104 protein-coding genes, 1 pseudogene and 1 riboswitch (2 of these 106 cut by a window edge) are annotated in these 112,666 nt (G+C 71.3%); of the genes and pseudogenes, 47 read left to right on the top strand and 58 right to left on the bottom strand.

The window, feature by feature from the left end; all coding sequences use genetic code 11:
* From WBG79_RS05595 to lpxK, 6 genes are all read left to right on the top strand, one after another.
* Positions 1-708, top strand: the 3' portion of a protein-coding gene (locus WBG79_RS05595; RefSeq protein ID WP_337356119.1) for a 3'(2'),5'-bisphosphate nucleotidase CysQ. It extends 120 nt beyond the left edge of the window; 708 of the gene's 828 nt are visible here — the last part of the coding sequence; its start codon lies off the left edge, out of view; the stop codon is at positions 706-708.
* Positions 709-772: 64 nt separating this feature from the next.
* A complete protein-coding gene (locus WBG79_RS05600; RefSeq protein WP_337356120.1) occupies positions 773-1,009 on the top strand; it encodes a DUF4170 domain-containing protein in 237 nt (78 codons plus the stop codon).
* A gap of 95 nt (positions 1,010-1,104) precedes the next feature.
* On the top strand, positions 1,105-2,955 hold the full coding sequence (locus WBG79_RS05605) for an ABC transporter ATP-binding protein (RefSeq protein ID WP_337356121.1): 1,851 nt from the start codon (positions 1,105-1,107) through the stop codon (positions 2,953-2,955).
* Position 2,956: 1 nt separating this feature from the next.
* Positions 2,957-3,673, top strand: coding sequence for a lysophospholipid acyltransferase family protein (locus WBG79_RS05610; RefSeq protein WP_337356122.1), 717 nt, complete (start codon positions 2,957-2,959; stop codon positions 3,671-3,673).
* Positions 3,666-4,979, top strand: coding sequence for a 3-deoxy-D-manno-octulosonic acid transferase (locus tag WBG79_RS05615; RefSeq protein ID WP_337356123.1), 1,314 nt, complete (start codon positions 3,666-3,668; stop codon positions 4,977-4,979). The genes WBG79_RS05610 and WBG79_RS05615 overlap by 8 nt, the downstream gene beginning before the upstream one ends.
* Positions 4,976-6,016, top strand: a complete 1,041-nt coding sequence (gene lpxK / locus WBG79_RS05620; protein WP_337356124.1) for a tetraacyldisaccharide 4'-kinase — start codon at positions 4,976-4,978, stop codon at positions 6,014-6,016. Before WBG79_RS05615 ends, lpxK begins: the two co-directional genes overlap by 4 nt.
* On the opposite strand, the gene WBG79_RS05625 is transcribed toward lpxK, so the two are convergent.
* The 8 genes and pseudogenes from WBG79_RS05625 to WBG79_RS05660 form a co-directional block, all read right to left on the bottom strand.
* Positions 5,988-6,203 carry a DUF2093 domain-containing protein gene (locus WBG79_RS05625; protein ID WP_337356125.1) on the bottom strand — a complete coding sequence of 72 codons (216 nt, stop codon included), beginning with the start codon at positions 6,201-6,203 and terminating at the stop codon, positions 5,988-5,990. The two genes, lpxK and WBG79_RS05625, sit on opposite strands and share 29 nt — an antisense overlap.
* A gap of 414 nt (positions 6,204-6,617) precedes the next feature.
* Positions 6,618-8,456, bottom strand: a complete 1,839-nt coding sequence (locus tag WBG79_RS05630; protein WP_337356126.1) for a monovalent cation:proton antiporter-2 (CPA2) family protein — start codon at positions 8,454-8,456, stop codon at positions 6,618-6,620.
* Between the two features lie 94 nt (positions 8,457-8,550).
* Positions 8,551-9,327 (bottom strand): annotated as a pseudogene (locus WBG79_RS05635) (lipo-like protein); the annotation flags it as partial.
* Between the two features lie 96 nt (positions 9,328-9,423).
* Positions 9,424-10,851: a metalloprotease TldD gene (gene tldD, locus WBG79_RS05640; RefSeq protein ID WP_337356127.1), complete on the bottom strand. Its 1,428-nt coding sequence runs from the start codon at positions 10,849-10,851 to the stop codon at positions 9,424-9,426.
* A 69-nt stretch (positions 10,852-10,920) separates the two neighbouring features.
* Positions 10,921-11,682 (bottom strand): sulfite exporter TauE/SafE family protein, encoded by a 762-nt coding sequence (locus WBG79_RS05645; RefSeq protein WP_337356128.1) that lies wholly within the window; start codon positions 11,680-11,682, stop codon positions 10,921-10,923.
* Positions 11,683-11,780: 98 nt separating this feature from the next.
* Positions 11,781-12,902, bottom strand: a complete 1,122-nt coding sequence (locus WBG79_RS05650; protein WP_337356129.1) for a hypothetical protein — start codon at positions 12,900-12,902, stop codon at positions 11,781-11,783.
* 116 nt (positions 12,903-13,018) lie between these two features.
* Positions 13,019-13,627, bottom strand: coding sequence for a pyridoxamine 5'-phosphate oxidase family protein (locus WBG79_RS05655; protein ID WP_337356130.1), 609 nt, complete (start codon positions 13,625-13,627; stop codon positions 13,019-13,021).
* Between the two features lie 90 nt (positions 13,628-13,717).
* Positions 13,718-14,245, bottom strand: a complete 528-nt coding sequence (locus WBG79_RS05660; RefSeq protein ID WP_337356131.1) for an invasion associated locus B family protein — start codon at positions 14,243-14,245, stop codon at positions 13,718-13,720.
* Between the two features lie 496 nt (positions 14,246-14,741).
* Between WBG79_RS05660 and coxB the strand changes: the two genes are divergently transcribed.
* From coxB to WBG79_RS05710, 10 genes are all read left to right on the top strand, one after another.
* The gene (gene coxB / locus WBG79_RS05665; RefSeq protein ID WP_337356132.1) at positions 14,742-15,638 is read left to right on the top strand and encodes a cytochrome c oxidase subunit II; all 897 of its coding nucleotides are present in this window, start codon (positions 14,742-14,744) and stop codon (positions 15,636-15,638) included.
* A 119-nt stretch (positions 15,639-15,757) separates the two neighbouring features.
* On the top strand, positions 15,758-17,368 hold the full coding sequence (gene ctaD, locus WBG79_RS05670) for a cytochrome c oxidase subunit I (RefSeq protein WP_337356133.1): 1,611 nt from the start codon (positions 15,758-15,760) through the stop codon (positions 17,366-17,368).
* 212 nt (positions 17,369-17,580) lie between these two features.
* On the top strand, positions 17,581-18,528 hold the full coding sequence (locus WBG79_RS05675) for a heme o synthase (RefSeq protein ID WP_337356134.1): 948 nt from the start codon (positions 17,581-17,583) through the stop codon (positions 18,526-18,528).
* Positions 18,525-18,698 carry a hypothetical protein gene (locus tag WBG79_RS05680; RefSeq protein ID WP_337356135.1) on the top strand — a complete coding sequence of 58 codons (174 nt, stop codon included), beginning with the start codon at positions 18,525-18,527 and terminating at the stop codon, positions 18,696-18,698. The genes WBG79_RS05675 and WBG79_RS05680 overlap by 4 nt, the downstream gene beginning before the upstream one ends.
* Positions 18,695-19,297 (top strand): cytochrome c oxidase assembly protein, encoded by a 603-nt coding sequence (locus tag WBG79_RS05685; RefSeq protein WP_337356136.1) that lies wholly within the window; start codon positions 18,695-18,697, stop codon positions 19,295-19,297. Before WBG79_RS05680 ends, WBG79_RS05685 begins: the two co-directional genes overlap by 4 nt.
* A 31-nt stretch (positions 19,298-19,328) precedes the next feature.
* Positions 19,329-20,198, top strand: coding sequence for a cytochrome c oxidase subunit 3 (locus WBG79_RS05690; RefSeq protein ID WP_337356137.1), 870 nt, complete (start codon positions 19,329-19,331; stop codon positions 20,196-20,198).
* Positions 20,199-20,318: 120 nt separating this feature from the next.
* A complete protein-coding gene (locus WBG79_RS05695; protein ID WP_337356138.1) occupies positions 20,319-20,693 on the top strand; it encodes a DUF983 domain-containing protein in 375 nt (124 codons plus the stop codon).
* A gap of 131 nt (positions 20,694-20,824) precedes the next feature.
* Positions 20,825-21,598 carry an SURF1 family protein gene (locus WBG79_RS05700; protein WP_337356139.1) on the top strand — a complete coding sequence of 258 codons (774 nt, stop codon included), beginning with the start codon at positions 20,825-20,827 and terminating at the stop codon, positions 21,596-21,598.
* An 80-nt stretch (positions 21,599-21,678) separates the two neighbouring features.
* A complete protein-coding gene (locus tag WBG79_RS05705) occupies positions 21,679-22,977 on the top strand; it encodes a PQQ-dependent sugar dehydrogenase (RefSeq protein WP_337356140.1) in 1,299 nt (432 codons plus the stop codon).
* A gap of 334 nt (positions 22,978-23,311) precedes the next feature.
* Positions 23,312-24,178: a class I SAM-dependent methyltransferase gene (locus WBG79_RS05710; protein ID WP_337356141.1), complete on the top strand. Its 867-nt coding sequence runs from the start codon at positions 23,312-23,314 to the stop codon at positions 24,176-24,178.
* Positions 24,179-24,509: 331 nt separating this feature from the next.
* Here the strand turns inward: WBG79_RS05710 and katG are convergent, their stop codons facing one another.
* Positions 24,510-26,711 carry a catalase/peroxidase HPI gene (gene katG / locus WBG79_RS05715; RefSeq protein ID WP_337356142.1) on the bottom strand — a complete coding sequence of 734 codons (2,202 nt, stop codon included), beginning with the start codon at positions 26,709-26,711 and terminating at the stop codon, positions 24,510-24,512.
* Between the two features lie 251 nt (positions 26,712-26,962).
* Between katG and WBG79_RS05720 the strand changes: the two genes are divergently transcribed.
* Complete coding sequence (locus tag WBG79_RS05720) at positions 26,963-27,859, top strand: hydrogen peroxide-inducible genes activator (RefSeq protein ID WP_337356143.1); 897 nt, start codon at positions 26,963-26,965, stop codon at positions 27,857-27,859.
* 262 nt (positions 27,860-28,121) lie between these two features.
* Here the strand turns inward: WBG79_RS05720 and WBG79_RS05725 are convergent, their stop codons facing one another.
* The 5 genes from WBG79_RS05725 to WBG79_RS05745 form a co-directional block, all read right to left on the bottom strand.
* Positions 28,122-30,962, bottom strand: a complete 2,841-nt coding sequence (locus tag WBG79_RS05725) for an EAL domain-containing protein (protein WP_337357893.1) — start codon at positions 30,960-30,962, stop codon at positions 28,122-28,124.
* A 272-nt stretch (positions 30,963-31,234) separates the two neighbouring features.
* Entirely contained in the window at positions 31,235-31,828 is a 594-nt protein-coding gene (locus WBG79_RS05730; protein WP_337356144.1) for a GNAT family N-acetyltransferase, read from the bottom strand.
* A 17-nt stretch (positions 31,829-31,845) separates the two neighbouring features.
* On the bottom strand, positions 31,846-33,123 hold the full coding sequence (locus WBG79_RS05735; RefSeq protein ID WP_337356145.1) for a M16 family metallopeptidase: 1,278 nt from the start codon (positions 33,121-33,123) through the stop codon (positions 31,846-31,848).
* Between the two features lie 52 nt (positions 33,124-33,175).
* On the bottom strand, positions 33,176-34,582 hold the full coding sequence (thrC, locus tag WBG79_RS05740; protein WP_337356146.1) for a threonine synthase: 1,407 nt from the start codon (positions 34,580-34,582) through the stop codon (positions 33,176-33,178).
* A 120-nt stretch (positions 34,583-34,702) separates the two neighbouring features.
* On the bottom strand, positions 34,703-35,299 hold the full coding sequence (locus WBG79_RS05745) for a YqgE/AlgH family protein (protein ID WP_337356147.1): 597 nt from the start codon (positions 35,297-35,299) through the stop codon (positions 34,703-34,705).
* Positions 35,300-35,511: 212 nt separating this feature from the next.
* Between WBG79_RS05745 and WBG79_RS05750 the strand changes: the two genes are divergently transcribed.
* Both WBG79_RS05750 and WBG79_RS05755 read left to right on the top strand, forming a co-directional pair.
* Complete coding sequence (locus tag WBG79_RS05750; protein ID WP_337356148.1) at positions 35,512-36,324, top strand: protein-disulfide reductase DsbD domain-containing protein; 813 nt, start codon at positions 35,512-35,514, stop codon at positions 36,322-36,324.
* Between the two features lie 136 nt (positions 36,325-36,460).
* The gene (locus tag WBG79_RS05755) at positions 36,461-36,943 is read left to right on the top strand and encodes a peroxiredoxin (RefSeq protein WP_337356149.1); all 483 of its coding nucleotides are present in this window, start codon (positions 36,461-36,463) and stop codon (positions 36,941-36,943) included.
* Positions 36,944-37,009: 66 nt separating this feature from the next.
* Here the strand turns inward: WBG79_RS05755 and WBG79_RS05760 are convergent, their stop codons facing one another.
* Genes WBG79_RS05760 through ispH form a run of 4 tightly spaced genes read right to left on the bottom strand, consistent with a single transcriptional unit; the run spans position 37,010 to position 40,401 of the window.
* Positions 37,010-37,954, bottom strand: a complete 945-nt coding sequence (locus WBG79_RS05760) for a diacylglycerol/lipid kinase family protein (protein WP_337356150.1) — start codon at positions 37,952-37,954, stop codon at positions 37,010-37,012.
* Positions 37,951-38,436 carry a ribonuclease HI gene (gene rnhA / locus WBG79_RS05765; protein ID WP_337356151.1) on the bottom strand — a complete coding sequence of 162 codons (486 nt, stop codon included), beginning with the start codon at positions 38,434-38,436 and terminating at the stop codon, positions 37,951-37,953. Before rnhA ends, WBG79_RS05760 begins: the two co-directional genes overlap by 4 nt.
* Entirely contained in the window at positions 38,433-39,398 is a 966-nt protein-coding gene (locus tag WBG79_RS05770) for a homoserine kinase (protein ID WP_337356152.1), read from the bottom strand. The genes rnhA and WBG79_RS05770 overlap by 4 nt, the downstream gene beginning before the upstream one ends.
* A gap of 4 nt (positions 39,399-39,402) precedes the next feature.
* On the bottom strand, positions 39,403-40,401 hold the full coding sequence (gene ispH / locus WBG79_RS05775; RefSeq protein ID WP_337356153.1) for a 4-hydroxy-3-methylbut-2-enyl diphosphate reductase: 999 nt from the start codon (positions 40,399-40,401) through the stop codon (positions 39,403-39,405).
* 234 nt (positions 40,402-40,635) lie between these two features.
* On the opposite strand from ispH, the gene WBG79_RS05780 reads away from it, so the two are divergent.
* The 5 genes from WBG79_RS05780 (at position 40,636) to gcvPB (ending at position 46,188) form a co-directional block, all read left to right on the top strand.
* Positions 40,636-41,220: a hypothetical protein gene (locus tag WBG79_RS05780; RefSeq protein ID WP_337356154.1), complete on the top strand. Its 585-nt coding sequence runs from the start codon at positions 40,636-40,638 to the stop codon at positions 41,218-41,220.
* A 137-nt stretch (positions 41,221-41,357) separates the two neighbouring features.
* A riboswitch (glycine riboswitch) is annotated at positions 41,358-41,458 on the top strand.
* A 196-nt stretch (positions 41,459-41,654) separates the two neighbouring features.
* Positions 41,655-42,812, top strand: a complete 1,158-nt coding sequence (gene gcvT, locus WBG79_RS05785; protein ID WP_337356155.1) for a glycine cleavage system aminomethyltransferase GcvT — start codon at positions 41,655-41,657, stop codon at positions 42,810-42,812.
* Positions 42,813-42,825: 13 nt separating this feature from the next.
* The gene (gcvH, locus tag WBG79_RS05790) at positions 42,826-43,194 is read left to right on the top strand and encodes a glycine cleavage system protein GcvH (protein ID WP_337356156.1); all 369 of its coding nucleotides are present in this window, start codon (positions 42,826-42,828) and stop codon (positions 43,192-43,194) included.
* Positions 43,195-43,206: 12 nt separating this feature from the next.
* Positions 43,207-44,547 (top strand): aminomethyl-transferring glycine dehydrogenase subunit GcvPA, encoded by a 1,341-nt coding sequence (gcvPA, locus tag WBG79_RS05795; RefSeq protein ID WP_337356157.1) that lies wholly within the window; start codon positions 43,207-43,209, stop codon positions 44,545-44,547.
* A gap of 66 nt (positions 44,548-44,613) precedes the next feature.
* Positions 44,614-46,188 carry an aminomethyl-transferring glycine dehydrogenase subunit GcvPB gene (gene gcvPB, locus WBG79_RS05800; RefSeq protein ID WP_337356158.1) on the top strand — a complete coding sequence of 525 codons (1,575 nt, stop codon included), beginning with the start codon at positions 44,614-44,616 and terminating at the stop codon, positions 46,186-46,188.
* Positions 46,189-46,246: 58 nt separating this feature from the next.
* Here gcvPB and WBG79_RS05805 read toward each other — a convergent pair whose 3' ends face one another.
* Together WBG79_RS05805 and WBG79_RS05810 are read right to left on the bottom strand one after the other, a co-directional pair.
* Positions 46,247-46,864 (bottom strand): DedA family protein, encoded by a 618-nt coding sequence (locus WBG79_RS05805; RefSeq protein WP_337356159.1) that lies wholly within the window; start codon positions 46,862-46,864, stop codon positions 46,247-46,249.
* 101 nt (positions 46,865-46,965) lie between these two features.
* Entirely contained in the window at positions 46,966-47,625 is a 660-nt protein-coding gene (locus WBG79_RS05810; RefSeq protein ID WP_337356160.1) for a DedA family protein, read from the bottom strand.
* Positions 47,626-47,869: 244 nt separating this feature from the next.
* Here WBG79_RS05810 and WBG79_RS05815 point away from each other — a divergent pair, with 244 nt between their 5' ends.
* Together WBG79_RS05815 and moaB are read left to right on the top strand one after the other, a co-directional pair.
* Positions 47,870-48,223: an ArsR/SmtB family transcription factor gene (locus tag WBG79_RS05815; RefSeq protein WP_337356161.1), complete on the top strand. Its 354-nt coding sequence runs from the start codon at positions 47,870-47,872 to the stop codon at positions 48,221-48,223.
* 82 nt (positions 48,224-48,305) lie between these two features.
* The gene (gene moaB, locus WBG79_RS05820) at positions 48,306-48,863 is read left to right on the top strand and encodes a molybdenum cofactor biosynthesis protein B (protein WP_337356162.1); all 558 of its coding nucleotides are present in this window, start codon (positions 48,306-48,308) and stop codon (positions 48,861-48,863) included.
* Positions 48,864-48,884: 21 nt separating this feature from the next.
* Here moaB and WBG79_RS05825 read toward each other — a convergent pair whose 3' ends face one another.
* Positions 48,885-49,619 (bottom strand): class I SAM-dependent methyltransferase, encoded by a 735-nt coding sequence (locus WBG79_RS05825; protein ID WP_337356163.1) that lies wholly within the window; start codon positions 49,617-49,619, stop codon positions 48,885-48,887.
* Positions 49,620-49,765: 146 nt separating this feature from the next.
* On the opposite strand from WBG79_RS05825, the gene WBG79_RS05830 reads away from it, so the two are divergent.
* From WBG79_RS05830 to WBG79_RS05840, 3 genes are all read left to right on the top strand, one after another.
* Positions 49,766-50,629 carry an aminotransferase class IV gene (locus tag WBG79_RS05830; protein ID WP_337356164.1) on the top strand — a complete coding sequence of 288 codons (864 nt, stop codon included), beginning with the start codon at positions 49,766-49,768 and terminating at the stop codon, positions 50,627-50,629.
* 61 nt (positions 50,630-50,690) lie between these two features.
* Positions 50,691-51,629 (top strand): glycine--tRNA ligase subunit alpha, encoded by a 939-nt coding sequence (locus tag WBG79_RS05835; protein ID WP_337356165.1) that lies wholly within the window; start codon positions 50,691-50,693, stop codon positions 51,627-51,629.
* A 168-nt stretch (positions 51,630-51,797) separates the two neighbouring features.
* On the top strand, positions 51,798-52,037 hold the full coding sequence (locus WBG79_RS05840; protein WP_337356166.1) for a CDGSH iron-sulfur domain-containing protein: 240 nt from the start codon (positions 51,798-51,800) through the stop codon (positions 52,035-52,037).
* A gap of 9 nt (positions 52,038-52,046) precedes the next feature.
* Here WBG79_RS05840 and WBG79_RS05845 read toward each other — a convergent pair whose 3' ends face one another.
* Positions 52,047-52,649: an anthranilate synthase component II gene (locus tag WBG79_RS05845; RefSeq protein WP_337356167.1), complete on the bottom strand. Its 603-nt coding sequence runs from the start codon at positions 52,647-52,649 to the stop codon at positions 52,047-52,049.
* Positions 52,646-54,049, bottom strand: coding sequence for an aminodeoxychorismate synthase component I (pabB, locus tag WBG79_RS05850; RefSeq protein ID WP_337356168.1), 1,404 nt, complete (start codon positions 54,047-54,049; stop codon positions 52,646-52,648). Before pabB ends, WBG79_RS05845 begins: the two co-directional genes overlap by 4 nt.
* Before the next feature lie 179 nt (positions 54,050-54,228).
* Between pabB and WBG79_RS05855 the strand changes: the two genes are divergently transcribed.
* On the top strand, positions 54,229-54,429 hold the full coding sequence (locus WBG79_RS05855) for a hypothetical protein (protein ID WP_337356169.1): 201 nt from the start codon (positions 54,229-54,231) through the stop codon (positions 54,427-54,429).
* Positions 54,430-54,439: 10 nt separating this feature from the next.
* Here the strand turns inward: WBG79_RS05855 and WBG79_RS05860 are convergent, their stop codons facing one another.
* From WBG79_RS05860 to WBG79_RS05875, 4 genes are all read right to left on the bottom strand, one after another.
* Positions 54,440-54,625: a hypothetical protein gene (locus tag WBG79_RS05860; protein WP_337356170.1), complete on the bottom strand. Its 186-nt coding sequence runs from the start codon at positions 54,623-54,625 to the stop codon at positions 54,440-54,442.
* Positions 54,626-54,746: 121 nt separating this feature from the next.
* Positions 54,747-55,598, bottom strand: coding sequence for a S49 family peptidase (locus WBG79_RS05865; RefSeq protein WP_337357894.1), 852 nt, complete (start codon positions 55,596-55,598; stop codon positions 54,747-54,749).
* Positions 55,599-55,683: 85 nt separating this feature from the next.
* The gene (locus tag WBG79_RS05870; RefSeq protein WP_337356171.1) at positions 55,684-55,953 is read right to left on the bottom strand and encodes a hypothetical protein; all 270 of its coding nucleotides are present in this window, start codon (positions 55,951-55,953) and stop codon (positions 55,684-55,686) included.
* A 118-nt stretch (positions 55,954-56,071) separates the two neighbouring features.
* Positions 56,072-57,049, bottom strand: coding sequence for a uracil-DNA glycosylase (locus WBG79_RS05875; protein ID WP_337356172.1), 978 nt, complete (start codon positions 57,047-57,049; stop codon positions 56,072-56,074).
* A 159-nt stretch (positions 57,050-57,208) separates the two neighbouring features.
* On the opposite strand from WBG79_RS05875, the gene WBG79_RS05880 reads away from it, so the two are divergent.
* The 4 genes from WBG79_RS05880 (at position 57,209) to WBG79_RS05895 (ending at position 62,097) form a co-directional block, all read left to right on the top strand.
* Entirely contained in the window at positions 57,209-58,879 is a 1,671-nt protein-coding gene (locus WBG79_RS05880) for an electron transfer flavoprotein-ubiquinone oxidoreductase (RefSeq protein ID WP_337356173.1), read from the top strand.
* Between the two features lie 365 nt (positions 58,880-59,244).
* Positions 59,245-60,678 (top strand): UbiA family prenyltransferase, encoded by a 1,434-nt coding sequence (locus tag WBG79_RS05885; RefSeq protein ID WP_337356174.1) that lies wholly within the window; start codon positions 59,245-59,247, stop codon positions 60,676-60,678.
* Positions 60,679-60,701: 23 nt separating this feature from the next.
* Entirely contained in the window at positions 60,702-61,076 is a 375-nt protein-coding gene (locus tag WBG79_RS05890; RefSeq protein WP_337356175.1) for an EamA family transporter, read from the top strand.
* Position 61,077: 1 nt separating this feature from the next.
* On the top strand, positions 61,078-62,097 hold the full coding sequence (locus WBG79_RS05895) for an NAD-dependent epimerase/dehydratase family protein (RefSeq protein WP_337356176.1): 1,020 nt from the start codon (positions 61,078-61,080) through the stop codon (positions 62,095-62,097).
* Here the strand turns inward: WBG79_RS05895 and WBG79_RS05900 are convergent.
* The 3 genes from WBG79_RS05900 to WBG79_RS05910 all read right to left on the bottom strand — a co-directional run bounded on the left by WBG79_RS05900 (position 62,070) and on the right by WBG79_RS05910 (position 63,521).
* Positions 62,070-62,423: a hypothetical protein gene (locus tag WBG79_RS05900; protein WP_337356177.1), complete on the bottom strand. Its 354-nt coding sequence runs from the start codon at positions 62,421-62,423 to the stop codon at positions 62,070-62,072. The two genes, WBG79_RS05895 and WBG79_RS05900, sit on opposite strands and share 28 nt — an antisense overlap.
* 85 nt (positions 62,424-62,508) lie before the next feature.
* The gene (locus tag WBG79_RS05905; protein ID WP_337356178.1) at positions 62,509-63,279 is read right to left on the bottom strand and encodes a tRNA1(Val) (adenine(37)-N6)-methyltransferase; all 771 of its coding nucleotides are present in this window, start codon (positions 63,277-63,279) and stop codon (positions 62,509-62,511) included.
* Entirely contained in the window at positions 63,276-63,521 is a 246-nt protein-coding gene (locus WBG79_RS05910) for a putative signal transducing protein (protein WP_337356179.1), read from the bottom strand. The genes WBG79_RS05905 and WBG79_RS05910 overlap by 4 nt, the downstream gene beginning before the upstream one ends.
* A 190-nt stretch (positions 63,522-63,711) precedes the next feature.
* Here WBG79_RS05910 and WBG79_RS05915 point away from each other — a divergent pair, with 190 nt between their 5' ends.
* Both WBG79_RS05915 and WBG79_RS05920 read left to right on the top strand, forming a co-directional pair.
* On the top strand, positions 63,712-64,728 hold the full coding sequence (locus WBG79_RS05915; protein ID WP_337356180.1) for a polyprenyl synthetase family protein: 1,017 nt from the start codon (positions 63,712-63,714) through the stop codon (positions 64,726-64,728).
* Between the two features lie 533 nt (positions 64,729-65,261).
* On the top strand, positions 65,262-66,137 hold the full coding sequence (locus tag WBG79_RS05920) for a helix-turn-helix domain-containing protein (RefSeq protein WP_337356181.1): 876 nt from the start codon (positions 65,262-65,264) through the stop codon (positions 66,135-66,137).
* Between the two features lie 11 nt (positions 66,138-66,148).
* On the opposite strand, the gene WBG79_RS05925 is transcribed toward WBG79_RS05920, so the two are convergent.
* Entirely contained in the window at positions 66,149-67,006 is an 858-nt protein-coding gene (locus WBG79_RS05925; protein WP_337356182.1) for a 4-(cytidine 5'-diphospho)-2-C-methyl-D-erythritol kinase, read from the bottom strand.
* A gap of 311 nt (positions 67,007-67,317) precedes the next feature.
* Between WBG79_RS05925 and WBG79_RS05930 the strand changes: the two genes are divergently transcribed.
* Positions 67,318-70,242, top strand: a complete 2,925-nt coding sequence (locus WBG79_RS05930; protein ID WP_337356183.1) for a DUF2339 domain-containing protein — start codon at positions 67,318-67,320, stop codon at positions 70,240-70,242.
* A gap of 61 nt (positions 70,243-70,303) precedes the next feature.
* Here WBG79_RS05930 and acuI read toward each other — a convergent pair whose 3' ends face one another.
* The 11 genes from acuI to ade all read right to left on the bottom strand — a co-directional run bounded on the left by acuI (position 70,304) and on the right by ade (position 82,639).
* The gene (gene acuI / locus WBG79_RS05935) at positions 70,304-71,296 is read right to left on the bottom strand and encodes an acrylyl-CoA reductase (NADPH) (RefSeq protein ID WP_337356184.1); all 993 of its coding nucleotides are present in this window, start codon (positions 71,294-71,296) and stop codon (positions 70,304-70,306) included.
* Positions 71,297-71,415: 119 nt separating this feature from the next.
* On the bottom strand, positions 71,416-72,657 hold the full coding sequence (locus WBG79_RS05940) for an MFS transporter (RefSeq protein WP_337356185.1): 1,242 nt from the start codon (positions 72,655-72,657) through the stop codon (positions 71,416-71,418).
* 185 nt (positions 72,658-72,842) lie between these two features.
* Entirely contained in the window at positions 72,843-73,334 is a 492-nt protein-coding gene (locus WBG79_RS05945; RefSeq protein ID WP_337356186.1) for a F0F1 ATP synthase subunit B family protein, read from the bottom strand.
* Between the two features lie 10 nt (positions 73,335-73,344).
* Positions 73,345-73,896 carry a F0F1 ATP synthase subunit B gene (locus tag WBG79_RS05950; protein WP_337356187.1) on the bottom strand — a complete coding sequence of 184 codons (552 nt, stop codon included), beginning with the start codon at positions 73,894-73,896 and terminating at the stop codon, positions 73,345-73,347.
* Between the two features lie 139 nt (positions 73,897-74,035).
* Positions 74,036-74,260 carry a F0F1 ATP synthase subunit C gene (locus tag WBG79_RS05955; RefSeq protein WP_337356188.1) on the bottom strand — a complete coding sequence of 75 codons (225 nt, stop codon included), beginning with the start codon at positions 74,258-74,260 and terminating at the stop codon, positions 74,036-74,038.
* A 73-nt stretch (positions 74,261-74,333) separates the two neighbouring features.
* Positions 74,334-75,095, bottom strand: a complete 762-nt coding sequence (locus tag WBG79_RS05960; protein WP_337356189.1) for a F0F1 ATP synthase subunit A — start codon at positions 75,093-75,095, stop codon at positions 74,334-74,336.
* A 141-nt stretch (positions 75,096-75,236) separates the two neighbouring features.
* Entirely contained in the window at positions 75,237-75,623 is a 387-nt protein-coding gene (locus WBG79_RS05965) for an AtpZ/AtpI family protein (RefSeq protein WP_337356190.1), read from the bottom strand.
* A 271-nt stretch (positions 75,624-75,894) separates the two neighbouring features.
* A complete protein-coding gene (locus WBG79_RS05970) occupies positions 75,895-79,353 on the bottom strand; it encodes a chromosome segregation SMC family protein (RefSeq protein WP_337356191.1) in 3,459 nt (1,152 codons plus the stop codon).
* A 54-nt stretch (positions 79,354-79,407) separates the two neighbouring features.
* Entirely contained in the window at positions 79,408-80,058 is a 651-nt protein-coding gene (locus WBG79_RS05975; protein WP_337356192.1) for a DsbA family protein, read from the bottom strand.
* A 207-nt stretch (positions 80,059-80,265) separates the two neighbouring features.
* A complete protein-coding gene (locus WBG79_RS05980) occupies positions 80,266-80,823 on the bottom strand; it encodes a DUF721 domain-containing protein (RefSeq protein ID WP_337356193.1) in 558 nt (185 codons plus the stop codon).
* 19 nt (positions 80,824-80,842) lie between these two features.
* Positions 80,843-82,639 carry an adenine deaminase gene (gene ade, locus WBG79_RS05985; protein ID WP_337356194.1) on the bottom strand — a complete coding sequence of 599 codons (1,797 nt, stop codon included), beginning with the start codon at positions 82,637-82,639 and terminating at the stop codon, positions 80,843-80,845.
* Positions 82,640-82,755: 116 nt separating this feature from the next.
* Between ade and mutY the strand changes: the two genes are divergently transcribed.
* Positions 82,756-83,820: an A/G-specific adenine glycosylase gene (gene mutY, locus WBG79_RS05990; RefSeq protein ID WP_337356195.1), complete on the top strand. Its 1,065-nt coding sequence runs from the start codon at positions 82,756-82,758 to the stop codon at positions 83,818-83,820.
* 215 nt (positions 83,821-84,035) lie between these two features.
* A complete protein-coding gene (locus WBG79_RS05995) occupies positions 84,036-85,112 on the top strand; it encodes a trypsin-like serine peptidase (protein WP_337356196.1) in 1,077 nt (358 codons plus the stop codon).
* Positions 85,113-85,170: 58 nt separating this feature from the next.
* On the opposite strand, the gene WBG79_RS06000 is transcribed toward WBG79_RS05995, so the two are convergent.
* Complete coding sequence (locus WBG79_RS06000; RefSeq protein WP_337356197.1) at positions 85,171-86,649, bottom strand: AMP nucleosidase; 1,479 nt, start codon at positions 86,647-86,649, stop codon at positions 85,171-85,173.
* A gap of 86 nt (positions 86,650-86,735) precedes the next feature.
* Entirely contained in the window at positions 86,736-87,404 is a 669-nt protein-coding gene (locus WBG79_RS06005) for an HAD family hydrolase (protein WP_337356198.1), read from the bottom strand.
* A 363-nt stretch (positions 87,405-87,767) separates the two neighbouring features.
* Here WBG79_RS06005 and nadA point away from each other — a divergent pair, with 363 nt between their 5' ends.
* The 3 genes from nadA to nadC all read left to right on the top strand — a co-directional run bounded on the left by nadA (position 87,768) and on the right by nadC (position 91,526).
* Positions 87,768-88,880, top strand: a complete 1,113-nt coding sequence (gene nadA, locus WBG79_RS06010) for a quinolinate synthase NadA (RefSeq protein ID WP_337356199.1) — start codon at positions 87,768-87,770, stop codon at positions 88,878-88,880.
* Between the two features lie 163 nt (positions 88,881-89,043).
* Positions 89,044-90,669: an L-aspartate oxidase gene (locus WBG79_RS06015; RefSeq protein WP_337356200.1), complete on the top strand. Its 1,626-nt coding sequence runs from the start codon at positions 89,044-89,046 to the stop codon at positions 90,667-90,669.
* Entirely contained in the window at positions 90,666-91,526 is an 861-nt protein-coding gene (gene nadC, locus WBG79_RS06020; RefSeq protein ID WP_337356201.1) for a carboxylating nicotinate-nucleotide diphosphorylase, read from the top strand. Before WBG79_RS06015 ends, nadC begins: the two co-directional genes overlap by 4 nt.
* Positions 91,527-91,547: 21 nt before the next feature.
* Here the strand turns inward: nadC and WBG79_RS06025 are convergent, their stop codons facing one another.
* The 3 genes from WBG79_RS06025 to ppdK form a co-directional block, all read right to left on the bottom strand.
* A complete protein-coding gene (locus tag WBG79_RS06025; protein ID WP_337356202.1) occupies positions 91,548-93,041 on the bottom strand; it encodes a cell wall hydrolase in 1,494 nt (497 codons plus the stop codon).
* Positions 93,042-93,118: 77 nt separating this feature from the next.
* A complete protein-coding gene (locus tag WBG79_RS06030) occupies positions 93,119-94,075 on the bottom strand; it encodes an ArgK/MeaB family GTPase (protein WP_337356203.1) in 957 nt (318 codons plus the stop codon).
* Between the two features lie 105 nt (positions 94,076-94,180).
* Positions 94,181-96,862 carry a pyruvate, phosphate dikinase gene (gene ppdK, locus WBG79_RS06035; RefSeq protein WP_337356204.1) on the bottom strand — a complete coding sequence of 894 codons (2,682 nt, stop codon included), beginning with the start codon at positions 96,860-96,862 and terminating at the stop codon, positions 94,181-94,183.
* Positions 96,863-97,079: 217 nt separating this feature from the next.
* Between ppdK and WBG79_RS06040 the strand changes: the two genes are divergently transcribed.
* Positions 97,080-98,855 (top strand): tetratricopeptide repeat protein, encoded by a 1,776-nt coding sequence (locus WBG79_RS06040; RefSeq protein ID WP_337356205.1) that lies wholly within the window; start codon positions 97,080-97,082, stop codon positions 98,853-98,855.
* 12 nt (positions 98,856-98,867) lie between these two features.
* Here WBG79_RS06040 and WBG79_RS06045 read toward each other — a convergent pair whose 3' ends face one another.
* The 6 genes from WBG79_RS06045 to ygfZ all read right to left on the bottom strand — a co-directional run bounded on the left by WBG79_RS06045 (position 98,868) and on the right by ygfZ (position 105,799).
* Complete coding sequence (locus tag WBG79_RS06045; RefSeq protein WP_337356206.1) at positions 98,868-100,607, bottom strand: methyl-accepting chemotaxis protein; 1,740 nt, start codon at positions 100,605-100,607, stop codon at positions 98,868-98,870.
* Between the two features lie 105 nt (positions 100,608-100,712).
* The gene (locus tag WBG79_RS06050; RefSeq protein ID WP_337356207.1) at positions 100,713-101,750 is read right to left on the bottom strand and encodes an NUDIX hydrolase; all 1,038 of its coding nucleotides are present in this window, start codon (positions 101,748-101,750) and stop codon (positions 100,713-100,715) included.
* Positions 101,747-102,268, bottom strand: coding sequence for a tyrosine phosphatase family protein (locus WBG79_RS06055; RefSeq protein WP_337356208.1), 522 nt, complete (start codon positions 102,266-102,268; stop codon positions 101,747-101,749). Before WBG79_RS06055 ends, WBG79_RS06050 begins: the two co-directional genes overlap by 4 nt.
* Before the next feature lie 49 nt (positions 102,269-102,317).
* Entirely contained in the window at positions 102,318-102,929 is a 612-nt protein-coding gene (locus WBG79_RS06060) for an HD family hydrolase (RefSeq protein WP_337356209.1), read from the bottom strand.
* Between the two features lie 125 nt (positions 102,930-103,054).
* The gene (locus WBG79_RS06065; RefSeq protein ID WP_337356210.1) at positions 103,055-104,725 is read right to left on the bottom strand and encodes a methyl-accepting chemotaxis protein; all 1,671 of its coding nucleotides are present in this window, start codon (positions 104,723-104,725) and stop codon (positions 103,055-103,057) included.
* Positions 104,726-104,911: 186 nt separating this feature from the next.
* Positions 104,912-105,799 (bottom strand): CAF17-like 4Fe-4S cluster assembly/insertion protein YgfZ, encoded by an 888-nt coding sequence (gene ygfZ, locus WBG79_RS06070; protein WP_337356211.1) that lies wholly within the window; start codon positions 105,797-105,799, stop codon positions 104,912-104,914.
* Between the two features lie 142 nt (positions 105,800-105,941).
* On the opposite strand from ygfZ, the gene WBG79_RS06075 reads away from it, so the two are divergent.
* Positions 105,942-107,276 (top strand): dihydroorotase, encoded by a 1,335-nt coding sequence (locus tag WBG79_RS06075; protein ID WP_337356212.1) that lies wholly within the window; start codon positions 105,942-105,944, stop codon positions 107,274-107,276.
* 250 nt (positions 107,277-107,526) lie between these two features.
* Here the strand turns inward: WBG79_RS06075 and WBG79_RS06080 are convergent, their stop codons facing one another.
* On the bottom strand, positions 107,527-108,138 hold the full coding sequence (locus WBG79_RS06080; RefSeq protein ID WP_337356213.1) for a hypothetical protein: 612 nt from the start codon (positions 108,136-108,138) through the stop codon (positions 107,527-107,529).
* A gap of 193 nt (positions 108,139-108,331) precedes the next feature.
* Between WBG79_RS06080 and WBG79_RS06085 the strand changes: the two genes are divergently transcribed.
* Together WBG79_RS06085 and WBG79_RS06090 are read left to right on the top strand one after the other, a co-directional pair.
* Positions 108,332-109,663, top strand: a complete 1,332-nt coding sequence (locus tag WBG79_RS06085; protein WP_337356214.1) for a M12 family metallo-peptidase — start codon at positions 108,332-108,334, stop codon at positions 109,661-109,663.
* 144 nt (positions 109,664-109,807) lie between these two features.
* Complete coding sequence (locus WBG79_RS06090; RefSeq protein ID WP_337356215.1) at positions 109,808-110,443, top strand: LysE family translocator; 636 nt, start codon at positions 109,808-109,810, stop codon at positions 110,441-110,443.
* Positions 110,444-110,474: 31 nt separating this feature from the next.
* Here WBG79_RS06090 and WBG79_RS06095 read toward each other — a convergent pair whose 3' ends face one another.
* The 4 genes from WBG79_RS06095 to WBG79_RS06110 all read right to left on the bottom strand — a co-directional run bounded on the left by WBG79_RS06095 (position 110,475) and on the right by WBG79_RS06110 (position 112,455).
* Complete coding sequence (locus tag WBG79_RS06095) at positions 110,475-110,720, bottom strand: hypothetical protein (RefSeq protein ID WP_337356216.1); 246 nt, start codon at positions 110,718-110,720, stop codon at positions 110,475-110,477.
* A gap of 244 nt (positions 110,721-110,964) precedes the next feature.
* A complete protein-coding gene (locus WBG79_RS06100; RefSeq protein ID WP_337356217.1) occupies positions 110,965-111,387 on the bottom strand; it encodes a TIGR02301 family protein in 423 nt (140 codons plus the stop codon).
* A 53-nt stretch (positions 111,388-111,440) separates the two neighbouring features.
* Positions 111,441-111,902, bottom strand: a complete 462-nt coding sequence (locus WBG79_RS06105) for an NUDIX hydrolase (protein WP_337356218.1) — start codon at positions 111,900-111,902, stop codon at positions 111,441-111,443.
* Positions 111,903-111,924: 22 nt separating this feature from the next.
* Positions 111,925-112,455 carry a hypothetical protein gene (locus WBG79_RS06110; protein WP_337356219.1) on the bottom strand — a complete coding sequence of 177 codons (531 nt, stop codon included), beginning with the start codon at positions 112,453-112,455 and terminating at the stop codon, positions 111,925-111,927.
* Positions 112,456-112,589: 134 nt separating this feature from the next.
* On the opposite strand from WBG79_RS06110, the gene WBG79_RS06115 reads away from it, so the two are divergent.
* Positions 112,590-112,666, top strand: partial view of an SOS response-associated peptidase gene (locus tag WBG79_RS06115; RefSeq protein ID WP_337356220.1) — the 5' portion only. Its footprint extends 712 nt past the window's final position; the window shows 77 of its 789 coding nt (coding positions 1-77); its start codon is at positions 112,590-112,592; its stop codon lies off the right edge, out of view.

Consider the following 112,666-nt stretch of genomic DNA (forward strand, 5'->3'; position numbering starts at 1 on the left):
CGCGACCCCCGGGTCTGGATGAAGGCCGGCGATTCGCCCGTGTCCGAGGCCGATCTCGAGGCCGACCGGCTGCTCCACGCCCGCCTGCTCGGCGCACGCCCCGCCTACGGCTGGCTCTCCGAGGAGACTGCCGACAATCCCGGCCGGCTGGACAGGACGCGCGTCTTCGTCGTCGACCCGATCGACGGCACCCGCGCCTTCATCGCCGGCGAGCCCGTCTGGGCCGTCTCCGCCGCCGTCGTGGAGGCCGGGCGTCCGGTCGCCGGGGCTCTCTACCAGCCCGCGACCGGCGACCTGATGCTGGCCGCCGCCGGCCGCGGCGCCTGGCGGGGCGGCGAGCGCCTCTCCGTCAGCGGGCGACGGGACCTGCAGGGTGCCCGCGTGGCGGGCCCCCGCCGCTTTTTCGAGCGGCCCGAGCCCCGTCCCCATGACCTGGAGGCCCATCCCTTCGTGCCCTCCCTCGCCCTCAGGGTCGCCTGGGTGGCCACCGGACGCCTGGACCTCGCCGTCGCCTCGGCGCGCTCGCACGACTGGGACCTTGCGGCATCGGACCTTTTGGTGCACGAAGCCGGCGGCCGACTCGTGACCGCGGAGGGCGCTCCCCTCGCCTACAACGCCGCGGTCCCGCGCCATCCCGCGCTCGCCGCCATGACGCCGGGCCTCGCCGCCCCGGCGCTCGCGCTGCTCGGTGCCATGGCCTACCGCTGAGCCGGCCCCGTTCTTGCTAGAACCCGTCGGGGTTCCCTCTGCTGAAAGGTTGCCGACCATGGCCATGGCCAAGAAGAAACAGCTGCTGCACCTGGTGTTCGGCGGCGAGCTCGAGTCGCTCGACGGGGTGACCTTCAAGGACCTCACCCATCTCGACATCGTCGGCATCTTCCCCGACTACGCGAGTGCCCAGAAGGCCTGGAAGGCCAAGGCGCAGGCGACCGTCGACAACGCCCATATGCGCTATTTCGTCGTTCACCTGCATCGTCTCCTCGACCCCGACCATCCCGGCCAATCGTGACGTCCTGCGCATTTCCCGAGCCGCGGTGATGACGCCTGCCGCGATCGGCTGTAGATAGAGCCGACCCGACGCGCGCCCGAGGACCTCGCCTGCCCATGGACCGCATCTTCTTCGACGACCGGTCGCGCGGCCGGCCGGAGGCCCAGGCGGACGGCATCGCGGTTCCGGATCACGCGACCTCGGCAGTTCTCCGCCGCATCCTGCGCGACTACGTCTGGCCGCGCTGGCGCATCGTCATCGTCACCGTCTGCGCCATGGGCTTCGCTGCCGCCTCCACGGGCGCGCTGCCCTTCCTGATGCAGAAGGCGGCCGACGAGGTCTTCATCGCCCGCAACGAGGCCTTCCTGATCGGCCTGCCGCCCGTCATCGTCCTCGTGATGGTCGGCCGCGCGGTGGCCGAGTATTTCGCCCGCGTCGCGCAGGGCTACCTCTCCAACCGGATCGTCGCCGACCTGCGAAGCCAGCTCTTCGAGAAGCTCGCCTTCGCGGACATCGGCTTCCTGCAGGCGACCCACTCCGGCCGGTTCGTCTCCGTCTTCATGAACGACGTGGCGACCATCAACACCGCCGCGACCCAGAGCCTGACCGCCATGGTGCAGAACGCCCTTCAGGTGGTCTTCCTGGTCGGCGCGATGCTGTGGATGGACTGGCTCCTCGCCCTGATCGCCCTCGCCGCGCTGCCGATCGGCGGCCTGCTGCTCCGCCGCCAGCGCAACCGCGCCCGCCGCTCGGTCACCAACACGCTGCAGGACGTCGGGGCGCTCGGCTCCATCGTCTCGGAGACGCTGAAGTCGATCCGGGTCGTCAAGGCCTACCACCGGGAGAGCCACGAGACGGACCGCGCCCGCCACATCATCGACCGCACGCTGCGCCACGTGATGGAGACGGTCCGCACCCGCGCCGCCTCCGGGCCGGTCACCGAGGCGCTGGGCGGCCTCGGCATCGCGCTCGCGATCTTCTACGGCGGCTGGCAGGGCCTCCACGGCGACCTGACCCTCGGCCACTTCATGGGCTTCATGACGGCCGCCATGCTCGTCTACCAGCCCGTCAAGAGCCTCGCGACCCTGCACAACCAGGTCCTCGAGGGCACCGTCGCGGCCGCCCGCGTCTTCTCCATCCTGGACCAGGACCAGACCGTCGTGGAGGCGCCCGACGCCCGGCCCCTGGCGCTCGCCGGCGGCTCCATCCGGTTCGAGAACGTCACCTTCGGCTACGACCCGGACAACCCCGTGCTGAAGGACTTCTCGCTCGACGTCCCGGCCGGGTCGACCGTCGCCCTGGTGGGCGCGTCCGGCTCGGGCAAGTCGACCGTAGTCAACCTGATCCTGCGCTTCTTCGACCCCGACCGCGGCCGCGTCCTCATCGACGGCCAGGACGTCCGCCAGGCTACCATCGCCTCCGTGCGGCTCGCCTCCGCGCTCCTGACCCAGGATCCGGTCCTCTTCGACGACACCATCAAGGCCAACATCCGCTACGGATCCGAGGACGCCGACGACGAGGCCGTCTACGCCGCCGCCCGCGCGGCGGCCGCCCACGACTTCATCCGCGAGCTGCCGGACGGCTACGAGACCCGGGTCGGCGAAGCCGGCCAGCTCCTGTCCGGCGGTCAGAAGCAGCGCATCGCCTTCGCGCGCGCCATGCTGCGCGCCGCCCCCATCCTGCTCCTCGACGAGCCGACCAGCGCCCTCGACACCGAGGCGGAGGGCCGCATCCAGCAGGCCATGGACACCCTCCTCGAGGACCGGACCGTGGTGGTCATCGCCCACCGCCTGTCGACCATCCGACGCGCCGACGTGATCTGCGTGCTCGACGGCGGCCGCATCGTCGAGATGGGCGACCACGACGCCCTGATGGCGCGCGATGGCCCTTACGCCCGCCTGCACGCCGGCCAGCCGGACGAGTCCCGCGCCCGCGGCGCCGGGCGGCCCGCGCCCGAGGCGGCCTGACATGCTGAAGGGCCTGACGCGCCGCCCCGGCGTCCAGCGCCTGCTCGGCGCCCTCATCGCCCGCTGGCTGCGCTTCGTCTACCGGACGCTGACGCCCGTGGTCGACCCGCCGGACGGCTACGCGGTCGCGGAGGCGCAGCGCCCCTTCATCCTCGCCATGTGGCACGGCGAGCATTTCCTGATGCCGGCCGGCCGCCCCCCGCACTGGACCGTGAAAGCCATCATCTCCCGGTCGGGCGACGGCGAGATCATCGCCACCGTGTGCGAGGCCTTCGGCATCTCCGCGATCCGCGCCTCGGCGGGCTTCACCGAGGAGCAGGTGCGCCGCCGCGGCGGCGTCTACGGCCTGATCGCCGCCGTCCGGGAGCTGCGCGCCGGCGCCATCGTGGCCCTGACGGCCGACGTGCCCAAGGGCCCGGCGCGCCGGGCCGGGGAGGGGATCGTCGCCATCGCGCGCCATTCGGGCGCCCCGATCATCCCCTTCGCGGTCGCCACCACCCGCCGCATCCACCTGAACAACTGGGATAAGGCCTGCATCAACCTGCCCTTCGGCCGCTACGCCTTCGTGATCGGCGATCCCATCCGCGTCCCCGCCGACGCCGACGCCGAGGCCCTGGAGGCCGCCCGCCTGGCCGTCGAGGACGGGCTCGACCGCGCCCACGCGCGCGCCTACGCCCTGGTGGACGGCCGCGGCGAGCCGGGAGGCCCGCATGGCTGACCCCATCGCCCGCACCGTGCTGGCCTCCTACCGCAACATCAGCCGCCTCCTTTCGCCGGTCGTCCGCGCGTGGGTGGAGAACCGGACGCGCCTCGGCAAGGAGCACCCCGGCCGCCGCTCCGAGCGCTTCGGCCGCCCCAACCTGGCCCGCCCGGACGGGCCGATCGTCTGGGTCCATGCCGCGAGCGTCGGGGAGACCGTCTCGGTGGTCCCGCTCATCGACGTGATCGCCGCCCGCGGCCTGCGCGTCCTCCTCACCACCGGCACCCTGACATCCGCCAAGGTTGCCGAGGACCGTCTCCCGCCGCGCGCCCTGCACCAATTCGCGCCCCTCGACGTGGTCAGCTTCGTGGCCCGTTTCCTGAACCACTGGCAGCCCGACCTCGCCATCTTCGTGGAGAGCGAGATCTGGCCCGCGACCGTCTCCGAACTCGCCCGCCGGCGGGTGCCGCAGGTGGTCGTCAACGCCCGCCTGTCGTCGCGCTCCGGGCGCCGCTGGGCCCGTCTCGGCGGCATCGCGCGGGCCCTTTTCGGACGCCTCGCCCTGGTCCTCGCCCAGTCCCAGGCCGACGCCGAGCGGCTGCGCCTCGTCGGCGCCGCCCCGGTGATCGTCACAGGCAACCTCAAGTTCGACGTCGCCCCGCCGGACGCCATCGACCACGAACTCGCCGCGCTGCACCGTCAGATCGGCGACCGTCCCGTCTGGCTCGCCGCCAGCACCCATGCGGGCGAGGAGGAGGCCGCCGCCGCGGCCCATGCCGCCCTGAAAGCCCGCTTCCCCGGCCTCCTCACGGTCCTTGTGCCGCGCCACCCGGCCCGCGGGCCGGAGATCAGGGGCCTCCTGGCCGCCCGCGGCCTCGCGGTCGCGGCCCGCTCCGAGCGGGCGGAGGTCAGCGCCGAGACCGACGTCCTGCTCGGCGACACGATCGGCGAGATGGGCCTCTACTACAGGGTCGCCCCGCTCGCCTTCATCGGGGGATCGCTGGTCGACCGCGGCGGCCAGAACCCGATCGAGGCGGCCGCCCTCGACACGGCGGTCCTGCACGGGCCCCACGTCAAGAACTTCCTCGACATCTACCGCGCCTTCGACCGCAACAACGCCTCGCTGGAGGTCGCCGACGCCGACGGGCTCGAGGCCGCGGTCGGCGCGCTCCTGGCCGATTCTGTCCGCCGGGGCCGTATGGCCGCCGCCGGCCGCCGCCTCGTCACCGCCAACCGCGGCGCGCTCGAACGAACCCTCGCGGCGCTCGAGCCCTACCTCGAGCCGCTTGCCGCGCGGGCGTCGGGAGGCGGGGGGCCGCCATGAGCGGCTGGCGCGCCCCGGCCTTCTGGCAGACCGGCGGCTGGCCCGCGCGCCTCCTGGCTCCCCTCGGCCGCCTCTATGGCACGGTCACGCTTGCTCGCATGCGCCGCCCGGCCGGCTACCGGCCCCCTGTCCCGGTCGTCGCCATCGGCAACCTCGTGCTTGGCGGGGCCGGCAAGACCCCGTCCGCCATCCTGGTCGCCCGGCTCCTGGAGGCCGACGGCCGACGCCCCGTCGTGGTCAGCCGCGGCTACGGCGGGCGCCTGGCCGGCCCGCTGAGGGTCGACCCGCAGCTCCACGGCGCCGGCGACGTCGGCGATGAGCCGCTGATGATGGCCCGCCGCGGCCTCGCCGTCATGGTCTCCCGCGACCGTGCCGCCGGGGTGCGGGCCGCCGTGGCGGCCGGCGCCGATGTGGTTGTCCTCGACGACGGCTTCCAGAGCCCCGCGGTCGCCAAGGACCTGTCCATCCTGGTGGTCGACGCCGAGGCGCCGGTCGGCAACGGGCTCGTCTTTCCGGCCGGTCCGCTGCGCGCGCCGGTCGGCCCGCAGTTGGCCGCCGCACACCTCGTTCTGGCGATCGGGGAGGGGGAGTTGCCGGACCTCCTGCGGGCCGTTGGCAGACCGGTTCTCGCCGGGCGGCTCGCGGCCCGCGAGTCCACCCGCTTCGCCGGCCGGCGCCTGCTCGGCTACGCGGGTATCGGCCGGCCCGCCAAGGTCGCCGCGACGCTCCGGGCCTGCGGCGCCGACCTCGCCGGCTTCGAGGCCTTCCCGGACCACCACGTCTTCTCGGAGGCCGATGCGCGGCGGCTTCTCCACGCGGCGGGCCGGGCAGGGGCCGGGCTCGTCACCACCGAGAAGGACGCTGCCCGCCTCGGCGGCCGCGCCACGGGGCCGCTGGCCGACCTCGCGAAGGCTTCGGACGTGCTCGCGGTCGACCTCGTGGTGGCCGATCCGGGTGCCCTGTCGGCGGCGCTCGGCAGGCTCTTCGGCGAGCCGCCCGCCGGCGGCCTCAGCCCCCGAAATCCTGGTGGCGCCTGAGCGAGGCGGCCGCGTCCACATAGGCCTCCTGGCGCGCCACGCTCCAGTATTTGAGCTCGTCGACCGGGATCTGCAGGCCCGTGACGGCGCATCGCACGTATGAGCCCTGGGTGAGGATCTTGTAGTCGCCGTCGAGGTACTGGATGCGTGCCTCGCCGAAGGCTCTCGGCAGTTCGATACGGTTCATGGCCTGTCCGCTGCGGGTGGTCGACCGGCACCATAGCGACTGCCGGGCCGCTCCACCACTGCCGAGCCGTCGCGGACCGGCGCCGGCAAAAGAAAACGGCACCGGGGCCGAGGCCGCCGGTGCCGTCCTGCGCGAAAAAGCGCGAGTGGTCTCAGCCCTTCACGGCCGCCGGAGCCGGAGCCGGGGCCTTGGCGCAGCCCGCGACCGAGAGACCGGCGGCGGCGACCAGGGCGACGAGAGCGATGCGAACGATCTTCATGTGTGTGACCCCCAAAAGCTGGACGAATCAGACTGTAGCATTTCGACACGCGCATTTGACCGTCCGTTCACCATGCGGACCGGTCGGGGTGTGCCGGTGCATCGTCTTGTCGGGCCTGCGTTGCATGCTTGCCACAATGGCCCCCGCCGCCCGCCTCACGACCGGGCGACGCTCTCCGTCTCCTGGCTGAGAGCCTTGGCGGCGCGCCGCGGTTCGACCAGCGGTTCCGGGGTGGGCTCCGGAGCCTGTTCGGCAGGCGTGGTCAGGAGGATCTGCTTGCCGGCGAGCAGGCCGCCCGAAGCCTGCAGCACGAGCCGTTCCTTGTCCCGTTCGCGGACCTGGCGCTCCAGGTCGAGGGCGCCGTCCGGATCGACCCCGAGGCCGACCAGCGTGGCGCGCCCGAAGGCGAGGGCGGACTCGTAGGTCTCCCGGATCTCGAAATCGACGCCCTTGCTCCTGAGCGCCAGCGTGTGGCCGCGGTCGTAGGAGCGGACGAAGAGCTTGGTCGTTGGCAGCTCGGAGCGGACCAGGTCGACGATCCGGTCCGTGATCTCGCGCCGGTCGGTCGCCACCACGATCAGCTCGGCCCGTTCCGCCCCCGCCGCCCTGAGCACGTCGAGGCGCGTCCCGTCGCCGTAGTAGATCTTGAAGCCGAAGCGCGCGGCCGAGCGGATCATCTCCGTGTCGTTGTCGATGATGGTGACGTCGGTGCCGTTGGCGAGCAGGAGTTGCGAGACGATCTGGCCGAAACGGCCGAAGCCGACGACCAGTACCGAACCCGTCGCACCGTCGAAGCTCTCGTCCGGCTCGTCCTCGCCCTCGGGTGGGGCGGCCAGCCGCTCCGCGAGCGCGACCACGAGCGGCGTCAGGGCCATCGACAGGGTGGTGACCGCGACCAGGATGGAGGCGGCGCGGTCCGGGATCGTCCCCGAGGCGGCGGCGCTCTGGTAGAGCACGAAGCCGAACTCGCCGCCCTGGACCAGCAGTGCGGCGACCTTCAAGGCCTCCGCGTGGCTTCCCGCAAAGGCCCGCACGGTCAGGTACACGGTGCCGAGCTTGACGAGGACGAGGGCCGCGAGCCCGATCGCGACCAGCCGCCAGTCGGAGGCGATCACGGCGAGGTCCACGCTCATGCCGACAGACAGGAAGAAGAGCCCCATCAGGATGCCCCGGAAGGGCTCGATATCGGCCTCGAGCTGGTGCCGGAAGTTCGATTCGGCGAGCAGAACTCCGGCCAGGAACGCGCCCATCGCCATCGACAGCCCGGCGAGCGTCATCGCCGCCGCCGCGCCGAGGACGACCATCAGGGCCGCGGCCGTCATGATCTCGCGAGCCTCCGCGGCGGCGAGCAGCCGGAACATCGGGTTGAGCAGGTAGCGCCCGACCAGCACCACCCCGCCGACCGCGAGCAGGATCTTGGCCCCGGAGAGGGCCGCCTCCGTGAAGCCTCCCCCCGACGACGGCGTCGGCGCGATCACGGCGAGGAGCGCCAGCAGGGGCACGATCGCGAGGTCCTGCAGGAGCAGGATCGCGAAGGTCTTCTCGCCCGCCCCGGTCCGCGTCTCGCCGCGCTCCTCCAGCATCTGCATCACGATGGCGGTCGACGAGAGCGACAGGCCCGCGCCCGCCACCAGCGCCACGCGCCAGTCCGCGCCGAGCAGGTAGACCGCCGCCCCGATCCCCGCCGCGGCGAGCAGCACCTGCGCCGAGCCGAGCCCGAAGATGTGCTTGCGCATGCTCCAGAGCCGCTTCGGCTCCAGCTCCAGCCCGATGAGGAAGAGGAAGAGCACGATCCCGAGCTCGGCCACATGCAGGATCGCGCCTGGGTCGGCGAAGAAGCCGAGCGCCGCCGGACCGATCGCGACGCCGGCCGCCAGGTACCCGATCACCGTCCCGAGCCCGAGCCGCTTGAAGACCGGGACGGCGACCACGGCCGCCGCGAGCAGGACGAGCGGCGGCGCGACCAGCGCGGTGGCGGAGGCTTCGGCGGCCATGGGGAATCCGGGGTGCGAGGGGCGGGACCCGGATCATATGGGTAACTGCGTAGCCGGTGCAAAGCGGCCGTCACTGTGCGGCGGAACGTTCCTCCGGCGGCAGCTGGTCGCTCCAGGTCAGGCGCTTGTAGTTGAAGCCGCGCGCGATCGTCGGCTTCACGACCGCGAAATAGGGCGAGATGTCGAAGTCGCGCGGCGTGTAGAGCGTGTGGTGGCGGATGTGGAGGATCTCGGAGCGGGCCTGCCGCGATCGCGCCCTCTGCTCGCCCTCCCGCGCGATCCGCTCGACCTTCGGCAGGATCGGGTAGCGCACGGATTCGAACGCCTGCGCGATCAGGGTCGAGCAGATCGCCCGCGTCGGGTCGCCCGACCCGAAGGCGATCATCCGCCGCCGCCAGCGTACCGGGATCGGCAGGGGCACGAAGAAGCGCAGCATGTCGGTGATGTTTTTCAGGTCGTAGTCGAGCCCGATATGGTCGACCATGAAGCGCACCACCCGCGCCTCGTCCTCGGGCTGCAGCCCGACCGGGCGGCAGATGCGGGTGTGGTAGTCGCGATAGCGCGACAGCGGCGCCGACACCACGCCTTCCGCCGGATAGGCCTCGACCAGCACGTGGCACTCGCCGTCCGGCGTCGCCCGCCCGGGGATCGGCCCGACATACATGGCCGCATGCGACCAGGTCGACTGGGTGAGATACTTGATCGCCGCCGAGAGCCGCGTGTCGCCTTCGACGAGCAGCACGTCCCCCGGCCGAAGCGAGGCCCTCAGCGCGGCCGGATCGCTCGGCGCATAGGGCTCGTACCCGGGCGACTTCGTATCAAGAAGCCGCGCGACCGCATGCCCGACACGATCCATCATTCGCCCCGCCATGGCACCCTCGCTCGAGAGGCAGGCTCGATCCGGGCTAGAATAACGCGAGGATGTTGCGATGGGGTTTCAAAATTCGTCGTGAAGCGCACACTGGCGTCATCCCGCCTGGGTGCCGCCGACCGTGATGCCGTCGATCCGCAGGGTCGGCTGGCCCACCCCGACCGGCACGCCCTGGCCGTTCTTCCCGCAGGTGCCGATTCCGTGGTCGAGGGCGAGGTCGTTGCCGATCATCCGGACCCGGGTGAGGGCGTCCGGCCCGTTGCCGATCAGCATGGCGCCCTTGATCGGCCGGCCCACCTTGCCGTCCTCGATCATGTAGGCCTCCGTGCAGCCGAACACGAACTTGCCAGAGGTGATGTCCACCTGGCCGCCGCCGAACGAGACGGCGTAGATTCCGTTCTTGACCGAGCCGATGATCTCGGCGGGCTCCTGCGCGCCGGCCAGCATGTAGGTGTTGGTCATCCGCGGCATGGGGATGTGGGCAAAGGACTGGCGCCGGCCGTTGCCGGTCGGCTTCATACCCATCAGGCGGGCGTTCTGCCGGTCCTGCATGTAGCCGACCAGGATACCGTCCTCGATGAGCGTCGTGCAGTTCGTCGGCGTGCCCTCGTCGTCGACCGACAGCGACCCGCGCTTCATCGCGATCGTCCCGTCGTCCACCACCGTCACCCCCGGCGCCGCCACGCGCTGGCCGAGCAGGCCCGCGAAGGCAGAGGTCTTCTTGCGGTTGAAGTCGCCCTCGAGCCCGTGCCCGACCGCCTCGTGCAGCATGACCCCCGGCCAGCCCGACCCGAGGACCACGTCGAAGGTCCCGGCCGGCGCCGGCACGGCCTCCAGGTTGACGAGGGCCTCGCGCAGCGCATCGTCGACCGCCTTGCGCCAGCTGTCCGTGGCGACGAACTGGCCGAAGCCCTCGCGCCCGCCCATGCCGTGGCTGCCCGTTTCCTGCCGGTCGCCGTCGCCGACCACGATCGAGACGTTGAAGCGCACCAGCGGCCGCACGTCGCGCACCCGGTGCCCGTCGGCGCGCAGGATTTCGACCACCTGCCAGGACCCGGCCATCGACACCGTCACCTGTCGCACGCGCGCGTCCCGCGCCCGCGCATAGGCGTCGATCTCGGCGAGGAGCTTCGCCTTCTCCTCGAAGCTCGGCGCGAGCAGCGGGTTCTCCTCGCCGTAGAGCTTCGCGTTGGTGCGCGCCGGCGCCGCCGCGTAGGACCCCGAATAGCCCCCGCGCACCGCCCTGACCGCGTCGGCCGCCCGCCGCAGGGCCGGCTCGGAGATTTCGCCCGAATGCGCGAAGCCGGCGGCCTCGCCGACCACCGAGCGCAGGCCGAAGCCCTGGGTCGTGTCGTAGTTCGCCGATTTCAGCCGGCCGTTGTCGAAGACGAGCGATTCGGACTGCCGGTATTCCAGGTACAGCTCCCCGTCGTCCGCGCCCTCGGTCGCCTCGGCGGTGATCCGGCGGGCGGTCTCCAGGTCGAGTCCGGTGGCGGCGAAGAGGTCGACGGCGGGGTCTGTCATGGCATGGGATCCGGTAGGGGACGGGTCGTCCCAACATAGGGTCTCGACCGGCGGATTGCACGCCCGCGGTCAGCCGCCGGCGACGCGTCCCCAGAGGGCCGGGACGGACCCGGCCAGCAGCATCACGCCGGCGGCGGTCAGGAGCAGGAGCACGAGCCGCCGGAATCCGGCGTCCGAGATCCCCCGGTAGAGCCGCGCCCCGAGGAGCGTCGGCACCAGCATCGCCGGCGCGACGACGAGGAAGAGCCGCGCCGCCTCGGCCCCGATCGTGCCGGTCACCAGGTAGGCGGTCAGCGTCGTCGTGTGCATGGCGAGGTTGAAGGACTGGATGACCGCCCGCGCCTCGTCCCGCTCCCAGCCCGTCATCGTGCACCAGAGCGTCGGCAGCGCGCCGGTCATGCCCGCGATGCCGCCCAGCACGCCGCCCGCCATGCCGACCGCCCCGTCGAGCACGCGCGCCTGGCGCCCGGCCTTCGGCAGATGCGCCGCCGCGAGGGCGAACGGGCAATAGACCACCAGGAACGCGCCGATCCCCGCCTTGAACCACACCGGGTCTACATGCGGCAGCACCGCCACCCCGATCGGCACGCCGGCGAGCCCGCCCGCCACGAAGGGCGCCACCGCCCTGACCGAAAAGCCCCGCCGCATGGCTGGCACGGCGAGGAGCTGCCCGAGGAAAGACCCGAAGACGAGCAGCGGCGCCGTCACCTGCGGCGGCACCGTCCAGGCCCAGACGGCGGCCGAGACCATCGAGAAGGCGAAGCCCGACAGGCCCTGCACGAACCCGGCGAGCGCGGCCCCGAGGGCGACGGTGAGGACTAGGGAATCCAAGGCGAGTGGTCCGGCGCAGGGGAGAGGGACGACCGCACTCCGTTAGAGCCTCGGCGCGGCGGACGCCAGCCCGCGCGCGCCGCCCGCGCTCCGGAGCTTCAATGGACCCGGCCGGAGGGGTTGCCGCTCGGCATGATCGCGGGTCTCAGGAACACGGGGATCATGATCATGCCGAGGATCCCCTTCGACGCCCGGACCGCGTTGTCCGCCCCCTCCAGGAGCCCGGCGTTTGGAATGAAGATGGCCGAATCGACCGTGTGCATCGAGGCGCTGCCGATGTCGGGGTAGATATGGCCGAGCTGTCCGAGCTCGTTCACCACCTCGCCGGAGCGGTCGAAGATCTGCACCATCCCTTTTGAATTGCGGGCCGCGTAGAGAATGTGCCCGACCTCCTCGCCGTTCATGATCCACCGGACGCCGAAGATCAGGACCCCGGGCTTGTTCGCCGGCGTCATCGCCTCCAGGACCTGCCGGGCCGTGAAGCCGAGCTTGTTGAAGGCCGACAGGGACAGGATGTTGTGCGGCACCTTCACGTGGTCGAGCAGGGCGCCGAGCTGCCGCACCTGGCTGATCAGGAAGCGGGTCTCTAGGATGTCGTGCATCAGCGCGCCCGGCACCCGGACGCCCAGGATCTTGGCGATCGTCTCGAGGCTGACGTGGTACCGCCCGCCGTGGCGCAGCGCCTGAACCAGCGACACGGCCCAGCAGATCCCCTTGGAACTGGCCGGGTCGGTGAACTTGAAGAGGCTGCGCAGATACTCGAGCCCCGAATAGCCGTGGTGCTCGCTGCGAAACGGCGCGACCTTCAGGCCGGACCCGGCGGCGCGCATCTCGTTCGCCACCACCGTCTCGGCGACCGCCAGCCTGGTGCCGCTCTTCGCCGCCCCCGACATCCCCGAGACCGCCCGCGACCCCATCCCGACCAGCCGGCCGAGCGGGATGTAGGCGGTGAACCGGCCCACGTCGGCCAGATAGCCCCACTTCGAGCCGCCCGCCGAGGCCGCGCCGGCCCCGTCGCCGAGCCTCAGGTTGTCGATCACCAGCAGGTCCGCGGCGTCCTGCAGCGCGTTGGTTCCCCAGAAGAGGCAGAAGCCTGCCGTTGTGTCGGCGCCGTAGCCCTTCGTCTCGGAGTAGGCTTGAAGCCCTCGGACCTTCGTCCTGATGACGTCGTTCCACCAGTCGGCGCACTCGCTGGCGGTCATGAAATCCCAGCCGGACATGGCAATGCATCCAAAAAAACGACAGGGCTCTGAAATTCAGCGAGGGAAGGATAAAAGGAATGCTGCTGAATGGAAAGCCATTCTGGCCCGGATGCCCGGAAAGTCGCCGGTGGGGATCAGTAGAGCGTCGAGCGGTAGCGCTCCAGCATCTCGGCTTGGGTCTCGGCAGTGGCGAGGCCGATCTGCTCTTTCATCATCTCGCCCATGCTGGGCAGCGTCGCCCGGTCGATCTGCACCGCCGGGTCCCACAGCCGGGCGCGCATCAGCGCCTTCGCGCAATGCAGGTAGGCCTCCCGGACCGTGATCCTGACCACCGTCCGGGGCAGCTTCCCGTCCACCGCGAAACGCGCGGAGAGCCCCTCGTCGGCGAGGATCTCGGCCGTCCCGTTGACGCGCAGGGTCTCGTCCATACCGGGCACCAGGAACAGGAGCCCGACGCCCGGGTTCGCCAGGATGTTGAGGAAGCTGTCGAGGCGGTTGTTGCCCGGCCGGTCGGGCAGGAGCAGCGTCCGGTCGTCCTCGATCGCCACGAACCCCGGCGCGTCCCCCCGCGGGGTGACGTCCCCGAGCCCGTCCGCCCCGTGCGTGGCGAGAAGCAGGAAGGGCGACAGCTCGATCAGGCGCCGGCAATGGCGGTCGAGGGCGGGGAGCTGCTTGCGCACAGAGCGCTCGCGCGCCTCCCCGTAGAGCGCCCGGAGATCCTCGACGCTGGTGATGCGGGTCATGGGGGCGCTCCTTCCGCGTATCCGGAACTCCCCCTACCGCGGCGGGCGCCGCGTGCAAAGCCGTGACGAAACGGCAGGCCGGGGTCCGGGCTACGGAAGGGCTTCGAATCCCGGTCCGAAGCCGTTGAGGGCGATCGGAATGCCGATGCCCTCCTCGGGCGTCTGGAACACGATGAAGGTCGCCTGCTTGCCCGTCCTGAGCTGCTCGATCAGCTTGTCGTCCATCAGCACTTCAGCGATGCAGCCGTTCGGCAGGCAGCGCACGAAGGCGGTGCGGCCGATGTCGGTCTGGTCGACCTTGAGCCCGAGTCCCGACGGGAGAAGCACGCCGAGGGGCGCGAGCACGCGCAGGATGCGCGACCGCTTGTCGGCCGTCTTGAGGACCAGGACGGAGAGCCCCACGTTGGGCCGATCCTCGGCGGTCACGTTCTGGATGAGGGCGCACTGCTCGGACTTCGCGCCGGGCGGGGTGTCGCACCGGACCTGCCAGTCGGCGTACTGGCCCTTCACCGTGCCCTGGGCCGAGGCGGCCGAAGGGGCGGCGGCGGCCGCTGCCGCGAGCACCAGGGCCGTTGCGAGGGGCCGGACCTTCGACCCGCCACGGGACTGCTCTTTCACGCTTTCATCCTCCACGGCGACGGCCGGCGGCGGTCGCGAGTCGCAGATCGGCAGGATGCCCGACTTGGACACCCGATTCCATGCAAGCTGCACGCCGGGGCTCACATAGGTAATTTGGTGTATGTTACTGTGCGCATCCGGACGGGGCGAGCCTGCAAAGTCCCGCAAGACCGCGGCTTTTTCATGGGGGCTGCGTGCCGCGCGGGTGCGCCGAGCGCAAAAATGCCGCATGGATCCCCCTAGGGACCCGTTGCGACACCGGCCGCGCTGTGCTTTTGGTGAGCGTCCTTGATCTCGATCAAGCCGGCCCCGACGAATTGCCGCACTGCAACAAAAAGGTGATGATATTCGTCGGATCCGAGGCTTAACGGCCGCCGGAGCGGTGGCATACAAGGGATCGGTACCAGACAGGAATGCTCCGGGAGCGGGTCGCAAGCCGTTCCCCGACAGGCGATAAGAACCGCCGGGGTGGGCGGACAGGGTAAGGAGCTGAGACGTGATCGGACTCTTCAAGCGCCAGGGCGCCTGGGCCTGGGCTCTCTTGGCCGGCCTCGCGATCGCGGCCGGCATCGACGTCGGCGCGGCACACGCGGCACAACCGGTGCCGTGGCAGATGGGCCTGCAACCGGCGGCCACCGACGTCCATCAGGAGATCCGCTGGTTCGAAGGCTTCACGCTGGCGATCATCACCGTGATCACGCTCTTCGTGCTCGGCCTTCTCGTCTACGTGATGGTGAAGTTCAACGCAAAGGCGAACCCGGTCCCCTCGAAGACCTCCCACAACACGCTGATCGAGGTGGTCTGGACGGTCCTGCCGGTGATGATCCTGGTGATCATCGCGATCCCGTCGTTCCGTCTCCTCTACCGCCAGCTCGAGATCCCGCCGGCCGACCTGACCGTCAAGGCGACTGGCTATCAGTGGTACTGGGGCTACGAGTATCCCGACCTGAAGGATGGCAAGGGCAATCCGGTCAGCTTCGATTCGGTGATGATCGCCGATGACGCTCGCGTCGACCCGATCAAGCAGCCGCGCATGCTCGCCGTCGACAACATGTTGGTCGTCCCCGTAGGCAAGATCGTCCGCGTCCAGGTGACGGCCGCCGACGTGATCCACGCCCTGGCGGTCCCGTCCTTCGGCATCAAGGTGGACGGCTATCCGGGCCGCCTGAACGAGACCTGGTTCAAGGCCAACTACACCGGCATCTTCTACGGCCAGTGCTCGGAGCTCTGCGGCAAGGACCACGCCGCCATGCCGATCGCCGTGCAGGTCGTCACCCAGGACCAGTACGCGGCCTGGTCGGCCGCCGCTGCCAAGAGCCTGAAGGACGCCGGCAAGGTCCTCGCCGAGATGATCGAGGCCGACGAGAAGAAGACCGCGGTCGCCGCGCGCTGACGCGCGGCGCTTGACGGCCGGCGGCGCGGCGCGCCCCGGCCGGAAACCGAAACCTGGGTGCGGCCCCGGACGCGGATCCCCGATCCGGTCGGCCTGCGAGACAATCGAGGGAGCGAAGAATGGCTCACGCAGCCGCCGATGCGGCCCATGACGACCATCCGACGGGGTGGCGCCGCTACGTCTATTCGACCAACCACAAGGACATCGGGACGCTCTACCTGATCTTCGCGATGATCGCGGGCGTGATCGGGTTCTCGCTGTCGGTCGCCATCCGCGCCGAGCTGCAATCGCCCCACCTGCAGATCTTCACCGATCCGCACACCTACAACGTGTTCACCACGGCTCACGGCCTGATCATGATCTTCTTCATGGTCATGCCGGCCCTGATCGGCGGCTTCGCCAACTGGTTCGTGCCGATCATGATCGGCGCGCCCGACATGGCCTTCCCGCGGATGAACAACATCTCGTTCTGGCTGCTCCCGCCGGCCTTCCTGCTTCTGCTCCTCTCCATGTTCGTCGAGGGCCCCCCGGGCGCCAACGGCGTCGGCGGCGGCTGGACCATCTATCCGCCGCTCTCGACCTCCGGCCAGCCCGGACCGGCGATGGACTTCGCGATCCTGTCGCTCCACATCGCCGGCGCCTCGTCGATCCTCGGCGCCATCAACTTCATCACCACCATCTTCAACATGCGCGCCCCGGGCATGACGCTGCACAAGATGCCGCTCTTCGCCTGGTCGGTGCTTGTCACCGCCTTCCTGCTGCTCCTGTCGCTCCCCGTGCTCGCCGGCGGCATCACCATGCTGCTGACCGACCGCAACTTCGGGACGACCTTCTTCGACCCGCAGGGCGGCGGCGATCCGATCCTGTTCCAGCACCTGTTCTGGTTCTTCGGTCACCCCGAGGTCTACATCCTGATCCTGCCGGGCTTCGGCATCGTCAGCCACATCGTCTCGACCTTCTCGAAGAAGCCCGTCTTCGGCTACCTCGGCATGGCCTACGCCATGGTGGCCATCGGCGCCGTCGGCTTCATCGTGTGGGCGCACCACATGTACACGGTCGGCCTCGACGTCGACACGCAGGCCTACTTCGTGGCGGCCACGATGGTCATCGCGGTGCCGACCGGCGTGAAGATCTTCTCGTGGATCGCCACCATGTGGGGCGGCTCGATCGAGTTCAAGGTGCCGATGCTCTGGGCCGTCGGCTTCATCTTCCTGTTCACCGTCGGCGGCGTGACGGGCGTCCAGCTCGCCAATGCCGGCCTAGACCGCGCCGTCCACGATACCTACTACGTGGTGGCCCACTTCCACTACGTCCTGTCGCTCGGCGCCGTCTTCGCCATCTTCGGCGGCTGGTACTACTGGTTCCCGAAGATGACGGGCTACATGTACGACGAGACCATCGGCAAGGCCCACTTCTGGGTCACCTTCGTCGGCGTGAACCTCGTCTTCTTCCCACAGCACTTCCTCGGCCTAGCCGGCATGCCGCGCCGCTACGCGGACTATCCGGACGCCTTCGCGGGCTGGAACTTCGTCTCGTCGGTCGGTTCCTACATCTCGGCCGCCGGCGTGATCCTGTTCTTCTTCGGCCTCTACCGCGCCTTCGCGATGAAGATCCAGGCCGGCAACAATCCCTGGGGCGAGGGAGCCACCACGCTCGAGTGGACCCTGACCTCGCCGCCGCCCTTCCATCAGTTCGAGACGCTGCCCCGCATCAAGGGCGACGTCCACTGATCCGACCGGCCGCCCGGCCCCGCGCCGGGCGGCCGCCCCACTCCGCTCCGGCGGGCGGGGCTTCGTGGACCGGCGCCTCGCCCGGTCCGCTCCACGGAACCCGGCCGCCCGGCGGCCGCTTCGGTGCCGAGCCGGCGGTCCGCCGCCCGGCCGGCACCGTCGGCCGCGACCCCCCGCATCCGCGCCGGCGGGTCTGATCCGAAGGGAAGTCCATGACCGACTGGTCGAGCACCTCGCCCGAAACCCCCAGCCTCGCCGGCGTCTCCACGGCGGGACCGGGCGACTATTTCGAGCTGATGAAGCCGCGGGTGATGTCGCTCGTGGTCTTCACCGCGCTCGTCGGCATGGCCATCGCGCCCGGCCCGGTGCACCCGCTGCTCGCCTTCGTGTCCCTGCTCGCCATCGCGGTCGGCGCCGGCGCCTCCGGCGCGCTCAACATGTGGTACGACGCCGACATCGACCGCATCATGGCCCGCACCGCCCGCCGCCCGATCCCGGACGGCCGCGTCGCCCCCGGCGAGGCGCTCGCCTTCGGCATGACGCTCTCCTGCGGGGCCGTCCTGGTCCTGGCGCTCGCCGCCAACTGGCTGGCCGCCGGCCTCCTCGCCTTCACGATCTTCTTCTACGTCGTCGTCTACACGATGTGGCTGAAGCGGACGACGCCGCAGAACATCGTCATCGGCGGCGCCGCCGGCGCCTTCCCGCCCATGATCGCCTGGGCGGCGGTGACCAACAGCGTCAGCCTGGAGAGCATCGTCCTCTTCCTCATCGTCTTCATGTGGACGCCGCCGCACTTCTGGGCCCTGGCCCTGCTGAAGTCGGCCGACTACGAGCGTGCCGGCATTCCCATGCTGCCGGTCGTCGCCGGCGAGGCGGTCACCCGCAGCCAGATCCTCGTCTACGCGGTCCTGATGGCGATCGTCGGCGTCCTGCCGGTGGTCCTCGGCTTCGGCGGCATCGTCTACGGCGTCGTCTCCTCCGTCGCCGGTCTCGCCTTCGTGTGGCTCGCCCTCGACGTCTACCGGGTCCGCGAGGGCGGTCCGGCCCGCAAGGCGGCCGGCCGCCTCTTCGGCTTCTCGATCCTCTATCTCTTCCTGCTCTATGCCGTGCTGCTCGGCGAGCGCCTGGTGGCGCTCCTTCTCCGGGGGCTCGGGGCATGAACGGTGCCGTGATGAACGACGAGAACGGGATCCGGCTGACCGAGGAGCAGGCCAGGCGCCGCCGCCAGCGCAACATCGCCATCGGGGTGGTGCTCGCCGCCCTGGTGGTGCTCTTCTATTTCGTCACCCTCGCCAAGATGGGCGCCGGCATCCTGGGGAGGCCCATGTGACCGAGCCCCGCCCGGCCGATCCGGCGGCCGCCCGCCACCGCACCGTCGCGCTCGCCTGCGCGGCTCTCGTGGCCGGCATGACCGGCGCCGCCTTCGCGGCCGTGCCCTTCTACGACTGGTTCTGCCGGGTCACCGGCTACGGCGGCACCACCCAGGTCGCCGCTGCCGCGCCGGGCCACGTGATCGACCGCGCCTTCGAGATCCGCTTCGACGCCAACGTCAACGGCATTCCCTGGCGCTTCCGCCCGGAGGGCGGGCCGGTGACCGTCAAGGCCGGCGAGGTCGCCACCGCCAACTACGTCATCGAGAACCTCTCCGACACGGAGACCCTCGGCGTCGCCGCCTACAACGTCACGCCCGAGCTGGCCGGCTACTACTTCACCAAGCTGGTCTGCTTCTGCTTCACGGAGCAGAAGCTGGCGCCGCGCGAGACCGTGGTGGTGCCCGTGACCTTCTACGTCGATCCGTCCATCGACCAGGACCGCAACCTGCGCTCCATCCGGACGATCACGCTGAGCTACACGTTCTTCCCCGCGAAGAGCGAGAAGTCGAAGCCGGTGGCCGACGCCGGCACCAGGAAAACGCCCGAGAAGCTCTGACGAGCGCCGAACCAGGACCGAAGGGGGACCCATGGCCCAGGCCCACACCAAGAACCACGACTACCACCTCGTCGATCCGAGCCCCTGGCCGATCGTCGCCTCGGTGGGCGCCTTCGTCATGGCGATCGGCGCGATCGGCCTCTTCCGCTGGCTCAAGGCCGAGAACGTCAACCTCCTCGGCATCAACATCGCGCATCCCTGGCTGTTCTTCGTCGGCCTGGCGATCGTGCTCTACACCATGTTCGCCTGGTGGCGCGACGTCGTGCACGAGGCCCATGCGGGCCACCACACCCGCGTGGTGTCGCTGCACCTGCGCTACGGCATGATCATGTTCATCGCCTCCGAGGTGATGTTCTTCGTCGCCTGGTTCTGGGCCTATTTCGACGTCGCGCTGTTCCCCCACGAGGCCCATCAGGTCCTCCGCGTGCAGGCGACCGGCGGCGTCTGGCCGCCGAAGGGCATCGAGACCTTCGACCCCTGGCATCTGCCGCTGCTCAACACGCTGATCCTGCTGACCTCCGGCACGACGGTGACCTGGGCCCACCATGCGCTCCTTCACAACGACCGACAGGGCCTGAAGACCGGCCTGTGGCTGACCGTCATCCTCGGCATGCTCTTCACGGTCTGTCAGATCTACGAGTACAGCCACGCCCACTTCGGCTTCTCGGGCAACATCTACGGCGCGACCTTCTTCATGGCGACCGGCTTCCACGGCTTCCACGTGGTCGTCGGCACCATCTTCCTCGCCGTCTGTCTCGCCCGTGCCTATGCCGGCCACTTCACCCCGAAGCAGCACTTCGGCTTCGAGGCGGCGGCCTGGTACTGGCACTTCGTCGACGTGGTCTGGCTCTTCCTCTTCGCCTGCATCTACGTCTGGGGATCGGGCGCCAGCGCCCACTGACCTCCGGCCGATGGCCGGACGGGCCCGCGAGCCCGTTCTCCGGTCCGCGATCGCATGAACCAACCGGGGCCCGGGCGCGTCGTTCGCCCGGGCTCCTCCTTTTCGGAAGAAGGCTCGCCCATGGCCGGTCCGCCGCTCGATTCCGTCTCTCCCGTGGCCGCCGGCATCGCCTGCCGCTGCCCCCGCTGCGGGCGCGGCAAGCTCTATGCCGGGTATCTGGACGTGGCCCCCGCCTGCACCGAGTGCGGGCTCGACTATCGCTTCATCGATTCCGGCGACGGCCCGGCCGTCTTCGTGATCCTGATCGTCGGCTTCGTGGTGGTCGCCGCCGCGCTCGTCACCGAGGTGAAGTACCACCCGCCGATCTGGCTCCACATGGCGATCTGGCTGCCGCTGATCCTCGTCCTCTCGCTCGGCCTCTTGCGGCCCCTGAAGGCGACGCTGATCGCCCTGCAATACGCCAACCGCGCCCGCGAGGGCCGGCTCGAGGACTGAGCCCGGCCGCCCCGTCCTGCCGGACCGGCCACCCGCCCCCGGGGGGCCGGACGCATCCTCGCCACACCGGCGCGCCATCAAGGCCGGGCGCGTGCCGTCCGGCCGGCGCCATCCCGAGGCTCGACAGATCCGTGACCAGCCCGTTCCGCCGCCTGCTCTGGCCGACCGTCGCCACCGCGATCGCGCTCGCGATCCTGGCCGCGCTGGGCACCTGGCAGCTCCAGCGCCTCGCCTGGAAGGAGGCGCTCGTCGCGCGCGTCGCCGAGCGCACCCGCCTGCCGCCCATCCCGCTCCCGCCCGAGGCGGTCTGGTCGGCCGTCGACGGCGAGACCAACGACTACACGCCCGTCACCGTCGAGGGCCGCTTCCTGCACGACAAGGAGGTGCACGTCTTCCACAGCCTGTCGTCCCCGAAGGGCCGGCTCGGCGGCCAGGGCTTCTTCGTGATGACGCCGCTTCAGCGGCCGGACGGCACGGTGGTGATCGTCAACCGCGGCTTCGTGCCCCTCGACCGCAAGGACCCGAAGACGAGGGCGGAGGGCCAGATCCCCGGCGAGACGACCGTGACCGGCCTCCTGCGCCGCCCGGAGGAGCCGAACGCCTTCACGCCCGCCGACGATCCGGCGAAGAACGTCTGGTTCACCCGCGACGCCAAACGCATCGCCGCCGCCGTCGGCCTCGATCCCGCGCGCATCTTTCCCCTGACCCTCGACGCCGCCGCAGTCCCGGCCCCGCCCGGCGGCCTGCCGCAGGGCGGCGAGACCACCATGGCCTTCCCCAACAACCACCTGCAATATGCGGTCACCTGGTATGGCCTCGCCCTGACGCTCGTCGGCGTCTACATCGCCTTCGCGCGCGCCCGCCTGAAGGCCGACGATCCGCCCGAGCCGCCCCGCCCGGCTTGACACCGGCCGCCGCCGCTGCAAATCCCCGGGGCCCCCGCCCCGTCCCCCGCCCCCGTCCCCGTCTCCCGAGGAGTTCACCGATGGACCTGACCGGCCCCTTCGCCCGCGCCGTGGCGCTCGTCGGCGCCACCATGGTGGCGGTCCGGCGCCTCTCCGGCGTGCCCTCCGTGCAGGCCGTCGGTGCCGCGCCCGCCATCCCCACCGCCCGTCCGCAGGGCGCGCTGCCGACCCTGAAGATGCCGACCGCGCGCGGCTGGCGGGCCGGCGAGGCGCCGGTCGCCGCCCCGGGCCTGAAGGTCAACGCCTTCGCGACCGGCCTCGACCACCCGCGCTGGCTCGAGGTGATGGCGGACGGCAGCGTGCTGGTCGCCGAGGCCCTGCAGGAGCCGAGCAAGCCGGGCAGCCTCTTCGACCTCGCCATGCAGAGCACGATGAAGCGCGCCGCCGCTCTCGGCCGCAGCGCCAACCGCATCACCCGCCTGCGCGACGCCGACGGCGACGGGATCGCCGAGGCGCGCGACGTCTTCCTGGACGGCCTGAACCAGCCCTTCGGCATGGCCCGCGTCGGCGAGACCTTCTACGTCGGCAACACCGACGGCCTCGTCGCCTTCGCGTATCCTGAGGGCGCCGACCGCCCCTCCGGCCCCGGCCGCCGCCTGGTCGCCTTCAAGCCGCGCGGGCACTGGACGCGGAGCCTGCTGGCGAGCCCGGACGGGCGCCGGCTCTATGTGGGCGTCGGCTCGCTCAGCAACATCGGCGACCGCGGCATGGCCGAGGAGGAGGGCCGCGCCGCGATCTGGGAGGTCGACCTCGATAGCGGCGCCGCCCGTATCTTCGCCGCCGGCCTGCGCAATCCGGTCGGCCTCGCCTGGGAGCCGTCGGCGGGCGTCCTCTGGACCGTCGTCAACGAGCGCGACGGCCTCGGCGACGAGACCCCGCCCGACTACCTGACCTCGGTGGTCGAGGGCGGCTTCTACGGCTGGCCCTACTGCTACTGGGACCGCGTCGTCGACGACCGCGTGCCCCAGGATCCGGCCCTGGTCGCCAAGGCCCGCACCCCCGACTACGCGCTCGGCGGCCACACCGCCTCCCTCGGCCTCTGCTGGCACCCCGCCGGCACCCTGCCGGGCTGGCCGGACGGCATGATCGTCGGCCAGCACGGCTCCTGGAACCGCAGCACCTTGAGCGGCTACCGCGTCGTCTTCGTCCCCTTCGCCGCCGGCCGGCCCGCCGGCCCGCCGCGCGACCTCCTCACCGGCTTCCTCAGCCCAGACGAGAAGCACTCCTACGGCCGCCCGGTCGGCGTCGCGCTCGCCAAGGACGGCGCTCTGCTGGTGGCGGACGACGTGGGCAACGTGGTGTGGCGGGTGACCGGCTAAGGGGAAGACCCGCGCCATGAGCGCCACGGCGGGCTGACTCCGCGGCTCGGACCGGGGTTTCAAACCAAACGTCGGCGAGCTCGCCGTCCTCCCGGCGGTCGGCTCGCTCTGCCGAGGATGCGCTCCCGCCGTGCCCCACCCAAGGGCCCTGATCCCGGGCTCCGCCCGACGCCTGCGGCGGCCGACGCTCGCCCCCCTGAACGCAACACTGTGGAGGAGATCTGTTTTTGGGGTTCCAGCGATAGACCCTGCACGAGAAGGTGCTAGCCTCTGCGGGCTTGCAGCGGACGGACGCCTGTCCTGCCGAACGCCCCGCGAACCCGGGCTTCCCGCGATGACGACCGACGAAGCCCGAGCCACGCCGACCGCGCGCCTGACGCCGCTCGACCGCCTGCGCCGCGTCGTGCCTGCCGCGGTCGGCAAGTGGCTCAACCGGGCGATCTACGAAGCCGCCTACCTGGTCCCGGAGGTCGCCCGCTCGGGCTTCTTCAACGGAGGCTACCGGCCGCTGTCGCCGAACCTCCTGCCTGTGCCCGGCCTCGGCGCGACCCCCTCGCAGGTCAACCTCGTCCATTTCGTGCTCGTCGAGCATCCGGCGGACCATCGCGCCGGGCCGCCGGCGCGCCTCCTCGACATCGGCTGCGGCGCAGGGGGCGGCCTGCGCTACGCGGCCGCGCTCTGGCCGGGCGTGCCGATGACCGGGGTCGATGCCTCGGCGAGCGCCATCCGGGCCGCCCGCCGCCTGCTCGCCCCGGTGCCCAGCGTCACCCTCCTGCGCGCCCGCGGCGAGGCGATGCCCCTGCCGGAGGCAGGCTTCGACTTCGTTGCCAGCATCGGCACGCTGACGAACGTCGGCATGCAGCCCTTCATGGCCGAGGCCGCCCGGGTCCTAGCCCCCGGCGGCATCCTCTCCCTCTCGGTCGGAACCCGCCGCGGCCCGGCCAACTACACCCGCCTCCTGCGGGAGGAGGGTGCCAAGGCCGGCCTGACGCTCCTCCGCGTGACCGACCTCACCCCTGGATCCCTCGCCGCGATGGAAGCCGACGCCGACGCCCTCGCGTCCCTGATCGCCCGCCTGCCCCGGGTGCTCCACGGCCAGGCCCGCGAATGGGCCGCCCTCCCCGGCAGCGCCCGTCACGCCCGCTACCTCGCCGGCGAACGCCACGACTATGCGGCGGTGTTCCGGCGGACGGGGGGGTAGCCAGGTCGGTGGCGCGCGGCAGGTCCGGGGGCGGCCCTTATTGGGGACGGCTCGGTGGCGAGGAACCGATCGCATGCCTGCCGGACGGACCCGCATGCTTCGGTCGTCGGGTTCGAGCCCGCCGACGGACGGGCTCGGAACATCGGGTTCAACCGGGACGCCAGGCGCATCGCTGCCGCCGGCGGCGTGCCCCGGACCTTCCCCCTGACCCTGGACGGCGCCGCCCCGCCGGCGCCAGGGTGGGCCGGAGGCGGCGATGAGGGCGGCATCCGGCTGATGCCGGCCGGATGCCGCGACGGCGAACTCGGAATAGGGTCTGACCCTGCCCCGATCAGGCCAGGTCGAACCGGTCCGCGTTCATCACCTTGGTCCAGGCCGCGACGAAGTCGCGCACGAACTTCGCCTGCGAGTCGTCCTGGGCATAGACCTCGGCGAGGGCGCGCAGCTGCGAGTTCGAGCCGAAGACGAGGTCGACGCGGGTGCCCGTCCACTTCACCGCGCCGGTCCGGCGGTCGCGGCCTTCGAAGACGTCCTCGGCCTCGGAGACCGGCTGCCAGGCCGTTCCCATGTCGAGGAGATTGACGAAGAAGTCGGTGGTGAGCTGTCCGGGCCGGTCCGTGAGGACGCCGTGGCGCGAGCCCCCGTGGTTGTTGCCGATGACGCGCAGTCCGCCGACCAGGGCCGTCATCTCGGGCGCTGTCAGCGTCAGGAGCTGGGCCCTGTCGATCAGCAGTTCCTCGGCCGAGATCGTGAACTCGGTCTTCAGGTAGTTCCGGAAACCGTCCGCGACCGGTTCCAGCACGCTGAACGACTCGACGTCGGTCTGATCCGCCGTGGCGTCGGCCCGGCCGGGCACGAAAGGCACCGTGATGGCGTGGCCGGCGGCCATCGCCGCCTTCTCGATCGCCACCGAGCCGCCGAGGACGATGAGGTCGGCGAGAGAGACCTTCTTGCCCCCGGTCTGCACCCCGTTGAAATCGGCGCGGATCGACTCGAGCGTCGCGAGCACCTTGGCGAGTCGGGCCGGCTCATTGACCTCCCAGTCCTTTTGCGGCGCGAGGCGGATGCGCGCCCCGTTGGCGCCGCCGCGCTTGTCGGACCCCCGGAAGGTGGAGGCCGAGGCCCAGGCGGTCTGGACGAGTTCGCCGATCGAGAGGCCCGAGGCGAGAAGGCTGGCCTTGAGGCCGGCGATGTCGTCCGCATCGATCAGCGGGTGGTCGACGGACGGGATTGGATCCTGCCAGATCAGGTCTTCGGCCGGGACCTCCGGGCCGAGATACCGGACCTTCGGCCCCATGTCGCGATGCGTCAGCTTGAACCAGGCCCGCGCGAAGGCGTCTGCGAAGACGTCGGGGTTGGCGTGGTAGTGGCGTGAGATCTTCTCGTAGGCCGGATCCATGCGCATCGCCATGTCCGCCGTCGACATGATGATCGGCACGCGCTTCGTCGGATCGTGGGCGTCCGGCGCCATGTCCTCGGGCTTCAGGTCCTTCGGCGTCCACTGCCAGGCCCCCGCGGGGCTCTTGGTCAGCTCCCAGTCGTAGCCGAAGAGGACGTCGAAATAGCCGTTGTCCCACTTCGTGGGATTGGGCGTCCAGGAGCCTTCGAGGCCGCTCGTGATCGTGTGCGCCCCCTTGCCGCTCCCGAAGGTGCTGAGCCAGCCGAAGCCCTGCGCCGCGAGCGGGGCCGCCTCGGGATTGGGGCCGACATGGGCCGCGTCGCCCGCGCCGTGCGTCTTGCCGAAGGTGTGCCCGCCGGCCGTGAGCGCCACGGTCTCCTCGTCATTCATCGCCATCCGGGCGAAGGTCTCGCGGATGTCGTGCGCGGAGGCGAGCGGGTCGGGCCTGCCGTTCGGGCCTTCCGGGTTGACGTAGATGAGGCCCATCTGAACGGCCGCGAGCGGATTTTCGAGCACGCGCTCGCCGGAGTAGCGGACGTCGCCGAGCCACTCGGTCTCAGCGCCCCAATAGATGTCCTCCTCGGGCTCCCAGATGTCCTCGCGCCCGCCGCCGAACCCGAAGGTCTTGCCGCCCATCGACTCGATGGCGCAATTGCCGGCGAGAATCATCAGGTCGGCCCATGAGATCCTGTTGCCGTACTTCCGCTTGATCGGCCAGAGCAGCCGGCGCGCCTTGTCCAGGTTGCCGTTGTCCGGCCAGCTGTTCAGCGGCGCGAAGCGCTGCGAGCCCGATCCTGCGCCGCCGCGGCCGTCGCCGGTCCGGTAGGTGCCCGCGCTGTGCCACGCCATGCGGATGAAGAAGGGCCCGTAGTGGCCGTAGTCGGCCGGCCACCAGTCCTGGCTGTCCGTCATCAGGCTGTAGAGGTCCTTCTTCAGCGCCGCGAGGTCGAGGGACTGGAAAGCCGTCGTGTAGCTGAACGCCGGGTCCATCGGATTCGACAGGGCGGTGTTCTGGTGCAGCATCTTCAGGTTCAGCTGATTGGGCCACCAGTCCCGGTTCGAACGCATGCTCACGCTGGTTGCACCGTGCATGACCGGGCACTTGCCGGCGTTTCCGAGGTTCGATCCGTGCATGACTCTCTCCGAAGTAGCTGCCCAAGGGGGTTGTTCTCGCGAAGACGTCGGTTCCCTGCGCCCGCATCTCCGATGAAGTCCGGCCAACCGTCCGGTTTGGGCTTTCCGTCCACGCCGCGGGCACCGGGCGACCCACCTCGGGGTGCCGGGAACCGACCGTGTCCACGCCTATGCCTTGACCGCTCCCTTTCTAGCGGATTTGTTCCATTAGTTTAAGTTGGTTTTTCTGATCGCTGGGATAAGTTCATCTGATGATCAATCTGACCCTCAAGCAGTTGCGATATTTCGAGGCGCTCGCGCGACACGCGCACTTCGGGCGCGCCGCGGACGCCTGCGCGATCTCCCAGCCCGCGCTGTCCATGCAGATCAAGGACATGGAGGAGATGATCGGCACCGCCCTGTTCGAGCGGAGTGCCCGCCAGGTCCGTCTGACCGGCTTCGGCGAGGAGGTCTTCCACCGCGTGCTCGATATCCTCCGTGCCGTCGACGAGTTGCAAGACATGGCGCGCGCATCACGGGCACGTCTGGTCGGTCGGCTGCGCATCGGCGTCATTCCGACCGTCGCGCCCTATCTGCTGCCGACGATCGTGGGCGATATCACGACCAGGTATGTGGGCCTCGACATCCGACTGCGCGAGACCGTGACGCCGAAGCTGATCCAGGAACTGGCCGATGGTCGGCTGGACACCGCCATCGTCGCGCTCCCGGTCTCCGAGCCGTCCCTGACGGAGGTCGCGCTCTTCTCGGAGGAATTCGTGCTCGTCCGACCGAGAGAGGACGAAGGCAAGCCTGTTCCGAGCCCCGAAACCTTGCGCCGGATGCGGCTTCTGCTGCTGGAGGAGGGGCACTGTTTCCGCGACCAGGCCCTGTCCTTCTGCGGGATGACCTCGGCCCGACCGAGGGAGCTCCTGGACGGCAGCTCCCTCTCCACCCTCGTTCAGATGGTCGGCGCCGGCATCGGCGTCACCCTCATCCCCGAAATGGCCGTCTTGGTCGAGACCCGCTCGGCCGCCGTCTCCATCGCCCGCTTCGAGGCTCAGACGCCGACGCGGACCATCGGCATGATCTGGCGAAAGACGAGTCCGCTCTCCGATCAGCTCTGGCAGATTGCCGAGATCGTGCGCCGGTCGGCCGCTCCCCGCCCATGAAGGGCCGGTTGCCGGGCGCCTGACGGCCGAGGCGCCCCGGCTCCTCGCCCCGGCGGCCTTCGGTAAGCGCAGTGCGCGTGTGCGATTTGCGCCGTCGATAAGCCATCTCGCGCGGGCCTCGTCTCTCCGCGCATCCTGGACCTCCGGGATTCACGCGAGACGATTTGCGATTTGGCGAAATCTACGGGCAGCTGTGAAGGCGAATACGAGCAGGCGCTTCGATTGAAAATCCAGGATCGGAGCAGACGCGGCCTTCGTCGACCTACTGCGCCGCCACCTTCATCCGCCGCTCCAACAGCCGCCGCGCCTCCTCGGCCGAGACCGGCTGCCCGTACAGATACCCTTGCGCGTATTCGCAGCCGAGCGCCGCCAGTTCGTCGGCCTGGTCCTGGGTCTCGACGCCCTCGGCGACGACCGTCATGCCGAGGTCGTGGCCGAGGCCCACGATGGTCCGCAGGAGGAGCGGGCGGTCGCGGCCTTCGCCGCGGACGAATTGCTGGTCGATCTTGATCGTGTCGAAGGGGAAGCGCTGCAGGTAGGCGAGGGAGGAGTAGCCGGTGCCGAAGTCGTCGAGGGCGAGGCTGGCGCCGAGCTCCTTGATGCGCACCAAGACCTTGGCGGTGTATTCCGGGTTCTCCATCACGAGGCTCTCGGTCACCTCGATCTTGAGCGAACCGCGCGCCACGTCGACGCGCGAGAGCACGGACTTCACGTCGTTGATGAGGTCGTGCCGGATGAGCTGGCGCGACGAGACGTTGACGCTGGCGAAGAGCGGCGGATCCATCTCGTGGTCCTCCTGCCACTGCGACAGCTGCCGGGCGGTCTTCTCCAGGACGAACAGGCCGAGCGGGATGATCAGCCCCGTGCGCTCCGCCACCGCGATGAACTCCTGCGGCGGCACGCGCCCGCGCTTCGGATGGTCCCAGCGCATCAGCGCCTCGAAGCCGGCGATGCGGCCCTCCGCGAGGTCGATGATCGGCTGGTAGAGGATGCGGATCTCCTCCTTCTCGAGCGCCCGCCGCAGGTCCGCCTCGAGCGCCAGCGTGTCGCCGCCGTGGTTGCGCAGCGACGCCCGGAACGCCTCGATCCGGTCGCCGCCGAGCCGCTTGGCGTGGTGCATGGCGATCTCGGCGTCCTTGATCAGCTCGTCCTCCTTGCGGGTCTGCCCGTCGAAGACCGCGATGCCGATCGAGGCGGTCAGGAACACCTCGCGCTCCCCGAAGGTGATCGGCGCCCGGATCGCCCGGCGGATCGAGTCCGCGAAGGCCGCGACCCGGTCCGGGTCCTGCTCGGAGATGAGGATGATGCCGAACTGGTCGCCCGAAACGCGCGCCAGGCTGTCCTGCGGCTTCAGCTGGCGGGACAGCCGCCGCGCCACGGTGAGCAGCATGGAATCGCCGACCGACAGGCCGAGGTTGTCGTTGACCTGCTTGAAGCGGTCGATATCGACCACGATGATCGACGGCCGCCCCGTGCCGTCCGCGCGGCTGCGCGCCAGCGCCGCGAAGACGCGGTCGAGGAACAGCTCCCGGTTCGGCAGGCCCGTCAGGTTGTCGTGCACGGCGTCGTGCAGGAGCCGCTCCTCGGTGGTCTTGGAGTCCGTCACGTCGAGCAGCGTGCCGACGCAGCGCACCACCTCGCCGTCGACCCCGAGCACTGGCCGCGCGCGCAGCTGGAACCAGCGGAAATGGCCGTCCTCGCAGCGAAGCCGGAAGCCGAGCGAGATGCGCCCGCGCCGTTGCTCGACCACCGCGTCCAGCATGGCGCGGAAGCGGTCCCGGTCCTGCGGGTGCAGGATGTCGAGCCAGGAGCGGGCCGCCCCCTCGAGCGTCCCCGGCTCCACCCCGAGCACGTCCTCCGCCTCCGGGCTCACCCAGATCTGGTCGCGCGCCACGTCCCAGTCCCAGATCATGTCGCCCGAGCCGACCAGCGCCAGCGCCCGCCGCTCCACGTCGTTGATCATGCCCGGGTTCACGGCCTGCCCCGTGAAGGCGTGCTGGATCACCGTGAAGCCGATCAGCATGACGATGAGCACCAGCCCGCCCGCCAGCGCCGGCTGCACGATGTCGTTGACGAGGCTGCCCGAGACCGTCAGCCCCGCCGCGATCAGCCAGAAGATCAGCAGGATCCAGGTCGGGATCAGCATGAAGGCGCGGTCGAAGCCGTGCGCCGCCATGTAGGCGATGAGCCCGGCCCCGACCACCGCCACCACGGCGAGCGACACCCGTGCGATCGAGGCCGCCATGACGGGATCTATGACCGCGACCCCCATCAGCCCGAGCAGGATCACGATGGTGGCGACCGCCACGTGGCTGTAGCTGACGTGCCAGCGGTTGAGGTTCAGGTAGCCGTAGAGGAACAGCACCAGCGCGGTCGCGATGCCCACCTCGGCGCCCGCCCGGTAGATCTGGTCGGTCCCCGGCGGCACCCGGAACACCTTGTTCCAGAAGCCGAAGTCGATGCACAGATAGGCCAGCACCGCCCACGCCAGCCCCGCCGTCGCCGGGAACATGATGGTCCCGCGCACCACGAACAGGATGGTCAGGAACAGCGCCAGGAGCCCCGAGATGCCGAGGATGATGCCCCGGTAGAGCGTGAAGGCGTTGACGTTGTCCTTGTAGGCGTCCGGCTCCCAGAGGAGCAGCCGCGGCAGGTTCGGCGTCTTCAGCTCGACGATGAAGGTGACCACCGCCCGCGGGTCGAGCGTGATCAGGAAGACGTCCGCCTCCGTGCTCGGCTGCCGCTCCGGCGCGAAACCCTGGCTCGTGTTGATGGCGGTGATGCGGGCCGAGCCGAGGTCCGGCGACATCAGCTGCGAGCCCGCGAGCCGGAAGAACGGCGCCACCAGCAGACGGTCGATCTGGTCGTCGGAATTGTTGCGGAGCGCGAAGACCAGCCAGTCGGTCTCCGCCGCGCCCGGCCGCGAGGAGCGCACCTCGATGCGCCGGACGATGCCGTCCGGCCCCGGCGCCGTGGAGACCTGCAGCCGCTCGCCGGCGTCGATGTGGTATTCGACGAGCCCCGTGATGTCGAGCACGGGCTTGTTCTGGCCGACGTCGATCGGCTCGACCGCCGCCGCCGCCCCGGCGAGGAACGGCGTCATCGCGAGTGCCAGCACGAGTGCCGCCAGCAATCCGGAAAGCAGCGCGAAAAGTCGGCCCGGCCCGGCCCCGCGGGCCGCCGGTCGCCTCGTTAACCCCCCGCGCGCATCGATCCCCGTCACTCGAACTCCAGGAACTGCGCCCGCCGTCCGGACGCTCCGCGAATCGCGAGAGCCGCCGCTCGGTCACGGGCTCGTGAGCAGAGTTACCGGCTCTCCGGATCGACCACAAGTCGGCGCACACCCGATCGCCGCCGGACCCCCAAGGGGGAGCCTCAGCGCGGGCGGGCGTGCCAATCTTCGTCGACCACGGCGTAGAGCAGGTGGTCCTGCCAGAACCCGTTGATGCACAGGTACCGGCGGGCGTATCCCTCGCGTGTGAATCCGACCTTTTCGAGGAGACGGATGGAGGCCGCGTTGCTCGGCAGGCATGCCGCCTCGACCCGGTGCAGCCTGAGCGTCGTGAACGCGAAGGGCAGCGCCGCCCGGACCGCCGACGTCATGTAGCCCTTGCCCGCATGCGCCGCGCCCATCCAGTAGCCGAGCGCGCAGGACTGCGTCACCCCGCGCCGCACGTAGGAGAGCGTGAGCCCGCCGAGGAGCGCGTGGTCGGCGGAGCGGAAGAGGAAGAAGGGATAGCCGTGGTCGGCGCGGATCTCCTGCTGGTAGCGCTTGATCCGCCGCCGAAAGGCCGCCCGCTCCAGGTCGTCGACCGGCCAGGACGGCTCCCAGGGGGTGAGGAAGGCCCGGCTCTGCTCCCGGAGCGCCGCCCAGGCCGCATGGTCGCTCATGGCCGGGGCGCGGAGGTAGAGGCCCTCCAGTCGGATGACCGGTCCCGGGTCGAAGGCCGCCGGCCGCAGGAAGGCCATGCCCGCCGCCTCCGCCCTCAGGCCGCCGCCGCGCGCGCCCCGAGCCGCCGCGCGATGCCGGACGGGTCGATCTCGGTCGCCGCCGGGCCGATCGTGGCGAGGGTCGGGCGCGACCCGGTGAACATCTCGCCGGCGAGCCGCCGCACCTGTTCGACCGTCACGGCCTCGATCCGCTGGGTGATCTCCCGCGTCTCCAGCGGCCGGCCGTAGATGAGGATCTGCCGGGCGAGCTGGCTCGCCCGGGCGGTCGGGCTTTCCAGGCTCATCAGCAGGCCGGCGCGCATCTGCGCCTTGGCGCGCTCCACCTCGCGCGCCTCAAGGTCCGCGGCGATCCGCTCGATCTCGCCGAGCATGACCGGCATCAGCGCGTCGACGTCGTTCTCGCCGGTCGCCGCATGGATGCCGAACAGCCCGGTGTCGGCGTAGCCCCAATGAAAAGCCGAGATGGAGTAGCAGAGGCCGCGCTTTTCGCGCGCCTCCTGGAACAGCCTCGACGACATGCCGCCGCCGAGCGTGGAGGCGAGCACCTGCGCGGCGTAGTGGTCCGGTGAGGTGTAGGTACGCCCCTCGAAGCCGAGGGTGATCTGCACCTCCTGCAGGTCGCGCGCCTCCCGCCAGTCGCTCCCCTCGTAGCGTGCCGTCTCCTGGACTGGCGACGGACCGTCCGGGAGGACCCCGAACCGCTCCCGCGCGAGCCCGACCAGGGCCGCGTGGTCGATCGCCCCCGCGGCGGCGAGCACCATGGAGCCGCCCCGGTAGTGCGTGTCGAGGTATCCGCGCAGGTGATCCGGCGTGAAGCCCGCCACCGTCTCGGGCGTGCCCAGGATCGGCCGTCCGATCGACTGGCCCGGGAAGGCGGACTGCTGGAGCTGGTCGAAGACGTGGTCCTCGGGCGTGTCGTAGGCGGCGCCTATCTCCTGCAGAATGACGTGCTGCTCGCGCTTCAGCTCGCCGGCGTCGAAGACGGACTCGGTCAGGATGTCGGACAGGATGTCGACCGCCAGCGCCGTGTCGCCGCCCAGGATGCGCGCGTAGTAGGCGGTGCTCTCCACGCTCGTCGCCGCGTTGATCTCGCCGCCGACCGCCTCGATCTCCTCGGCGATCTGCCGGGCGTCGCGCCGCCGGGTGCCCTTGAAGGCCATGTGCTCGAGAAGATGCGAGATGCCGTGCTGCTCGGGCCGCTCCGAGCGCGCCCCCGCCGCCACCCAGACGCCGACCGCCGCCGACTCCAGGTGCGGCATGGTCTCGGACACGACCGTCAGGCCGTTCTCGAGCTTCGTGACCTCGAACCCCATGCGCGCCCGATCCTCCCTGGCCCTGAGGCCCCCGCGTCCGTCCCCGGCCGCCTTAGTAGCCGATTTTGATCGCCCGCGTCTCGGCTTCGACGATGCGCTCGACCGTCATCAGGTCGGCGGGCACCACCCGGAACTTCTCCTCCCGCTGCATCATGCCGGCGAGCCAGGCCGGCAGGTGCGGGTGCACCCCCGCGGCGGCCGCGACGGCGTCCGGGAACTTGGCGGGATGCGCGGTCGCCAGCGTGATCATCGGCACGCCGCGCTCCAGGTGGTCGGTGGCGACCGCCACGCCCACCGCCGAATGCGGGTCGAGCAGGTAGCCGAGGTTCGAGAAGGTGTCGCCGATCACCTGCGCGGTCAGCGCCTCGTCGGCGCGGCCGGAGGCGAACATCGACCGGATCCAGGCGAGTGCCGGCGGGTGGATCGTGAAGGCCTTGCGCTGCGCCAGCTCGTGCATGGCGATACGCACCGCCGCCCCGTCCCGCGCGTAGGAATCGAAGAGCAGCCGCTCGAAGTTGGACGAGATCTGGATGTCCATGGACGGCGACGTCGAGGCGACCACCTCGCGCAGCTCGTAGGTGCCGGTCCGCATGGCGCGGTCCAGGATGTCGTTCACGTTGGTGGCGATGACCAGCTTGGAGATCGGCAGCCCCATCCGCTTGGCCACGTAGCCGGCGAAGATGTCGCCGAAGTTGCCGGTCGGCACCGTGAAGGAGACGGGCCGGTGCGGCGCGCCGAGCGCGGAGCCGGCGACGAAGTAGTAGACGACCTGCGCGACGATGCGCGCCCAGTTGATCGAGTTGATGCCCGACAGCGAGACCCGGTCGCGGAACGAGAAGTGGTTGAACATCCCCTTCACGATCGCTTGCGCGTCGTCGAAGGTGCCCTCGACCGCCAGCGCGTGCACGTTCGGGTCCGGGATGGTCGTCATCTGCCGCTGCTGGACCGGCGAGACGCGGCCCTGCGGGAACATGATGAAGATGTCGGTGCGGTCGCGGCCCCGGAAGGCCTCGATGGCCGCGCCGCCCGTATCGCCCGAGGTGGCCCCCACGATGGTCGCCCGCTCGCCGCGCTTCTCCAGCACGTGGTCCATCACGCGCGCCAGGAGCTGCATCGCCACGTCCTTGAAGGCGAGCGTCGGCCCGTGGAAGAGCTCCAGGATGAAATGGTTCGGCGCGATCTGGACGAGCGGCGTCACGGCCGGGTGCCGGAACACAGCGTAGGCGTCGTCGATCAGGCGGCGCAGCTCGGCGGGCGCGATGTCCGGCTCAACGAACGGGAGCATCACCCGGAAGGCGACCTCCGCGTAGGGGAGGCCCGCGAAGCCCGAGATGGTCGCCGGCGTCAGCACCGGCCACTCCTCCGGAACGTAGAGCCCGCCGTCGCGCGCCAGCCCCGCCAGGAGAACGTCGGAGAAGCCGAGTACGGGCGCCTCGCCCCGGGTGGAGATGTACTTCACGGTGTCAGGATCCCCTGCGCGGTTCCGCCGCCCGCGCCGGGCGGGCCGAGAGGAGGCGCACCGTAGAGCCGCGCGCAAGGCCCCGCAAGCCGTCCCGCGCGGCGCTTGCCCGCGCACAAATCACGCGTGCCCGGCTTCCCGCGACAGCATCCCGATGTCGATGCCGATCTTGCGCAGGGCCCGGTCGTACTTGGTCTCTACGTCGGCGTCGAAGACGAGGCTGTTGTCGGCCTCGCAGTGGAGCCAGGCGTTGGTCTGGATCTCCGTCTCAAGCTGTCCGGGCGGCCAGCCCGCATAGCCGAGCGCCAGCAGGGCCTCCGAGGGCCCGCGCCCGTCCGCGATCGCCTTCAGGATCTCGAGCGTCGTCGTCAGCGAGATGGTGTCGTCGATCGGCAGCGTCGCGTTCTCGATGAAATAGTCCGACGAGTGCAGCACGAAGCCCCGGCCGGTCTCGACCGGCCCGCCGTGGTGGACGCGCATGCGCCGCGCCAGGGAGGGCAGTCGGATCGGGTCCTTGCCGGGAATGACGTCGAGCTGGACCAGCAGATCCTCGAAGGAGACCTGAGGCGCCAGCTGGTTGAGGATGATGCCCATCGCGCCTTCGGACGAGTGCGCGCACATGTAGACGAGGGATCGGGCGAAGCGCTGGTCCTCCATGCCGGGCATGGCGATCAGGATCTGTCCGTCGAGGTATTCGCTCCGGGAGGCGGAGCCCATGGCGTAGTCCTCTCTGGCGAGACGGCGGTTCCGGGCTCGACGTGCCCCGATGACCCGAGCGGGCCGCTTACTCTCCATACGCCCCACCATTGACCATATCGTTACCGATTCATCGCGGCAATGCTGCGCGGATCCGCGCGCGCCTCCGCCTCACGATGATATGAGAAGCCGACTCGCGACAGAAAAGGCCCCGTCTGGTGGATCTTGCGCCCATGACCCTGGCATTTCGCTTACGCTGCGTCCTCGCCCTCGCCCTTGCGGCAGCCGGGATCGCCCCGGCCGGCGCGGCCGACCGCGCCAAGGCGACCGGTGCGGAACTGCGCCTCCTGTCCGGCTTCGTCATGGGTGCGGAAGCCCAGCTCGGCCTGGAGATCGCCCTCGAGCCCGGCTGGAAGACCTACTGGCGCACGCCCGGCGATTCCGGCATCCCGCCCCAGATCGACACCTCGGGCTCCGTCAACGTCGCCGCCGTGGCGGTCGACTTCCCGGCCCCCGTCCGCTTCGGCGACGGCAACGGCGAGAGCGTCGGCTACACCGGCCCGGTCGTCCTGCCGCTCCGCGTGACCCTCGCCGACCCCTCCAGGCCCGCGACCCTGTCCGCGCGCATCCTCGTCGGCGTCTGCCGCGAGATCTGCGTGCCCGCCGACGGCGACCTCTCGGTGTCCGTCGACCCCCGCCGCACGCCGGAGCCGCGCGCCGTCTCGGCCATCGCGGCCGCCAAGGCGCGCCTGCCGAAGCCGGAGGGCCCGGAGGCGCCGTTCCGCATCGCCGATGTGACGCTCGCCGACGGCGCCTTGCGGGTCGCCGTCGAGGATCCGGGCTCCGCCGGCCCGGATCTCTTCGTCGAGGGCCCGGAGGGCTGGGCCCTGCCGCTGGCCGTCCGCACCGGGGCCGAGGCCGGCCGGAGCCTCTGGCGCGTGCCGCTCGAGGGCCTGCCCAAGGATGCGCGCCCGGCCGGCGCCGAGCTGCGGCTGACCCTCTCGGACGGCCGGCGCGCCGTCGAACGGCGCTGGACCCTGCGCTGACGCAGGGCTCCCTGCCATGGCCGCATGCTCGACGCCGGCCCGATCCGCGCTATGTGGGGCTGGACCGGTGCACGCCCGCGCCGGTGCGAGGGGTTGCGCGCGCCGAGCCTCGCCGCGCAGGTGATGGGGGAACGTGATGACGGTCGAAGTCGGTCAGAAGCTTCCGGAGGCCAGGTTCAAGGTGATGACGGCGGACGGCCCGGCCGAGAAGACCACCGCCGAGATCTTCGGCGGGAAGAAGGTCGTGCTCGTCGGCGTCCCCGGCGCCTTCACGCCGACCTGCTCGATGAACCACCTGCCTGGATTCCTGGACAACCTGGACGTCCTCAAGGCCAAGGGCGTCGACGAGGTGGCGGTCGTGGCGGTCAACGACGTCTTCGTCATGGACGCCTGGGCCAAGGCGTCGGGCGGCAAGGACAAGGTCCACTTCCTCGCGGACGGCTCCGGCGCCTTCGCCAAGGCGACCGGCCTCGAGATCGACCTCACCGGCCCCGGCCTGGGCCTGCGCAACAAGCGCTACGCCATGATCGTCGAGGACGGGACGGTCACGTCGCTCAACGTCGAGGACAAGCCCGGCGTCAGCATCTCCGGCGCGGCGCACGTCCTCGAGCAGCTCTGACCTAAGCCGGTCGCCGCGCTCCGGGCCGCGGAGTCCCGACGAGGCCCGCCCGCCCCGGCGCGGTCGTCACGGCGTCGGGCCGGGCGGCACCAGGATGCGGAGGCATTCGGCCGCCTCCTCGATCGTGACCGGCGTGGTCCCGAAGGCTTCGCCGTCGATCTGCACCGGCACCGGCACCGGACCGTCCGCCTCTAGGGTGACGCGGCGGACCGCCCGGATCTCCACGGCCGGGCCGGGCCGGACGCGGCCGGCCAGCAGCGCCAGGCCGAGCCGCATGAGCGCCACCGGCCTGTCCGTCAGGACGAGCACCAGGTGCAGCCCGGGCCGGGTCACGTTCGCCGCCCGCACGAGCACGTGCGGGCCGCCGTAGCGGGCGGCCTTGGTGACGATCGCGAGCCGTCCCGTCAGCCTCTCCCCGTCCGCCGTCACATGCAGGTCCGGGCGCCCGCCCCGGAACCCGCGCCCGAAGGCGGTCGCCACGAAGGCGAGCTTCTTCCAGCGCCGCTTGGCGGCGGGGTCGACCGCATGCACCACCTCGGCGTCGAAGCCGGCCGAGGCCATCAGCAGGAACGGTCGCGCGTTGGCGAGGCCGGGCCAAAGCGGCAGCGTCCGCCCGCCCGCGACCGCCGCCGCGACCTCGGCCGGCCGGCGCGGCAGCGAGAGCTCGGCGGCGAGCACATTGGCGGTGCCCGATGGAAGCACGGCGAGCGCGGGCCGGGGACCGGCGCGACGGAGCAGGCCGGCCGCCGCCTCGTTGACCGAGCCGTCGCCGCCGGCGACCACCAGCACATCCGCCGCGAGCTCGGGATCCGCGGCGATCCGGCCGAGGTCGCCCGGGCCCGTGGTCAGGCGGGCCTCCGCCCGCAGGCCGAGCGACCTGCAGGCCGAGACGAGCGCCGCGACCCGCTCCGCCCGATAGCCGCCCGCCGTCGGATTGGCGACCACGAGGACGCGCGCGCCGCCGGCGACCCGACCCGGCCCGGCGCCTCGCGGGTCCGCCGCCGTCGTCACGTCCCCGGGTCCGCCGCGGGGCCGCGGCGCCCCTTCAGGAAGGGCCGCATGCCCTCACGCGCCAGTTCGTCGGCCCGCTCGTTCTCCGGATGGCCCGCGTGGCCCTTGACCCAGTGCCAGACGATGTCGTGCGGCTTCAGCGCGAGGTCGAGCCGCTGCCAGAGGTCGGCGTTCTTGACCGGCTTCTTGTCGGCGGTCCTCCAGCCGTTCCGCTTCCAGCCGTGGATCCAGCCCGTGATGCCGCCCCGCAGGTAGGCGGAATCCGTGTACACATCCGCCTTGCACGGCCGCTTCAGGGCCTCGAGCGCCGAGATCGCCGCCATCATCTCCATGCGGTTGTTGGTCGTGTCGGCCTCGCCGCCCTTCAGTTCCTTCTCGGCGCCCCGGAAGCGGAGGATCGCGCCCCAGCCACCGGGCCCCGGATTGCCCGAGCAGGCGCCGTCCGTGTAGATCTCGACCCGGTCCTCCGCCGCCTCGCTCATCGGTCGAGGCCGTAGCCGGACGGATCCGAGATGGTCCGGTGGAAGCGCAGCTTGCGATGGTATTCGAGCGGGTCCTTGGGCCTCACCAGCGCCCCCGGCGGGACGTTCAGCCAGTCGTAGAGCCGCGTCAGCAGGAAGCGCAGCGCCGATCCCCGGCAGAGCAGCGGCAGCGCCGCACACTCCTCCGGCCCGAGCGGCCGCACCCGCGTGTAGCCCATCAGCATCGCCCGGCCCTTCGTGAGGTTGAACGAAAGGTCGGCCTCGAAGCACCAGGAGTTCAGGCAGATCGCCAGGTCGTACGCCAGGGCGTCGTTACAGGCGAAGTAGAAATCGATGAGGCCGGACAGCTTCTCGCCGAGGAAGAAGACATTGTCGGGGAAGAGGTCCGCGTGGATGACCCCGCCCGGCAGATCCGCGGGCCAGGCCGTCTCCAGATGGTCGAGTTCCCGCTCGACCTCCGCGGCGAGCCCGCGCGTCACGTCGTCGGCCCGCGCCCGGGACCGCTCGAAGAGCGGCCGCCAGGACCCGACCGAGAGCGCGTTCGGCCGCCGGATCGCGAAATTCCGGCCGGCCAGGTGGAAGCGCGCCAGCGCCTCCCCGACCGCCCCGCAATGCTGCGCGCTCGGCCGCCGGACCCACATGCCTTCCAGGAACGTCACGATCGCCGCCGGCCGCCCGGACAGCGTGCCCAGCATGGCGCCGTCCCGGGTCTTGACCGGCAGCGGGCAGGTGATCCCGCGCGACGCCAGGTGCTCCATGAGCCCCAGGAAGAAGGGCAGGTCGCGGGCGTCGACCCGCTTCTCGTAGAGCGTCAGGATGAAGGAGCCGCGCTCGGTATGGAGCAGGAAATTGGAGTTCTCGACGCCCTCCGCGATGCCCTTGTAGGAGAGCACGCGGCCGATGTCGTAGGCCTCGACGAAGCGCGCGAGGTCCTCGTCGGTGACTTCCGTATAGACCGCCATCGCGTCACTCGGCCGCCGACAGGGAGGAGGCGCGCGGCCCCGCCGCCGCGACGTCGCGGAGGTCGCGCGGCAGGTTGAACGTGACCGATTCGTCCGCCGTGCGCACCGTCTCGACCCGGATCTCGTAGCGCGCCGCGAAGGCCTCGAGCACCTCCTCGACCAGCACCTCCGGCGCCGAGGCTCCCGCCGTCACGGCGAGCCGGCGCAGGCCCGAGAAGACCCTCCAGTCGATGTCCGCCGCCCGCTGGATCAGCACCGCGATCGGGCAGCCGGCCCGCTCCGCCACCTCGCGCAGGCGCTGCGAGTTCGACGAGTTCGGCGCGCCGACGACGATGAGCGCGTCCACCGTCGGCGCCAGCGCCTTGACGGCGAGCTGCCGGTTCGTGGTGGCGTAGCAGATGTCCTCCTTGTGCGGCCCCCGGATCGCCGGGAAGCGCGCCAGCAGCGCCTCCACGATCACGCGCGTGTCGTCGAGCGACAGCGTCGTCTGGGTCGTATAGGCGAGCGGCGCGTCGTCCGCGAAGGGCAGGGCGGCCACGTCCTCGGCCGTCTCCACCAGCGTGACGGCCCCCGCGGGGAGCTGCCCCATGGTGCCGACCACCTCCGGGTGGCCCGCATGCCCGATCAGCACGACATGGAAGCCCTTGCGGTGATGGATCTCGGCCTCGCGGTGCACCTTGGTGACGAGCGGGCAGGTGGCGTCCAGGTGGAAGAGCCCGCGGTCGCGCGCCGTTGCCGGCACAGACTTCGGCACCCCGTGGGCCGAGAAGATCACCGGCTGGCCGGTCTCCGGGATCTCGTCGAGCTCCTCGACGAAGACGGCCCCCTTCGCCTTCAGGGTCTCGACCACGAAGCGGTTGTGCACGATCTCGTGCCGCACGTAGACCGGCGCGCCATACTTCTCGAGCGCGAGCTCGACGATCTGGATGGCCCGGTCGACCCCGGCGCAGAAACCGCGTGGGGCCGCGAGCAGGATCGTCAGGGGCGGCTTGTCGGACGTCATCGGGGTTCCGGGGCTCGCGCGGCGGGGCGGCGGTCGGACGGAATAGAGGGAGGGGGCGGGCGGGTGTCAAGGTCGCCGAGGGACACGGCTTCCGTCCCGCGATCGCGACGCCCGCGCTCCGCCTCGAATTCGCCTCACCAGCACCCCAGTGACGGACCGGCCGGGCCGTTGCTATAGAAGGCGCCGCCCGGCCCCGGGCGAAACCCGACCTGTCTGCCGACCCCGAGAGGACCCATGCCGCTCGCCCACCGCCCGATCCGGACCGCCCTCCTCCTGGCCGGCCTCGTCGCGCTCGCCGGTTGCGGCAGCATGACGGGCGGGATCGGAACGACCCTGATGACCGGCGGCGCCGGCGAGGACAAGCTCGACACCGAGGCCCTGCTGGCGCGCCCGACTTGCCCGCCGGCGGAGATCCGGCACGGCACCGAGTCCATGCTGATATTCGAGCCGGGCAAGCACGGCGACCCGAACGCGCTGCGCTTCCAGGCGAGCATTCAGCGCGTCGCCCGCGAGTGCAACCAGGTCGGCGACAACATGGTGGTTCGCGTCGGCTCCGCCGGCCGCGTCGCCTCCGGCCCCAAGGGCGCCACCGGCACCGTCACGGTCCCGGTCCGCGTCGCCGCCGTCCGCGACGACCAGGTGATCTACTCCAAGCTCGCCAACGTCCCCGTCGACGTCCGCGCCCCCGACTTCTCCGCCCTGTGGACCCAGGTCGACGAGAACGTCGTGGTCCCCGCCGCCGACAGTGCCAAGGTCACCATCTACGTCGGCCTCGACGAGATCGGCGACAAGGCGCCCAAGAAGGCGAAGGCGAAGTAGTCCGCCCGAGCCCCCGCGACCCCGACCGGGCAGGCTGTCTCAGGACCATTTGACGCACCTTGCCGTTCCGGCCTATGGTGCGCCGCATCGAGCCCGTTGCGACTCGATGGCGGCCGCCGGGGAGACCGGCTTCTGCCCACGCCCCCGCGGGAGAGCTCGGCGGATCATGTGCGATCCGTCGGCACCGAAGGAGAAACCGCCCCGGAAACTCTCAGGTCCCAGGGACCGCGGGGGGCGAGCGACGCTCTGGAAAGCAGCCTCGGGCGACCGGCCCGGGGCTCACCGAAGGAGTAACCGGGCGGCGCGCGGCTGATTGGAGAGCCCGCGGTGCCCCGGGAAATCTCTCAGGTTCTCGGACAGAGGGGGCGCGGACGGCGGCCGGAGGATCTCCGGGGAGCCGCTCGCGGCCTCGTCGATCCGGCCGGAAGCCTCGCATGACCGAACCCAGTTCCGAAGACCCGCAAGGCGAGCTCCTCGCCACGCCCCTCTATGGCCTGCACGTCGCGCTCGGCGCCCGCATGGTGCCCTTCGCGGGCTATGCCATGCCGGTCCAGTACCCGGCCGGCATCCTGGCCGAGCACAAGTGGACGCGCGAGGCCGCCGGCCTGTTCGACGTCTCCCACATGGGCCAGGCTGTGGTCGAAGCCCCGGACTGGGCGACCGCCGCCGCGGCGCTCGAGACCCTGGTGCCCGCCGACGTCGCCGGCCTAGCGCCCGGCCGCCAGCGCTACACCCAGCTCCTCAACGAGGCCGGCGGGATCGTCGACGACCTGATGATCGCCCGCCCCGCCGACCCGGCGAGCGGCCGGCTCATGCTCGTCCTGAATGCATCCCGCAAGCATGTGGACGTCGCAACGATCGCGGCGCGCCTGCCCGCGGGCGTCACAATCGCGCCCCAGCCGGACCGCGCCCTCCTGGCCCTCCAGGGCCCGAAGGCCGGCGCGGTCCTGGAGGCGATGGCGCCGGACCTCGCCGGCACGATCTTCATGGACGTGCGGACCGTGAGCCTCGACGGCTGGATCGACGCGACCGTCAGCCGCTCCGGCTACACGGGCGAGGACGGCTTCGAGATCTCGGTCGCCGCCGACGTCGCCGAGGCGCTCGCGCGCCGGCTCCTCGACCATCCGGACGTGCATCCGATCGGCCTCGGCGCCCGCGACAGCCTGCGCCTCGAGGCCGGCCTCTGCCTCTACGGTCACGAGATCGACGAGACGACGAGTCCGGTCGAGGCCGGCCTGGTCTGGTCGATCCAGAAGCGCCGGCGCGACGAGGGCGGCTTCCCGGGCATCGACCGGTTCCGCCGCGAGATGGCGGAGGGCCCGGCCCGGGTCCGCGTCGGCATCCTGCCCGAGGGCCGCGCGCCGGCCCGCGAGGGCACGGAGATCCGTGCGCGCGACGGCCGCCCGGTCGGCGTCGTCACCTCCGGCGGCTTCGCCCCGACCCTGAACGCCCCGGTCGCCATGGGCTATGTCGAGCCCGCGCTCGCCGCCCCGGGCACCGAACTCGACCTCGTCGTGCGCGGCAAGCCGCTGCCGGCGCGCGTCGCCGCCCTGCCGTTCGTCCTCACCCGCTTCAAGCGCCGGTCCCTTTGACGGAGTTGCCCCGATGACCCTCTATTCCCGCGACCACGAATGGATCCGCATCGACGGCAACGTCGCCACGATCGGCATCTCGCAATACGCCCAGGCCCAGCTCGGCGACGTCGTCTTCGTGGACCTGCCCGAGACCGGCAAGGCGATCGAGAAGGGCAAGGAGGCGGCGGTGGTGGAATCCGTCAAGGCCGCCTCGGAGGTCTACGCCCCGATCTCCGGCACCGTCTTCGAGGTCAATGCCGCGCTGACCGACAATCCGGGCCTCGTCAACGAGGATCCGGAAGGCCGGGGCTGGTTCGTTAAGCTGCATGTCCCGCAGGGCACCGACACGAGCCACCTCCTCTCCGAGGCCGACTACAAGGCCTACCTGGACACGCTCTGAAGAGGCCCGCCCATGCGCTACCTGCCGCTGACCCCGACTGACCGGGCCGAGATGCTCGCCCGCATCGGCGTCCCCGACGTGGACGCCCTCTTTGCCGACGTGCCCGCCGGCAAGCTCCTCTCCGACCTGATCGACCTGCCCAAGGCCAGGGGCGAGCTCGAGGTCGAGCGCCTGATGGGCCGCATGGCCGCCCGCACCGTGCCGGCCTCGTCGGTCCCCTTCTTCGTCGGCGCCGGCGCCTACAAGCACCACGTCCCGGCGACCGTCGACCACCTGATCCAGCGCTCGGAGTTCCTGACCTCCTACACGCCCTACCAGCCCGAGATCACCCAGGGCACCCTGCAGTATCTCTTCGAGTTCCAGACCCAGGTCGCCAACCTGACCGGCATGGAGGTCGCCAACGCCTCCATGTATGACGGCTCGACCGCCACCGGCGAGGCCGTCCTGATGGCCCACCGGCTCACCCGCCGGTCGAAGGCCGTCGTCTCCGGCGGCCTGCACCCGCAGTACCGGGCGGTCGTCGAGACCCTCTCCGACATGGCCGGCGACACCGTCGCGGCGCTCGCCCCCGACCCGCGCGGGACCGAGGACATCCTGGCCGCGATCGACAAGGACACGTCCTGCGTCGTCGTCCAGACCCCGTCCTTCTACGGCCAGCTGATCGACCTCGCTCCCATCGCCGAGAAGGCCCACGCGGTCGGCGCCCTGGTGGTCGCCGTCTTCACCGAGGTTGTCAGCCTCGGCCTCCTGGAGCCGCCAGGCGCGCGCGGCGCCGACATCGTCGTCGGCGAGGGCCAGTCGATCGGCAACGCCCTCGGCTTCGGCGGCCCCTATGTCGGCCTGATGGCGACGCGGCAGAAATACGTCCGCCAGATGCCCGGCCGGCTGTGCGGCGAGACGGTGGACGCGGAGAACCGCCGCGGCTTTGTCCTGACCCTGTCGACCCGCGAACAGCACATCCGCCGCGACAAGGCGACCTCCAACATCTGCACCAACTCCGGCCTCTGCTGCCTCGCCTTCACGATCCACATGTCGCTCCTCGGCGAAGCCGGCCTGTCGCGCCTCGCGCTCCTCAATCACGAGGCCGCCGTGAAGCTGGCAGACCGCCTCGCCGCCGTGCCGGGCGTGGAGGTGCTCAACCCGGCCTTCTTCAACGAGTTCACCATCCGGGTCCCGGGCGACGCCGCCGCCGTGATCGAGCGCCTCGCCGAGCGCGGCATCCTCGGCGGCCTGCCGGTGTCGCGCCTGGAGCCGGGCAGGGGGCTCGACGACCTGATCGTCGTCGCGGCCACCGAGGTGAACACCGAAGACGACCGCCAGGCCTACGCGGAGACGCTGCGCGCCGTCCTTTGACGCGCCGCCGGACGCCATCACGAGCGCGCGCCCAGAGCGCGGCGCCGCCCCAAGCGAGAGGACCCCATGCTGAACGACCAGGGTCGCCCCACCCGCCCCGAGACCTTCCAGGCGCACACGCCCTGGACCTTCACCGGCAATCGCGCGCTGCGGGTCGAGGAGCCGCTGCTCTTCGAGATCGGCCGCGCCGAGACCACCGGCGTCGACCTGCCCGAGCCCGAGGGCGTGCCGCCGCGCCTCGGCGCGCACCGCCGCACGACGCCGATCGACCTGCCCGGCCTGACCGAGCCCGAGGCCATGCGCCACTACGTGCGCCTGTCCCGGTCGAACTACTCGATCGACACCGGCCTCTATCCGCTCGGCTCCTGCACGATGAAGCACAACCCGCGCCTCAACGAGAAGATGGCCCGGCTGCCCGGCTTCTCCGACGCCCATCCGCTCCAGCCGCTGTCGACCGTCAGGGGCGCCGTCGAGGTGATCGCCGAGCTCGGCCGCTGGCTCTGCGCGCTGACCGGCATGCAGGCCGTCGCCATGAGCCCGAAGGCGGGGGCCCACGGCGAGCTCTGCGGCATGATGGCCATCAAGGCCGCGATCCGCGCGCGGGGCGAGGAGCGCAACGTCGTGCTCGTGCCCGAATCCGCCCACGGCACCAACCCGGCGACCGCCGCCCTGATCGGCATGACGGTCCGCGACGTGCCCGCCCGCGCCGACGGCACGGTCGACGTCGAGGAGGTGAAGCGCCTGCTCGGACCCGACGTCGCCGCCATCATGCTGACCAATCCCAACACCTGCGGCATCTTCGAGCCCGAGGTGGCGGCGATTGCCGAGGCGGTCCACGCGGCGGGCGCCTACTTCTACGCCGACGGCGCCAACTTCAACGCCATCGTCGGCAAGGTCCTGCCCGGCGACCTCGGCGTCGACGCCATGCACATTAACCTGCACAAGACCTTCTCGACGCCCCACGGCGGCGGCGGCCCGGGCGCCGGGCCGGTCGTCCTGTCGGGCCGCCTCGCGCCTTTCGCGCCGCTGCCCTTCGTGCGAATGGAGAACGGCACGCCGGTGCTCGTCGAGACGCCCGCCGCCACCCGCGACGGCGAGACCCCGTTCGGCCGCATGACCGCCTTCCACGGCCAGATGGGCATGTTCACCCGCGCGCTCGCCTACATGCTGAGTCATGGCTCGGACGGCATGCGCCAGGCCTCCGAGGACGCCGTGCTGGCCGCCAACTACGTGCGCGCCGGCCTCGCCGACTTGATGACGCTGCCCTTCCCCAACCACCCGTCCATGCACGAGGTGCTGTTCGACGATCGCTTCCTGAAGGACACCGGCGTCACCACGCTCGACTTCGCCAAGGCGATGATCGACGAGGGCTACCACCCGATGACCATGTACTTCCCCCTGGTCGTCCACGGCGCCATGCTGATCGAGCCGACCGAGAGCGAATCCAAGGCGAGCCTCGACCTCTTCGTCGCCACGCTGCGAGACCTCGTGATGGCGGCGCAGCGCGGCGACACGGCCCGCTTCACGCAGGCGCCGCGCTTCGCCCCGCGCCGCAGGCTGGACGAGACCCGCGCGGCGCGCTCCCCGAAGCTGAAGTGGGACCGCCCCGCCCCGATCCCGCCGGCCGTGGCCGCCGAATAGACGACGGAGCCAGGCGGAGCGGCTCTTCTCGGCCGCGGAGACGGACGCCCCGTCCGGGTCAGCCCCCCGTGCGGGCCCGCATCTTCTTCGCCAGGAAATATCCGCCGATCAGGATGGGGGTCCCCAGGATGGTCAGGGCGGGGAGGGCGGTCCAGGAGTCCGCGTGCTCGGCGCCCTTCGCCACCACGGCCCCGGGGGCCAGCATGGCGGGTACGAACAGGAGGGCGGAGCCGAAGCTGACGCCCTGGAACAGCCCGTGGCGCATGCCCATGATGCCGGCCGAGAGCGGCACCACGGCCCTGAGCGGTCCGAAGAAGCGCCCGGCGAACACGCCCCACCACCCGTGCCGGGCGAAGAAGGCGTTGCCCTTGGCGAGCATCTCCGGCCGGGTCCGGAACGGCCACACCCGGTCGGCGTGCGGGCCGAGGCGGCGGCCGAGCCAGTACGACACCGTGTCGCCGACGAGGCAGCCCGCGACCCCGCCGACCACCAGGTCGAGGAGCGGCACCATGCCGGCGCCGACCAGCCCGCCGGCCGCGATCAGGATAGCGGTGGCCGGCACGAAGAAGCTCACGAAGGCAAGGGATTCGGCGAAGGTGAGGAGCCCGACGAGCACGCCCGCCCAGACGTGGTGTTCGCGGATGAAGGTCTCGGCGGCAGCGGCGAAATCCGTCATGCGGGCTCCAGGAACGAGGTCGATCGGCCTGAGTGTGGGGCAGGCGCCGCGAAAGGCAAGGCGCGTACCTCGCGCGGGCCCGACGCCGTGGCCGGGAAGGCTCAGTCGCCGCGCTTCCTGGCCCGTCCGCCGTCGCCGAGCCAGCGCGGCGCGTTGCGCCGGACGAAGAGCACGAGCCCCGCCAGCCCGGCCAGGAGCAGGGCCCCGAGCCCGGCCGCTTCCCACCAGCGTCCCCCCCGCCCGAGGTCGACCAGCCACGAGACCGCCGCGCCGGGCGCGACCAGAACCGGGATCCAGACGATGGCGGAAGCGACGTTGACGGCCTGGAAGGTCCAGTGCGGCATGGCCATGATCCCGGCCGCGAGCGGCACCGTCGCCCTCAGCGGTCCGATGAAGCGCCCGAAGAAGACCGCGGCCCAGCCCCAGCGCGCGAAGACCCGCTCGCCGGCCGCCAGCCAGTGGGGCCGGCTCCGGAACGGCCACATCTGCTCGACGCCCGGCCCGAGGCGGCGGCCGATCCAGTAGCTGATGGCGTCGCCGAGGGACGCCCCGATCGCGCCGCCGGCCCAGACCTCCCAGAACGGCAGGGCGCCGGCCCCGACGAGCGCCCCGGCGGCGATCAGGACGGTGGTCGCCGGGATCAGCACGCCCACGAAGGCGAGCGACTCGCCGAAGGCCATCAGGCCGACCAGGAGCGTGCCCCAGCCCTTGTTGGCCGCGATGAAGGCCAGGATGGCGTCGATCGACCAGTCCGTGGGCATGCGCCTCCCTTCGGGCGGCCAGGAGCCGCCGCGTTGCGGTGAGTTAGGCCGAACGGGCACGGGCGTAAAGCCCGCCGCGCTTCAGTGAGCCTCGATCAACTTGCCGACAGCCCGATGTCACGCGATTGAATCACGCCGCGGCATTGACCACATTGGACGCGACGGCGCGCGACCCGGCGGGTGCGGCGCCCGGGGCCTCGGAGCCGGCGCGGCTCGACGCAACCAGGGAAGCGGATCCATCGTCATGCGTCCACTCGCGCATCCCAGCATCGACGAGCTCACGCTCGCGGGCCTGCTCCACGCCCTCTCCGACCCGGTCCGGCTCGACATCGTGCTGTGCCTCTCGGCGGCCAGCTGCGAGATGAACTGCATCAGCTCCGCCAAGGAACTGCAGGGCCTCTCCAAGTCCACCCTCTCCCACCACTTCCGCATCCTGCGCGAGGCCGGCCTGGTGCGCAGCGAGCGGCGCGGCGTCGAACTCCTGAACCGGCTGCGGCTCGACGAGATCGAGCGCCGCTTCCCCGGCGTGGTCGGCGCCATCCTGGCCGTTCGCAGGGCCGAGTGCCGCGCCGAACCGCGGCGGGACGCGGTCGCCTGAGCGCTCGCCGCTTCGTTTCATCCATGTCAAAGACGGCCGAGGCGCGGTCGGGCAGGGTCCCGCCGCAACCAGGGAGACCGCGATGGCGCGTATCGACGAAAGCCGGCCCTTCATCCCCGTCCGGATCGCCATCCTGACCGTTTCGGACACCCGCACGCTCGCCGACGACCGGTCCGGCCAGACCCTCGAGGACCTCGTCCGAACGGCCGGCCACGAGGTGATCGAGCGCGCCATCGTGCCCGACGACGTGGACGAGATCCGCATGATTGTCAGCACCTGGATCTCCGAGGAGCGGATCGACGTGGTCATCACCACGGGCGGCACGGGCTTCACCGGCCGCGACGTGACGCCCGACGCCCTGGAGCCCCTGTTCGACAAGCGCATGGACGGCTTCTCGGCCGTGTTCCACCGCCTCTCCTACGACAAGATCGGCACCTCGACGATCCAGTCCCGCGCGACCGCCGGGGTGGCCGGCCGGACCTTCGTGTTCTGCCTCCCCGGCTCGCCCGGCGCCTGCCGCGACGCCTGGGACGGCATCCTCGCCGCCCAGCTCGACTACCGCCACCGCCCCTGCAACTTCGTCGAGATCATGCCGAGGCTCGACGAGCACCTGAAGCGCGGCAAGCTCCAGGGCGCCTGAGCCAGGGTGGTCCGCAAGGGCCTATGCGGGTCGTTCCAGGTCGAAGGTCAGGAAGCCGTCCACCCAGCGCCGGTCTCGGACAACGAAGCGCCCCTTGATCCAGCGATGCCAGTCGGCATCCGTGATCCTGACGTGATCGGCCTGCAGCGGCCATCCGGACGCGGAGAGCTTCCGCCTCGCGGTCTCGACGCTCGTCTCCAGCCCTGGCTGGTGCCAGTGCAGGCGGCTCGCCCCTCGGCCCGTCACCCGGTAGCGCAGCTCCTCGAGAGCCAGCCTCGCGACGTCCCGCCAGGTCGGTTCGACGTCCTCCAGGACCACGAGGGCCACCCCGCCGGGACGCAGCACGCGGTGCATCTCGGCCACGCAGCGTTCAGGGTCTTGCGCGTGGTTGAAGCTCCAGAAGGACAGGGCACCGTCGAAGCTGCAATCCCCGAAGGGCAAGGCCTCGCCGACCCCCGAGACGAAGTCCGGCTCGACCGCCGCCGGAGACAGCCGTCGACGAATGTCCGGCCAGGGCGCCTCGTTCCAACTCGGACTGGGATCGAGCACGACATAGCGCACGTCGGCGCGGAGAAACCCGGCCGCGAGCCCGGCGCCTCCGCCGATGTCCAGCACGTCGCCCCGGAAGGCTGCCAGCGCGGCGGCATGCGGACGGTATTCGTAGTCGAGGAGTTGCGCGGCCCGGGCCTCGTCCGCGGCGAACGTGGCGTACCAGTCTTCCATCTCGGCCTGCCTGGCCTGCCATTCGCTGTCCACCGGCCGCCTCCGATCGCCCCGGCGCAACCGTATCGGTCCGCCGCGTTTCGGAAAACCCGCCGGCGGGAAGAACCTCGGGCTGACACGGGTCCGGTCCCTTGCTAGGTCCTCGGTAGAGAAGCCCGTCAGCAGCAGCCGGAGAGCCCATGCCCATCCTGAACGGCCGCCGCGTCGACGGCCCGACCGCGCCCTTCGACCTATCCGATCGCGGCCTGCTTCTCGGCGACGGCCTCTTCGACACGCTGGTGGCCTTCGGCGGCCACGCCTGGCGCGGTGAGGCGCACCTGGAGCGGTTGGCGGCCGGCGCAGCCCAGTTGGCCATCCCGGTCGCGCGCGCCACTCTCGAGGAGACCCTCGCGGCCGTGCTCGCCGAGGCGCCGGCCGCCGCCACCGTCCGGCTGACGCTCACCCGCGGCCCGGGTCCCCGGGGCCTGAAGCCGCCGGACGCGCCGACCCCGACCCTCCTCGCCACCGCGGCGCCCTGGTCGCCCGCCATCGTGTTCCGCCCCGTCCGGCTCGCCCTCGCCGAGGCGCGCCGCAACGACCGCTCGCCGACGAGCCGCCTGAAGACGCTCGGCTACCTCGACCCCGTCCTGGCCACCGCGGCGGCGGCCGCCCGCGGCTTCGACGACGCTCTCTTCCTCGACACGGCCGACCGGGTCGCCTGCGCCACCATGGCGAACGTCTTCGCGGTCCACGGTCGGGTCCTCACGACCCCGCCGGTCTCCGACGGCATCCTCCCCGGCGTCGCCCGGGCCGCGGTGCTCGAGGCCGCTCCCGCGCTCGGCCTGGCGCCGCGCGAGGCGAGCCTCGCCCTGGCCGACCTGGCCGAGGCCGACGAGGTCTTCCTGACCAACAGCGTCCGCCTGGTCCTGCCCGTGACGGCGATCGAGGACCGGCCGGTCCCGGGCGCCGCCCGTTCGCCCGTGGCCCGGGCCGTGCTCGCCGCCCTGCTCGACGACATCCGGCGGGCGACGGGGGCCGACCCGGGGGTCTCGCTCGCCGATTGACCGCATGATCCCCGCCGACTAGGGTCCGCGCGCAATCCGCCAGGCATCCGACGGGCCCGCCATGATCGACCCCGCGCTCCCCGCCCACATGCGTCCCGACCGGTCCTTCCAGGGGCTGATCCTGACGCTCCAGCGCTTCTGGGCCGACTACGGCTGCGTCATCCTGCAGCCCTACGACATGGAGGTCGGCGCGGGCACCTTCCACCCTGCGACGACGTTGCGCGCCCTCGGCCCGAACCCCTGGCGCGCCGCCTACGTGCAGCCCTCCCGCCGCCCGAAGGACGGCCGCTACGGCGAGAACCCGAACCGGCTGCAGCACTATTACCAGTACCAGGTGATCCTGAAGCCGAACCCGCCGAACCTGCAGGAACTCTACCTGAAGAGCCTCTACGCCATCGGCATCGATCCGGCCCTGCACGACATCCGCTTCGTCGAGGACGACTGGGAGAGCCCGACTCTCGGGGCCTGGGGACTCGGCTGGGAATGCTGGTGCGACGGCATGGAGGTGAGCCAGTTCACCTACTTCCAGCAGGTCGCCGGCTACGAATGCGCGCCCGTCTCCGGCGAACTGACCTACGGCCTCGAGCGCCTCGCCATGTACGTCCAGGGCGTCGACAACGTCTACGACCTGAATTTCAACGGCTACGAGGGCGACGCCAAGGTGACCTACGGCGACGTCTTCCTGCAGGCCGAGCAGGAATACTCCCGCCACAATTTCGAACACTCCGACACGGAGATGCTGTTCGAGCAGTTCCGCATGGCCGAGGCCGCCTGCCGGAAGTATCTGGACGCCGGTTGGGTCGACGCGGACAGGAGCCGCCACCGGATGGCGCTGCCCGCCTACGACCAGTGCATCAAGGCGAGCCACGTCTTCAACCTGCTCGACGCCCGCGGCGTGATCTCCGTCACCGAGCGCCAGAGCTACATCCTGCGCGTCCGCGAGCTCGCCAAGGCCTGCGGCGGCGCCTGGCTCGCCACCGCGGGCGGCGGCGCCGCCTGAGACGATCCCGGCGGATTCGACCCGACGGGCCGCGGCCCCGCCCCGACGGGCGTCCCGCGCCCCGTGATGGCGTCGCCGGCGAAACGCACTGTCCATCACTTTCGCGATCGACAGCCCCGGTGACGCAGCGATAGCGTCTGCCGACCAGGAACGAACCGGAGATTCCCCATGTCCGCAGCCGTCGTCGCCCAAAAGGCCCCCTATCCCGTCGAGGTGAAGGCCGGCGAGTCCTATTGGTGGTGCGCCTGCGGGCGGTCCGCCAACCAGCCCTTCTGCGACGGCTCGCACACGGGCACCGGCATTACGCCGGTCGAGTGGGTCTCCGACAAGGACGGCAAGGCCTTCTTCTGCGGCTGCAAGGCGACCCAGAAGCCGACCATGTGCGACGGGTCGCACAAGGCGCTCTGACGCGCGCGGCTAGGGACGCCCGCTGCGGCCGGCGCCCCAGTCCGACGCGAGCCGGAGGAAGTTGGCGAACATCGTCAGTCCGCCTTCGGTCAGGACCGATTCGGGGTGGAACTGCACGCCCCAGGTCGGCTCGCTCCGGTGCGCCAGGCCCATGATCTCGCCGTCCTCCGACCGCGCGGTGACGACGAGCGGGCTCGCCTGCGGATCGTCGATCTCCACGACGAGCGAGTGGTAGCGCCCGACCCTGAGCGGGCTCGGCAGCCCGGCGAAGATTCCGGTCCCGTCATGGGTCACGAGCGAGGCCCGCCCGTGCATCGGGGTGTGTGCCCGCGTCACCCGCAGCCCCGCGACCGCCCCCATGCACTGGTGGCCGAGGCAGACGCCGAGGATGGGCAGCCGGCCCGAGAAGGCCCGGATCGCCGCGTTGGAAACCCCGGCCTCCGCCGGCGTGCAGGGTCCCGGGGACACCACGATCGCCTCCGGCGCCATCGCGGCGATATCGGCGACCGTGACCGCGTCGTTGCGGACGAGGCGCGTCTCCGCCCCGAGGATGCGGAAGTGCCGCGCCACGTTGGCGACGAAGCTGTCGTAGTTGTCGATGACCAGGATCACCGGCCGCCCGTCCCCTCACCGCGCTCCGGCCGGAACGCCTCGAAGATGCGCGCCGCCTTGGTGAGCGTCTCCTCGTATTCGGCGACCGGGTCGGACAGCATCGTCACGCCGCCGCCCGCATGGAACACCGCCTCGCCGTCCCGGAACGTGACGGTCCGGATGGCGATGTTGAGGTCCATCGAGCCGTCGAAGCCCAGGAACCCGATCGACCCGCAGTAGACGCCGCGCGCCCAGCGCTCCACCTCGGTGATGATCTCCATCGCGCGAATCTTCGGCGCGCCCGTGATGGACCCGCCGGGGAAGCTCGCGCGGATGAGGTCGACCGGGCCGCGCCCGGCCTCGAGCCGGCCCGTGACGACGCTCGTCAGATGGTGGACCGACGCGTAGCTTTCCAGCCCGCACAGGACCGGCACCTTGACGCTCTCCGGCCGGCAGACCCGCGACAGGTCGTTGCGCAGGAGGTCGACGATCATGACGTTTTCGGCCCGGTCCTTCTCCGAGGCGATCAGCTCCGCCGCCCGCGCCGCGTCCTCGCGCGCGTCCGGCGATCGCCGCGCCGTCCCCTTGATCGGCCGGGCCTCGACCTCGTCGCCCACCACCGTCACGAAGCGCTCCGGCGACGAGGAGGCGATCTGAAACCCGCCGCAGTCGAGCCACGCCGCGAAGGGCGCGGGGTTGACGACCCGCAGGCGCCCATAGAAGGCGAGCGGGTCGAAACCGAGGGCAAGCGGAGCGGAGAAGCGCTGGGCGATGTTGGCCTGGAAGATGTCCCCGGCCCGGATCCACTCGACCACGCGGGCGACCGCCGCCGCATAGCTCTCGCGGGTGAAGTTGGAACCCCACGCAAGCTCGGCCGTTGCCTCCCCGAGCGCGGGCTTCGCCGGGCGCTCCAGGCGGGCGAGGAATTCGGCCGCCCGGGCCTCCGCTCGTCCTCGCCGCGACACCGGGTCACTCTCGGGCCACCCGGTGGAAACCACGAACGAGCGGTTCGCCACGTGATCGAACGACACGACGACGTCGTAGAAGTGCAGGAGAACCTCCGGGATCGCGGGTTCCGCGAAGGCCGGCTCCGGCAGGCGTTCGAGGTCGCGTCCGAAGTCGTAGGCGAGGAACCCCGCCGCGCCGCCCTGGAAGGGCCCCGGGCCGGGAACGGTTTCCTGCCGGTAGAGCGCGAGGCGCTCGGCAAGCCGGTCGAGCGGGTCGCCGGCGAGCGGCGTGCCGTTCCACGCCGCCGTCCCGCCACGGACCTCGAAGGTCCCGAACGGGTCGGCGGCGACCGACGAGAAGCGGCCGAGGCGGGGATCCCGCATCGCGCTGTCGAAGAAGACGGGCCGCGCCAGGCCGTCGAGGCGAAGGAGCGCCTCGAAGGGATCGGTGAGGTCGAGGTCGAGGATCAGCATCGAAGGGCCCGGCTCGCTGCCGACCACATAGGCCCGCCCCGCGCCCGTGTCGATGGGCGCTCGCGTCGCGGCTTGCCTGAACGGCGCGCCGCAGGGCCGTTCAGGGCGGGTTCAGTGGCCGACGCGCAGTCTGGGACCAAGTGGAAAGCCCTCGGGCCGAAGCCCGAACGGAGGCGACGATGACAGGCAGAAACAATTTCGGTTTCGTCTTTTCGCTGATGGAACGGTCGGACATCCGCGTTCCCGGCAACGAGGACGGCGAACTCTTCATGATCGACGCGGCCACGCTCGAGGACGTCGAGGCGCAGCTTCTCGCCGAGCGCATGCTCGGCCTGCATCCCATGGCGACGGAAGAGTTCGCCTTCGCCACCGTCCACTGACGGTCGGGTCTCAGCCGCGCGGGCGATAGACCCCGTCCGCCCCGCGGACCAGCGTGCCGGCCTCGACCGGCGCCTTCACGGGCTCCGACCGCGTCGCCTTCAGCGCCTTCTCGACCCGGTCCATCTCCCGCTTCACGAACTTGTAGCCCGCGAGCGCGGCCGCCCCGACGGCAGCGATGACGAAGACCTGCGGCATGGGTTCGGGCCTCTCCTGAAGAAACCGGCCCGCCCAGCTTAGCAGGAACTTGGGCGGAATGGAGGAGGGATCCCCCGGGGCGGGCATCTGTCGCGCGTCCGGCCTCGTTGCGGCGGCCGTCTCAGAGGCCGTAGCGCGCCCACAGGGAGCGCGCCTCGATGGCGCCGAGCGCCTGTTCAGGCAGGGAGCCGCCGAGCGCCGCCCCGCCCGCCCCGCCGAGCCGGCGCCCGAACAGGCCGCGGGGCTCCTGGATCAGGCGGAGCTTCGCCTCCGCGCCGAAGCGCTCCTTGACGAAGGAGCGGACGTCGCCGAGGGCGTCCACCAGCCCGAGCGCCAGCGCCTTCCGCCCGGTCCAGAAAAGCCCCGTGAAGAGGCCCTCCTCGTCGTGCCGCAGCCGTGACCCGCGCCGCTCGCGCACGAGGTCGATGAAGGTCTCGTGGATTTCGAGCTGCAGGGCCTTCAGATGCTCCACGTCTTCCGGCTTCTCCGGCCGGAACGGGTCGAGCACCGCCTTGTTCTCGCCCGCCGTGTGCACGCGGCGCTCGATGCCGAGCTTGTCGAGGAGATCGACGAAGCCGAAGCCCGCCGACACGACCCCGATCGAGCCGACGATCGAGGACGGGTCCGCGACGATCTCGTCGCCCGCGCAGGCGATCATGTAGCCGCCCGACGCGCCGACGTCCTCGATGAAGACGAGGACCTTCTTGTCCTTCTCCTCGGCGAGCTGCCGGATCCGCTCGAAGATCAGACGCGACTGCACCGGCGAACCGCCCGGCGAGTTGATCAGGATCGCCACTGCCGGCGCGCGCGGCGCCGCGAAGGCCCGCTCCAGCCGGCCCGCCACGGTCGCCAGGGTCATTCCCCCTGAGATCGGGTTGACGAGCCCGATGGGACCGCTGAGCCGGACGGCGGGAATGACGACGAGATCCTTGCGGAAACGTGCCGGAACGAGCTTTGCGAGCGAACGGCGCAGGTCGGCGAGCACGGCCATGGAGACCTCGGGCAGGATGCGGGACCCTCAACATAGGGTCCGCCCCGGCCTCGCGCCACTGGCCGCCTCAGGCGTCGGCCCGGCCCCGCGCGTACTGCGCCGCCGCCGCTCGGGTCTCCGGCGGGGTGCCGGCATGTTCCTGCGCCGCCAGGGCGGCCCCGAGCACGGGCGCCGCCGGGCGCTGCGGCGACAGGGGCGGGGCGGCCGCAGCCGCGATCGCGGGAGCCGCCGGGGTCGCGGGCGGGGCCTCGTCCACCGGGCGGGCAGCCGCGGCGGTCGGGCGCGTGCCGGCGAGCGGCACGGTGTCGAAACTGGATCCGAGGCTGGAGATCCCCATGGAGCGTCCCCGTCGGGCGCTGTCGGCGAAGAAGCCGCCGGCCGTGGCCCGTCACCTCGCCAGATTGCAGGACGTTTCGCAATGTCTCGTCAAGCGAGACGGTAAGATTTGAGCGACCCTACGGTTTCCCGTCGAGCGCCTCCTTGAGAGCCAGGAAGTCCCGCCAGGCGAGCCGCTTCTGCAGGGGCTGGCGGAGCAGGTAGGCCGGGTGCAGGGTCGCCAGCGCCCGGATCTCCCGTTGCCCGGTCCGGTGAGTCAGCCACTTGCCGCGGAGCTTCAGGATCCCCTCGGTCGTCCCGACGATCGCGGAGGCGGAGGCCCCGCCCAGGAAGACGAGCACGTCCGGATCGGCGAGCTCGATCTGCCGCAGAATGAAGGGCTTGCAGATCTCCGTCTCCTGCGGGGTCGGCGTCCGGTTGCCGGGCGGCCGCCAGGGCACCACGTTGGCGATGTAGGCGCCCGACCGGTCGAGCCCGATCGCCTTCAGCATGCGGTCGAGGAGCTGGCCCGAGCGGCCCACGAAGGGCAGCCCCTGCTCGTCCTCCTCCCGGCCCGGCGCCTCGCCGACGAACATCAGCCGCCCCTGCGGATTGCCGTCCGCGAAGACGAGCCGGCGCGCGGTGAGCCGCAGGTTGCACCCCTCGAAGCCGGCCAGGATGTCGCGGAGCTCGTCGAGCGACCGCGCCGAGCGTGCCGCCTCGCGGGCCGCCATGACGGCCTGGTCGCCCGGGATCCCGGCCTTGACGGCGGGCTTCGCCACCGGCTGCGGCTGCGGCTCGAACCGCGGCCGCTCGGGCGGCAGCGGCACGGTGGCCGGAGGCCCGGCCGGCCGCGTCACGCGCGGCTCCGGGGGAGGCGGGGCGGGGCGCACCGCCGGGGCCGGCGCCGCCGGCGCCGGGAGCCGGGCGGCGGCTGCCGGAGGCGGCGGCGCGGCCGCGCGCGCCTTGCGGCTCTCCGCCTCGCGCCGGCTCTCCTCGAACCGGTCGACCGGTTCGTCCGCGAGCGCATCGTCGACCCCGACCGCGCGGTACCAGTCGAGGAGCGCGCGGACGGCCTCCTGGGTGGCGACGATCCCGCGACTGAGCCCTTCCGCCACCTTGGCCGTTCCCTGCAAGTCGACTATGAGGTCGGGGCCACTATAGAACCGGAGCCCCGCGTGAGGCGAGCCGCGTGCGGTCCGTTCCGGTTTTCCACACGTTTTCCACAGGGTGTCCCCATGTCCGGGCACCCGGGTCGTTCAGCCGAGGAGCCCCCGATGGCGCACCAGGACCTGCCCGAGCGCGAGAGCATGGAGTTCGACGTCGTGATCGTGGGCGCGGGCCCCGCCGGGCTCGCCGCCGCGATCCGGTTGAAGCAGTGCGCCGCGGAGGCCGGGTCGGACATTTCCGTCGTGGTCCTCGAAAAGGGCTCGGAGGTCGGTGCTCACATTCTCTCCGGCGCCGTCATCGATCCGATCGCGCTCGACCGGCTTCTGCCGGAGTGGCGCGGCGAGGACACGCCGATCAAGACCCCGGTGACCGAGGACGTCTTCCTGTTCCTCGGCCCGGCCGGCTCCGTGCGCCTGCCGAACCTGCTGATGCCGAAGCTCATGGACAACCATGGCAACTTCGTCGTCAGCCTCGGCAACGTCTGCCGCTGGCTCGCCGCGAAGGCGGAGGCCCTGGGGGTCGAGATCTATCCCGGCTTCGCCGCCTCCGAAGTGCTCTACGACGAAGCCGGCCGGGTGATCGGCGTCGCCACCGGCGATATGGGGCTGGGCCGTGACGGCGAGCCCAAGGACGGCTTCACGCGCGGCATGGCGCTCCTCGGCAAGTACGTGCTGATCGGCGAGGGCGCCCGCGGCTCGCTCGCCAAGGACCTAGTCCGCCGCTATTCGCTCGACGCCGGCCGGGAGCCGCCGAAATTCGGCATCGGCCTGAAGGAGCTCTGGGTCGTCGACCCGGCGAAGCACCGGCCCGGCCTCGTCCAGCATTCCTTCGGCTGGCCCCTCGACATGAAGACGGGCGGCGGCTCGTTCCTCTATCACCTGGAGGACAACCAGGTGGTGGTCGGCTTCGTGGTCCACCTGAACTACCAGAACCCCTGGCTGTCGCCCTTCGAGGAGTTCCAGCGCTTCAAGACCCATCCGGCGATCCGCGGCGTCTTCGAAGGCGCGAAGCGGATTTCCTACGGCGCCCGCGCCATCACGGAGGGGGGCTGGCAGTCCGTGCCGCGGCTGACCTTCCCGGGCGGCGCGCTGATCGGCTGCTCGGCGGGCTTCGTCAACGTGCCTCGCATCAAGGGCAGCCACAACGCCATGCTGTCCGGCATGCTCGCCGCCGAGAAGATCGCCGCCGCGCTCGCCGCCGGCCGCGCCAACGACGAGGTCGTGGAGATCGAGACCGAGTGGCGGGCCTCCGCGGTCGGCCGCGATCTCTGGAAGGTGCGCAACGTCAAGCCGCTCTGGTCGAAGCTCGGCACCCTCGGCGGCGTCGCGCTCGGCGGCCTCGACATGTGGATGAACGAGCGCCTGGGCTTCTCGCTGTTCGGCACGCTCGGCCACGGCAAGCCGGACCACGCGACCCTCGCGCCGGCGGCGACCATGCCGCGGATCGACTACCCGAAGCCCGACGGCCGGATCTCGTTCGACCGGCTCTCCTCCGTGTTCCTGTCCAACACCAATCACGAGGAGGACCAGCCGGTCCACCTCAAGGTGAAGGACATGTCCACCCAGCGGGCCGATGAATTCGGCACCTACGCGGGCCCCTCCAACCGCTATTGCCCGGCCGGCGTCTACGAGTGGGTGGAGAAGAACGGCGATCCCGTCTTCGTGATCAACGCGCAGAACTGCGTGCACTGCAAGACCTGCGACATCAAGGACCCCAATCAGAACATCACCTGGACCACGCCCGAGGGGGGTGGCGGGCCGAACTACCCGAACATGTGACGGCGCCTGCCGGGCCGCCGCGACACTCCGCCGGCGCTTCGACACGCGAGAGCCGGTCGCCGCCGGCGGGCCCCCGCAAGGCCCGGACCCGACGAGCGGGCCCCTGACGGCCGGTCCTGCCCGGTCGTGCCGGCCTTCCTCGGGCCCTGCGGGTTCGCCGGGCCCGGCCGCGTGCCCTCCCGCACCGGGGCGTCCCCTTCCGAGCCTCTTCCGACGCCAGCGACCCGCCGCCCCGTCGCCTGTTAACGACGGCGCGAAAGTCTTCGCGTGCCTGTTTGACACGAGACGCCGATCAATTGCTTATATTGTCGTAGATCGATGTAGAACTCTGTTTACCAATTCGGGTAACCAATTCAGGAAATCCCATGATTTCGGACGTGGACTCATCCATTCCGCTCGTCGTCGACCTGGACGGCACTCTGATCTGCAATGACACCTTGCACGAGACCGCCGTCTCGGCCTTCTTTTCACGGCCCTTGGAAACCCTGATGGGACTGCCCGCCCTGCTGTCCGGCCGGGCCGCACTGAAGCGCGCGTTGTTCGGCCTCTCCGAGTTCGATCCGCGGGATCTGGCGTACCGGGCGGACGTCGTGCAACTCATCCGCAAGGCGAAGGCCCAGGGCCGCAAGGTCCACCTCGTCACGGCCGCGGACCAGGCCATCGCGGACCGCGTCGCCGAGCATATCGGCGGCTTCGATTCGGTGCTCGGCAGCGACGGACACTCCAACCTGAAGGGGCTCGGCAAGCTGGAAGCCCTGCAGAGACGGTTCCCGCAGGGCTTCGTCTACATGGGCGACAGCGCCGCCGACGTCCCGATCTGGCGCCACGCCAAGGTCGCCGTCCTGGTCGGGCCCGCCATCCGCTTCAGGGACAAGCTCGCGTCCCTGGGGGTGACCGTAAAGGTTATGGCACCATCGCGCCATTCCGCGCGGGTCTGGCTGAAGCAACTCCGCGTGCACCAGTGGAGCAAGAACCTGCTGATCGGCGTCCCGCCCGTGCTCGGCCACATCGCCCTCGACCCGCTGGTGATGCTGAAGACGCTGCTCGGCTTCCTGGCCGCCGGGATGATTGCCTCGGCGACCTATGCATTGAACGACCTGATCGACCTCAAGGCCGACCGCCTGCATGCGACCAAGCGGCACCGGCCGCTCGCCGCCGGGCAAATCACCATCCTGCAGATCGTCACCGCGGCGCTCCTCCTGCTCGGTGCCGGCCTCGTGCTGGGCTGGCTCCTCTCGCCGGCCTTCTTCGCCGCGCTGACCGCCTACCTGGTCCTGTCGGCGGTCTACACCTTGAGCTTCAAGGCGATCCCGCTTCTGGACGTCGCCTCCATCGGCGCCCTGTTCACCGGCCGCATCGTCATGGGGATCGCCCTCCACGACCTGCCGATGTCGCCCTGGATCCTGTCCTACTCGGCGCTGTTCTTCACCTCCATGGCCCTGGCCAAGCGTCACGTCGAGCTCATGCGGGCCCGGGACGAGGGTCGCGCCGTCATCCCGGGACGCAGCTACCAGGCCGACGACTGGCCGATCACGCTCGCCTTCGGCATCTCGACGACCCTCGCCGCGGTCGTGGTCCTGCTCCTCTTCGTCACCGAGCAGGGCTACCAGACCACCGGCTATGCCGACCCGGTCTGGCTCTACGTCGCGCCGGCCTGCGTCATGCTCTGGACCTTCCGCATCTGGCTCCTCAGCCACCGCAAGCAGCTCGACGACGACCCGGTCGTCTTCGCCCTGCGCGACCGAGTCAGCTACATCCTCGGCGCCTTCGTGCTGACGGGCTTCCTCGCCGCCCTCTGACCGCCCCCCGAAAGAGCCTGCCCATGACCTTGACGACCCTGATGATCGCCGTGATGAGCGTCAGCCTCAACGCCTTCGCGCAGATCGCGCTGCGCAAGACGATGCTGAACGCCCCGGCCCTCGGCGCCAATCTCGCCGGCGCCATCGACTACGCGATCGGCCTCCTGCTCGGCGGCTGGCTGGTCGCCGGCCTCGCCCTCTACGCGGTCAGCATCGGGCTCTGGCTCGTGGTCCTGAAGTCGACGGAAGTCAGCCTCGCCTATCCGCTGCTGTCGATCGGCTACATCATCGCCGCCGCGGTCGGATACCTCTATCTCAACGAGAATGTCGGGATCGAGCGCATGGCCGGCATCGCGCTCATCTGCCTGGGCATCGTCGTCATTTCGAGGAGCAGCTGACATGGCCGACGTGGTGATCGGCGGCAGCGGCTTCCTCGGCCGCGTGCTCGTCCGCAAGCTCCTGGAACGCGGCCGCGCGGTGTGCGTCTTCGACGGCCGCGACCCCGCCGGGGACCAGCGCGACAGGGTCGACTTCGTGCGCGGGGACGTGCGCGACCCCGCCGACCTCGGGCGCCTGCCCCTCGGACCGGATGACGTCGTCTACCACCTGGCCGCCCGCCAGTTCGGCCCCGACGTGCCCCGCCGGGAGCGCGACGCCTGGTTCGCCGACGTCAACGTCGGCGGCACGCGGGCCGTGGTGGCGCGCATGCAGGCGGCCGGTGCACGCCGCCTCGTGTTCTTCTCCACCGACATGACCTACGGCATCCCGGAGCGGAGCCCCGTCCCGCCGGACGCGCCGCAGCGCCCGATCGGCCCCTACGGCCGGAGCAAGCTCGAGGCGGAGAAGATCCTCAGGTCCGCGCCGGGCCTGCAGGTGACCGTCTTCCGGCCCCGCCTGATCATCGGCCCCGGCCGGCTCGGCATCCTGGCCAAGCTCTTCCGTCTCGTCAGGGCCGGACTGCCCGTCCCCATGATCGGCTCGGGCCGGAACTGCTACCAGATGGTCTCGGTCGAGGACTGCGCCGAGGCAGCCATCCTCGCGGTCGAGCAGGGGTGCCCGCCGGGACCCTTCAACCTCGGTTCCGAGAGCCCGCCGACCTCGCGGGCCCTGCTGGAGGCCGTGATCCGCCATGCGGGCACGCGCTCGGTGCTGATTCCGTGCCCGGCCGCGCTCCTCAAGCCGGTGCTTTGGGCGGCCGACAAGGCCGGCATGCCGCTCCTCTTCAACGAGCAGTACGAGATCGCCGACGCGCACTACGTCCTCGACACGAGCGCGACGCGGAGCGTCCTCGGCTGGCGGCCGGTGCACCCGGACGTGGAGATGTTCTGCCGCGCCTACGACGCCTTCCTGGGGCGCCTGCCGGGCCCGGAGACCGCGGCCCCGCTCGGGCTTCAGCGCGAGAGGTCGAGCGTCCCGTAGCAGTCCGGGCCCTTCCAGGTCGCCACGATGCCGCGGCCCGTGACCTTGCCCGCATACGCGATCGTCTTGCCGTCCTTGATGGCGTGGCTCGCCGAGAAGGTGCCGTCCTTGCCGAGTTGGGCCGAGACGCTCGCCTGCGTCCCGTCATAGGCGACGTACCGGATCGTCACGGTCCCGCCCGAGACGACGCCGTCCGCCGGGGCGTTGCCCCAGCACTTGCCGGTCCCCCCGGCGATAGAGGACGCCCCGGAGTAGCGACCTTCCTGCGCCGCGGCCGGGCCGGCGAGCACGAGGGCGGCGGCGAGGGCGAGGACGGCGCGGCGCATGGGAACCTCCGGGACGCGGAATCGACGGGCTGGACGGCTGGCGGGAGCCTAGTTCGGCCCGCGGTGCCTTGCAATTCGAGACCGATCACTGGTCCAGCCCGGCCTCGCCCCGCAGCACCGCGTCGGCCTCGTCCAGGTAGCGGCTGGACCCGGGCGGATGCAGGACCAGTCCCGGCAGGATGCCCGGGGCCGCCCGGCTGCCCTTCGTCGCCGTGACCAGGATGCGGTGCGCCGCCTCGCCGGCCCGCGGGTGCACCGGCCGGACGGCGGCGGCGCCGAAGCGGCCGGCGAGCCCGGCGAGGATCTCGGCGAGGCCGTCGGCCCGGAACACGACGGCGAGCCGCCCGCCCGGCCTGGCGAGCGCGGCGGCGGTCCTGAGCCAGGCCGCGAGGCCGCCTTCGGGCAGCACGTGGGCGGCCGCGCGCGCCGCCGCCGGCGAGGCGTTGACGGCGCCGGGGGCGAAGAAGGGAGGATTGAGGATCACCCAGTCGGCGCTTTCCCGGGCGAGCCCCGCGGCCTCCCGCGCCGCCTCCCGGGCCGTCACGTCCGCCTCCGCCACCATGACGCGGCCGAGGAGCCCGTTCTCCGGGCGGGCCGCGTTGGCGCGGGCCAGGGCGACGGCGGCCGGGTCCCGCTCCACCAGCGTCACCCGCAGCCCCGGCGCGCGGATCGCGGCGGCGAGACCCGCCGTGCCGACGCCGGCGCCGAGGTCGACGAGATGGCCCGCGGCGTCCGGGGGCACCAGGGCCGCCAGCAGGATGGCGTCGAGCCCCGCCCGGTGGCGGCCGCGTCCGGGTTGCTCGATCGCGAGCCGGCCGCCCAGGAACCGGTCGAGCGTGGTCTCGGCCGTGGTCACGGTCGTCCCCGGGTCCCGGGCTCCGGGGCGAGCTCGTGCCCGAGCCCCGCATCGGCGACGAGCCGGCGCGCGCGCGGCAGGTCGTCCTCGTCCACCAGGATGCGGCGCGGCAGGATGCCGAGCGATCCTTCCAGCGCGGCCATGTGGCTGTCGAGCAGCAGGTGGCCGATTCCCGCCCCGTTGAGCAGGGCCTCCACGGTGGCGATGAGGACGATGTCGTTGGAGCGGATCAGGTCCTGCATCGGGTTCCGGGCCGGAGCGCCCCTCGGTTGCGGGCGGGCTTGAATGGACGCTTTAGGCCGGAAGCATAGTCGTATATGTGGGTTCGCGAAACGACCCCGGGATCTTCGTCGCGGGACGCCGCACCGGCGGCTTGTCGGGGTCGGCCGGCAGGACATATTCTCCGGCAGTCATGGTGGGGAGCTCGCATCCGTGGGTGTTGTCGTTCCGTTCGAAGAGAAGCAGCCCGTAGAACCCTCCATCGACAGGCTGGTCGGCCTCGTCACGGACGACATGGAGCGGGTAAACCGGCTGATCCTGTCCAAGGCCGGTTCGGACGTGGCCCTGATCCCGGAAGTCGCCAACCATCTGATTTCGTCGGGCGGCAAGCGCCTGCGACCCATGCTGACGCTCGCCGCCGCGCAGATGTGCGGCTATGCGGGGGACGGCCACGTCAAGCTCGCCACCTCGGTCGAGTTCATGCACACCGCGACGCTCCTGCACGACGACGTCGTGGACGAGAGCGACATGCGCCGCGGCAAGCTCGCCGCCCGCAAGCTCTGGGGCAACCAAGCGAGCGTTCTCGTCGGCGACTTCCTGCTCGGGCAGGCCTTCCGCATGATGGTGGAGGTCGGCAACCTCCAGGCTCTCGGCATCCTGTCCGACGCCGCCTCGGTCATCGCCGAGGGCGAAGTGATGCAACTGGCGGCCGCCAAGAACATGGCGACGACCGAGGACGAGTACCTCGCGGTGATTCGCGCCAAGACCGCGGCGCTCTTCTCCGCCGCCGCCGAGGTGGGCCCCGTCGTCGCCGGCCGCGCCCGCGAGGAGCAGGCCGCCTTCCGCAGCTACGGGACCAACCTCGGGCTGGCCTTCCAGCTCATCGACGACGCCCTGGACTACGGCGGTTCCTCCGCGAAGCTCGGCAAGAATGTCGGGGACGATTTCCGCGAGGGGAAGATTACCTTGCCGGTCGTCCTGGCCTACCGCCGCGGCTCCGACGAGGACCGCGCCTTTTGGTCGCGGTGCCTCCAGGAAGCGGACATCCGGGACGGCGATCTGGCCCGCGCGGTGGACCTGATGCGGCGCCATCGTGCCCTGGAAGACACGGTCGAGCGCGCGCGGCACTACGGTTCGATCGCCCGCGACGCCCTGGCGCCCTTCCGCGAAAGCGAGCACAAGCGCGCGCTCCTGGAAGTGGTGGAGTTCTGCGTGGCCCGCGCCCACTGACCAGGCAGATAAATTTCAGTAACTAGTGACATAAGCATCTCGGATCGCTGCGCGGTTCCGAGCGGTCCTCTCTGATTGCATTTATGTCGGCGCAGGCGAAGACATATCTTCTATGTTCCCTAGGGTAATTCCTGGTCCTTATCGTTTTAGAATGTCTGTTCCTTTAGGGAAGTTGAAAATCGCCCTGGTGCTGTGCTTTCACCGATAGATAAACCCGTGTCAAACGCATCCAATTCCGTAGCAAACGCAACCAGAAAGAAATTTCCCGTTTATTTACATACACCTCCGGGTGGCATTCGCGGCCCTTCGCAAAGTCACTAACTAGCGCATACGGAAATTCGATAGCTTACCTTACGTATGGTCATTCATAAGATAACCAGATTGAATATGTGGTCTGGAGGCGAGGACGGAAAACCGCGGCAGGCTTCGGCCGGTGAACGCGCCCGTCCAGAGGGTCGCCCTCGCAACTGGACCACGTCGTACAGCGCCGCGCGACCTCGGTCGCATTGGGGGGGCCTGAGATGAAGCATGACATGAATCTGAGCCTGCGCTCGACCCGGGATGGGGCCTTGGCACTCGTGGGCGTCATGACGCCCCCCGCTGAAGCCGCGGTGAGCCTAATGCGGCCGCGAGGGGGTCTCGTCTTCGAGGGCCCCCTGCGCATCGACCTGCCGGGCATGACCCTGATGTGCTGGGACCCGAGCGGACCGGGGCCGGCCCTGGAGAAGGCGGACCGCGTCGTCGTTCTCCTGCCGCCGCAGCGCCAGGCCGCGGACGGCGAGACGCGGTCGATCGCGTCCCTGGTCAGTGTCGACCGGCGGCTCCTGCGCACCGAGGCCGAGGCCCTGTGCGGCTACCCGGTCGCCGTCGAACTCGCCCCGGATCCAGCCCCGGACTTCGAGACCTGCCAGGAGGTTCTGGCACGCCTCGAGGACGCCTTCGCCCAGCGCGCATCCGGGATGGAGGCCGCCCAGCCCGGCACATGGGCGCGCGAGATTCTCCGGGCCCTGCTGCGGGGGCCCCTAAAGCCGGCGCTCGACCGCTACATCGGCGTGCACCGCAAGACGTCCGGGCCGGCCAGCTTGCACCGCGCGCTCGACTACATCCGCCAGCACTCGGCGACCGACCTCAGCATGGCGAAGCTCGCCGACGTCTCCGGCGTCAGCCCGCGGGCCATGCAGTCGACCTTCATGCGGCACCTGAGCTGCTCGCCCTGGGACTACGTGATGATGTGCCGCCTCGAGGCGGCCCGGAGCCGCATCCTCGCCCGGCCCGGCAACGACACCATCACGTCGATCGCCATCGCGACCGGCTTCAACCACCTGGGGGACTTCGCCAAGCTCTACCGCCGCCGCTACGGCGAGACGCCGACCGACACCCGCCGGCACTGGCCCCGCGCCTACGCCTGACGACGCCGACCTCACCCGGCTGAGACCCACCAGCCGGGCTCCGCGCCGCCGACGCGCTCGGCGATCCCCGCCCCGCGGCCGGGATCGGCGAGCGCGTAGCATGTCGCCCCGGAGCCCGACATCCGCGCGAGCCGGCAGGCCGGGTCGGCGGCGAGCCGGTCCAGCACAGACCCGATCTCCGGGACCAGCCGGCGCGCCGCGTCCGTCAGGTCGTTGCGCGCGGACGCGAGGTAGCCGACCAGCGTGTCGAGAGTCTCGAAGCGGGACGGCGGAGCGGGCAGGGGAGGGTTGTCCCGCCGCTCGAGCAGCTGGAACACGTCCGGGGTCGCGAGCGGCCGTCCCGGATTGACGAGGACGAGGTCGAAGGCCGGCAGGGGCCCGAGCGGCTCGACCACCTCGCCGATGCCGCCGACCCGCGCCGCCCGCCCGATCACGCACATGGGCACGTCCGCGCCGAGCCGCCCGCCGAGCCGCGCCAGCCGCTCCGTCCCGAAATCCGCATGCCAGAGCCGGTCGAGCGCCACGAGGGTCGCCGCGGCGTCCGCCGAGCCTCCGCCGATCCCGGAGGCGACCGGCAGGCTCTTGTCGAGCACGATCCGGGCACCGGGAGCGGGCCGCTCCAGGTCGATCAGCTCCGCCTGCAAGAGCCTTGCGGCGCGCAGCACGAGATTGTCCGCCTCGCCGGCGAGCGCGGACGCGAAGGGCCCCTCCACCGAGAGCGAGAGATCCTCGGCCGGCTCGACCCGGATCCGGTCGCCGGCCGACGCGAAGGCGACGATCGAATCGAGCAGGTGATAGCCGTCCGGCCGGCGTCCGACGACGTGGAGCGCGAGGTTGACCTTGGCGGGTGCCGGGATCTCGATGGTCATGGCCGCCTCCGCACCGGTCGGGCGCCGGTCGCCGGCTCCGGAATACCAAACGGCACCAGCCCCGGACAAGCGCCCCGCGGTCGCCGTCCCGGCCGAAGCCTCCGCGGCGCGATCGGGTTCCCACCGCACCCCGCCGTCTCCGCGCGCCTCCCGTGGCTCTGAAGACCCGCTTGCGCTCCGCCGCGGTCTGGGTTATGAACATTGTTCAATAAGGGTGCAGTCAATCCACGGTCGGCGGATTCGGTCCGCCGGACGGGGTCGCGCCGCGGACGGCCGGACCGGCTCGCGGCGCCCATCTTGCCGGAGTCCCCATGGACGGCCTTTTCGCAATCGGCATCCTGCTTCTCATCGCTCTTCCGGTCATGGCCTTCGCGGGCTTCTTCATCGCGCTGGGTGCGCGCCGCGGCGTGACGGAGACGCGCGACCAGACCCACCGCATCGAGCAGGCCCTCAACGCGGTCGCCCGGCGGGTCGACGAACTCGACCGGCGCCTCGGTCGCCTCGAGACGGGCGCGCCCCGCCCGGCCGGCGAGGCGGCCGCCGCACCGGCTCCGCTCCCCTCCGAGGCGCCGACTCCGACCGGGGAGGCCGTCCCCGGGCCGGCGCCGGACGCGGAAGCCGAACGCCGCCGTCGCGCCGCCGCGCTGTTCGAAGCCGCGGACCGGACCCGCAAGACGCGCGAGACCGCCCCTGCCGGCGAGCCGGGCGAGCCCGCCGAAGCGGCGAGTGGAGGTGCACCCGGGCCGGACCTGCCGCTGGTCGCCGGCACCGTGCCCCCGGTCGCGCCGCGCCCTGCCGCGCCGGGCCGCGGCCTGGAGGAGACGCTCGGCACCCGCTGGACCGTCTGGATCGGCGGCCTGGCGCTCGCGCTCGGCGGCATCTTCATGGTCAAGTACTCGATCGAGCAGGGCTATTTCGGCCCCGCAGCGCGCATCGCCATGGCGGGCCTGTTCGCCGCCGCCCTGCTGGCCGCCGGCGAATACCTGCGCCGGCACGAACTCGCCCGGCCGATCGGCGGCCTCGACGTCGCCTACATTCCCGGCATTCTCACCGCGGCCGGCACGGTCGCGGCCTTCGCCACCGTCTACGGCGCCCACGCCCTCTACGGCTTCGTCGGCGCCGGCCCGGCCTTCCTGCTGCTCGGCGCGGTCGGCCTCGGCGCCATGGCGCTCGCCCTGCTGCATGGCCCCTGGCTCGCCGTCCTCGGCGTCCTCGGCGGCTACGCGACCCCGGCGCTCGTCTCCTCCGAGGCCCCGAACCTTCCGGCCCTGGTGCTCTACCTTCTGGTCGTCACCGCCAGCGCCTTCGGCATCGCGCGCCTGAAGCTCTGGCGCTGGGTCGCCGCGGTCGCGCTCGCCTTCGCGGTCCTCTGGGGCCTGCCGATTCTCGACACGCTCGGCCGGCCCGATCCCCGCACCCTCTGGTATATCGGCTACGTCGCCGGCCTCCTCGCCCTGGTGGCGGGCGTCCTGGTCGTCTCCATCCACGGCCTCTCGCCGGTCGTGGAGGACAAGGCGACCGACCGCTTCGCCATCCTGGCGCTGTCGCTCGTCGCCCTGCTCGCGCTGTTCGGCCAGTGGCAGGACGAGCACGGCCTTTCCAGCCGGCTCCTCGCCGGCGCCACCGTGCTGACCGGCTTCGGCCTCGCCTGGCGGGTGAACGGCGTCGCGCCCGCGGTGCTGGTCTCCGGCCTCTTCGCGCTGGCGTCGGTGCTCGGCTGGCAGGTCCACGTGGCACCGACCCTCTGGGAGGACACCTTCGCGCGCGGTGCCGATGGCCTCGTCGCGCTCCGTCCGCGCATCATCGCGGACTTCCTCGCCGTGGCCATCACGGCTGGCCTGCTGCACCTCGCCATCGGCTTCCTCGGCGCCCTGCGGGGCACGCCGGAGGCGGACCGCAACGCCGGCTGGTTCGCGCTCGCCGGAACCCTGCCGCCGGTGCTCGGCCTGGTGGTGGTCTGGCTGAGGGTCGAGGGCTGGGAGCCGAGCTTCGCCTACGCCACCGCCGGCCTCGCCCTCTCGGCCGTCTTCGCCGCGGCCGCCGGCCGGCTGGTCCGCGTGGAACGGCCCGACCACCCCTCCCGCGCGGTCGCCGTCTATGTCGTCGGCAGCGTGGCCGCCCTCGGCGCCGGCCTCGCCATCGGGCTCGACCGCGGGGCGTTGACGATCGCGCTCGCCCTGATCGTGCCCGCGCTCGCCTGGGTCCACCGGGCCCGGCCGATCCCGACGCTCCGGCCGCTCGCCGCGCTCGTCGGCCTCGCCGTCCTCGCCCGCGTCCTTTGGGACCCGCGCATCGTCGGCGACGACCTCGGCACGACGCCGGTCTTCAACTGGCTGCTCTACGGCTACGGCATTCCGGCCGCCGGTTTCGCCTTCGCGGCCTGGACCTTCCGCCGCTCCGGCGACGACGTCTGGCAGCGGGCCCTCGAAGCCCTCGCGGTGATCTTCGCCGGCCTGCTCGCCCTCTTCGAGATCCGCCACGCGGTCAACGCGGGCGACGTCTTCGCGCCCTCGACCAGCGTGGAGGAGGTCGGGCTCGTCGCAACCGTGGGCTTCCTCATGTCCGCCGGCCTCGGTCGCCTGGCCGGCCGGCTGAACTCGGTGGTCTACGACACCGCCTCGATGACCCTGACCGCGGTCGGCGGCGTTGTGGCGGTCGTCGGCCTCCTCCTCGCCCAGAACCCGCTCGTCACGGGCGATTCGATCGGCGAGGGGGTCTTCTTCAACGGCCTCCTGCTCGGCTATCTCCTGCCTGCGGCGGCCGCGGGCCTCGCCGCGCGCCTCGCCCGCATCGGCCGGCCACGCTGGTATGCGGGCCTGCTCGCCGGGATCGCGCTGCTCCTCGGCTTCGCCTGGGTCACCCTGATGGTCCGCCGCGCTTATCACGGCCCGGTCCTCGCCTACGGGCCGGAGCCGGACGCGGAGCTCTGGGCCTATTCGGCGGTCTGGCTCGCCTACGGCGTCGCCATGCTGGTGGCCGGCCTCGTCCTGCGCTCCCAGCCCGCCCGCCTCGCCTCGGCCGGCATCATCGTGCTGACCGTCCTGAAGGTGTTCCTGATCGACATGTCCGCCATCACCGGCTTCTGGCGGGCGCTGAGCTTCATCGCCCTCGGCCTGGTGCTCGTCGGCATCGGCATGCTCTACCAGCGGCTCCTCTTCCCCCCGGCGCGCGGGCCGGGGCAGGGCGGGGCGGCCGCGGACGGCGGCCCGGAGCCCGGCGGCGGTCCGGAGGGGTGACGCAGGGCGTCGCGCCCGCCCGGCAAGGGCCGGGCCACGCACCGGTGGGCGGGACCCGCGGTCAGCCGATCCTGACCACCGTCCGTCCGCGCAGCTTTCCGGCCAGGATGTCCTGCGCCGCCTCGAACACATCGCCGAGCCCGATCTCGCGGGTCATCCCCTCGAGGATCCCGGGATCGAGGTCGGCGGTGAGCCGCGCATAGGCCTCCTCGCGCAGGGGCTTCGGCGCCATCACCGAATCGATGCCGAGGAGGGAGACGCCGCGCAGGATGAACGGCGCCACCGAGGTCGGCAGGTCCATGCCGCCCGCGAGCCCACAGGCCGAGACCGCGCCGCCGTAGCGCGTCATGGACAGCACGTTGGCGAGCGTGGTCGACCCGACCGAATCGACGCCCGCCGCCCAGCGCTCCTTGGCGAGCGGCTTGGCCGGGCCGGCGAGCTCCGCCCGGTCCAGGATCTCGGCCGCGCCGAGGCCTTTCAGGTAGTCCGCCTCGGCGGTCCGGCCCGTCACCGCCATCACATGCCAGCCGAGCCGCGCCAGGACCGCGATCGCCACCGAGCCGACGCCGCCGGCCGCCCCGGTCACCACGACGGGGCCCCGCGCCGGCGCCAGGCCATGCCGCTCGAGCGCCATGACGGCCAGCATGGCGGTGTAGCCGGCCGTGCCGATCGCCATCGCGGCCCGCGCCGAGAGCGCGGCCGGACGCTTGATCAGCCAGTCGCCCTTGACCCGCGCCACCCCCGCGTAGCCGCCCATGTGGGTCTCGCCCACGCCCCAGCCGTTGAGCAGGACCGCGTCGCCGGCCGCGAAGCCTGGATGGGCGGACTCGATCACCGTACCGGCGAAGTCGATGCCGGGCACCATTGGGAAGCGGCGCACCACCGGGCTCTTGCCCGTGACCGCGAGACCGTCCTTGTAGTTGACCGTCGACCACTCGACCGCAACCGTGACGTCGCCGTCCATCAGGTCGGCGAGGCCGATCTCGGTGAGCGTCGCCGCCTGCGCCTTGGTGGCGTCGTCGCGGGTGACCAGGATGGCGGGAAAGGTCTGCATGGGGCTCGAGCCTCTCGTGGCGGCGTCTGACAGGCGTCGAAACTGCCCGAGCGCACGCCCGATCTCAAGCGGCCCGAACGGCCGGGCTGCCCTTTCGGGGCGGACGGGACCGGCCCGCCCTACTCGGCCGGGGCGGCGAGCGGCCGGATCGCCGCCTCCTCCCGGATCGGCAGGTGCACGAGCGCCGCGAACAGGCCGAGCACGATGCCGATCCACCAGACCGGCTCGTAGCTCTTGTTCAGGTCGTAGAGGTAGCCGCCGAGCCAGATCCCGATGAAGGATCCGACCTGGTGCGACAGGAAGACGATGCCCCCCAAGAGCGCGAGGTAGCGCGTCCCGAACATCACCGCCACCAGCGCATTGGTGGGCGGCACCGTCGACAGCCACAGGAGGCCCATGACGGCGGAGAACAGGACCACGCTCGCCGGCGAGGCGGGGGCGAGCACGAAGGCCGCCGCCGCCACCGAGCGGGCGACGTAGATGAAGGCCAGGAGATACCGCTTCGACACGCGCGACCCGAGGACGCCCGAGCCAAGGGAGCCGATCACGTTGAAGAGGCCGACCAGCATCAGGCCGATCACGCCCCACTTGGCGTCGAGCCCCAGGTCGCGGATGTAGGCCGGGAAGTGCACCGTGATGAAGGCGAGCTGGAAGCCGCAGACGAAGAAGCCGCTCGCCAGCAGGAGGTAGCTGCCGTGCCCGCCGGCCTCGCGCAGCGCCTCTGCGATGGTCTGGTCGGCGTGGCCCGCGCTCGCCTTCGGCGCCGGCTTGCCGCGCAGCAGCACCGACAGGAGCGGGATGACGCCGATGATGGCCGCCAGGATCAGCAGGCTGTCGTGCCAGCCATAGGTCTGGATCAGCCCCTGCGTCAGTGGCGAGAAGAAGAACTGTCCGAAGGAGCCGGCCGCGGTCGCATAGCCGAACACCATCGTGCGCTTCTCCGCCGACACGGACCGCCCGAAGGCCGCCATGACGATGCCGAAGGACGAGGCCGCCACCCCCAGGCCGACCATGATGCCGCCGCCCACGTGCAGCCAGATCGGCTGCGGCGCCCAGGCCATGACGAGCAGGCCCGCCGCATAGAGCAGGGCGCCGAGGCTCAGGACCCGGGCCGTCCCGAATCGGTCGGCGAGCCCGCCGAACAGGACGGCGCCGACGCCCCACATCAGGTTCTGGATCGCCATGGCGAGCGAATAGGTCTCACGCCCCCAGCCGCGCTCCGTGATGAGCGGGATCTGGAAGAAGCCCATCGAGACGCGCGGGCCGAAGTTGATGGCGACGATCACGCAGCCGGCGGCGACGACCGCCCAGAGCGGGAAGGCACGGGAAGCAGCGGAGGTGGTGCCGGCAGGAGACGTCATCGGGAGGCCTCGGCGATGAACCGGGCCGTCCACGCGGCCCTCCGTACGAATACGTCCGCTATCTGATCATGGAAAATGAATAATCCTGATCGACACCCCGTGCCGCGTTGATGAGTCCGGGGGTGACGCAAAAAAGCCCGCCCGGGTCTCCCCGCGCGGGCCGATGACCGGCGCTGCTGCCGTGCTCAGTTGAGCTTGGCGCGGACGTCCGCGATCGCCCCCATGATGAGGTCGTCGGCCGCGGGGCCGCGCATCTTCTGGGCCAGGATGGAGCCGGCCGCCGCGATCGCGACGTCGGCCGCCTTGGCACGCACCTCGGCGACAGCCTGGGCCTCCGCCTGCGCGATCTTGGCCTCGGCCGCCCTGGTGCGGCGGGCGATCATCTCTTCCAGCGCCTTGCGGGTCTCGGCCGTGAAGCGCTCGGCCTCCGCCTTCGCCTCGGCGATGATCGCCGCGGCCTCGGCCTCCGCGTTGCGGGTCTTGCCCTGGTACTCGGTCAGGAGCGCCTGCGCCTCCTGGCGGAGCCGGGCGGCCTCGTCGAGTTCGCCGCGGATCTTCTGCGAGCGGTCGTCGAGCGCGCCCATGAGCTTGCCCGGGACCTTGAGATAGACCATCAGGCCGAGGAAGATGATCAGGGCCGTGAAGGCGTAGAAGCTGGCGTAGGCTGTGGCGTCCATGGATCGGGCCTCACTTCGCCAGGGCGGCGTCGACGGCCGCGGCGACCTCGTCGCGGCTCGGCTGGATCTTGGAGAGGGCCGCCACCACGTCGGCCGCGGCTTCGGTCGCGATGGTGCCGACGTCCGCCATGGCCTTCGCCTTGATCTCGGCGATGCGGGCCTCGGCCTCGGTCGTCTTCCCCGCGAGGGACTCCTCGGCGGCCGCCCGCTGGGCGTCCATCTGGGCCGTCAGCGCCACCCGGTTCTCGGCGGCGATGCCCTGCGCCTTGCGGCGGGCTTCGGAGAGGCTCCGCTCGTAGCCGGCGATCGCGGCGTCCGTCTCGGCCTTGAGGCGCTGGGCCTCCTCCAGGTCGCGGGCGATCCGGTCCGACCGGGCCTCCAGGATCTTGTGGATCCGGGGAATGACCTTGGTCGACAGGAGCCAGTAGAAGACGCCGAAGGTCAGCGCCAGCCAGAAGAGCTGGGACGCGAAGGTCGACGAATCGAACGGCGGGAAGGCGGCCGAATGCGCCTCGCCGCCGCCGTGCCCGACTTCGGCCGTGGTATGGGTGGGCGTAGCCATGGTCTGTCCCCGGATGGGATCACGCGCCCGGCCGGCCGGTCAGGGACCCGCCGCGGACGCTACGGACGATGTCGCTCGGGTCGGGCCCGGCCGGCCGCAGGGAAGGCCCGGCGGCCGGGATCTCGGGACCCGGATCCGATCAACGGAAGAGGAGCAGCAGGGCGACGAGCAGCGAGAAGATGCCGAGGGCTTCCGTCACCGCGAAGCCGAAGATCAGGCGGCCGAACTGGCCGTCGGCAGCCGCCGGGTTGCGCAGCGCGCCGGCCAGGTAGTTGCCGAAGATGGTGCCGAGGCCGATGCCGGCGCCGCCCATGCCGAGGCAGGCGATACCGGCACCGATGAGGGCAGCAGCTTGAGCGTCCATGGGTAGTGCTCCTTCTTGGGGGTCTCGAGGGAAGCGATCCGCGCGGGATCGGGGAGGCGCCGCGGTCCCGGCCTCAGTGGCCGGGATGGATCGCGTCGTTGAGGTACATGCAGGTCAGGACGGTGAAGACGTAGGCCTGCAGGAAGGCGACGAGGAATTCCAGGCCCGTCAGCGCCACCGTCATGGCGAGCGGCAGCACCGAGCCCACGATGCCCAGCCCGCCGAGCGTGCCGAGCGAGAAGACGAAGCCGGCGAAGACCTTGAGGGTGATGTGGCCGGCCAGCATGTTGGCGAAGAGACGAACCGAGAGGCTGATCGGCCGCGAGAGGAACGAGATGACCTCGATCGCGGTGACGAGCGGTATCAGCGCGCCCGGCACGCCGTGCGGCACGAACAGGCCGAAGAAGTGCAGGCCGTGCCGGTAGATGCCGTAGACCACCACCGTCAGGATGACCAGCATCGCCATCGCGAAGGTGACGATGATGTGGCTCGTGACCGTGAAGAAGTAGGGCACCATGCCGAACAGGTTCGCGACCAGTACGAACATGAACAGCGAGAAGACCAGCGGGAAGAAGCGCATGCCCTCGTTGCCGGCGGCGCTCCTGAGCGTGCCCGCCACGAACTCATAGGCCATCTCGGCGACCGACTGGCCGCGCGAGGGGACGAGGGCCCGGCTGGTCGTCGCCCACATCAGGAACAGCGTCGCGGCGGCGACCGTCACGACCATGAAGAGCGCCGAGTTGGTGAAGCTGAGGTCGAGGCTGCCGACGTGGATCGGCACGATCTTGTTGATCCCGAATTGATGGATCGGGTCGACCTTGTCGCTCGCGCTCACCGTTCCGTCCTCGTCCTTCCGCCCCGAGGGGCATCCATCCTGGCCGGCGGACACGACGAAGGCGCCGCGGCCGGCCTGTCGAACCTCGCGGCGCCCTTGGGGGAACGCCTGGAAATCATCGCCCGGCCCGAGGGCCGGCCCCTATCCGGCCCGCTGGTCTGGCCCGCCGTCGCCCGGTCCCTCGCCGGGACCCGGATCGCGGCGCTGCCGCAGCTGGTCGCCCGCCTCCGCCACCACCCCCTGCGCGCGCAGGACGTTGAGCACGCCCGCCGCGAAGCCGAGGAGCAGGAACACGATCATCCCGAAGGGCGCCGTGCCGGCGAAACGGTCGAAGGACCAACCGATTCCCGCCCCGACGAGCACCGCGGCGATGAACTCGGACCCGAGCCGCACCGCCAGCGCATACCCCGTCGAGGACGACCTCGGTCTTTCCGCCCGCGCCCGCTCGGCCTTCTGGTGCGCCTTCAGGCGCTCCTCGAGCCGTTCGAGCCGTTCGTCGATCGGTTCCCCGGGTCTCTTCTCGGTCATGACGACGTATCCGAACCGTCCACTTCGAAACCGGCCGCAGCCGTCCTTGCGGGGACCCCGCGAGGGCGTGTCACGACCGGGTCGTCTCGGTGGTCGGAACGTGGGCGGCGCCACCCCGAAGCCGGCGGCACCATAGTTTCCCGTCAGGAGCCTGTCAAGGACAGGGATACCAAGTGCAAGCCGCTGAACGGGTTGATGTTTTTCCTTCTGCGACCAATTGGCGGGGCGCGCTCGCGCTGAGCAATTGGTCGAACATGCTGCGCTGCGGCGTTCAGCTCGCCTCCAGGAAGCGCTCGGCGATGTCGAGGTCGACCGAAACGAGCTGCGACACGCCCCGCTCCGCCATGGTCACCCCGAAGAGCCGCTCCATGCGCGCCATGGTGATCGGGTTGTGGGTGATCACCACGAAGCGCGTCTCGGTCCGCCCGCGCATGTCCTCCAGGAGGTCGCAGTAGCGCTCCACGTTGGCGTCGTCGAGCGGCGCGTCGACCTCGTCGAGCACGCAGATCGGCGCCGGGTTGGTCAGGAAGACGGCGAAGATCAGCGCCATGGCGGTCAGCGCCTGCTCGCCCCCGGAAAGGAGCGTCATGGTCGACGGCTTCTTGCCCGGCGGCCGCGCCAGGATCTCCAGCCCCGCCTCGAGCGGATCGTCCGATTCGACGAGCTGCAGCTCGGCCGTCCCGCCCCCGAAGAGGTGGGTGAAGAGCGAGCGGAAGTGGCCGTTGACCGTCTCGAAGGCGCCCATCAGCCGCTCGCGCGCCTCCCGGTTGAGGTTGGCGATCCCGGTCCGGAGCCGCCGGATCGCCTCGACCAGGTCGTCGCGCTCCGCCGCCAGCCCGTCCCGCCGCGCCTCCACGTCGCGCGCCTCGTCCTCCGCCCGGAGGTTCACCCCGCCGAGCCGTTCCCGCTCCTGCCGCAGCCGCTCGGACCGCCGCTCCAGCCCCTCGAGATCGGGGAGAGGCGCACGCGGATCGAGTCCGGCGAGGTCGAGCAGCTCTTGCGGGCGCGCCTCGAAGGTCTCGGCGGCGTGCCGCTCGATTTCGGCCGCCCGCGCCCGGGCCGCGGCCGCGCGCTCCTCGGCCCGGCCCCGCGCCTCGCGTGCCTGCGACAGCCCCTCGAGCGCCTGCCGCGCCTGCCGGTCCGCCTCCGCCGCGACGGCCTCAGCCGCCGACAGCGCCTCGGCCGCCTCGGCGAGCGCCGCCTCGGCCTTGCCGATTTCCCGCGCCAGGGCCTGCCGGTGCTCGGCGATCGCCTCCGGCCGGTCTGCGAGCGCCTCCTTCTCGGCCTCTGCCTCCTCCCGCCGCCGCTCCAGCACGGCGACCTGCGCGGCCGCGTTGGCGGCCCGCGACGTCCAGCCGGACCGCTCGCGCGCGATCGCGTCGAGCCGCCGCCGGCGGATCTCGGCCTCGCGCGCCAGCCCCTGCGCGGCCGCGCGGAACTCCGCCAGCGTCGCCCGGTCCCGCCCCGCCTCGGCCTCGGCCGCAGCCAGCGCGGCCTCCAGGCCCGGCGTCGCCGGCAGCGACTCGAGCGCCGCGCGGTTCAGCCGGATCACCGCTGTCAGGTCCGCGATCTCGCCCGCGAGCCGGTCGCGCTCGGCCGCCCGCGCGGCGAGACGCGAGCCGGTCTCCGCCGCTTCCCGCTCGGCCCGGGCCAGCACGTCGCGCTGAGCCTCCGCGGCCCGCCGGGCGGCCTTCACCTGGTCGCGCGCCGCCCGTTCGCGGGCCTCGGCCGTCGCCACCGCCGCCCGCGCCCGCTCCGAGACGGCACGCTGCTCGGCCAGGCGGCTCCGCGCGGCCTCGGCGAGGCCTTCGAGTTCCGCGAGCCGGTTGCGCCCCGCCAGCCGCTGCGCCGCCGCCGTCGGCGCCTCCGCGGCCGCCGCCAGCCCGTCCCAGCGCCAGAGGTCGCCCTCCCGCGAGACCAGCCGCTGCCCGGCCGCGAGCCTGCCCTGCAGGCGCCGGCCCTCGGACCGCTCGACGATCCCGACCTGCGCCAGCCCCCGCGCCAGCACCGCCGGGCCGCGCACATGCGCGGCGAGCGGCGTCACCCCCGCCGGCAGGGCCGGATCCGCGGACGGGTCGCCCGGCTCCCGCCAGTGGATCGGCGCCGCCGGATCGGCGGACACGTCGAGGTCGTCGCCGAGCGCCGCCGCCAGCGCCGCCTCGAAGCCCGGATCGACCGCGATGGACTCGAGCACGGGCGGGAAGAGCGCCAGGCGACCCACGTCCAGCATGCGCGCCAGCGTCCGCGTCTCGGTGTCGAGCCGCCCCGCATCCCGCTCGGCCTCGGCCAGCGCCGCCCGGGCGGCTTCCGAGGCCTCCCGCGCGGCGCGTGTCGCCTCCTCGGCCTCCGCCGCCTCGAATTCCGCCGCCTCGGCGCGCGCGCCGGCCTCCTCGAAGGCCTCCCGCAGGACCTCCGGGTCCGCCGCCGCCGCGAGGCGGGCCGCGATCGCGTCGTGCTCCCGCGCCGCCGCCGCCCGCGCCTCCTCGAGCCGCCGCGCCCGGGCCGCCGCCTCGTTCGCGGCCCGCTCCAGTTCGCCCCGCCGCGCCGCGCCCTCCGCGAGCGCCCGGCGCGCCTCGGACTCCCGCCGCTCCGACGCCGAGAGCCGCTCCGTCATGTCGGCGAGGACGCCGTCGGACTCGGCCGCCGCCTCCGAGGCCGCCTCCAGGTCGGCCCGGAGCCCCGCCTCCTCGTCGTCGAGAAGCCGCAGCGCCTCCGCCATCTCTGTGCCGAGCCGGTCCTCGCGGGCCCGGTCCTCGGCGAGCTGGACGAGCCGCCGGTCGATCTCCGCCAGCCGCTCGCGCGCGCGTCGCTCCTCCGCGTCGAGCTCCCCGCCGGCGAGCCGCAGCCGTTGGAGCGCGGCCCCTGCGGCGGCCTGCCGCTCGCGCAAGGCCGGCAGCGCATGGGCGGCGACCGCCTGGTCCCGGGCGGCCCGGGCTTGCGCCTCCGTGCGCTCCTCGACGAGCCGTTCCGCCGCCGCGAGCGCCGTCTCCGCGTCGGCGAGCTGGGCCCGCGCCGCCACCCACTTCACGTAGGCGATCGCGGCTTCGCCGGCGCGGATCTCGGCCGACAGATGGCGGTAGCGGGAGGCCTGCCGGGCCTGGCGCCTGAGCCCCTCGAGCTGCGTCTCGATCTGGGTCAGCACGTCCTCGACCCGCTCCAGGTTCTGCTCGGCCGCGCGCAGGCGCATCTCCGCCTCGTTGCGCCGGCCGTGCAGGCCCGAGATCCCCGAGGCCTCCTCCAGGATTGCCCGCCGTTGAATCGGCTTGGCGGCGATCAGCTCCCCGATCTGCCCCTGCCGGACCAGCGCCGGCGAGCGCGCGCCCGTCGAGGCGTCGGCGAAGAGCATCTGCACGTCGCGGGCGCGCACCTCCTTGCCGTTCACCCGGTAGACCGAGCCAGCCTCGCGCTCGATCCGGCGCGACACCTCGAGGTGGTCGAAGTCGTTGAAGGCGGCCGGGGCGCGGCGTTCCCGGTTGTCGAGGAAGAGGGTCACCTCGGCGGAATTGCGCGAGGGTCGGCGTCCGCTGCCGTTGAAGATGACGTCGTCCATCCCGGACGCGCGCATGTTCTTGTAGGAGTTCTCGCCCATGACCCAGCGCAGGGCCTCGACGAGGTTCGACTTGCCGCAGCCGTTCGGGCCGACGACGCCGGTCAGGCCGTCGCCGATGATGAAGTCGGTCGGTTCCACGAAGGTCTTGAAGCCGACCAGGCGGAGCTTGTCGAAACGCAAAACGCGGGCCCTCCGGGGAAGGCCCGCGCGCGTCAGGCGGTCAATGCGGCGACGTCACCCCTTCAGGAACGGCGCCAGCGTCTTGTCGACGCCCTCGATGGACTGGAAGTCCTTCGCCCGCTGCCCGTTCACGAAGAAGGTGGGCGTCGCGTTGACCTTGAACTTGTCCGCCCCGCGATCCTTCACGGCGTTCACTCCGTCGAGAAGGCTCTGATTCGTCAAGCATTGCTTGAACGAATCCTGTGTGAAACCGACCTGCTTCGACAGGTTGAAGAGCGCGTCGACGGGCTGGTCGGTGCGGGTCCAGGCGGTCTGCTGCTCGAAGAAGAGCGAGACCATGTCGAAATACTTGTCCTCGGGCGCGCAGCGCGCCAGCATGAAGACCGCCGCGGCAAGCGGATCCAGCGGGAATTCGCGCAGGATCAGCCGGACCTTGCCGGTGTCGATGTAGGTCGACTTGAGGTACGGGTAGACGCTCTTATGGAAGGCCGCGCAATGCCCGCAGGTCATCGAGGCATATTCGATGACCGTGACCGGCGCGTCCTCCTTGCCGAGCGCCTTCTCGCCGAGCGGCCCCGGCTTCATGAGCTCGGCCATGTCGACCGCCTGCTGCGCGAAGGCGTCGAACGCCGAGGTGCCGAGGAGGCCGACCGCGACGGCGGCGACGGCGGTGGTCGTGAGGAAGCGGCGGCGGGTCAGGGCCAAGGGAGTCCATCCTTCTCGAAGGCGCGGGTCTGTCGGCGCGCTTGGGCGGGCCACTCGCACCGGGGCGGGTCCTCGACGGCTCCGCCGCGCGGGCGCGAGTTTGCCCGAACGACGTCCGGACGCAACAGGACGATTGTGGCGAGACGGTGGGATCCGCCCGGCGGGAGCGTCACGTCCTCGTCAGCGGCCGGCGAATCGGGCGCCCGACTAGACCTGCCGGCGCGATCCCTTGACGGCCCGGCCGAGCCGGTCGAGCGCCGCCCGAAGCCCCTCGTCCGCGATGCCGTCCAGGCTCGCCGCCAGCGCCGCCTCCTCGGAACCGCCGAGCGGCCTCAGCGCGGGCGCGCGTTTCACCTCGATGCGCACGACCGGCTTCTGCACGATCCGGATCCGCCCGACCGCCGTGAAGCCGAACACCGCGTTGATCCGGCGCGCGATGTCGGCCGCCTCGTGCTGGAACAGCAGCGCCCTCGCGCCCTCGCAGGCGACGGTCAGTGTGGCGGGCTCGTAGGCCTGCTCGCCGCCGTCCTCGATCCGCTTCGGCCAGGAGAGCCGTTCCGGCCGCGTGCAGTCCGCATAGGCCGGCCCGACGATGTCGGCCCAGTAGGCGACGAGGTCGACCGACGCAAAGCCGCGCCGCCGCGCCGCGGGCTTCATCAGGTCGGCGATGAGGTCCGCCACGGGCTTCGGCCCGCGCGGCCCCGGCCTTCGCGAGGGGCTGTCGTCCATGCGCGCGACGATGGACGCCGTCGGCCCGGGATGCAAGGCCCGCCTCCGCCCGTCCTCACTCCACGAACAGCGGCACCGTCTCGAATGTCCTGACGTCCACGATGCCGATGTCGGAGATCCGCAGTTCCGGGATCACCACCAGCGCCAGCAGGGAATGCTGCATGTAGGCGTTGTTGAGCCGGCAGCCGCAGGCCTCCATGGCGCGGACCAGCGCCTCCGCCTTGGCGGCCACGATCTCGGCCCGCTCGTCGGACATCAGCCCCGCGATCGGCAGTTCGACCAGCGCCAGCTCCCGCCCCTCCGAGATGCACACCACCCCGCCGCCGACCTCGCCGAGCCGGTTGGCGGCGCGCGCCATGTCGGCCTTGTCGGTGCCGACCACGATCATGTGGTGGCTGTCGTGCGCCACCGTCGAGGCGACCGCGCAGGGCCGGTCGTAGCCGAAGCCCGAGACGAAGCCGTTGGTCACCGTGCCGAGCCCCCGATGGCGCTCGACCAGCGCGATCTGGCAGACGTCCTGGGCCCGGTCGCCCTGGACGAGACCGCCCGAGACGGGAAGCCGGCGCGTCAGCGCCCGCGTCGGCGCCTGGTTCTCGATGACGCCGATGACCCGCGCCTCGACCTCGGCCGCCCCGTCGGGTGCCGGGATGTCGAAGTCGGAGGGCGCCAGCGCCCGCCCGAGCCTGACCGTGCCGCGCGCCATCGGCGGGTAGGGGTAGGCCGGGATCTCGGCGGCGAGCCGGCCGTTCTCCGCCACCACCCGGCCGCGCGCGACGACCGTCTCGATCGGCAGGGCGACGAGGTCGGAGGTCAGGATCAGGTCCGCCCGCCGGCCCGGCGCGATCGAGCCGAGCTCGCGCTCCAGGCCGAAATGCGCGGCGGTGTTGAGGGTCGCCATCTGGATCGCCGTGATCGGCCGGCAGCCCTGCGCGATGGCGTGGCGGACCACCCGGTTCATGTGGCCGTCCCGGACGAGCGTGCCCGAATGGCTGTCGTCCGTGCAGAGGATGAAGTTGCGCGGGTCGAGGCCGAGCTCGGTCACCGCCTTGATCTGGCTGGCCACGTCGTACCAGGCGGAGCCGAGCCGCATCATCGAACGCATGCCGAGCCGCACCCGCGTCACCGCGTCGAGGAGACGCGTGCCCTCGTGGTCGTCCGCCGGCCCGCCCGCCACATAGCCGAGGAACGGCCGGCCGAGGTCCGGCGAGGCATAGTGCCCGCCCACCGTCTTCGCCGCCCGCATGGTCGAGGCGATCTCGCCGAGCATCCGCTCGTCCGCCGCCGCCACCCCGGGGAAGTTCATCATCTCGCCGAGCCCGACGATCCCGGGCCAGGTCATCGCCTCGGCGACCTCCGCCGGCCCGATCGAGGCACCCGCGTTCTCCAGCCCCGGCGCCGAGGGCACGCAGCTCGGCATTTGCACGAAGACGTTGACCGGCAGCGTCATCGCTTCGTCGTGCATCAGCCGGACCCCCGGCAGCCCCAGCACGTTGGCGATCTCGTGCGGGTCGATGAACATCGAGGTCGTGCCGTGCGGGATCACGGCCCGGGCGAACTCCGTGACCGTCACCATGCCGGATTCGACGTGCATGTGCGCGTCGCACAGCCCCGGCACCATGTAGCGCCCGCCCGCCTCGACGACCCGGGTCTCCGGCCCGATCGTGTAGGACAGGTCCTCGGCGATCGCGGCGAAGCGCCCGTCCGCGATGGCCACGTCGTGGGCGCCCAGCACCTCGCCGGACTGCACGTTCACCCAGCGGGCCCCGCGCACGACCATGTCGGCGGGCGTTCGACCGGTCGCCACGTCGACGAGCCGCGGCGCGCATTCGCTCCAGGGTTTGGGCGCAGTCATCGCGAGTCTCCTGAATGTCTCGTCATGACGCGAGGATAGCCGAGTGAGCAGCGCCCGGAAACCTTCTCCCGGACGGCATCTTCCGATCCCGGGCCCCTTCCGCCACTCTGCCGCCCATGACGACTCGCCCCGATCCGGACGCCCTGCTCGCCTGGTACGACCGCCACGCCCGCCGCCTGCCCTGGCGGGTCTCCCCGAAGGACCGCGCCGCCGGCATCCTCCCCGACCCCTACCGGGTCTGGCTTTCCGAGATCATGCTGCAGCAGACGACCGTGACGGCCGTGAAGCCCTATTTCGAGGCCTTCCTGGCCCGCTGGCCGACGGTCGCCGCCCTCGCCGCCGCCGACGAGGCCGAGGTGATGAAGGCCTGGGCGGGCCTCGGCTACTACTCGCGCGCCCGCAACCTTAAGGCCTGCGCGGACCGGGTCGCCGCCGCCCACGGCGGCCGCTTCCCCGACACCGAGGAGGGGCTGCGGGCCCTGCCGGGGGTCGGCGCCTACACGGCCGCCGCCGTCGCCGCCATCGCGTTCGACCGGCCCGCGACCGTCGTCGACGGCAATGTCGAGCGCGTGGTCTCCCGCATCTTCGCCGTCGTCGAGCCGGTGCCCGCCGCCAAGCCGGCCCTGAAGCGCCTCGCCGCGACGCTGACCCCGGCCCGCCGCCCGGGCGACTTCGCACAAGCCATGATGGACCTCGGCGCCACCGTCTGCACGCCGAAGCGCCCCGCCTGCGCGCTCTGCCCCTGGTCCGCCGCCTGCGCGGCCCGCGCGACCGGCTCCCCCGACGCCTTTCCGGCGAGGGCCGCGAAGCCGGAGAGGCCCACCCGACGCGGCCTCGCCTTCCTGGCCGTCCGCGCCGATGGCGCCGTGCTGGTCCGGCGCCGGCCGCCACGCGGGCTTCTCGGCGGCATGACCGAGGTCCCCGGGAGCGCCTGGACGGTTGGCCCGATCCCGGCGGACGCCGCCGACGCCGCCCCGCTGCCCGGGCCCTGGCGCCGCCTCGGCCGGACCGTCGAGCACACCTTCACGCACTTCCACCTGATCCTCGACCTGATGCGGCTCGATCTCGGCGCCGAGGCCGCGGCGCCCGAGGGCGCCTGGTGGTCGCCCCGGGCCGGGCTGGCCGGGGAGGCGCTCCCGAGCGTGATGCGGAAAGTGATCGAGGCAGGTCTGCAAGATTAGAAGAAATTTCTGTCGCATTCCGTCAACGGACTCTTCACCTCTCCGGCCGGAAGATCATGGTCGCAGGCCTGGACGACACAGGCGAAGACGAGTCGATGAAGCCGCTCAAGCCCCCGTTAACGGGACGGGCGCATGCCTTTGCGTAAGCCATACGGCGCATAGGACGCAAAACGATGATCCAGAACAGGTTTAGATCGGTCGCATTCGGATGTCTCGTGGCCGGGCTCCTGCCCGCCGCCGCGGCGGCGCAGACCTCCGCCGTCAACATCGCCCGCAACAAGCCGGCCGACCTGCCGACCACCGAGCTGCGTGCCATCCCGCCCATGCCCCTGCCGCTCGCCAGCAGCAAGGGAACCGCCGTCCGGGCCGCCGCCAGGACGCCGATCGTGCAGACCGACACGGTCGTCCCCGCCACCGAGCCGGTCCCCGCCGATCCCGGCACCTTCCTGCCGCTCGATGCCGCGGCGCCCGCGCAGGGGGGGTCCGGCGCCGCGACGGGTCAGAACGGCCGCTCGAAGGGCACCGCGGGCTACCCCTTCACGACCACCCGCGTCTTCCCCGACCAGGCGGTCACCACCGCCCCCTACCGGATGTCCGGCAAGGTCTACTTCCGCAATCCGCGCACGAACGCCTGGTACATGTGCACGGGCAGCCTCATCGCGCCCCGGCTGGTGCTGACCGCCGGCCACTGTGTCTACGAGGCGGTCGGCAAGTACTACTATACCGACTTCCGCTTCATCCCGGCCTACAACGCGACCGCCACCACCCAGCCCTACGGCCAGTGGGGCTGGGCGGCGGTCCACACCACGTCGTCATGGATGAACGGCGGCGGCACGGTCCCCAACGCCGCCGACTTCGGCATCATCGAGATCGCCGACATGTCGATCGCCGGCTCGGTCCGCAAGGTGGGCGACTATCTCGGCTACTACGGCTTCGCCACCGGCCGCCTCCTGACCAACCATGTGACCGCCATCGGGTATCCCGGCAACATCGACAGCGGTGGCCGCATGATCGCCAATGCCGGCGAGGTCAGGACGTTCAACGCGGTGTCGGGCGTCGCCGGATCGTCCATGGGCGGCGGCTCGTCCGGCGGTCCCTGGCTCGAGGACTTCGGCGTGCTCGGCTCCGGCCAGCTCCTCGCCAATTCCGCCTCCAACCGCGTGGTCGGCGTCACCTCGTTCGGACCCTCGGGCGGGCCCTACCCCTACTTCTTCCAGGGCTCCTCGATCCTCAACAGCGAGTTCCTGAGCATGCGCACGACGGCCTGCAACCGCCAGGCCGGCAACTGCTGACAGCCGCCCGACCGTGCCGGAAGGGCCGCCGGGTTTCCCCCCGGCGGCCCTTTCGCGTTCACTGGAAGGCCACCTCCTCGAAGGAGCGGAGCTTGCGGGAGTGGAGCCGCTCCGACGGCATGGCGCGCAGCTTTTCCATCGCCCGGATCCCGATGGCGAGGTGCTGGTTGACCTGCCGGCGGTAGAACTCGCTGGCCATCCCGGGCAGCTTCAGCTCCCCGTGCAGCGGCTTGTCCGACACGCACAGGAGCGTCCCGTAGGGAACCCGGAAGCGGAAGCCGTTCGCCGCGATGGTCGCCGATTCCATGTCGAGCGCGATCGCGCGCGACTGCGAGAAGCGGCGCACGGGCTCGGAATGGTCGCGCAGCTCCCAGTTCCGGTTGTCGATCGTCGCCACCGTCCCGGTCCGCATCACCGACTTCAGCTCCCAGCCCGAGAGCCCGGTGACCTCCGCGACCGATTCCTCGAGCGCCACCTGGATCTCGGACAGCGCCGGGATCGGCACCCAGACGGGCAGGTCCGCGTCGAGCACGTGGTCCTCGCGCACATACGCGTGGGCGAGCACGTAGTCGCCGAGCTTCTGCGTGTTGCGCAGGCCGGCGCAGTGGCCGAGCATCAGCCAGGCGTGGGGCCGGAGCACCGCCACATGGTCTGTGATTGTCTTGGCGTTGGACGGCCCGACGCCGATGTTGACCATGGTGATGCCGCCGTGGCCCGGCCGGACCAGGTGGTAGGCCGGCATCTGCGGCTGCCGAGGCGGCGCGATTCCGGACGTCGGGACCGTGTCGCCCGACATGGTCACCACATTGCCGGGCTCGACGAAGGCCGTGTAGTCCGGGCTCCCCGCCTGCATGAGCCCCTTGGCATAGGCCACGAACTCGTCGACGTAGAACTGGTAGTTGGTGAAGAGCACGAAGTTCTGGAAATGCTCGGGCACCGTCGCGGTGTAGTGCGCGAGCCGGTGCAGCGAGTAGTCGACCCGCGGCGCCGTGAAGGGGGCGAGCGGGGCGGGGCGGCCCGGCTCGACCGAGTATTCCCCGTTGACGATCGCATCGTCCGTGTTGGCGAGGTCCGGCACGTCGAAGACGTCGCGCAGCGGCCGGCCGAGCCGCTCGGCGATGTCGATCCCGACGGCCGCGTCTCCGGGCAGCGCGAAATGCAGCGGGATCGGCACGGTCGATTCCCCCACCTCGACCGCGACGCCGTGGTTGCGGACGAGGTGGCGGATCTGCTCGACCAGGTAGGGCCGGAAGAGGTCCGGCCGCGTAATCGTCGCCGCGAAGGCGCCGGGGCCGTGGACGAAGCCGTAGGAGAGGCGCGAATCGTGCCGGCGGAACGTGTCGGTCTGGATGCGCAGCTCCGGATAGTAGGCCCGGTAGCGGCCGGATGGGGCGCCGGCCTGGATGAGGGCGGCGAAGCGTTCGGCCAGGAATCCAGTATTTCTGCGGTAGATCTCCTCGAGCCTCGCAACGGCCGCCTCCGCGTCGTCGAAGGCCTTGAAGGGGAGGGCGGACGGCACCGAGTCCGGTCCAAGCATGTCTGTTCTTCTCCTTTTCACACGCGTGCGAGGATCGGCCCCGGTTGTCCCGAGGTCAATGTCACGCACTTGCATGTGTTGGGAGTTCAGACGCCGAAATGCGCCGCCACGATGCGCGGCAGCTCGGCCATGCCGGAGAGCACCACCGCGGCGCCGGCCGCCGACAGCCGGGCGGCGAGGCCGGGGTCGGCGTGGCCGCCGCCCGTGAAGCCGAGCACCGGCATGTTCGCCCGCCGCGCCGCCGTCACGCCCGCGACCGAATCCTCGATCACCAGGCAGTCGGCCGGGTCCGAGCCCATCTGCGAGGCCGCGTAGAGGAAGACGTCGGGCGCCGGCTTGCCGCGCGCGCACTGGCTCGCCGAGAAGACGTGCGGGTCGAAGCTGTCCAGCAGGTTGGTGGTGGCGAGGTTGCGGCGCAGGCCCTCGAGCCCCGTCGACGACGCGATGCAGCGCTTCAGCCCCAGCCCGTCGATCGCCGCCACCGCGTCGTGGACGCCCTCGATCACGGTCAGCTCCTCGGCGAAGCGCCGGATCGAGACCTCGCGGATCTCGTCCAAAAAACCCTCGGGTAGCGGCCGGCCGAGCTCGGCCTCCAGCAGCCGCCAGATCTCCCGGTGCGGCACGCCCGTGAACCGCTCGACGAACTCGGCCGGGGTCGTCGGGCGTCCGAGGCGGGTCAGCGCCTCCGCGTCGATCGCCGACGCGATCACCTCGGAATCGATCAGCGTGCCGTCGCAATCGAAGATGACCAGCATGGGGGCCCTCGCGCCTGTCGGGGCGGTTCATAGCCTCGCGGGCGCCGGATGGGAAGCGGCGCGGCCGGGTCCGGCGACCGCTGGCAGCGGGAGGTCCACCGCCATGGAAGGACCGTTTCGCCTTATGCTCCAAATGTGCATAACTGGCATGTGACACCGTCCTCTTAACATCAAAGGGCTGCAAAATCTGACGAATTCAGCGTGGGCCATGCTTCGGGCCGCGATTGGCCCCTTTCGCTCCGTCGCAAAAGGGTTATATTCCCCACTGTCCGAACTCGACTTCGGGCCGGCACCGGTCTCGACCGGTGTTTTTCAGACCCCCTATATGCTCAAAGTGAGCATAAATGGGGAGAGGAGGGATCGATGACCCTGACCGACGACGTCCTCACGACGGATCGGCCCCGCGCCCGCAAGGCCCGGTCGGCTCCGTCCCGTGCCCGCAAGGGCTCCGGCAAGGGGTACGAGATCCTGCCCCGGCCCTCGCTCGACTACACCCCCGAGGTGGAGGCGGCGACCGCGCATCTCTACGAGCGCGTCAAGCACTTCATCCCGCCGATGGAGTGGCAGTTCCACGCCCCCTACGTGAAGGCCATCAACGACCTGAAGAAGGTCCGCGACGCCGTCATACTCGGCCACAACTACATGACGCCCGAGATCTACCACCTCGTCGCCGACATCGTCGGCGACAGCCTCCAGCTCGCCCGCGAGGCGGCGAAGACGAAGGCCAAGGTGATCGTGCAGGGCGGCGTCCACTTCATGGCGGAGACCTCCAAGGTGCTCTGCCCGGAGAAGACCGTGCTCATCCCGGACAGCCGCGCCGGCTGCTCGCTCGCCTCGTCCATCACGGGCGCGGACGTGCGGCTCCTCCGCGAGCGCTTCCCGGGCGTGCCGATCGTCGCCTACGTCAACACCTCCGCGGAGGTTAAGGCCGAGGTCGACATCTGCTGCACCTCCTCGAACGCCGTCCAGGTGGTCGAGAGCTTCGGGGTCGACCGGGTCATCTGCATCCCGGACGAGTACCTCGCCCGCTACGTGGCGACCCAGACCAAGGTGAAGATCATCGCCTGGAAGGGCCACTGCGAGGTGCACGAGCGCTTCACCGGCGACGAGCTCCGGAACTTCCGCGAGATCGACCCGAACGTGCAGATCATCGCCCATCCGGAATGCCCGCCGGAGGTCATCCGCGAGGCCGACTTCACGGGCTCGACGGCGAAGATGATCGACTTCGTGAAGTCCGCGAAGCCGGGCACCCGGGTCGTCATGGTGACGGAGTGCTCCATGGCCGACAACGTCGCCCTGGAGGCGCCGCAGGTCGAGTTCGTGCGGCCCTGCAACCTCTGCCCGCACATGAAGCGGATCACGCTGCCCAAGATCCTCGACAGCCTCCTGGAGATGAAGGAGGAGGTCCTGGTCGACCCGGCCATCGCCGACCGCGCCCGCCGCTCGGTCGAGCGCATGATCCAGCTGAAGAACTGAAGTCCTCGGCCGAGGGCCGGCGCCGCGCCCTGCGTGGCGGCGCCGCGCCCCCCGGCCGTGCCCTGTGCTCCGCCGCCTCCCGCGCGGGGAGGCGGCCGGCGAGCGCGGGCGACGATCCAGAGGGGCGACGGCCGCTGCGGTCCGGGCGCCCGGGAGGCCTGCCATGGCCCGTGAAATCCAGGAAGTCCATCCGCCCCGCTCCGGCGGCGGCATCGACGACGTCGTGATCCTCGGCGGCGGCCTCGCCGGCATCTTCTGCGCCCTGAAGCTCGCCCCCCGTCCGGTCACCATCCTGACCGCCGCCCCGATCGGGGAGGGCGCCTCCTCGGCCTGGGCGCAGGGCGGCATGGCCGCCGCGGTCGCCGAGGGCGACACCCCCGACAAGCATCTCGCCGACACGCTCGCCGCCGGCGCCGGCATCGTCGACCGCAAGATCGCCGCCCTGATGACCCGCGAGGCCCGCGCCCGGGTCGAGGACCTGCTCGCCTACGGCGTCCCCTTCGACAAGGACGTCCAGGGCCGGCTGACGGTTGGCCGCGAGGCGGCGCACTCGGAGCGCCGGATCGTCCACGTGCGCGGCGACATGGCCGGCCGCGAGATCATGGCCGCCCTCATCGCCGAGGTCCGCCGGACGCCGTCGATCCGTGTCATGGAGGGCTATGTCGGCGAAGGAATCGCCATGGACGGCCGCCAGGTGCAGGGCGTCGTCGCCCGGCCGTCCGCCGGCAAGGCGCTGACGACAGTCCTCTTCCCGGCCCACGCGGTGGTGCTCGCCTCCGGCGGCATCGGCCACCTCTACGCCGTCACCACCAACCCGAAGGAGGCGAACGGCCACGGCCTCGCCATGGCGGCGCGCGCCGGGGCGATCCTGGCCGACCTGGAGTTCGTCCAGTTCCACCCGACCGCGATCGACGTCGGCCGCGATCCGGCCCCGCTCGCCACCGAGGCGCTGCGCGGCGACGGCGCGATCCTGGTCGACCGGACCGGCGAGCGCTTCATGCCGCGCTACCATCCCGACGGCGAGCTCGCCCCGCGCGACATCGTCGCCCGCGCCATCCACGCCGAGCGCGCCGCCGGCCGCGGCGCCTTCCTGGACTGCCGCGCCGCCATCGGCGCCGGCTTCGCCGACCGCTACCCGACCGTCTACGCCACCTGCGTGTCGGCCGGCATCGACCCGGTCACGCAGCTGATCCCGGTCGCCCCGGCCGCCCACTACCACATGGGCGGCGTCCTGACCGACGCCAACGGACGCACCTCGCTCGACGGCCTTTGGGCCGCCGGCGAGGTCGCTTCCACGGGCGCGCACGGCGCCAACCGGCTGGCGTCGAACTCGCTCCTCGAGGCGGTCGTCTTCGCGGCCCGCATCGCCGAGGACATCCAGGGCCTGCTGCCGAGCCCCAAGGTCGCCTCCTGGTCGATCCGCCGCACCGAGGAGGAGCCGGAACTGCCCTGGTCGCAGGACACCCGCGCCTTCGAGCGCGTGCGCCAGATCATGGCCACCGAGGTCGGCGTGATCCGCGAGGCCCACGGCCTCTCCGCCGCCATCGCGGAACTCGAGCGCATCGAGCGCGCCACCACGGTGCCCTGGCTGAAGAACGCCGTCCTGACCGCGCGGCTGGTCGCCGCCGCCGCCTGGGCGCGCAAGGAAAGCCGGGGCGGTCACTACCGCTCCGACTTCCCCGATCCGGTCCCGGCGCTCGCCCGCCGGAGCTTCACCACCCTCGCCGACCTGAAGCGGATCGGCGAGGAGAGCCGCCGCGATCTTCTGCCCGAGGCCGCCTCTGCATGAGCCAGACCCTGCCCGACCTGCCGCTCCTCATGATCGACGCCGCCGTCGAGGCCGCCCTCCTGGAGGACCTCGGCCGCGCCGGCGACATCACCAGCCAGGCCACGATCCCCCCCGACGCGCGGGCGGTGGCGACCTTCGGGGCCCGCCGGCCCGGCGTCGTCGCCGGGATCGCGCTCGCCCGCCGCGCCATGTGGAAGATGTCGAACGAAGTCCGCTTCTCCGAGCTGATCCCGGACGGCTCGCGCGTCGGCAAGGGCGACGTCATCGCCCGCGTCGAGGGTCCGGCCCGTGCGGTCCTGTCGGCCGAGCGCGTCGCGCTGAACTTCCTCGGCCGCCTGTCCGGCATCGCCACCGCCACGGCCGCCTTCGCGGACCGGGTCGCCCACACGCGGGCCCGCATCGTCTGCACCCGCAAGACGACCCCGGGCCTGCGCGCCCTCGAGAAATATGCGGTCCGCTGCGGCGGCGGCGCCAATCACCGCTTCGGCCTCGACGACGCGATCCTGATCAAGGACAACCACATCGCCGTCTGCGGCTCCGTCGGCGAGGCCATCCGCCGGGCGCGGGCCTTCGCGGGCCACCTGGTGAAGATCGAAGTGGAGGTCGACCGCATCGACCAGCTCAAGGAGGCCCTGCTCGAGCGGCCCGACGTCGTCATGCTCGACAATATGGGCCCGGATCTCCTGCGCGAGGCCGTCGCCGTGACGGCGGGCCGCGCCATCCTGGAGGCCTCGGGCGGCGTCACGCTGGAGACGGTCGCCGCCATCGCCGAGACAGGCGTCGACCTGATCTCGACCGGTTGGATCACCCATTCAGCGCCCGTCCTCGACATCGGCCTCGACATCGAGATCGGCTGACGTCGCTTTCCATCGGACGGGTCAGATCCAGCCGCCGTGCACGGTGCGGTAGAAGACGTGGACGCCGATCTTGGTCAGCCGCGTCATGCCGCGCCGCCATCCGGGCGCCACCCAGTCCGCGTGGTAGTGGGTCGAATCGCCGACCTCCGCCACGTAGGTGCGCCCCTCCGTGACCTCGCGGGCGATCTCGACGGCGCGCTTCCACGCCTCCGGCTCGTTGATCGCCTCCGGCCTGCCGTCGCACGCGAAGGAGAACTGGCAGCGGTTGCGGTCGTCCTCCTGCTGGTAGACGACCCCGCAGATCGTGTCCGGATAGGCCGGGTTCTTGACCCTGTTGAGGACCACCTGCGCGACCGCCGCCTGCCCGCGTTCGCTCTCGCCGCGCGCCTCGAAATAGATCGCCTCGGCGAGGCACTTCTGCTCCTTCGGCAGGGAGACCGAGGCCGGCAGGGGCGAGTAGGCCCAGCCGTGCAGGTTGGGCGGCAGCTTCGGCCCGGCGGTCGCGGCCTCGCCGCCGTCCGGGCGACGGACACCCAGCACCGCGTCGAACGGCGCCTCGGCGCTCCGGCTCGCCGCCGCATAGCCGAGCATCGCGGTGGGCTCGGCCTTGACCGGCGTGGCCGGCCGGACCTCGTGGGCGGCCGCCTCCTGGGCCTTTCGGGCCGGCGTCGGCCGGGTCGCGGCGGCGCCCGTCGGCACCGCGGCCGTGATCTTGAGCCAGGGCGCCGGCGCGAGCCCGCCCATGGCGCTCGCCGCCGCGCTCGGAGCGGCGGGAGCAGGAGCCGCCGCGGGCTCGGCGGAGGCCGTCTTCCGGGGCGGTGCCTCGGTCGGAGCCGGATGGGCGGCCTGCGCCGCCGCAGCGGCGATTGTCGCCGGAGTGGCCTGCGCCGCTGGGGCGTCCTGGCGTGCGTCGGGCATCGGAGCCGTATGAGCCTCGGCGGCGCCTTCCGGGACCTGCACGATGGTGATGGGCCGCCGGCCTTCGATCACCCGCGCCGGCACCGGGACCGGGTCCGGGACGGGCGGCAGGATGAGCTTCTGCGGGCGCGTCGCCTCCGTCCCGGGGGCCGGGCGCGTCGCCTGGGGAACGGGTTCGGGGGCCGGAGCCGCCGGCGGCGCGGCCTTGGCCGGCGCCGGGCCGGGGACCGTGCCCTCCCGCGGCGAGACGGACCCGGTGGTCGTCATGTCGGGACCGTCGGCCGGCGTGGTGGCGGCGGAGGCGTCGGCGATGTCGCCGCCGGAGCGCTGCCCGCCGGAGACTGCCGACGAGGTGTGCTGGGCGAAAACCTCGCGGCGCAGGCCGGCGAAGTCGTCCACCCAGGCCCGGTCGCGGCGACTGAAATCGAAGGTGACGCCGCCGAGGGCGGCCCGTACGGGCGCCCGGTCCTGCGTGGCGAGCGGCGCCTGCTCCGGCGCCGGCGTCGGCCGCGTGAAGTGGGCCGCCGCGAGCGGCACCGCGATCGCGGCAGCGCCCGCCAGGGCGATGTGCCGGCCGAGTGGGTCACGCTGTGACATCAACGCAATACTCCAGGCAAGAAGCCCGCCCCGGGGCGACCTGCACAGAGTTTACGGAGTTTAACCTTGAGAATGGGTTAAGGGCGTCCGGCCGGTGCCCCGAGCCGGCCGTCCAGCAGGCGGGAGACCGCCAGCACGCTCGCGAAGGGGCGATCCCCGGCGGCCTCCAGGAGCGCCGCCGCCGCCGCCAGCCCGCGCGTGCCGTACCGCACCCTGAGCGCGTCCTCGGCCCAATGCCGCGCCTGCGCGCGCCGCCGCTCAGCCAGCCGAGCGGCGCCGTCGAGCCAGTCCGCGTGACGGCCGAGCGCGGCCTCGAGGTCGTCGAGCCCGGCCCCGGTCGCGCTCGAGACCTGCACCACCGGCGCCTTCCAGGCCCCGGCCTCCGCATGCGCCAGGGTCAGCGCCCCTTCCACGTCCGCCCGCGCCCGCCGCGCCGCCTCGCCCATGTCGCCCTTGGTGACGGCGACCACGTCGGGCAGCTCCATCACGCCGGCCTTCATGAACTGCAGCGAATCCCCCGAACCGGGCTGGATGCAGAGGAGGACCGTGTCGGCCGCGAAGGCGATATCGGCCTCCGACTGGCCGATGCCCACGGATTCGACCACCACCCGGTCGTAGACCGCCCGCATCAGCACGACGGCCGCCACCGCGTGGTCCGAGAGGCCGCCGAGCCGGTCCCGCGCCGCCATCGAGCGTACGAAGACGCCGGCGTCGTCCGGGTCGGTCCTGAGCCGGGTGCGGTCGCCCAGCAGCGCGCCGCCGGTGAAGCGCGACGACGGGTCGACCGCCACCACCCCGACGGTTCGTCCGGCCGCCCGGGCGCGGCGGATCAGCTGGTTGGTGAGCGTCGACTTGCCGACCCCCGGCGGTCCGGTGACGCCGAGCACGCGCCCGCGCGGATCCCCGGCCGCCGCGTCCAGGAGCGCGGCCAGCGCCTCCGTGCCCTCCGCCGTCTCCACGGCTGCCAGCGCGCGGGCGAGCGCCGGCTTGCCGCCGTCGCGGATCTCGGCCAGGGAGGGTAGGCGGGCAGGCAAGGTCGGGCTCCGCAGGATGCGTCGATACTCCGGATTCCTGGCCGGCTCGCGGCCTGGCCGCCATGCGGCACGTTCGCCGGGGGAGCGGGGCCGGAGCCCCGCCCGTCAGGCTTCGCTGACCGCCGCCTTGCCGTGCTCGATCGCCGCCTGCGCGGCCGCCAGCCGTGCGATGGGAACCCGGAACGGCGAGCAGGACACGTAGTCGAGCGCCACCGTCTCGCAGAAGCGGATCGACGCCGGGTCGCCGCCGTGCTCCCCGCAGATGCCGAGCTTGATGTCGGGTCTCACCGACCGGCCGCGCTCGGCGGCGATCTTGACGAGTTCGCCGACGCCGACCTGGTCGAGGGTGACGAACGGATCCTGCTCCAGGATGCCCCGCTGCAGGTAGGGCCCGAGGAACTGGGCGGCGTCGTCGCGCGACAGGCCGTAGGTGGTCTGCGTCAGGTCGTTGGTGCCGAAGGAGAAGAACTCCGCCGTCCGGGCGATGTCGGCGGCCTGCAGGCAGGCACGCGGCAGCTCGATCATGGTGCCGACATGGTACTTGATCTCGACGCCCTTCTCCTTGGAGACCGCCGCCGCCATCGCGTCGATGCGCGCCTTCACGAGGTCGAACTCCTGCCGGATCGCGACGAGCGGAACCATCACCTCCGGCACGACCGGCTCGCCGGTCGCCTTGCCGGCCTCCACGGCCGCCTCGAAGATGGCGCGGGCCTGCATCTCGGCGATCTCCGGGTAGCTGATCGCCAGCCGACAGCCGCGGAATCCGAGCATGGGGTTGAACTCATGCAACTCCTCGGCGCGCTCCCGGAGTTTCTGCGGATGCACCCCGAGCCCCTTGGCGACCTCGGCGATCTCCTCCTCGGTCTTCGGCAGGAACTCGTGCAGCGGCGGGTCGAGCAGCCGGATCGTCACCGGCTTACCCTTCATGATCTCGAACAGCTCGACGAAGTCGGCCCGCTGCATCGGCAGGAGCTTGGCGAGCGCCTGCCGGCGCCCCTTCTCGTCGTCGGCCAGGATCATCTCCCGGACCGCCACTATCCGCCCTTCGTCGAAGAACATGTGCTCGGTGCGGCTGAGCCCGATGCCTTCCGCGCCGAACTGCACCGCCGCGCGGGCGTCCGCCGGGGTCTCCGCATTGGTGCGCACGCCCATGCGCCGCGCCGCGTCGGCCCATACCATCAGGGTCGCGAAATCGCCCGAGAGCTCGGGCTGCAGCATCGGCACGCGGCCGGCCAGCACCTGCCCGGAGCCGCCGTCGATGGTGACCATGTCCCCCTTGCGCAGCGTCTTGCCGCCCGCCGTCAGCGTCTCGGCCGTATAGTCGACCCGGATCGACCCCGCGCCCGAGACGCAGGGCTTGCCCATGCCGCGCGCCACCACCGCCGCGTGGCTGGTCATGCCGCCGCGCGTGGTCAGGATGCCTTCCGCGGCGTGCATGCCGTGGATGTCCTCCGGGCTCGTCTCGATGCGGACCAGGATGACCTTGCGACCCGCCTGCTTGGCCGCCACCGCGTCTTCCGAGTTGAAGACGATCTCGCCCGAGGCCGCTCCCGGCGAGGCCGGCAGGCCCTTGGCGAGCACCGTGCGCTCGGCGGAGGGGTCGATGGTCGGGTGCAGCAGCTGGTCTAGGCCGGCCGGGTCGATGCGCAGGATCGCCTCGTCGCGGCTGATCAGCCCCTCGCGGCACATGTCGACCGCCACCTTCAGCGCCGCCTTCGTGGTGCGCTTGCCGGCGCGCGTCTGCAGCATCCAGAGCTTGCCACGCTCGATGGTGAACTCGACGTCCTGCATGTCTCGGTAGTGCAGTTCGAGCGTCTGGCAAATCCCGCTGAACTCCGCGTAGGCCTCGGGCATCAGGACCTCGAGGGACGGCCGCTCCGAGCCCGACTCGAGGCGCGCCGCCTCGGTGATGTCCTGCGGCGTCCGGATGCCGGCGACCACGTCCTCGCCCTGCGCGTTGACCAGGAACTCGCCGTAGAGTCGCTTGTCGCCCGTCGACGGGTTACGCGTGAAGGCGACGCCCGTGGCCGAGGTCTCCCCCATGTTGCCGAACACCATGGCCTGCACGTTGACGGCCGTGCCCCAGCTCTCCGGAATGTCGTGCAGCCTGCGGTAGGTGATTGCCCGCGCGTTCATCCAAGAGCCGAACACCGCCCCGATCGCGCCCCAAAGCTGCTCGTGCGGATCCTGCGGGAACGGCTTTCCGAGCTCGGTCTCGACGAGCTTCTTGTAGGCGACGATGATCTCCTTCCAGTCGTCGGCGCCGAGGTCCGTGTCGAGCGAATAGCCGTTGTCGTCCTTGTAGGTCTGCAGGATCTCCTCGAAGTGATGGTGGTCGAGGCCGAGCACCACGTTGGAATACATGGTGATGAAGCGCCGGTAGCTGTCGTAGGCGAAGCGCGCGTCGCCGGCCGCCGCCACCGCCTGGACGGTCAGGTCCGAGAGGCCGAGGTTCAGGACCGTGTCCATCATCCCCGGCATCGAGGCGCGCGCCCCGGACCGGACGGAGACGAGCAGCGGGTCCTCGACGTCGCCGAAACGGCGGCCGGCCAGCTGCCCGACATGGTCGAGCGCGGCGGAGACCTGGTCGCGCAGCTCCGCCGGGTACTGCCGGTCGTGGGCGTAGAAATAGGTGCAGACCTCGGTCGTGATGGTGAAGCCCGGCGGCACCGGGAGCCCGAGGTTGGACATTTCGGCGATGTTGGCGCCCTTGCCGCCGAGCAGGGCCTTCATCTCCGCCGCGCCCTCGGCCTTGCCGTCGCCGAACGTGTAGACCCACTTGGCCATGTCTCTCTCCGTCACGCGCGGGCCGCGAAGGCGCCCCTGGCCGCTGCAATGCAACGCAACGGTTTCGCTTGCAAGGGGTTCCGGGATGACCCGGACGCCGGTCCGCAGCCCGCTCCGCCGCGACTTTAAATTATCGAACTTCACAAGCCGACCCAAAACCGCCATCCTGCGGCGCGAAACGACCTGGGACCGATCCCACGTCCGGAGCACCGCTTTGATGATGCCGACAGTGAAGAACCGCCGCCGTGCCGGGCGGGCCGCGGGCGCCGCGCTCGTCTACGCCCTCTGCGCGCTGGCCGGGGCCGGGCCCCTCCGGGCCGAGACCAAGCCGAACCAGGATCAGGTCCCCTCCTTCGGCTACGCCACGTCGCTGTCGGGCAACTACCTCGCCGGCCGGCTCGCCGGCTCGCTGAAAGACATCGAGAGCGCCGCCTCCTATTTCCGCGAGGCCCTGTCGAGCGATCCCGGCAATCAGGTCCTGATCGAGCGCGCCTTCCCGCTGCTGCTCGCCGACGGGCGAATCCGCGAGGCGCTCCCGCTCGCCACTCGCATCGTCAATCGCGACAAGGGCAACCAGCTCGCCCGCATGACGCTCGGCGTCGACGCGCTGAAGCGCGGCCAGTTCGACCGGGCCCGCTCGCAATTCTCCCAGATGGCGACCCGTCCGCTCACGGACCTGACCGCCGCCATCCTGACCGGCTGGACCTTCACGGCCCAGGGCGACGTGGACCAGGCCCTGAAGACCGTCGACCGCCTGAGCGGTCCGGAATGGTACGGTGTCTTCAAGAACTTCCACAGCGGCCTGATGGCCGAACTCGGCAACCGCAAGGCCGAATCGGTCAAGCGCCTCGCCGCCGCCTACAAGGCCGACCCCAACGCGCTCCGGGTCACCGACGCCCAGGCCCGTTCGCTCGTCCGCCAGGGCAAGATGATCGAGGCGGCCGGCGTCCTCGACAGCTTCGAGAAGGTGATCCCCGACCACCCGCTCGTCGCCGAGCTGCGCGAGGAGATCACCGCCGGGCGTCAGCCGGGCCTCCTGATCTCCAACGCCCAGTCCGGCGCCGCCGAGCTGCTCTACGGTCTCGGCGCCGCCATCGGCCAGGAGGGCGGCGAGGAGATGGCCGCCGTCTACCTGCAGCTCGCCCTCTACCTGGAGCCCAAGACCGAACTGCCGCTGGTCACGCTCGCCTCCCTGCAGGGCCGGCTGAAGCAGTACGACAAGGCCATAGAGATCCTGGAGCGGGTCACGCCCGCCTCGCGCATCCGGCCCATGGTCGATATCCAGATCGGCCGCTACTACAATCTGCTCAGCAAGTTCGACGAGGCCCGCAAGCACCTGGAGGCCTCGCTCGCCCGCAATCCGAAGGACGTCGACGCCACCATGGCGCTCGGCGACGTGCTGCGCGGCAACAAGAAGTTCGCCGAGGCCGCCGAGGTCTACTCCAAGGCCATCGAGCTGATCGGCCCGCCCCAGAAGAGTGACTGGTCGCTCTTCTACTTCCGCGGCATCTGCTACGAGCGTACCAAGCAGTGGCCCAAGGCGGAGGCCGACTTCAACAAGGCCCTGGAGCTCAACCCGAACGAGGCCAACGTCCTCAACTACCTCGGGTACTCCTGGATCGACATGGGGCTGAACCTCGACAAGGGGCTCGATCTGGTCAGGCAGGCGGTGGAGCTGAAGCCCGACGACGGCTACATCGTCGACAGCCTGGGCTGGGCCTACTACCGCCTCGGCCGCTACGAGGATGCCGTGCGCGAACTGGAGCGGGCGGTCCTGCTGCGCCCCGAGGATCCGGTCATCAACGACCACCTCGGCGATGCCTACTGGCAGGTCGGCCGCCAGCTCGAGGCGACCTTCCAGTGGCGCCACTCGGTCGACCTGAAGCCGGAGCCCGAGGACCTGGCGCGGGTCCAGAAGAAGCTCAGGGAGGGCCTGCGCGAGCAGCCGGCCCCGGCGTCCGCCCAGAACGAAGGCGCCTCGAAGTCCCAGTGAGGGTCCCCCGCCTCAGGCGGCCCTGACCTGAGCCACGAAGCGATCGATCGTCGACGTCAGCCGGTTCGACTGCTCCTCCAGGTCGTTGGCCGCGCTTCTGAGCGCCTCCGCCTCCGACGCCGTGCCGTTGGAGGCGTCCGAGACGGCCCCGATATTCTCCATGATGGTGTGCGCGCCGCGCGCCGCCTCCGCGATGCTGTCAACGATCTGCGCAGTGGCGGACTGCTGGTCGCGGGTGGCCGCGCTGATTTCGGCCGAGATGGCGTCAATCTCGCGGATCGACCGGGCCACGGTCTCGATCGAGCCGACCACGTCGTGGGTGGCCGCCTGGACGGAGGCGATCTGGGCCGCGATGTCCTCGGTGGCCTGGGAGGTCTGCTGGGCCAGCGCCTTCACCTCGGTCGCCACGACGGCGAAGCCGCGTCCCGCCTCGCCAGCCCGCGCCGCCTCGATGGTCGCGTTGAGGGCGAGGAGATTGGTCTGCGCCGCCACGGCCCGGATCAGGGTCACCACGTCGCTGATCTTCTGCGTGGCGTCCCCGAGCGTCTCCGCCAGCCCGGCCACGTGCCCGACCTCCGCGACCGCGCGACTCGACATGTCGGAGGAGCGGCTGGTGAAGCCCGAGATCTCGTCGACCGACTGGCGCAGGTGCTCGGCCGCGCTGGAGACGGCCGCGGTGTTCTTCGACGCCGCCCCGGCCGCCCGGTCGGCGAGGCCGGCCTGATCGGCCGTGCGTCGGGCGATGTCGGACATGGTGCGCGCGTTCGCCTGGACCCGCCCGGCGGTGCCGCGCAGCGCCGCCGCCACGCTCGAAACGGTCTGCTCCAGCGATTCGGCGAGCCCCGTCGTCAGCCGTCGCCGGTCTTCCGCCTGCGCCATCTCGGCGGCGATCCGCCGGGCCTCCGTCTCCCGGCCCACCGCGATGGCATCCCGGAACACGCCGAGCGCGTCCGCCATGGTGCCGATCTCGTCGGACCGGTCGCGATAGGGGATCGGGGCGGCGATGTCGCCCTGCGCCATCGCCGTCATGGCGTCCGTGATCCGGGCGATCGGCCGCACGACCCTGAGCCGAAGCAGGACCACGAACCCGGCCAGCAGGCCGACGGAGGCGATGGAGGCGAACAGATTGACGAGGCCGCCGCTGTCGATCGCCGCGTGGATGCCGTCCATGCGCTCCCCGATGACCGTGTCGGAAGCCCGCATGTGCTCCTGGGCCTTGGCGGCGAAGCCGGCGAGGTCGAACCGGAAGGCCTCGGTCAGCGCCTTGAAGGGGGCCATCATCTCGTTGCCGGCCTCGCGGCCGGATACCGCATAGGCCCGCACCATCTCGAGGCCCTGATCCATATAGGCCTCGAAGCTCTGCTCGATGTCCGTCGCGATTCGCGTGAGTTCCGGGGCCTTCAGGTCCGCCGTCATGGCCTTGGCCTTCGTGATCCTGCCGCGGACCGCCTCGGCCAGGTCTCCGACGCGCCGCCGGCCGGCTTCCGCGTCGCCCGGTTGTCCGATCGCGACGTCCGTGAAGGCCTCCTGGATCTCCATGATGGTGAGTTGCAGGTCCCCGGCGAGGAGCGCGAAGGGCATCTCGGTCTGGCGGAGGCGCCCGTAGCGCGCCTCGATGTCGCCCGCCTGCCGGCCGAGGTCGCCGATCAGGGTCCAGGTGAAGAGCGCCAGCCCGATCACGCAGGTAACGACGAGGCCCGACAGCAGCGCCACCAGGAACCGAAGGGATCTCAGCGTCGATCTTATGGTCATTCTTGCACCCGTCACCCTGTCTGCAGGATCCGGATGAAGCTTTAAGAACGCGTATACTCGGATACGAACCGTAAATACACGTAGAAACCTATCAGAATTCCGAATTCAGCCGCGCGTGCCGAGCCGCAGGCCGGGTGCCGGGCGCTCCTGCAGAACGTCGCGGCGGAACCGGAAGAGCTGCGCCGGCCGGCCGCCCGTCTCGTTGCTGGTCTCGCCGGTGGGCTCGACCAGGGCCCCTTGCTCGACCAGCCGCCGAAAGTTCTGCTTGTGCAGATGGCGGCCCGAGATGGCCTCCACCGTCCTCTGCAGGTCGGTGAGGGTGAAGGCCTCCGGCATCAGCTCGAAGACGACGGGGCGATACTTGAGCTTCGCCCGGAGCCGCGAGATGGCGGTCGCCAGGATGCGGCGATGGTCGAACCGCATGGTCAGCCCGAGCGGGGCGGCAACCGGGCCGACCGGCTGCCGCCCGTCGCGCAGCGCCTCCTCGACGAGCGCGGCTTCGTACAGGAGCTCGTAGCGCTCCAGCACCTTTTCCTCGTCCCAGGGCGACCCGCCGTCCCCGAAGAAGAGGCGGAGCCGCTCTCGCCGGCCGAGCGCGCCCGTGCCGCTGTGAATCTCCCGGACCTCGGTCTCGGTCAGGTGTGTCGCGTCGAGCGGCGGGCGGGAACGGGCCGAGCCCGGGTCGGGCCCCGCCGCCGCCCAGGCCCGGAGCGCCGGCAGGATCACCGCGTCGATGAGCGCGGGTCGGCCCCCGCGCCAGTCCTCCCAGGGGAAGTAGCCGTACCAGGGCCGGAACGCCGCTCCGCTCGCCGCCAGCGCAGGCGCCGCGGCGGGGGTCGGCCGGGTGAGCGCGAGGTACCCGACCGAGACGACATGAGGTCCCGAATCCCCGGCCCGGGCTAGCCGGCCGCGGTCGCCGAAGGTGTAGAGCTGCTCGACATAGCCGATCGTCAGGGTGGTCTGGGCGCTGACCCAGGAGCGCAGGCCGATCTCCAGCGTCCGGTGCCGGATCGGATCGAACGGTCCGAACGGCAGGGCGTCTCCTTCGGAGCCGTCGCGCCCGGTGGCCAGCACGAGCGGGTCGTCGCCCTCGACGGCGACGATGGCCGCGTTGAGGCCGATCTCGATACCTCCGCCGGTCATGCCTCGATCTTCAGCGCCAGCGAGAAGGGATCGCCCTCGAAGGCGTCGCGCCCGCGCCCGATCGCCTCGATGGCCTCCACCATGCGCCCGCCGCGGCCGAGAATCGGGTCCGCCAGCCGGACCAGCCTCAGGTTCGGGGTCGCGGAGGGCGAGCGTGCCCGGATCTCGCGCGCCAGCGCCTCCTCGTCCGCATCCGGCATCAGTGTGCAGGCGGCAATGAAGGCCCCGGCGGTCGACCGGCTGATCCCCGCCCAGCAATGGATCACCATCGGATCCGACCGGTCCCAGTCGCGCACGAAGCGGATCAGCCGGCGCACGTGCTCTTCGCCGGGCGGGATCAGCCCTTCGGTCGGCTCCGTGATGTCGTTGAAGCCGAGGAAGAGGTGGTTGTCGGCCGGGATGCGCGCCGGGCGCGCGACCGGCGTGCCCGCGTTGATGAGCGTGGCGAGGTGGCTGGCACCGGTCTCCTCGACCGTCAGCGCGACCCGGGCGAGAGAGCAGACATGAATGGCGGACATCGGAGGCTCCGGAGGCGGAGCAGGAAACATAGCGGATCCCGCGCCCGTTTCATCCCCGTCCGCAGGCCGCTTCGAGCGCGGCGAAACGCTCCAGGAAGCGCGCCTCCGCGGCGGCCGTCGGCCAGGGCTCCAGCGCCAGCCGCTCGCCGAAGCCGCGCGGCCGCCCGAAGATCCGGTCCGCCTCCGCGGCCTTGAAGCCGGCGAGCTCGACGGCCTCGAAATAGGCGGCGACCCGGTCGGCCCGCTTGGCGAGCTTCACGACCGGTTCCGGCAGCGTGGCGGGCAGGCCGAAGCGGATGTGGATGGCCGCCTGCAGGCGCGCCTCGACCAGCTTGTAGGCGCCGCCGATCACGGCCTTGAAGGGCGAGATCATGTCGCCGATCACGTATTCCGGGGCGTCGTGGAGGAGGATGGCCAGCCGCGAGCCGGCCGGCAGCCCCGGCTCGTAGCGCAGCGCGATGTCGTCGACGAGGATCGAATGCTGCGCGACCGAGAAGGCGTGGTCGCCGGCGGTCTGGCCGTTCCACCGCGCCACGCGGGCCAGTCCGTGGGCGATGTCGGCGATCTCCACGTCGAGGGGCGACGGATCGAGGAGATCGAGGCGGCGCCCCGACAGCATGCGCTGCCAGGCGCGCGGGGGATGTCCGGGTCGGTCGGCCATGGAGCGTGGGGGTTGGAGGGCGTCTCCAGCCTACATAGGCGAGTCGCCGCTCCCCGTAACCCCGCCCCGCCACCGGAGTTCGGGGCGGGGGCTGCCGGCCGCCGGGGGCGGCGGCCGGCCCGTCGTCACGCGGCCCTGACCGCGTCCAGGAAGGTGGCCACCTCGCGCTTCAGCCGGTCGGCCTGGCGTGCCAGCTCGCCCGAGGCGCCGAGCACCTGACCCGCTCCGGCGCTGGTCTCCTCCGCGGCACGGGTGACGCCCGAGATGTTGAGGCTCACCTCGCTGGTGCCGACCGAGGCCTGCTGGACGTTGCGGGCGATTTCCTGGGTGGTGGTCGCCTGCCGGTCGACGGAGGCCGCGATCCCGCCCGCGATCTCGTTCATCTGCTGGATGGTCGCCGACACGCTGCCGATCGCCGTCTCGGCCCGGCTGGTCGAACCCTGGATCTCGGCGATCTGCTGGGCGATCTGCGCCGAGGCCTTGGCGGTCTGGTCGGCGAGGCCCTTGACCTCGGCCGCCACCACCGCGAAGCCGCGTCCCGCCTCGCCGGCCCGCGCCGCCTCGATAGTGGCGTTGAGGGCGAGCAGGTTGGTCTGGCCCGCGACGTTGCCGATCAGGTCGACGATCTCGCCGATCTTCTGGGCGCCCGCGGAGAGCTGCCGCATGAGGTCGACGGTCCCCTGCGCCTCCGCCACGGCCGTGGCGGCGATGCGGGTGGAGTGGGAGACCTGCCGGCTGATGTCTTCGACCGATCCGGCCAGGGCCTCGGCGGCCGCCGCGACTGTCCGCACGTTGGAGGACGCCTCCTCGGACGCCGCCGACACGGCGGTCGACTGGTTGGAGGTCTCCTCCGCGCCGGCCGTGAGGCTCTGCGCCGAGGCCTCGAGTTCCGTGGCCGCCGACGAGACCGCGCCCACGATCGCCCCCATGGCCTTGTCGAAGTCGCGGACCAGCCGGTCCACCGCCGCCGCGCGCCGGTCGCTCAGCGCCCGCTCCTCGGCCTGTTCGCGCTCGAGCCGCTCCCGGGCGAGCCCGTTCTCCTTGAACACCGCCACGGCGGCGGCCATGCGGCCGATCTCGTTGGTCTCCTTCGCGCCCGGGATCTCCACGGCGAGGTTGCCGCGGGAAAGCTGCGCCATGCTTTCGGTCATCGCCTCGATCGGCCCGATCACGCCCTTGAGCACGACCCGGAACCCGAACACCGCCGCGACCGCGCCGGCAAGCGCGAGGGCGGCGAGAAGCGCCAGCATGGTGCGATAGGTTCCCTGCGTCTCCTCGTAGGACTTCTGCGCCTCCTCGACCTGCAGGTCGACGAGGCGGCCGACCGCCTCGGTGACCGGGTCGATCGTCGGGTAGAGCCGGTCCGTCACGAATCGGGCGAGGCCGGCGGAGTCCTTGGCGGCGATCAGCCCCTGAAGCTCCGCGATCGGCCCCCGCGCCGCCGTCATGGCGGCCACGGCCTGCCCGGCAAGTGCCTTCTCGCGCCCATCCATGTAGGTCTGCATGTAGCCGGCCCAGAGCCGCTCGGCGGTGCCGAGGGCATCCGCCATCACCTTGGCGCCCGTCTCGAACGGCACGGTCCCGGCCCGCATCTTGTGGGCATTGTCGACGAGGGCCACCGCGTAGGCGTCGCTGACTTGCTTCAGGTCCCGCAGGGGAACCACCCGGTCGGCATAGACCTGGGCAAGGCCGCGCTCGCCCACCCGGGCCTCGGACCAGGCCATGAAGGACATCGCCAGGAAGCCGCCCGCCAGGATGGACAGCACAGCGATCAATTTGAATTTTAGACTGCTCATGGTTGGCCTCAGATCGCACTTTATGATCATTTTCAGCCAATCTGAGGCATTCGTCTTAACAGTCTCTTGTAGGAATCGACCATGGAACCATAACGGACATTAATGCTTCCGATAAGTAAATCACCGGATATGCCCTGCCGGCGGCATTCCTCGTCTTCGAAACGTTTCGGGCCCGGGAGGCGCCACTCAGTCCTCCGCCGGAGCCGGCCAGCCGAACTTTACGTAAGCCGGCAGTTCCAGAACGACGTCCACGTCGCCGGCGCGTAGCGACGCCCCGGCCGCCAGCGCGGCGGCGACCCGGTCGGTGCGGACGAGGGCGAGCCCGCGACCGCCGTCCGTCGACCCGATCTGCCCGACGGGCTTGCCCGCAGCCACGATCTCGCTCCCCGTCGGGGGCAGGGGGGACGCGTCCGCGCTTCGGGCGGCGACGACGCGCCGTCGGGCCGTGCCCCGGTGCTTCATGCGGCTGACCACCTCCTGTCCGACATAGCAGCCCTTGCCGAAGTCCACGCCGGCCAGGTCGTCCATGTCGGCGTCGTGCGGAAAGGCATCGCCGTAGGCGAAGTCGGTCCCGCCCTCCGGCACGCCGAGGGCGATCCGGTGCCGGTGCCATGAGGCCTCGTCGGCGTGCGAGCCGGGATCTGACGCGGCCAGCACCGCGTCGCGCTCCGCCGCGGTGACGATCGTCCGCCGCCCCAGCGCCGGCAGGCGCGGATCCTCGAACCCGAATCCCGGCAGGTCGACCGGACCGTCGCCCCAGGCGGCGAGCACCCGCAGGTCGCCGGAGCGGTCGGCGATCTCCACCTTGGCGCGAAGACGGTAGAAGCGGAGCCGCTTGGCGAAGTCCGCCGCCAGCCGCGCCGGCACGTCGATCAGGAAGCCGTCCGGGGTCCGGACCGCGAGGAAGTCGAACAGGATCTTGCCCTGCGGGGTCAGGAGCGCCCCGTACCGGGCGGCCCCGGGCGCCAGGCCCTCCACGTCCGCGGTGACGAGCCCTTGCAGGAACGGCTCCGCCTCCGGCCCCGTGACCGAGACCACCCCGCGGCCGGTGAGTTCGGCGATGTTCGTCGTCATACTGCCCCTCCGATGTCCGGGAAGGTAGGTCCCGCTGACGTCGGCGGCAACGAGGCGCCTGCGAAATGGGCTTGTGGCTCCGGCGGCCTGCGGGCTATCCACACCCGGAAGCAAGCGCTGCGCCAGCGATCGGGAGCCGACCATGACGGAGACCTTCGACCTCGTCCTGAAGAACGGCACGGTCGCCAACCACGACGGGGTCGGCGCCCGCGACGTCGGCATCCGCGATGGCCGCATCGCCGCCCTCGGCACGATCGACCCGAGCCGCGCTGGAACCGTGATCGACTGCAAGGGCCTCCACCTGCTGCCCGGCGTCATCGACACCCAGGTGCATTTCCGCGAGCCCGGCGGCGAGCACAAGGAGGACCTGGAGACCGGGTCGCGCGCCGCCGTCCTCGGCGGCGTCACGGCCGTCTTCGAGATGCCCAACACCAATCCTCTGACGGTCACCGCCGAGACCCTGGCTGACAAGGTGGCGCGCGGGCGGCACCGGATGCATTGCGACTTCGCCTTCTGGGTCGGCGGCACCCACGACAACGTGGCCGACATCCCCGCGCTCGAGCGGCTGCCCGGCGCCGCCGGCATCAAGGTCTTCATGGGCGCCTCGACCGGCGACCTCCTGGTCAAGGACGACGCCGGCGTCTCCGCCATTCTCGGCGCCACCCGCCGGCGCGCCGCCTTCCACAGCGAGGACGAGTACCGGCTCGAGGAGCGCAAGGGGCTGCGCGTCCCCGGCGACCCCGCCTCCCATCCGGTCTGGCGCGACGCCGAAGCCGCCATGCGCTCGACCGAGAGGCTCGTCCGCATCGCCCGCGCCACGGGCGCGCGCATCCATGTCCTGCACGTGTCGACCGCCGAGGAGATGCGATACCTGGCGGCCCATAAGGACATCGCCTCCGTCGAGGTGACGCCCCATCACCTGACCCTCTCCTCCGACGACTACGCCCGCCTCGGCACCCTTCTGCAGATGAACCCGCCCGTCCGCGACGCCGTCCACCGCGAGGGCTGCTGGTGGGGGGTCGCGCAGGGCATCGCCGACATCCTCGGCTCGGATCACGCGCCCCATACCCTCGAGGAGAAGGCCAAGGCCTATCCGGCCTCGCCGTCCGGCATGCCGGGCGTCCAGACCCTGGTGCCCGTCATGCTCGACCACGTGGCCCGGGGCCGCATGACCCTCGAGCGCTTCGTCGACATGACCAGCCACGGCCCGCAGCGCCTCTTCGGCCTCGCCGGCAAGGGCCGGCTCGCGGTCGGCTACGACGCCGACGTCACGGTCGTCGACCTGAAGCGCCGCGAGACGATCACCAACGCCTGGTCCGCCTCCCGCTCCGCCTGGACCCCCTACGACGGCCTCCAGGTGACGGGCTGGCCCGTCGGCACCCTCGTGCGCGGCCGCCGGGTGATGTGGGAGGGCGAGATCGTGACGCCCTCGACCGGCGAGTCCTGCCGCTTCGGCGAGGCGCTGGCGCGCGGCTGACCCCCGCGGACCGGCCCGATGCCCGGCTGACCGGAACCATGCGGTTTCCGTGCTGGCCGTTGTAGAATGTTAGTATTGATAAAATCAGGAATATCGCACGGCGAAATTTGCGAGGAAGCGCCTAAAATTTTATTCGAAAAGGCAAGACCTCGGTGGCGGTTCGGGCCGACCCTGGACGCGCGAAACGGACAGGCAAGCCTGCACGGGCCGCGCCCGGCCGGCGGGGGTCCACCCACTCCTTCCGGCCGGGTCAATCCATCAGCTTGAAGTAGTGCCAGGTGCCGTCGGGACCGATCCCGACCGCATAGAAGACATACTTGCCGGCGGCTTTCATCTCCTCGTAGTCGGACGACGTAACGATCTTGTAGAGCTCGACCCGCTCCGCCGGCGTGAGGTCGCCGACCGGCCTCGCCGCGAAGGACGGCCAGACGTACATCTCCTGCGGCGAGCCCGCCTTCGTGCGCGCCCAGCCCGCCTCCAGGATGTCGGTCAGGATCGCCAGGACCTCGAGCCCTTCGCCGTCGCCGGACTGGCTCTTTAGGTACTCGACCGCGTCGCCGACCTCGTTGACCGAGACGACCGGCGGCGTCTCGTTGCGCTGCATGACCGCCCTGAGGGCGGCGAGGTCGCCCGAATAGGCCGCCTCCAGGATTGCCTTGCGGGTCTTGGCGACGAGTGCCGGCAGGCCGTCCTCCCCGTGGCCGAGCTCCGGTCCGCCCGCCGCGCTCTTGCCGGCCGGGGGATCGACCTTGTCGGACGGGACCGTGATCGTCTGCGTCTCGACCTTCTTGGCCGCCGCCGCCTGCGCGGCCGGCATGCCGGCGAGGACCAGAATCAGGGCGACGAGCGTCGGTCGGACCATGTGGAAGCCCCCATCGGGATCGGGATCGCCACTCTAGCGAAGAGCGTCCGTCCCGGCCACCCCGGCGGCACCGGCCGCGGGACCGCACCGTGAGGTTAGGTTTTCGGCAGTTGCAGCAAGAGTTGAGTGAAGGCGGCGAGACTTCCTTTAACTCTTCTCCGCATCCTCCGGGGATCGTCCGATGGAGTTCCCCATGGTTCTGCGTGCCCGTTGCCAGCTGCTCGCCTTCGTGTTCGTGGCCGGCGCCCTCCTGGCCCCCGCATCGGCCGGGGCCGCCGACGGCCTCCTGCAGCCCGCCCGCGGCGAGGCCGGCGTCACCCGGTCGAAGTCGATCGTGCCCAACGCGCGCCGCCACCGCATCGTCGAGGTCGACGCGAGCGCCCTGGCGGCCACGGTCGCCCCGCTCGGCATGGACAACGACCCGCGGCGCGCCGAGAAGGTGCCGCCCGCGAGCGCCACCGTGGCGATCGAGCTCTTCCCCGACCTGGCCGTCACCCTGGAGCGGGAAGCCGTCGAGGCGGCCCCGACCGGCGGCTTCGCCTGGACCGGCCGCGCCAAGGGCAGGCGGACCGCCTTCGCGAGCCTGGTCGTCAAGGACGGCCGCATCACCGGCGTGGTGGAGACGGACGGCCGCATCTTCCGCATCGATCCCGTGCCGAACTCGGCCAACCATCAGGTGACTGAGCTCGATCCGGCGTCCTACAAGCGCGACCTGCACCGGGACCTGCCCGGCTCCGCCGACGACATGGGTCGGAAGAAGAAGAAGCCGAAGCCGGCCAAGCCCGGCACGACGACGCCGCCGACCACGACCCCCCCGACCACGTCCACCAACACCGACATCAAGGTCCTGATCGCCTATACGCCCCAGGCCGCCGCCAAGGTGTCCGATATCCAGGCGCAGGCGCAGCTCGCCATCACGCTCGCCAACGCGGCCTTCCAGCGCAGCGGCGTCAAGATCACCTACACCCTCGTCGGTACCGTGGCGGCCTCGAGCTACAACGAGACGGCCGGCAGCTACGGCGACGTCCTCGACGACCTCACCGGCGGCGCCAGCGGTCTCGCCAACGTCGCGACCCAGCGCAATGCCCTGCAGGCCGACCTGGTCTCCCTCCTCGTCGCCCGCAACGAATATTGCGGCGTGGCCTGGGTGGTGCCGGACCCGGATTCCGGCAGCGCCGCCTGGGGAACCTCGGTGGTCAGCGTCGACTGCGTGTCGAACAACACCTTCTCGCACGAGACCGGCCACAACATGGGGCTCTATCACGACCGCTACGTCGAGAGCTCGGCCCCCAATTCCGTCTACAACTTCGGCTACGTCGACGTCACGGCCCGCTTCCGGGACATCATGTCCTATCCGGACAAGTGCAGCGCGAGCCGGGTGACCTGCACCCGGATCCCGTACTTCTCGACACCGCTCGTGAACTACAACGGCGTGCCGGTCGGAATCCCGCAGGGCTCGGCCGGCGCCGCCGACGGTGTGCGCAAGCTCAACGAGAACGCCACCGGGATCGCCGGCTACCGCTGAACGGCGCGGAAGCGGCAGTCCGTCCCGGGGCGGGCTCCGCGCGATGGAATCTTGGTCAGCCCATTTTGCGGGCGCCAAGGAACGGTTGCCGCCCGTGACGCCTTGTTCTAACTCTACCCGACGGCAGGGGGAACGAGGCGGACGGTGCTCGACATCTGGCTGTTTCTGAAGGGCATCGGCATCGGCATCCTGTTCTCCGCGCCGGTCGGGCCAGTGAACATCATGTGCATCCAGCTGGCGTTCCGGCGCGGGTTCCTCGCCGGCTTCGCGGCCGGGGTCGGCGCGGTGATGGCGGACGGCCTCTTTGCCGCCATGGCGGCCTACGGCGTCACCGCCTTCGCGGACTTTGTGGTCGGCTGGTCCACCGTCTTCCAGGTCGTCGGCGGCGTCGTCCTGATCCTGTTCGGGATCGGCATCATCCGCAGTCATCCCCACCTGGACGACGGGCCCGTCAAGGCCGGCAATCCGGTCTCCACCGCGCTCGCCGCCTTCGGGATGACGATCACCAACCCGGCCACGATCCTGGGCTTCATCGCGGTGTTCGGGTCGCTCGGGGAGTTCGCGCCGGACCCGGGCGACTATCTCGGCGCCAGTGCGCTGGTCGCCGGCGTGCTGGCCGGCGGCGCCGCCTGGTGGTTCCTGGTGGCCAGCCTGGTTTCCCTGGTGAGGACCCGGATGACGGACCGCGCGCTGGAGACGGTCAACCACGGCGCGGGCGCGCTGCTGGTCCTGTTCGGCACGGTCCTGATCGGCCGCATCGCGCTCCTGCACGTGGCCTGAGGAGCGTCTCCGGCCCGGGCGGGCCTCCGCCTCACTGCCAGTGGCGCGGGATCGAGTATTCGCCGCCCATGATGCGGTCGGGCAGCCGCTTGGCGAGGTCCGCGACGGCGGCCTCGCCGTAGGCGGAGACGAGCTCGGTGAACACCGCGAAGAGCGCCGCCTGAGTCACGATCTCGTATTCGATGCCCTCGGCCGCCGCTTCCGCCATGGCGTCGCTGACGATGTCGAAGGCGGCTCGCTTCTTGTCTGCAATCGAGTCCGCCGCGTCGTCCAGCATCGGGTCACCTGGTCCTCTCGCGGGGTGTCTGGCCCGCTCCTTGGGTGGCGAATCCTTAGCACGCCCATCCGTGTCAGACTTGGTTTACCGACGGACAACGTTAAATTTCCCTAACCTTTGTATAGGAATGGTTAACGCGATCGCACACGGGCCGGTGTGTCCCGCGTGCAAGGCCGCGGGGCCGCTGCGGCAGCCCGGTTCCGGGTCTCCGACGATGTGGGTTAACGGCGCGCGCGAGCCCGCGTCAGGGCCGGCCGTAGCGCACCACGATCTCGCGCGAGATGCGGGACCCTTCGGCAAGATAGCGGTCGATGATCTCGCTCGCGGCCGGCGTGCAGGTCCGGTAGATCTCGGAGAGAGACCGATAGCTCTGGTTGAAGCGGTCGACGATTCGCCGCCGCTCCTCCGGGCCGGGATCCTCCGCGGCCAGGAGGGCGCTCATCTTTTGCCGCCAGACCTGGGGCTCGTTCGCGCCGCACAGCGGCCGCAGGTGGTGCAGCGCGCCCATGATCTCCGCCAGGCGAAGGATCTGGTCGACATAGGGCGGCTCGCCCGGCGCCGCCCCCGCAGCCGGCGTGGCGGCGAGCTCGGCCAGCCCGAGCGCCAGCAGCCCGGCCGTCCAGCCCCTGAAGCGCCTCGCCGCCCCTATGCGACGGTCGATCGCCATCCGTCTCTCTCCCGGGCCCGCCGAACCTGTCCCGCGCCGTGAATAGCCGATTTTCACGGCTGCGCGCCACCGGTCAGTCGCCGCGTCCCGAGAATATACGGGACCACGCCCGCCACCAGCGGCCTGTCCTCCAGACGGTCCGCCGCCACCCACGCGACCGCGTCGGCGTCGTCGCCCGCCCGCGCCTCCCCGGCGAGCCAGCGCGCTCCGAAGACGGCGAGGACCACGTGGCCGCGGACGCCGCCCGCTCCGTCCGGCATGATCAGTTCGCGCAGCGTGCTGAAGCCCAGGATCTCGCAGTCGACCCCGGTCTCCTCGGCGACCTCCCGCCGCGCCGCCGCCTCGAGGCTCTCGCCGAACTCCACCTTGCCGCCGACCGGGCTCCACAGTCCCTTCGACGGCTCCCGCCCGCGCCGGACGAGCAGGACCTCGTCGCCGCGCCACACCGACACGCTGACCCCGAGCACGGGCCTGCCGGCGGCCATCGCCGCGACGGTGGATTGGGATGAGGTCATGGGCGTGCCGCAGGCTCGACGTTCAGTGGAAGAGTTCGTCGATCGTATCCTGGGCATCCGCCTCGATGAAGATGTCGTCGGCTTCCGACGGGCCGGCACCGTTCACGATGCCGCTGGCCTTGGAGATGAGAGGCTTCAGCCGCAGGGAGACGAGGACGTGCAGCGCCTCGACGGTCCGCGGATCGGCGGCGTCGCCCTCCGCCAGGAGCCTCTGGGCGTCGCCCATCGCGGCATCGAGCTCGCCGACGACCGCGTCGAAGTCCTCCCGCACCCCCTCGGGCGCGGCGTGGTAGGCCGCGACGGCGAGTTCACGCTCGCGGAAATGCGCCTGCGCGAAGTAGGCGGGGTACGACAACGGCGCCCAGGCGGCGATCTCCTCGGCGCATTCCGGCATGTCCGGGATCATGTCCAGGAGCATCACGATCGTGTTGAAGTGGTTGAGATAGTCGGTGGCGAGCCGGGTCACCGGATTGATGTTGGCGGCCGCCAGCACCGCCGGCGCGAGGCGATCGGCCGGGATCCCGTCCCGCTGCGGCGCCGCCCCCCGTGCCATCGATCGCCCCCTTGCCATCCCGGTCCGACTCTCCACGATATCGGTTTCGATTTCGCTTACGTTGCGGACGGCTCCGGCGGTTTGTGACGGGGCCGGCGGCAACCTATATCGGGGATCGAGACGGGAGAGCCATCATGTGCGGCCGCTATGTCCTGACCGCCACGCCCGAGGAGATCCGGCGGCTCTTCCGCTACGCGGAGCAGCCGAACTT

Source organism: Prosthecomicrobium sp. N25, from assembly GCF_037203705.1.
Lineage (GTDB): Bacteria > Pseudomonadota > Alphaproteobacteria > Rhizobiales > Ancalomicrobiaceae > Prosthecodimorpha.

Excerpts from the sequence above, each read along its gene's own strand:
- WBG79_RS05610 (WP_337356122.1), top strand. The coding sequence starts at position 2,957 with ATGCTGAAGGGCCTGACGCGCCGCCCCGGCGTCCAGCGCCTGCTCGGC.
- pabB (WP_337356168.1), bottom strand. The coding sequence starts at position 54,049 with ATGCTGATCCTCGACCTCGACCTCACCGATCCCTTCGAGGCGCTCCTT.
- WBG79_RS05925 (WP_337356182.1), bottom strand. The coding sequence starts at position 67,006 with ATGACCATCGAGATCCCGGCACCCGCCAAGGTCAACCTCGCGCTCCAC.
- WBG79_RS05910 (WP_337356179.1), bottom strand. The coding sequence starts at position 63,521 with ATGCAGGACCTGATCCGCTCCAACGACATCGTCCTCATCGCCACCGTG.
- gcvPA (WP_337356157.1), top strand. The coding sequence starts at position 43,207 with ATGCGCTACCTGCCGCTGACCCCGACTGACCGGGCCGAGATGCTCGCC.
- WBG79_RS06110 (WP_337356219.1), bottom strand. The coding sequence starts at position 112,455 with ATGGCACGGGGGGCGGCGCCGCAGCGGGACGGGATCCCGGCCGATCGC.
- WBG79_RS05940 (WP_337356185.1), bottom strand. The coding sequence starts at position 72,657 with ATGACGTCTCCTGCCGGCACCACCTCCGCTGCTTCCCGTGCCTTCCCG.
- ispH (WP_337356153.1), bottom strand. The coding sequence starts at position 40,401 with ATGACGTCCGACAAGCCGCCCCTGACGATCCTGCTCGCGGCCCCACGC.
- WBG79_RS06005 (WP_337356198.1), bottom strand. The coding sequence starts at position 87,404 with ATGCTGGTCATCTTCGATTGCGACGGCACGCTGATCGATTCCGAGGTG.
- WBG79_RS06060 (WP_337356209.1), bottom strand. The coding sequence starts at position 102,929 with ATGGCCGACCGACCCGGACATCCCCCGCGCGCCTGGCAGCGCATGCTG.
- WBG79_RS05680 (WP_337356135.1), top strand. The coding sequence starts at position 18,525 with ATGAACGGTGCCGTGATGAACGACGAGAACGGGATCCGGCTGACCGAG.
- WBG79_RS05780 (WP_337356154.1), top strand. The coding sequence starts at position 40,636 with ATGCCGCTCGCCCACCGCCCGATCCGGACCGCCCTCCTCCTGGCCGGC.
- WBG79_RS05945 (WP_337356186.1), bottom strand. The coding sequence starts at position 73,334 with ATGGACGCCACAGCCTACGCCAGCTTCTACGCCTTCACGGCCCTGATC.
- WBG79_RS05770 (WP_337356152.1), bottom strand. The coding sequence starts at position 39,398 with ATGGCGGTCTATACGGAAGTCACCGACGAGGACCTCGCGCGCTTCGTC.
- ppdK (WP_337356204.1), bottom strand. The coding sequence starts at position 96,862 with ATGGCCAAGTGGGTCTACACGTTCGGCGACGGCAAGGCCGAGGGCGCG.
- WBG79_RS05650 (WP_337356129.1), bottom strand. The coding sequence starts at position 12,902 with ATGTCCGGCTGGGATTTCATGACCGCCAGCGAGTGCGCCGACTGGTGG.
- gcvH (WP_337356156.1), top strand. The coding sequence starts at position 42,826 with ATGACCCTCTATTCCCGCGACCACGAATGGATCCGCATCGACGGCAAC.
- WBG79_RS05885 (WP_337356174.1), top strand. The coding sequence starts at position 59,245 with ATGATTTCGGACGTGGACTCATCCATTCCGCTCGTCGTCGACCTGGAC.
- WBG79_RS05605 (WP_337356121.1), top strand. The coding sequence starts at position 1,105 with ATGGACCGCATCTTCTTCGACGACCGGTCGCGCGGCCGGCCGGAGGCC.
- WBG79_RS05860 (WP_337356170.1), bottom strand. The coding sequence starts at position 54,625 with ATGCCGCAGGTCTTCGTCATCGCTGCCGTCGGGGCGGCCGCGCTCGCG.
- mutY (WP_337356195.1), top strand. The coding sequence starts at position 82,756 with ATGACGACTCGCCCCGATCCGGACGCCCTGCTCGCCTGGTACGACCGC.
- WBG79_RS05600 (WP_337356120.1), top strand. The coding sequence starts at position 773 with ATGGCCAAGAAGAAACAGCTGCTGCACCTGGTGTTCGGCGGCGAGCTC.
- WBG79_RS06075 (WP_337356212.1), top strand. The coding sequence starts at position 105,942 with ATGACGGAGACCTTCGACCTCGTCCTGAAGAACGGCACGGTCGCCAAC.
- nadA (WP_337356199.1), top strand. The coding sequence starts at position 87,768 with ATGACCCTGACCGACGACGTCCTCACGACGGATCGGCCCCGCGCCCGC.
- WBG79_RS06055 (WP_337356208.1), bottom strand. The coding sequence starts at position 102,268 with ATGTCCGCCATTCATGTCTGCTCTCTCGCCCGGGTCGCGCTGACGGTC.
- WBG79_RS06015 (WP_337356200.1), top strand. The coding sequence starts at position 89,044 with ATGGCCCGTGAAATCCAGGAAGTCCATCCGCCCCGCTCCGGCGGCGGC.
- WBG79_RS05755 (WP_337356149.1), top strand. The coding sequence starts at position 36,461 with ATGACGGTCGAAGTCGGTCAGAAGCTTCCGGAGGCCAGGTTCAAGGTG.
- WBG79_RS05855 (WP_337356169.1), top strand. The coding sequence starts at position 54,229 with ATGACAGGCAGAAACAATTTCGGTTTCGTCTTTTCGCTGATGGAACGG.
- WBG79_RS05840 (WP_337356166.1), top strand. The coding sequence starts at position 51,798 with ATGTCCGCAGCCGTCGTCGCCCAAAAGGCCCCCTATCCCGTCGAGGTG.
- WBG79_RS05930 (WP_337356183.1), top strand. The coding sequence starts at position 67,318 with ATGGACGGCCTTTTCGCAATCGGCATCCTGCTTCTCATCGCTCTTCCG.
- WBG79_RS05880 (WP_337356173.1), top strand. The coding sequence starts at position 57,209 with ATGGCGCACCAGGACCTGCCCGAGCGCGAGAGCATGGAGTTCGACGTC.
- WBG79_RS05890 (WP_337356175.1), top strand. The coding sequence starts at position 60,702 with ATGACCTTGACGACCCTGATGATCGCCGTGATGAGCGTCAGCCTCAAC.
- WBG79_RS05810 (WP_337356160.1), bottom strand. The coding sequence starts at position 47,625 with ATGCCCACGGACTGGTCGATCGACGCCATCCTGGCCTTCATCGCGGCC.
- WBG79_RS05730 (WP_337356144.1), bottom strand. The coding sequence starts at position 31,828 with ATGGCCTTCCTGCGGCCGGCGGCCTTCGACCCGGGACCGGTCATCCGA.
- ade (WP_337356194.1), bottom strand. The coding sequence starts at position 82,639 with ATGACTGCGCCCAAACCCTGGAGCGAATGCGCGCCGCGGCTCGTCGAC.
- WBG79_RS06105 (WP_337356218.1), bottom strand. The coding sequence starts at position 111,902 with ATGACCTCATCCCAATCCACCGTCGCGGCGATGGCCGCCGGCAGGCCC.
- WBG79_RS05835 (WP_337356165.1), top strand. The coding sequence starts at position 50,691 with ATGATCGACCCCGCGCTCCCCGCCCACATGCGTCCCGACCGGTCCTTC.
- WBG79_RS06050 (WP_337356207.1), bottom strand. The coding sequence starts at position 101,750 with ATGACCGGCGGAGGTATCGAGATCGGCCTCAACGCGGCCATCGTCGCC.
- WBG79_RS05690 (WP_337356137.1), top strand. The coding sequence starts at position 19,329 with ATGGCCCAGGCCCACACCAAGAACCACGACTACCACCTCGTCGATCCG.
- WBG79_RS05950 (WP_337356187.1), bottom strand. The coding sequence starts at position 73,896 with ATGGCTACGCCCACCCATACCACGGCCGAAGTCGGGCACGGCGGCGGC.
- tldD (WP_337356127.1), bottom strand. The coding sequence starts at position 10,851 with ATGACAGACCCCGCCGTCGACCTCTTCGCCGCCACCGGACTCGACCTG.
- WBG79_RS05745 (WP_337356147.1), bottom strand. The coding sequence starts at position 35,299 with ATGGGCTCCGCCTCCCGGAGCGAATACCTCGACGGACAGATCCTGATC.
- moaB (WP_337356162.1), top strand. The coding sequence starts at position 48,306 with ATGGCGCGTATCGACGAAAGCCGGCCCTTCATCCCCGTCCGGATCGCC.
- WBG79_RS05750 (WP_337356148.1), top strand. The coding sequence starts at position 35,512 with ATGACCCTGGCATTTCGCTTACGCTGCGTCCTCGCCCTCGCCCTTGCG.
- WBG79_RS05870 (WP_337356171.1), bottom strand. The coding sequence starts at position 55,953 with ATGGGGATCTCCAGCCTCGGATCCAGTTTCGACACCGTGCCGCTCGCC.
- WBG79_RS06000 (WP_337356197.1), bottom strand. The coding sequence starts at position 86,649 with ATGCTTGGACCGGACTCGGTGCCGTCCGCCCTCCCCTTCAAGGCCTTC.
- WBG79_RS05695 (WP_337356138.1), top strand. The coding sequence starts at position 20,319 with ATGGCCGGTCCGCCGCTCGATTCCGTCTCTCCCGTGGCCGCCGGCATC.
- WBG79_RS05625 (WP_337356125.1), bottom strand. The coding sequence starts at position 6,203 with ATGAACCGTATCGAACTGCCGAGAGCCTTCGGCGAGGCACGCATCCAG.
- nadC (WP_337356201.1), top strand. The coding sequence starts at position 90,666 with ATGAGCCAGACCCTGCCCGACCTGCCGCTCCTCATGATCGACGCCGCC.
- acuI (WP_337356184.1), bottom strand. The coding sequence starts at position 71,296 with ATGCAGACCTTTCCCGCCATCCTGGTCACCCGCGACGACGCCACCAAG.
- WBG79_RS05655 (WP_337356130.1), bottom strand. The coding sequence starts at position 13,627 with ATGACCCGCATCACCAGCGTCGAGGATCTCCGGGCGCTCTACGGGGAG.
- gcvPB (WP_337356158.1), top strand. The coding sequence starts at position 44,614 with ATGCTGAACGACCAGGGTCGCCCCACCCGCCCCGAGACCTTCCAGGCG.
- rnhA (WP_337356151.1), bottom strand. The coding sequence starts at position 38,436 with ATGAGCGAGGCGGCGGAGGACCGGGTCGAGATCTACACGGACGGCGCC.
- WBG79_RS05955 (WP_337356188.1), bottom strand. The coding sequence starts at position 74,260 with ATGGACGCTCAAGCTGCTGCCCTCATCGGTGCCGGTATCGCCTGCCTC.
- WBG79_RS06080 (WP_337356213.1), bottom strand. The coding sequence starts at position 108,138 with ATGGTCCGACCGACGCTCGTCGCCCTGATTCTGGTCCTCGCCGGCATG.
- WBG79_RS05735 (WP_337356145.1), bottom strand. The coding sequence starts at position 33,123 with ATGGGGTTCGAGGTCACGAAGCTCGAGAACGGCCTGACGGTCGTGTCC.
- WBG79_RS05805 (WP_337356159.1), bottom strand. The coding sequence starts at position 46,864 with ATGACGGATTTCGCCGCTGCCGCCGAGACCTTCATCCGCGAACACCAC.
- WBG79_RS05705 (WP_337356140.1), top strand. The coding sequence starts at position 21,679 with ATGGACCTGACCGGCCCCTTCGCCCGCGCCGTGGCGCTCGTCGGCGCC.
- WBG79_RS06065 (WP_337356210.1), bottom strand. The coding sequence starts at position 104,725 with ATGAGCAGTCTAAAATTCAAATTGATCGCTGTGCTGTCCATCCTGGCG.
- WBG79_RS05965 (WP_337356190.1), bottom strand. The coding sequence starts at position 75,623 with ATGACCGAGAAGAGACCCGGGGAACCGATCGACGAACGGCTCGAACGG.
- gcvT (WP_337356155.1), top strand. The coding sequence starts at position 41,655 with ATGACCGAACCCAGTTCCGAAGACCCGCAAGGCGAGCTCCTCGCCACG.
- ygfZ (WP_337356211.1), bottom strand. The coding sequence starts at position 105,799 with ATGACGACGAACATCGCCGAACTCACCGGCCGCGGGGTGGTCTCGGTC.
- WBG79_RS06100 (WP_337356217.1), bottom strand. The coding sequence starts at position 111,387 with ATGGCGATCGACCGTCGCATAGGGGCGGCGAGGCGCTTCAGGGGCTGG.
- katG (WP_337356142.1), bottom strand. The coding sequence starts at position 26,711 with ATGCACGGATCGAACCTCGGAAACGCCGGCAAGTGCCCGGTCATGCAC.
- WBG79_RS06040 (WP_337356205.1), top strand. The coding sequence starts at position 97,080 with ATGATGCCGACAGTGAAGAACCGCCGCCGTGCCGGGCGGGCCGCGGGC.
- WBG79_RS06085 (WP_337356214.1), top strand. The coding sequence starts at position 108,332 with ATGGTTCTGCGTGCCCGTTGCCAGCTGCTCGCCTTCGTGTTCGTGGCC.
- lpxK (WP_337356124.1), top strand. The coding sequence starts at position 4,976 with ATGAGCGGCTGGCGCGCCCCGGCCTTCTGGCAGACCGGCGGCTGGCCC.
- WBG79_RS05815 (WP_337356161.1), top strand. The coding sequence starts at position 47,870 with ATGCGTCCACTCGCGCATCCCAGCATCGACGAGCTCACGCTCGCGGGC.
- WBG79_RS05830 (WP_337356164.1), top strand. The coding sequence starts at position 49,766 with ATGCCCATCCTGAACGGCCGCCGCGTCGACGGCCCGACCGCGCCCTTC.
- WBG79_RS05675 (WP_337356134.1), top strand. The coding sequence starts at position 17,581 with ATGACCGACTGGTCGAGCACCTCGCCCGAAACCCCCAGCCTCGCCGGC.
- ctaD (WP_337356133.1), top strand. The coding sequence starts at position 15,758 with ATGGCTCACGCAGCCGCCGATGCGGCCCATGACGACCATCCGACGGGG.
- WBG79_RS05895 (WP_337356176.1), top strand. The coding sequence starts at position 61,078 with ATGGCCGACGTGGTGATCGGCGGCAGCGGCTTCCTCGGCCGCGTGCTC.
- WBG79_RS05720 (WP_337356143.1), top strand. The coding sequence starts at position 26,963 with ATGATCAATCTGACCCTCAAGCAGTTGCGATATTTCGAGGCGCTCGCG.
- WBG79_RS05900 (WP_337356177.1), bottom strand. The coding sequence starts at position 62,423 with ATGCGCCGCGCCGTCCTCGCCCTCGCCGCCGCCCTCGTGCTCGCCGGC.
- WBG79_RS06095 (WP_337356216.1), bottom strand. The coding sequence starts at position 110,720 with ATGCTGGACGACGCGGCGGACTCGATTGCAGACAAGAAGCGAGCCGCC.
- WBG79_RS06025 (WP_337356202.1), bottom strand. The coding sequence starts at position 93,041 with ATGTCACAGCGTGACCCACTCGGCCGGCACATCGCCCTGGCGGGCGCT.
- WBG79_RS05615 (WP_337356123.1), top strand. The coding sequence starts at position 3,666 with ATGGCTGACCCCATCGCCCGCACCGTGCTGGCCTCCTACCGCAACATC.
- WBG79_RS05725 (WP_337357893.1), bottom strand. The coding sequence starts at position 30,962 with ATGACGCCGTTCCTCGCCGGGGCGGCGGCGGCGGTCGAGCCGATCGAC.
- WBG79_RS05630 (WP_337356126.1), bottom strand. The coding sequence starts at position 8,456 with ATGGCCGCCGAAGCCTCCGCCACCGCGCTGGTCGCGCCGCCGCTCGTC.
- WBG79_RS05920 (WP_337356181.1), top strand. The coding sequence starts at position 65,262 with ATGAATCTGAGCCTGCGCTCGACCCGGGATGGGGCCTTGGCACTCGTG.
- WBG79_RS06045 (WP_337356206.1), bottom strand. The coding sequence starts at position 100,607 with ATGACCATAAGATCGACGCTGAGATCCCTTCGGTTCCTGGTGGCGCTG.
- WBG79_RS05710 (WP_337356141.1), top strand. The coding sequence starts at position 23,312 with ATGACGACCGACGAAGCCCGAGCCACGCCGACCGCGCGCCTGACGCCG.